The organism is Sphingorhabdus lacus (genome assembly GCF_009768975.1).
GTDB lineage: Bacteria > Pseudomonadota > Alphaproteobacteria > Sphingomonadales > Sphingomonadaceae > Sphingorhabdus_B > Sphingorhabdus_B lacus.
Genome location: NZ_CP035733.1, coordinates 2,566,257 through 2,681,599, shown reverse-complemented (window position 1 = coordinate 2,681,599; position 115,343 = coordinate 2,566,257). Strand labels below are relative to the sequence as shown.

At 54.2% G+C, this 115,343-nt stretch carries 110 protein-coding genes and 1 tRNA gene (2 of these 111 cut by a window edge); 59 read left to right on the top strand and 52 right to left on the bottom strand.

Translation table 11 applies throughout. From position 1 onward, the window contains the following. From EUU25_RS12655 to EUU25_RS12635, 5 genes are all read left to right on the top strand, one after another. Positions 1 to 58, top strand: the 3' end of a protein-coding gene (locus tag EUU25_RS12655) for a DUF4402 domain-containing protein (protein ID WP_158901506.1). It extends 437 nt beyond the left edge of the window; the window shows 58 of its 495 coding nt (coding positions 438-495); its start codon lies beyond the left edge, outside the window; the stop codon is at positions 56 to 58. 188 nt (positions 59 to 246) lie between these two features. Next, entirely contained in the window at positions 247 to 1,101 is an 855-nt protein-coding gene (locus EUU25_RS12650; protein WP_246162714.1) for a fimbrial biogenesis chaperone, read from the top strand. 29 nt (positions 1,102 to 1,130) lie between these two features. Next, entirely contained in the window at positions 1,131 to 3,833 is a 2,703-nt protein-coding gene (locus tag EUU25_RS12645) for a carboxypeptidase regulatory-like domain-containing protein (protein WP_158901504.1), read from the top strand. Positions 3,834 to 4,058: 225 nt separating this feature from the next. After that, positions 4,059 to 4,361, top strand: a complete 303-nt coding sequence (locus EUU25_RS12640; protein ID WP_143777197.1) for a BufA1 family periplasmic bufferin-type metallophore — start codon at positions 4,059 to 4,061, stop codon at positions 4,359 to 4,361. A gap of 219 nt (positions 4,362 to 4,580) precedes the next feature. Then, complete coding sequence (locus tag EUU25_RS12635) at positions 4,581 to 5,030, top strand: DoxX family protein (protein WP_158901502.1); 450 nt, start codon at positions 4,581 to 4,583, stop codon at positions 5,028 to 5,030. Positions 5,031 to 5,047: 17 nt separating this feature from the next. Here EUU25_RS12635 and EUU25_RS12630 read toward each other — a convergent pair whose 3' ends face one another. The 5 genes from EUU25_RS12630 to EUU25_RS16725 form a co-directional block, all read right to left on the bottom strand. Further along, the gene (locus tag EUU25_RS12630; protein WP_158901500.1) at positions 5,048 to 5,821 is read right to left on the bottom strand and encodes an HvfC/BufC N-terminal domain-containing protein; all 774 of its coding nucleotides are present in this window, start codon (positions 5,819 to 5,821) and stop codon (positions 5,048 to 5,050) included. After that, entirely contained in the window at positions 5,818 to 6,657 is an 840-nt protein-coding gene (gene bufB, locus EUU25_RS12625; RefSeq protein WP_158901498.1) for an MNIO family bufferin maturase, read from the bottom strand. Before bufB ends, EUU25_RS12630 begins: the two co-directional genes overlap by 4 nt. Positions 6,658 to 6,739: 82 nt before the next feature. Continuing rightward, positions 6,740 to 7,024 (bottom strand): BufA2 family periplasmic bufferin-type metallophore, encoded by a 285-nt coding sequence (bufA2, locus tag EUU25_RS12620; RefSeq protein ID WP_158901496.1) that lies wholly within the window; start codon positions 7,022 to 7,024, stop codon positions 6,740 to 6,742. 209 nt (positions 7,025 to 7,233) lie between these two features. Continuing rightward, a complete protein-coding gene (locus EUU25_RS12615; protein ID WP_158901494.1) occupies positions 7,234 to 7,596 on the bottom strand; it encodes a hypothetical protein in 363 nt (120 codons plus the stop codon). A 248-nt stretch (positions 7,597 to 7,844) separates the two neighbouring features. Beyond that, on the bottom strand, positions 7,845 to 8,300 hold the full coding sequence (locus tag EUU25_RS16725; protein ID WP_484590547.1) for a YbbD-related protein: 456 nt from the start codon (positions 8,298 to 8,300) through the stop codon (positions 7,845 to 7,847). A 119-nt stretch (positions 8,301 to 8,419) separates the two neighbouring features. Between EUU25_RS16725 and EUU25_RS12605 the strand changes: the two genes are divergently transcribed. Both EUU25_RS12605 and EUU25_RS12600 read left to right on the top strand, forming a co-directional pair. Next, the gene (locus EUU25_RS12605) at positions 8,420 to 9,286 is read left to right on the top strand and encodes a cytochrome b/b6 domain-containing protein (RefSeq protein WP_158901490.1); all 867 of its coding nucleotides are present in this window, start codon (positions 8,420 to 8,422) and stop codon (positions 9,284 to 9,286) included. Beyond that, positions 9,283 to 10,059: a molybdopterin-dependent oxidoreductase gene (locus EUU25_RS12600; RefSeq protein ID WP_158901489.1), complete on the top strand. Its 777-nt coding sequence runs from the start codon at positions 9,283 to 9,285 to the stop codon at positions 10,057 to 10,059. Before EUU25_RS12605 ends, EUU25_RS12600 begins: the two co-directional genes overlap by 4 nt. 33 nt (positions 10,060 to 10,092) lie before the next feature. Here the strand turns inward: EUU25_RS12600 and msrA are convergent, their stop codons facing one another. The 7 genes from msrA to EUU25_RS12565 form a co-directional block, all read right to left on the bottom strand. Beyond that, a complete protein-coding gene (gene msrA, locus EUU25_RS12595; RefSeq protein WP_246162712.1) occupies positions 10,093 to 10,797 on the bottom strand; it encodes a peptide-methionine (S)-S-oxide reductase MsrA in 705 nt (234 codons plus the stop codon). Further along, entirely contained in the window at positions 10,772 to 10,954 is a 183-nt protein-coding gene (locus EUU25_RS12590; protein ID WP_158901487.1) for a hypothetical protein, read from the bottom strand. The genes msrA and EUU25_RS12590 overlap by 26 nt, the downstream gene beginning before the upstream one ends. Before the next feature lie 123 nt (positions 10,955 to 11,077). Beyond that, complete coding sequence (locus EUU25_RS12585) at positions 11,078 to 12,280, bottom strand: pyridoxal phosphate-dependent aminotransferase (protein WP_158903387.1); 1,203 nt, start codon at positions 12,278 to 12,280, stop codon at positions 11,078 to 11,080. Positions 12,281 to 12,349: 69 nt separating this feature from the next. Next, entirely contained in the window at positions 12,350 to 14,071 is a 1,722-nt protein-coding gene (gene pabB / locus EUU25_RS12580) for an aminodeoxychorismate synthase component I (protein ID WP_158901485.1), read from the bottom strand. Positions 14,072 to 14,098: 27 nt separating this feature from the next. Continuing rightward, positions 14,099 to 14,172 (bottom strand) — tRNA-Gly (locus EUU25_RS12575). A 37-nt stretch (positions 14,173 to 14,209) separates the two neighbouring features. Beyond that, positions 14,210 to 15,055, bottom strand: a complete 846-nt coding sequence (gene fghA, locus EUU25_RS12570) for an S-formylglutathione hydrolase (protein ID WP_158901483.1) — start codon at positions 15,053 to 15,055, stop codon at positions 14,210 to 14,212. A 16-nt stretch (positions 15,056 to 15,071) separates the two neighbouring features. Further along, positions 15,072 to 15,452 carry a VOC family protein gene (locus EUU25_RS12565; protein ID WP_158901481.1) on the bottom strand — a complete coding sequence of 127 codons (381 nt, stop codon included), beginning with the start codon at positions 15,450 to 15,452 and terminating at the stop codon, positions 15,072 to 15,074. Between the two features lie 524 nt (positions 15,453 to 15,976). On the opposite strand from EUU25_RS12565, the gene EUU25_RS12560 reads away from it, so the two are divergent. Then, a complete protein-coding gene (locus EUU25_RS12560; RefSeq protein ID WP_158901479.1) occupies positions 15,977 to 16,651 on the top strand; it encodes a phytanoyl-CoA dioxygenase family protein in 675 nt (224 codons plus the stop codon). Positions 16,652 to 16,801: 150 nt separating this feature from the next. Here EUU25_RS12560 and EUU25_RS12555 read toward each other — a convergent pair whose 3' ends face one another. The 11 genes from EUU25_RS12555 to EUU25_RS12505 form a co-directional block, all read right to left on the bottom strand. Then, positions 16,802 to 17,428, bottom strand: coding sequence for a trimeric intracellular cation channel family protein (locus EUU25_RS12555; protein ID WP_158901477.1), 627 nt, complete (start codon positions 17,426 to 17,428; stop codon positions 16,802 to 16,804). Positions 17,429 to 17,430: 2 nt separating this feature from the next. Next, complete coding sequence (gene lpdA / locus EUU25_RS12550) at positions 17,431 to 18,825, bottom strand: dihydrolipoyl dehydrogenase (protein ID WP_158901475.1); 1,395 nt, start codon at positions 18,823 to 18,825, stop codon at positions 17,431 to 17,433. Positions 18,826 to 18,837: 12 nt separating this feature from the next. Continuing rightward, positions 18,838 to 20,076 carry a 2-oxoglutarate dehydrogenase complex dihydrolipoyllysine-residue succinyltransferase gene (gene odhB / locus EUU25_RS12545; protein WP_158901473.1) on the bottom strand — a complete coding sequence of 413 codons (1,239 nt, stop codon included), beginning with the start codon at positions 20,074 to 20,076 and terminating at the stop codon, positions 18,838 to 18,840. Between the two features lie 5 nt (positions 20,077 to 20,081). Then, positions 20,082 to 22,883 carry a 2-oxoglutarate dehydrogenase E1 component gene (locus EUU25_RS12540; protein ID WP_158901471.1) on the bottom strand — a complete coding sequence of 934 codons (2,802 nt, stop codon included), beginning with the start codon at positions 22,881 to 22,883 and terminating at the stop codon, positions 20,082 to 20,084. A gap of 38 nt (positions 22,884 to 22,921) precedes the next feature. Continuing rightward, the gene (gene sucD / locus EUU25_RS12535) at positions 22,922 to 23,806 is read right to left on the bottom strand and encodes a succinate--CoA ligase subunit alpha (protein ID WP_158901469.1); all 885 of its coding nucleotides are present in this window, start codon (positions 23,804 to 23,806) and stop codon (positions 22,922 to 22,924) included. A gap of 90 nt (positions 23,807 to 23,896) precedes the next feature. Beyond that, a complete protein-coding gene (gene mdh, locus EUU25_RS12530; protein ID WP_158901467.1) occupies positions 23,897 to 24,859 on the bottom strand; it encodes a malate dehydrogenase in 963 nt (320 codons plus the stop codon). Between the two features lie 136 nt (positions 24,860 to 24,995). Next, positions 24,996 to 26,381: a M20/M25/M40 family metallo-hydrolase gene (locus EUU25_RS12525; RefSeq protein WP_158901465.1), complete on the bottom strand. Its 1,386-nt coding sequence runs from the start codon at positions 26,379 to 26,381 to the stop codon at positions 24,996 to 24,998. 22 nt (positions 26,382 to 26,403) lie between these two features. Beyond that, on the bottom strand, positions 26,404 to 27,516 hold the full coding sequence (gene zapE, locus EUU25_RS12520) for a cell division protein ZapE (protein ID WP_158901463.1): 1,113 nt from the start codon (positions 27,514 to 27,516) through the stop codon (positions 26,404 to 26,406). 18 nt (positions 27,517 to 27,534) lie between these two features. Beyond that, on the bottom strand, positions 27,535 to 27,987 hold the full coding sequence (locus tag EUU25_RS12515; protein ID WP_343032364.1) for a PaaI family thioesterase: 453 nt from the start codon (positions 27,985 to 27,987) through the stop codon (positions 27,535 to 27,537). 14 nt (positions 27,988 to 28,001) lie between these two features. Then, positions 28,002 to 28,781: a succinate dehydrogenase iron-sulfur subunit gene (locus EUU25_RS12510; protein ID WP_158901461.1), complete on the bottom strand. Its 780-nt coding sequence runs from the start codon at positions 28,779 to 28,781 to the stop codon at positions 28,002 to 28,004. 74 nt (positions 28,782 to 28,855) lie between these two features. Continuing rightward, positions 28,856 to 30,193 carry a hemolysin family protein gene (locus EUU25_RS12505; RefSeq protein ID WP_158901459.1) on the bottom strand — a complete coding sequence of 446 codons (1,338 nt, stop codon included), beginning with the start codon at positions 30,191 to 30,193 and terminating at the stop codon, positions 28,856 to 28,858. Positions 30,194 to 30,344: 151 nt separating this feature from the next. Here EUU25_RS12505 and EUU25_RS12500 point away from each other — a divergent pair, with 151 nt between their 5' ends. Next, a complete protein-coding gene (locus tag EUU25_RS12500; protein WP_484590546.1) occupies positions 30,345 to 31,010 on the top strand; it encodes a YiaD family glycine zipper/OmpA-like lipoprotein in 666 nt (221 codons plus the stop codon). Here the strand turns inward: EUU25_RS12500 and EUU25_RS12495 are convergent. Further along, positions 31,007 to 32,227 carry an FAD-dependent monooxygenase gene (locus EUU25_RS12495; RefSeq protein WP_158903383.1) on the bottom strand — a complete coding sequence of 407 codons (1,221 nt, stop codon included), beginning with the start codon at positions 32,225 to 32,227 and terminating at the stop codon, positions 31,007 to 31,009. The two genes, EUU25_RS12500 and EUU25_RS12495, sit on opposite strands and share 4 nt — an antisense overlap. Positions 32,228 to 32,347: 120 nt before the next feature. Between EUU25_RS12495 and EUU25_RS12490 the strand changes: the two genes are divergently transcribed. The 4 genes from EUU25_RS12490 (at position 32,348) to ribA (ending at position 37,509) form a co-directional block, all read left to right on the top strand. Then, positions 32,348 to 34,666 (top strand): FtsK/SpoIIIE family DNA translocase, encoded by a 2,319-nt coding sequence (locus EUU25_RS12490; RefSeq protein ID WP_246162710.1) that lies wholly within the window; start codon positions 32,348 to 32,350, stop codon positions 34,664 to 34,666. A 64-nt stretch (positions 34,667 to 34,730) separates the two neighbouring features. Continuing rightward, positions 34,731 to 35,354, top strand: a complete 624-nt coding sequence (locus EUU25_RS12485) for a LolA family protein (protein ID WP_158901455.1) — start codon at positions 34,731 to 34,733, stop codon at positions 35,352 to 35,354. Between the two features lie 287 nt (positions 35,355 to 35,641). Beyond that, complete coding sequence (gene xth / locus EUU25_RS12480; RefSeq protein ID WP_158901453.1) at positions 35,642 to 36,448, top strand: exodeoxyribonuclease III; 807 nt, start codon at positions 35,642 to 35,644, stop codon at positions 36,446 to 36,448. Next, on the top strand, positions 36,448 to 37,509 hold the full coding sequence (ribA, locus tag EUU25_RS12475; RefSeq protein WP_158901451.1) for a GTP cyclohydrolase II: 1,062 nt from the start codon (positions 36,448 to 36,450) through the stop codon (positions 37,507 to 37,509). Before xth ends, ribA begins: the two co-directional genes overlap by 1 nt. Before the next feature lie 6 nt (positions 37,510 to 37,515). On the opposite strand, the gene EUU25_RS12470 is transcribed toward ribA, so the two are convergent. Further along, positions 37,516 to 39,546 (bottom strand): transglycosylase domain-containing protein, encoded by a 2,031-nt coding sequence (locus tag EUU25_RS12470; RefSeq protein WP_158901449.1) that lies wholly within the window; start codon positions 39,544 to 39,546, stop codon positions 37,516 to 37,518. Between the two features lie 45 nt (positions 39,547 to 39,591). Beyond that, positions 39,592 to 39,984 carry a peptide-methionine (R)-S-oxide reductase MsrB gene (gene msrB, locus EUU25_RS12465; protein WP_158901447.1) on the bottom strand — a complete coding sequence of 131 codons (393 nt, stop codon included), beginning with the start codon at positions 39,982 to 39,984 and terminating at the stop codon, positions 39,592 to 39,594. A 137-nt stretch (positions 39,985 to 40,121) separates the two neighbouring features. On the opposite strand from msrB, the gene EUU25_RS12460 reads away from it, so the two are divergent. After that, entirely contained in the window at positions 40,122 to 40,616 is a 495-nt protein-coding gene (locus tag EUU25_RS12460) for a DUF4402 domain-containing protein (protein ID WP_246163004.1), read from the top strand. A 2-nt stretch (positions 40,617 to 40,618) separates the two neighbouring features. Here EUU25_RS12460 and holA read toward each other — a convergent pair whose 3' ends face one another. The 4 genes from holA to EUU25_RS12440 are packed head-to-tail and all read right to left on the bottom strand — an operon-like array spanning position 40,619 to position 45,074. Continuing rightward, complete coding sequence (gene holA, locus EUU25_RS12455; protein ID WP_158901443.1) at positions 40,619 to 41,641, bottom strand: DNA polymerase III subunit delta; 1,023 nt, start codon at positions 41,639 to 41,641, stop codon at positions 40,619 to 40,621. After that, a complete protein-coding gene (gene lptE / locus EUU25_RS12450; RefSeq protein WP_158901441.1) occupies positions 41,638 to 42,126 on the bottom strand; it encodes an LPS assembly lipoprotein LptE in 489 nt (162 codons plus the stop codon). The genes holA and lptE overlap by 4 nt, the downstream gene beginning before the upstream one ends. Beyond that, positions 42,123 to 44,639, bottom strand: a complete 2,517-nt coding sequence (leuS, locus tag EUU25_RS12445) for a leucine--tRNA ligase (protein WP_158901439.1) — start codon at positions 44,637 to 44,639, stop codon at positions 42,123 to 42,125. Before leuS ends, lptE begins: the two co-directional genes overlap by 4 nt. A 3-nt stretch (positions 44,640 to 44,642) precedes the next feature. Then, positions 44,643 to 45,074: a DUF3576 domain-containing protein gene (locus EUU25_RS12440; protein ID WP_143777231.1), complete on the bottom strand. Its 432-nt coding sequence runs from the start codon at positions 45,072 to 45,074 to the stop codon at positions 44,643 to 44,645. A 245-nt stretch (positions 45,075 to 45,319) separates the two neighbouring features. Between EUU25_RS12440 and EUU25_RS12435 the strand changes: the two genes are divergently transcribed. After that, positions 45,320 to 46,078, top strand: coding sequence for a hypothetical protein (locus tag EUU25_RS12435; RefSeq protein ID WP_158901437.1), 759 nt, complete (start codon positions 45,320 to 45,322; stop codon positions 46,076 to 46,078). Here EUU25_RS12435 and EUU25_RS12430 read toward each other — a convergent pair. After that, entirely contained in the window at positions 46,075 to 46,590 is a 516-nt protein-coding gene (locus EUU25_RS12430; RefSeq protein ID WP_246162708.1) for a thiamine phosphate synthase, read from the bottom strand. The genes EUU25_RS12435 and EUU25_RS12430 overlap by 4 nt on opposite strands. A 59-nt stretch (positions 46,591 to 46,649) precedes the next feature. Here EUU25_RS12430 and EUU25_RS12425 point away from each other — a divergent pair, with 59 nt between their 5' ends. Then, complete coding sequence (locus tag EUU25_RS12425) at positions 46,650 to 47,327, top strand: YggS family pyridoxal phosphate-dependent enzyme (RefSeq protein ID WP_158901428.1); 678 nt, start codon at positions 46,650 to 46,652, stop codon at positions 47,325 to 47,327. Here EUU25_RS12425 and pdeM read toward each other — a convergent pair. Together pdeM and EUU25_RS12415 are read right to left on the bottom strand one after the other, a co-directional pair. Then, positions 47,307 to 48,002: a ligase-associated DNA damage response endonuclease PdeM gene (gene pdeM / locus EUU25_RS12420; protein WP_158901427.1), complete on the bottom strand. Its 696-nt coding sequence runs from the start codon at positions 48,000 to 48,002 to the stop codon at positions 47,307 to 47,309. The two genes, EUU25_RS12425 and pdeM, sit on opposite strands and share 21 nt — an antisense overlap. 44 nt (positions 48,003 to 48,046) lie before the next feature. Further along, positions 48,047 to 49,006: a retroviral-like aspartic protease family protein gene (locus EUU25_RS12415; RefSeq protein WP_158901425.1), complete on the bottom strand. Its 960-nt coding sequence runs from the start codon at positions 49,004 to 49,006 to the stop codon at positions 48,047 to 48,049. Positions 49,007 to 49,169: 163 nt separating this feature from the next. Between EUU25_RS12415 and EUU25_RS12410 the strand changes: the two genes are divergently transcribed. Continuing rightward, positions 49,170 to 51,086, top strand: coding sequence for a S9 family peptidase (locus EUU25_RS12410; RefSeq protein WP_246162707.1), 1,917 nt, complete (start codon positions 49,170 to 49,172; stop codon positions 51,084 to 51,086). A gap of 13 nt (positions 51,087 to 51,099) precedes the next feature. Continuing rightward, complete coding sequence (locus EUU25_RS12405; protein WP_158901423.1) at positions 51,100 to 51,513, top strand: GFA family protein; 414 nt, start codon at positions 51,100 to 51,102, stop codon at positions 51,511 to 51,513. Here the strand turns inward: EUU25_RS12405 and EUU25_RS12400 are convergent. The 4 genes from EUU25_RS12400 to EUU25_RS12385 are packed head-to-tail and all read right to left on the bottom strand — an operon-like array spanning position 51,510 to position 56,535. Next, on the bottom strand, positions 51,510 to 53,915 hold the full coding sequence (locus EUU25_RS12400) for a ligase-associated DNA damage response DEXH box helicase (RefSeq protein ID WP_158901421.1): 2,406 nt from the start codon (positions 53,913 to 53,915) through the stop codon (positions 51,510 to 51,512). The two genes, EUU25_RS12405 and EUU25_RS12400, sit on opposite strands and share 4 nt — an antisense overlap. A gap of 6 nt (positions 53,916 to 53,921) precedes the next feature. Beyond that, positions 53,922 to 55,307: a phosphoglucomutase/phosphomannomutase PgmG gene (gene pgmG / locus EUU25_RS12395; protein ID WP_158901419.1), complete on the bottom strand. Its 1,386-nt coding sequence runs from the start codon at positions 55,305 to 55,307 to the stop codon at positions 53,922 to 53,924. A 31-nt stretch (positions 55,308 to 55,338) separates the two neighbouring features. Beyond that, on the bottom strand, positions 55,339 to 55,743 hold the full coding sequence (locus EUU25_RS12390) for a J domain-containing protein (protein ID WP_158901417.1): 405 nt from the start codon (positions 55,741 to 55,743) through the stop codon (positions 55,339 to 55,341). Positions 55,744 to 55,752: 9 nt separating this feature from the next. Continuing rightward, positions 55,753 to 56,535, bottom strand: a complete 783-nt coding sequence (locus tag EUU25_RS12385; protein WP_158901415.1) for a division plane positioning ATPase MipZ — start codon at positions 56,533 to 56,535, stop codon at positions 55,753 to 55,755. A gap of 98 nt (positions 56,536 to 56,633) precedes the next feature. Here EUU25_RS12385 and panC point away from each other — a divergent pair, with 98 nt between their 5' ends. The 4 genes from panC to EUU25_RS12365 all read left to right on the top strand — a co-directional run bounded on the left by panC (position 56,634) and on the right by EUU25_RS12365 (position 60,223). Beyond that, entirely contained in the window at positions 56,634 to 57,473 is an 840-nt protein-coding gene (gene panC / locus EUU25_RS12380; RefSeq protein ID WP_158901413.1) for a pantoate--beta-alanine ligase, read from the top strand. Positions 57,474 to 57,582: 109 nt separating this feature from the next. Next, a complete protein-coding gene (locus EUU25_RS12375; RefSeq protein ID WP_158901411.1) occupies positions 57,583 to 57,882 on the top strand; it encodes an SEL1-like repeat protein in 300 nt (99 codons plus the stop codon). An 84-nt stretch (positions 57,883 to 57,966) separates the two neighbouring features. Further along, positions 57,967 to 59,178 carry a cation:proton antiporter gene (locus EUU25_RS12370; RefSeq protein WP_158901409.1) on the top strand — a complete coding sequence of 404 codons (1,212 nt, stop codon included), beginning with the start codon at positions 57,967 to 57,969 and terminating at the stop codon, positions 59,176 to 59,178. Positions 59,179 to 59,242: 64 nt separating this feature from the next. Beyond that, on the top strand, positions 59,243 to 60,223 hold the full coding sequence (locus EUU25_RS12365; RefSeq protein WP_158901407.1) for an SDR family NAD(P)-dependent oxidoreductase: 981 nt from the start codon (positions 59,243 to 59,245) through the stop codon (positions 60,221 to 60,223). Between the two features lie 6 nt (positions 60,224 to 60,229). On the opposite strand, the gene EUU25_RS12360 is transcribed toward EUU25_RS12365, so the two are convergent. After that, complete coding sequence (locus tag EUU25_RS12360) at positions 60,230 to 60,871, bottom strand: TetR/AcrR family transcriptional regulator (protein ID WP_246162705.1); 642 nt, start codon at positions 60,869 to 60,871, stop codon at positions 60,230 to 60,232. A 363-nt stretch (positions 60,872 to 61,234) separates the two neighbouring features. On the opposite strand from EUU25_RS12360, the gene EUU25_RS12355 reads away from it, so the two are divergent. Further along, positions 61,235 to 62,161: a metal-dependent hydrolase gene (locus EUU25_RS12355; protein ID WP_158901405.1), complete on the top strand. Its 927-nt coding sequence runs from the start codon at positions 61,235 to 61,237 to the stop codon at positions 62,159 to 62,161. Here the strand turns inward: EUU25_RS12355 and EUU25_RS12350 are convergent. The 3 genes from EUU25_RS12350 to rplU form a co-directional block, all read right to left on the bottom strand. Continuing rightward, the gene (locus tag EUU25_RS12350; protein WP_158901403.1) at positions 62,158 to 62,748 is read right to left on the bottom strand and encodes a GNAT family N-acetyltransferase; all 591 of its coding nucleotides are present in this window, start codon (positions 62,746 to 62,748) and stop codon (positions 62,158 to 62,160) included. The two genes, EUU25_RS12355 and EUU25_RS12350, sit on opposite strands and share 4 nt — an antisense overlap. A gap of 202 nt (positions 62,749 to 62,950) precedes the next feature. Then, positions 62,951 to 63,220: a 50S ribosomal protein L27 gene (gene rpmA, locus EUU25_RS12345; RefSeq protein WP_158901401.1), complete on the bottom strand. Its 270-nt coding sequence runs from the start codon at positions 63,218 to 63,220 to the stop codon at positions 62,951 to 62,953. A 33-nt stretch (positions 63,221 to 63,253) separates the two neighbouring features. Continuing rightward, entirely contained in the window at positions 63,254 to 63,667 is a 414-nt protein-coding gene (gene rplU / locus EUU25_RS12340) for a 50S ribosomal protein L21 (protein WP_158901399.1), read from the bottom strand. Between the two features lie 205 nt (positions 63,668 to 63,872). On the opposite strand from rplU, the gene EUU25_RS12335 reads away from it, so the two are divergent. The 4 genes from EUU25_RS12335 (at position 63,873) to EUU25_RS12320 (ending at position 70,473) form a co-directional block, all read left to right on the top strand. Continuing rightward, positions 63,873 to 64,379, top strand: coding sequence for a hypothetical protein (locus EUU25_RS12335; RefSeq protein WP_158901397.1), 507 nt, complete (start codon positions 63,873 to 63,875; stop codon positions 64,377 to 64,379). 67 nt (positions 64,380 to 64,446) lie between these two features. Further along, the gene (ppc, locus tag EUU25_RS12330) at positions 64,447 to 67,134 is read left to right on the top strand and encodes a phosphoenolpyruvate carboxylase (RefSeq protein ID WP_158901395.1); all 2,688 of its coding nucleotides are present in this window, start codon (positions 64,447 to 64,449) and stop codon (positions 67,132 to 67,134) included. Between the two features lie 126 nt (positions 67,135 to 67,260). Continuing rightward, positions 67,261 to 69,087: a DUF885 domain-containing protein gene (locus EUU25_RS12325; protein WP_158901393.1), complete on the top strand. Its 1,827-nt coding sequence runs from the start codon at positions 67,261 to 67,263 to the stop codon at positions 69,085 to 69,087. A 129-nt stretch (positions 69,088 to 69,216) separates the two neighbouring features. After that, on the top strand, positions 69,217 to 70,473 hold the full coding sequence (locus EUU25_RS12320; protein ID WP_158901391.1) for an O-antigen ligase family protein: 1,257 nt from the start codon (positions 69,217 to 69,219) through the stop codon (positions 70,471 to 70,473). A 31-nt stretch (positions 70,474 to 70,504) separates the two neighbouring features. Here the strand turns inward: EUU25_RS12320 and EUU25_RS12315 are convergent, their stop codons facing one another. Continuing rightward, positions 70,505 to 71,275: a hypothetical protein gene (locus tag EUU25_RS12315; protein ID WP_158901389.1), complete on the bottom strand. Its 771-nt coding sequence runs from the start codon at positions 71,273 to 71,275 to the stop codon at positions 70,505 to 70,507. Between the two features lie 57 nt (positions 71,276 to 71,332). Further along, positions 71,333 to 72,700 carry a cytochrome P450 gene (locus EUU25_RS12310; protein ID WP_158901388.1) on the bottom strand — a complete coding sequence of 456 codons (1,368 nt, stop codon included), beginning with the start codon at positions 72,698 to 72,700 and terminating at the stop codon, positions 71,333 to 71,335. 219 nt (positions 72,701 to 72,919) lie between these two features. Between EUU25_RS12310 and EUU25_RS12305 the strand changes: the two genes are divergently transcribed. Then, positions 72,920 to 73,735 (top strand): hypothetical protein, encoded by an 816-nt coding sequence (locus EUU25_RS12305; protein WP_158901386.1) that lies wholly within the window; start codon positions 72,920 to 72,922, stop codon positions 73,733 to 73,735. 77 nt (positions 73,736 to 73,812) lie between these two features. Here EUU25_RS12305 and EUU25_RS12300 read toward each other — a convergent pair whose 3' ends face one another. After that, positions 73,813 to 74,058: a hypothetical protein gene (locus EUU25_RS12300; protein ID WP_158901384.1), complete on the bottom strand. Its 246-nt coding sequence runs from the start codon at positions 74,056 to 74,058 to the stop codon at positions 73,813 to 73,815. Between the two features lie 273 nt (positions 74,059 to 74,331). Between EUU25_RS12300 and EUU25_RS12295 the strand changes: the two genes are divergently transcribed. Both EUU25_RS12295 and EUU25_RS12290 read left to right on the top strand, forming a co-directional pair. After that, the gene (locus tag EUU25_RS12295; RefSeq protein WP_158901382.1) at positions 74,332 to 75,282 is read left to right on the top strand and encodes an MraY family glycosyltransferase; all 951 of its coding nucleotides are present in this window, start codon (positions 74,332 to 74,334) and stop codon (positions 75,280 to 75,282) included. Positions 75,283 to 75,418: 136 nt separating this feature from the next. Beyond that, positions 75,419 to 76,828, top strand: a complete 1,410-nt coding sequence (locus EUU25_RS12290; protein WP_158901380.1) for an O-antigen ligase family protein — start codon at positions 75,419 to 75,421, stop codon at positions 76,826 to 76,828. Here EUU25_RS12290 and wecB read toward each other — a convergent pair. Continuing rightward, positions 76,803 to 77,966 carry a non-hydrolyzing UDP-N-acetylglucosamine 2-epimerase gene (gene wecB, locus EUU25_RS12285; RefSeq protein ID WP_343032363.1) on the bottom strand — a complete coding sequence of 388 codons (1,164 nt, stop codon included), beginning with the start codon at positions 77,964 to 77,966 and terminating at the stop codon, positions 76,803 to 76,805. The genes EUU25_RS12290 and wecB overlap by 26 nt on opposite strands. A gap of 372 nt (positions 77,967 to 78,338) precedes the next feature. On the opposite strand from wecB, the gene EUU25_RS12280 reads away from it, so the two are divergent. From EUU25_RS12280 to EUU25_RS12270, 3 genes are all read left to right on the top strand, one after another. Then, positions 78,339 to 80,570 (top strand): GumC family protein, encoded by a 2,232-nt coding sequence (locus EUU25_RS12280; RefSeq protein ID WP_158901378.1) that lies wholly within the window; start codon positions 78,339 to 78,341, stop codon positions 80,568 to 80,570. Between the two features lie 230 nt (positions 80,571 to 80,800). Further along, positions 80,801 to 81,574 carry a class I SAM-dependent methyltransferase gene (locus tag EUU25_RS12275; RefSeq protein WP_222848792.1) on the top strand — a complete coding sequence of 258 codons (774 nt, stop codon included), beginning with the start codon at positions 80,801 to 80,803 and terminating at the stop codon, positions 81,572 to 81,574. Continuing rightward, positions 81,571 to 82,875, top strand: coding sequence for a hypothetical protein (locus EUU25_RS12270; protein ID WP_158901374.1), 1,305 nt, complete (start codon positions 81,571 to 81,573; stop codon positions 82,873 to 82,875). The genes EUU25_RS12275 and EUU25_RS12270 overlap by 4 nt, the downstream gene beginning before the upstream one ends. Here EUU25_RS12270 and EUU25_RS12265 read toward each other — a convergent pair. Next, positions 82,846 to 83,988, bottom strand: a complete 1,143-nt coding sequence (locus EUU25_RS12265; RefSeq protein ID WP_158901372.1) for a hypothetical protein — start codon at positions 83,986 to 83,988, stop codon at positions 82,846 to 82,848. The genes EUU25_RS12270 and EUU25_RS12265 overlap by 30 nt on opposite strands. 201 nt (positions 83,989 to 84,189) lie before the next feature. On the opposite strand from EUU25_RS12265, the gene EUU25_RS12260 reads away from it, so the two are divergent. Genes EUU25_RS12260 through EUU25_RS12250 form a run of 3 tightly spaced genes read left to right on the top strand, consistent with a single transcriptional unit; the run spans position 84,190 to position 86,698 of the window. Further along, positions 84,190 to 85,323 (top strand): N-acetyl sugar amidotransferase, encoded by a 1,134-nt coding sequence (locus EUU25_RS12260; protein ID WP_158901370.1) that lies wholly within the window; start codon positions 84,190 to 84,192, stop codon positions 85,321 to 85,323. Beyond that, a complete protein-coding gene (hisH, locus tag EUU25_RS12255; RefSeq protein ID WP_158901368.1) occupies positions 85,320 to 85,934 on the top strand; it encodes an imidazole glycerol phosphate synthase subunit HisH in 615 nt (204 codons plus the stop codon). The genes EUU25_RS12260 and hisH overlap by 4 nt, the downstream gene beginning before the upstream one ends. Before the next feature lie 2 nt (positions 85,935 to 85,936). Next, the gene (locus tag EUU25_RS12250; protein WP_158901366.1) at positions 85,937 to 86,698 is read left to right on the top strand and encodes an AglZ/HisF2 family acetamidino modification protein; all 762 of its coding nucleotides are present in this window, start codon (positions 85,937 to 85,939) and stop codon (positions 86,696 to 86,698) included. Positions 86,699 to 86,723: 25 nt separating this feature from the next. On the opposite strand, the gene EUU25_RS12245 is transcribed toward EUU25_RS12250, so the two are convergent. Genes EUU25_RS12245 through EUU25_RS12235 form a run of 3 tightly spaced genes read right to left on the bottom strand, consistent with a single transcriptional unit; the run spans position 86,724 to position 91,735 of the window. Beyond that, on the bottom strand, positions 86,724 to 87,956 hold the full coding sequence (locus EUU25_RS12245; protein ID WP_158901364.1) for a glycosyltransferase family 4 protein: 1,233 nt from the start codon (positions 87,954 to 87,956) through the stop codon (positions 86,724 to 86,726). 1 nt (position 87,957) lies between these two features. Continuing rightward, positions 87,958 to 89,595: a heparinase II/III family protein gene (locus EUU25_RS12240; protein WP_158901362.1), complete on the bottom strand. Its 1,638-nt coding sequence runs from the start codon at positions 89,593 to 89,595 to the stop codon at positions 87,958 to 87,960. A gap of 16 nt (positions 89,596 to 89,611) precedes the next feature. Further along, positions 89,612 to 91,735: a bi-domain-containing oxidoreductase gene (locus EUU25_RS12235; RefSeq protein ID WP_158901360.1), complete on the bottom strand. Its 2,124-nt coding sequence runs from the start codon at positions 91,733 to 91,735 to the stop codon at positions 89,612 to 89,614. A gap of 352 nt (positions 91,736 to 92,087) precedes the next feature. On the opposite strand from EUU25_RS12235, the gene wecC reads away from it, so the two are divergent. From wecC to EUU25_RS12165, 14 genes are all read left to right on the top strand, one after another. Further along, positions 92,088 to 93,341, top strand: coding sequence for a UDP-N-acetyl-D-mannosamine dehydrogenase (gene wecC / locus EUU25_RS12230; protein ID WP_158901358.1), 1,254 nt, complete (start codon positions 92,088 to 92,090; stop codon positions 93,339 to 93,341). After that, on the top strand, positions 93,329 to 94,369 hold the full coding sequence (gene pseB / locus EUU25_RS12225) for a UDP-N-acetylglucosamine 4,6-dehydratase (inverting) (RefSeq protein ID WP_246162702.1): 1,041 nt from the start codon (positions 93,329 to 93,331) through the stop codon (positions 94,367 to 94,369). The genes wecC and pseB overlap by 13 nt, the downstream gene beginning before the upstream one ends. Continuing rightward, complete coding sequence (pseC, locus tag EUU25_RS12220; protein WP_222848791.1) at positions 94,366 to 95,532, top strand: UDP-4-amino-4,6-dideoxy-N-acetyl-beta-L-altrosamine transaminase; 1,167 nt, start codon at positions 94,366 to 94,368, stop codon at positions 95,530 to 95,532. The genes pseB and pseC overlap by 4 nt, the downstream gene beginning before the upstream one ends. Beyond that, positions 95,532 to 96,389, top strand: a complete 858-nt coding sequence (locus tag EUU25_RS12215; protein ID WP_158901354.1) for an aldo/keto reductase — start codon at positions 95,532 to 95,534, stop codon at positions 96,387 to 96,389. Before pseC ends, EUU25_RS12215 begins: the two co-directional genes overlap by 1 nt. Then, positions 96,383 to 97,318 carry a Gfo/Idh/MocA family oxidoreductase gene (locus EUU25_RS12210; protein ID WP_158901352.1) on the top strand — a complete coding sequence of 312 codons (936 nt, stop codon included), beginning with the start codon at positions 96,383 to 96,385 and terminating at the stop codon, positions 97,316 to 97,318. Before EUU25_RS12215 ends, EUU25_RS12210 begins: the two co-directional genes overlap by 7 nt. After that, a complete protein-coding gene (locus EUU25_RS12205) occupies positions 97,315 to 98,646 on the top strand; it encodes a glutamate-1-semialdehyde 2,1-aminomutase (protein ID WP_158901350.1) in 1,332 nt (443 codons plus the stop codon). Before EUU25_RS12210 ends, EUU25_RS12205 begins: the two co-directional genes overlap by 4 nt. Positions 98,647 to 98,652: 6 nt before the next feature. Beyond that, complete coding sequence (locus tag EUU25_RS12200) at positions 98,653 to 99,474, top strand: cytidylyltransferase domain-containing protein (protein ID WP_281346992.1); 822 nt, start codon at positions 98,653 to 98,655, stop codon at positions 99,472 to 99,474. Next, on the top strand, positions 99,471 to 100,523 hold the full coding sequence (locus EUU25_RS12195) for a Gfo/Idh/MocA family oxidoreductase (protein WP_158901346.1): 1,053 nt from the start codon (positions 99,471 to 99,473) through the stop codon (positions 100,521 to 100,523). Before EUU25_RS12200 ends, EUU25_RS12195 begins: the two co-directional genes overlap by 4 nt. 87 nt (positions 100,524 to 100,610) lie before the next feature. Next, entirely contained in the window at positions 100,611 to 101,714 is a 1,104-nt protein-coding gene (gene pseG / locus EUU25_RS12190; protein ID WP_158901345.1) for a UDP-2,4-diacetamido-2,4,6-trideoxy-beta-L-altropyranose hydrolase, read from the top strand. 4 nt (positions 101,715 to 101,718) lie between these two features. Continuing rightward, positions 101,719 to 102,222, top strand: coding sequence for a UDP-4-amino-4,6-dideoxy-N-acetyl-beta-L-altrosamine N-acetyltransferase (gene pseH, locus EUU25_RS12185; RefSeq protein ID WP_158901343.1), 504 nt, complete (start codon positions 101,719 to 101,721; stop codon positions 102,220 to 102,222). Between the two features lie 83 nt (positions 102,223 to 102,305). Beyond that, positions 102,306 to 103,079, top strand: a complete 774-nt coding sequence (locus EUU25_RS12180; RefSeq protein WP_158901341.1) for a class I SAM-dependent methyltransferase — start codon at positions 102,306 to 102,308, stop codon at positions 103,077 to 103,079. A 51-nt stretch (positions 103,080 to 103,130) separates the two neighbouring features. Next, positions 103,131 to 104,183 (top strand): pseudaminic acid synthase, encoded by a 1,053-nt coding sequence (pseI, locus tag EUU25_RS12175; protein ID WP_158901339.1) that lies wholly within the window; start codon positions 103,131 to 103,133, stop codon positions 104,181 to 104,183. An 81-nt stretch (positions 104,184 to 104,264) separates the two neighbouring features. Then, entirely contained in the window at positions 104,265 to 105,536 is a 1,272-nt protein-coding gene (locus EUU25_RS12170; protein WP_158901337.1) for a lipopolysaccharide biosynthesis protein, read from the top strand. 7 nt (positions 105,537 to 105,543) lie between these two features. After that, positions 105,544 to 106,914, top strand: coding sequence for an amidase (locus EUU25_RS12165; RefSeq protein ID WP_158901335.1), 1,371 nt, complete (start codon positions 105,544 to 105,546; stop codon positions 106,912 to 106,914). Positions 106,915 to 107,333: 419 nt separating this feature from the next. Here the strand turns inward: EUU25_RS12165 and EUU25_RS12160 are convergent, their stop codons facing one another. After that, positions 107,334 to 107,858, bottom strand: a complete 525-nt coding sequence (locus tag EUU25_RS12160; protein WP_158901334.1) for a hypothetical protein — start codon at positions 107,856 to 107,858, stop codon at positions 107,334 to 107,336. 941 nt (positions 107,859 to 108,799) lie between these two features. On the opposite strand from EUU25_RS12160, the gene EUU25_RS12155 reads away from it, so the two are divergent. The 6 genes from EUU25_RS12155 to EUU25_RS12130 all read left to right on the top strand — a co-directional run bounded on the left by EUU25_RS12155 (position 108,800) and on the right by EUU25_RS12130 (position 111,985). Further along, complete coding sequence (locus EUU25_RS12155; RefSeq protein ID WP_158901332.1) at positions 108,800 to 109,195, top strand: hypothetical protein; 396 nt, start codon at positions 108,800 to 108,802, stop codon at positions 109,193 to 109,195. Positions 109,196 to 109,371: 176 nt separating this feature from the next. Further along, positions 109,372 to 109,542: a hypothetical protein gene (locus EUU25_RS12150; protein ID WP_158901330.1), complete on the top strand. Its 171-nt coding sequence runs from the start codon at positions 109,372 to 109,374 to the stop codon at positions 109,540 to 109,542. Positions 109,543 to 109,599: 57 nt separating this feature from the next. Then, complete coding sequence (locus EUU25_RS12145) at positions 109,600 to 110,016, top strand: DUF4279 domain-containing protein (RefSeq protein WP_158901328.1); 417 nt, start codon at positions 109,600 to 109,602, stop codon at positions 110,014 to 110,016. A gap of 173 nt (positions 110,017 to 110,189) precedes the next feature. Further along, positions 110,190 to 110,558, top strand: coding sequence for a DUF6980 family protein (locus EUU25_RS12140; RefSeq protein WP_425505182.1), 369 nt, complete (start codon positions 110,190 to 110,192; stop codon positions 110,556 to 110,558). A gap of 127 nt (positions 110,559 to 110,685) precedes the next feature. Then, positions 110,686 to 111,006 carry a metalloregulator ArsR/SmtB family transcription factor gene (locus EUU25_RS12135; RefSeq protein ID WP_158901324.1) on the top strand — a complete coding sequence of 107 codons (321 nt, stop codon included), beginning with the start codon at positions 110,686 to 110,688 and terminating at the stop codon, positions 111,004 to 111,006. After that, positions 110,999 to 111,985, top strand: coding sequence for an acyl-CoA desaturase (locus EUU25_RS12130; RefSeq protein WP_158901322.1), 987 nt, complete (start codon positions 110,999 to 111,001; stop codon positions 111,983 to 111,985). Before EUU25_RS12135 ends, EUU25_RS12130 begins: the two co-directional genes overlap by 8 nt. 195 nt (positions 111,986 to 112,180) lie before the next feature. Here the strand turns inward: EUU25_RS12130 and EUU25_RS12125 are convergent, their stop codons facing one another. Continuing rightward, the gene (locus tag EUU25_RS12125) at positions 112,181 to 113,452 is read right to left on the bottom strand and encodes a hypothetical protein (protein WP_158901320.1); all 1,272 of its coding nucleotides are present in this window, start codon (positions 113,450 to 113,452) and stop codon (positions 112,181 to 112,183) included. Between the two features lie 151 nt (positions 113,453 to 113,603). Further along, positions 113,604 to 113,966: a hypothetical protein gene (locus EUU25_RS12120; protein WP_158901318.1), complete on the bottom strand. Its 363-nt coding sequence runs from the start codon at positions 113,964 to 113,966 to the stop codon at positions 113,604 to 113,606. 114 nt (positions 113,967 to 114,080) lie between these two features. Between EUU25_RS12120 and EUU25_RS12115 the strand changes: the two genes are divergently transcribed. The 3 genes from EUU25_RS12115 to EUU25_RS12105 form a co-directional block, all read left to right on the top strand. Next, a complete protein-coding gene (locus EUU25_RS12115) occupies positions 114,081 to 114,377 on the top strand; it encodes a hypothetical protein (RefSeq protein WP_158901316.1) in 297 nt (98 codons plus the stop codon). A gap of 129 nt (positions 114,378 to 114,506) precedes the next feature. Next, positions 114,507 to 114,986 carry a hypothetical protein gene (locus EUU25_RS12110; RefSeq protein ID WP_158901314.1) on the top strand — a complete coding sequence of 160 codons (480 nt, stop codon included), beginning with the start codon at positions 114,507 to 114,509 and terminating at the stop codon, positions 114,984 to 114,986. A 265-nt stretch (positions 114,987 to 115,251) separates the two neighbouring features. After that, on the top strand, positions 115,252 to 115,343 hold the start of the coding sequence (locus EUU25_RS12105; RefSeq protein WP_158901312.1) for a hypothetical protein. Its footprint extends 538 nt past the window's final position; only the first 92 of its 630 coding nucleotides appear in the window; its start codon is at positions 115,252 to 115,254; the stop codon falls past the right edge of the window.

Here is a 115,343-nt window from a genome sequence, read left to right as displayed (position 1 = left end):
AAACCAGGCTGCAGGCACCTACACCGGCACGTACAACGTATCGGCTGACTATCAGTAATAGCCCCGCGTCTTCGGACGCAGGTTAGGGAGAGCAACCCCCGGTGGCCCAGCGTCACCGGGGGTTTTCTTTGTCTGAAATCCATTCGTTAGCCGGATGGTAACCATATTCTGGCATGCCCGCATCATGGACCCGTGCGGACAGGCGACCAGGCCGAACGCCGCACAACATGTGGATGGGGAATATTTATGCGCACACGGCTCTTTTTGGCATGCCGTCATTTTGCCGCCCGTATCATATTGGGCGGTGCCCTTTTGGGTGCCGTTACAACAGGTGTTTCGGCACCTGCCCATGCGGCCGGAGATCTTCTGATCGCACCGACGCGGGTCATATTGGATGGCCGGCGCGGGACCGAGGTCATCCTCAACAATATCGGTGATGAAGAGGCGACCTATCGCATCACGCTCGAACTGCGGCGGATGAATGATCAGGGACGGCTTGACGATGTCGATGCGACGGTCGCGAACGATAAGGAAAAATCTGCGCTCGATGTCATCCGCTATGCGCCGCGCCGCGTGACCCTGCCGCCCAACCAGCCGCAGTCGATCCGCATCGGCCTGCAGGCGATCGATGCGTTGCCCGACGGTGAATATCGGGCCCATATGCTCTTTCGCGCCATTCCCAAGACGCCTGCTGCTGACGGTTCGGCGGATGCGGGCAACAGTCTGCGCATCCAGCTGATCCCTATTTACGGAATCAGCATCCCCGTCATCGTCCGCAAGGGCAATTTGCAGGGAACCGCCGCATTGACCAATGTGCGCATGGGCAAAGACAATGAAGGCCCGACCCTCGAATTCAATATGGCGCGTCAGGGGGATAAATCCATATTTGGCGAGATCCATGTGACCAAGCCCGGCCAGTCAGAACCGCTGTCGGTCGCCAAGGGCATCGCCATCTATCCTGAAGTTGCCAGCCGCTCGGTCTCTCTCCCCCTTCCCCCGGAAGTCGCGGCGAAGATGAAGGGTGATATCGTGCTTTCCTATTATGAAGCCCCCGAAGCCGGCGGCGGATTGATTGCACAGGTGCGCACCGTCCTTCCCTAAGGGGCTGAAGGCGCCACTTTTTCACGGTCATGCGTAGATATTTTCATAAGGCCGCACAGGCACTGACGGCGTTGGCCGTGGCGACGGGGATGCTCACCATTCCCGTCGCTTCGGCGCGTGCGTCGACCTGGCAGCCGAATGAAGATGATGCGCTTTTGTTCGATGTCCGCGTTGGTCAATGGCGCGTGGGCGAAGGCGTTCGCGGCTATCAGACCGATAGTGGCGTGTGCGTCGATTTCGCCGATGTTATCATTGCCTTTGATCTTCCCGTCCGTGTCGATAAAAAGTCGCGCCGCGCAACTGGCTGGTTGTTCGAAGAAAGCCGCACCTTCACCCTTGACCGGGAATCCAATACAGTACAAATCGTGAACAAAAGCGCGCCCGTCGCCGCAAATGCGATCCGCGATGTTCCCGAAGGCTGGTGTGTCGACACCAAGGTGCTCGCCAGCTGGCTGAATGTCGAGGTGAAGGCCGATCTGTCCAATGCGCTGCTGATCATCAGCGCGGACCGCAAATTGCCGTTCGAACTCGCCGAAGAACGCAAGGCGCGGGCGGGGAAGGTGCGGCCGACCAAAGCCTTCGACCTCGCCAGCCTGCCCCAGGCGCGCGATCCCTATAAAATGTTCCGCACGCCTTCGGTTGACGTCGTGGCGTCAGTCAGCGCCGCCCGCGACCAGCGCAGCGGCCGCCGTTTGGACGCGCGCTATGAAATTTACGCCAGCGGCGAAGTTGCGGGCGCTTCCTTTGATGCACGCCTGTCGTCCGACGACCGGGGTGTTCCCGAAAATCTGCGCATGCGCGCATACCGCACCGATCCGGACGGCGGCCTGCTCGGTCCGCTGAAGGCGACGCACTGGGCGCTAGGCGATGTTTCGACCAATGTAACGCCGCTCGGAATCCAGACCACCGCCGGCCGCGGGGCGTTCGTCACCAACCGCCCGTTGAACCGCCCCGACAGTTTCGACCGCACTGTATTCCGCGGCGAGCTGCCCAATGGGTGGGATGCGGAACTCTACCGCAACGAACAGCTGATCGGCTATGTCCAGAGCCGGGGCGATGGCCGCTATGAATTTCTCGATGTACCGCTGCTCTACGGGCAGAACCGCTTCGAAGTCGTGCTGTACGGTCCGCAGGGCCAGATCCGCCGCGATGTGAAGATGATCCCGGTGGGCCTCGGCTCCATCCCGCCGCGCGAAACCTATTATTGGGCAGGCGTGCAGGATGCGGGGCGCGACCTCATCAATCTGGATGGGGTTGACCCCAATGACTATCTCGGCTGGCGCGGCGGGTTCGGGGTCGAGCGCGGTCTTGACCCCAAGACGTCAGTCGCGGCCTCCTTTGTCAGCGCGGTTTTGCGCGGGCAACGGAACTATTATCTCGAAGGATCGGTCCGCCGCGCCATTGGCCCCACCTTGGTCGAACTGGCGAGCGCGGCCAATCTGGTGGGCGGCTATGCCCTGCGTGGACAGGTGCTGGCGCAGGTGGGCGAAACGCTGATCAGCGGCGAAAGCGCCTGGCTGCTCGGCGGCTATGAAAGCGAACGCTATGACCGCGATGTCCGCCGGTTCAACAGCCTTTCGATCGACCACAGCCTCCGCTTTGGCCGCCATTATTTCCCGATCCGTGCCGAAGTGCGCTATATCGACCGTATCGATGGCGGCCACCGGTTAGAGGTCGAATCACGATTATCGTTTAATATCAATAAGATAAATGCAAGCGCCGAACTGGATTGGGTGAAGGACCAAAGTCCGTTCGGAATAAGCCCCGATGCGCGGCTGGACGCATCATTGCGCCTGTCGGGCCGCATCGGTGGTCTGCGTTTGCGCGGCGAAGCGACGGTCGGACTAACCGGCGATAGCGGTTTTCGCGAATCCAAGATCACGGCGGAATGGCGCGCCGGCGAAAAATCGGACTGGAAAGTCGAGGCCGGCTATTCGAATGGCGATTCCCGCGGACGGCTGGCCCTTGGCCACACCCGCCGCTTCAAACATTTTGCGCTGACCGGCCAGGTCGAGGCTGCCAGCGACGGATCGGTCGCTGCCGGTCTGAACCTCGCCTTCAGCATCGGACCCAATCCGCACGATGGCGGCATGCGCTTTGCATCGGAAAAGCTCGCGTCAACGGGTCAGGCCTTTGCGGTCGTGTTCCAGGACGAAAATGCCGACGGCATCCGCCAACCGGGCGAGGCGGTGCAAAAAGAAGTAGAGTTGACCGCCGGATTATCGGCGCGCGGCCCGCCGACCGACGCCGAGGGCCGGACAATCCTCGATGGCTTGCAACCTTATGAGCCGGTTCTGATCGGAATCGATGCGTCCAGCCTGCCCGATCCCTTTGTCCAGCCCGCCACCAGCGGCATCGTCGTGACCCCGCGTCCCGGCGTGCCCGTTGTTATCGAACTACCACTGGTTTCGGCAGGCGAGATTTCCGGCCAGTTGCAACGCGAAGGCGGAAAAATCCTGAGCGGGGTCGACATCGAACTGGTGGACAAAAACGGGCGGGTCGTGAAGACAACGCGCAGCGAATATGACGGGTTCTTCCTGTTCGAATTCGTGCCCTATGGCCGCTACAGCCTGCGCATCGCCGCACTGGCGGCCAATGTCGTCGGCGTTGAAATGACCCTGCCGTCGGTCGCGAACCTCGGGAAGGATAGCGGAAGCGTCGACCTGGGCATCGTAACTGCGCGTGCCGCACAACGGGTGGCCGGGTTGGCGCCGCCTGCGCAGGGGCCTTAATCCCTTCAGTCATATTGGACGGTACGACGGCATTAAGGCACGAAGAAACAACCCGAAATCTCTCATCTGGAGAGGAGAGAGGGGATCTTATGCCTTCATCCAACCGGCTGTCTTTCTGAAAAACTTCGGCTTCCTGTAACCGTCTCGCCCCAATTTGCGAATGGGTCACAGGTTCGCTTCATCAGCGATCCTGCGACATTCGACCTATTGGAATATGGAGAGTTTATGAGCAATCATTCGTTAAAGCTGGCGGGTGCGGCCGTCGCATTGTCGGCCGCCATCACCTTGGCCACTGCACCCGTGCAAGCCGCCGATGGAAAAGAAAAATGTTATGGCGTTTCGCTGAAAGGCAAGAACGACTGTGCCGCAGGCCCTGGAACGAGCTGCGCCGGAACTTCAACAGTCGACTATCAGGGAAATGCCTGGAAGCTGGTCGCGAAGGGATCGTGCATAAAGATGGGTGGCACATTGACGGCCCACAGCGGTAATGCAAAGCCGGTTCCGCAGAAAGCCGGCAACAAAGGATAAGGCCTGTCCTGACTTTGCGGATGGACGCAATGTCCGATGAAATGCAGCTCCCTGTTCCGGAAACCCACTCCTCCCTTGGCCGGACATCCCCCACCTGCGAACCATCGGACATTTCCTAGCCCAACCACCTTCGGGTCGCGCCATGTGCGTCGGGGTCCATCCGCAATACCATTATTATCTTTTGCCCGACGCTGCGCCCTTTGGCGAAACGGAGAGAAAATGAAAATTACCGCTCCCTATAACCGATTGGTTTCATCGCTTCCCGACAGCTGGGTCGAGCAACTTACATTATTATTCGTCCGCGTTTCCCTGGCGGGGATTTTTTGGCGCTCGGGCCGTACCAAGGTTGAAGAGGGCAGCTGGCTCTCGATCAGCGACACCGCCAAATTCCTTTTTCAGGAAGAATATAGCAACGTCCCTCTTCCGCCTCTATTTGCGACCTATATGGCGACCTATGCAGAGCATCTGTTTCCATTTCTGCTTGTCATTGGTCTGTTTACCCGATTGTCTGCACTCGCTCTGCTCGGCATGACAATGGTCATCCAGATTTTCGTCTATCCGGAAGCTTGGTGGTCGGTACACATGATCTGGGTCGCACTCGCAATGGTGCTGATTGTACGCGGTCCCGGCCGGCTTTCGAGTGACGCGCTTCTCGCCAAGCGGTTCTAATTACGTCGTAAAGCGCCCTAGGTGCGTAGCCCTATAATAAAGCCATTATTCAGCCAGCGGCCCAGCATCGCGCCTGCGTCCGCAACGGCTGACTCATGAGGGCGAAGTGTGAGAAGCACGTCGAGAACGTCACCAAAATGCGCCCCGTTCACCATCGCGTCGAGCGCCGGGTTTTCGAATGCGGGGGCGGTAATGAAGGCCGGCTGCTCCCCGTCACGATACACATGACAGGCCAAGGGTTCATCCAGCGCATATGGCGGATGAGATACGTCGTCGGTATCGCATGCGTGCCAGATCGCGGCAACATCATGGTGCACGAGACAGGTGCGGATACCAGGGACAAACTCAAGGCCGAGGGTGCTCCAATCCTTGTCATCAAATCCGGCCGTTGCATCTGCGAAAGCAAGCACCGTCAGCGGTTCGGCATTGGCCGCACCAAAGGCGCGATGCATGAACCATTCGATCCATGCCAGTTCGCTTACTTCCTGATTCTTCGCGAAAAGCTCGGCAAGCGTGCGATCAAATCCTGAACCCACATCGTCGAGCGTCCAGCCACTGGGGGGATTAACGATGACATGGTGCGCTGCAGCCTGGTGAAACACGTCGTCGCCGATCCAGCGCGCCGTCCGTTTGAATGTATCCATCAGCGCTTCGATCAATGTTGTGCGGTAGTTGTTTCGATAAATGGCCAAGCCGGCGCCGAGCTTCGACGACGAAGTCTCAAGCGGATCGGCGTCTTCGGCGAGCAGACTCGCCATGAATTGATACTGCCGTTCGGCGAGCGAGATCATGACACCGCCTGCAGGGCTTCATAGCCGGCCAACGACCGGGCAATATCCAGTTCGCTTAAAAGTTCGGTGAGGGACGGGATATTGCCGTCGCGCTCGATCATGGTTGCAACCGGTCCGAGGAAGCGGAGCGCCTCCTTGTACAATGACCACACACCGTCAGCAACTTCGCGGTCGTGCGTGTCAATGATGATCGGGCCAGGTGTATGCCCCGCCAGGTGGATCTGGCGTACTTGTTCGTGCGGAATACCGGCTAGATAATCCTTTGCCCGATAGCCATGATTATGCGCACTGACATAAATATTGTTGATGTCGAGCAGAAGGAAGCAACCGGTCCGTCGCGCCATGGCGGCAATAAATTCCCATTCCGTCATCTCGTCTTCAGGAAAAGTGAGATAGCTGGACGGATTTTCGAACAGCATGGCGCGACCCAATATGTTCTGGGCATGGTCGATGTTCCGGCACACCATATCCAGCGCCTCATGGGTCAGCGGCAGTGGCAGCAAGTCATGGCTGTTGTGGGCGCTGGTCCGCGTCCAGCACAAATGGTCGGAAATCCATAGGGGGTCTATTCGTTCGGCCAGACACTTCAGCCGTGCAAGATAGGCTTCATCGATGCCGTGGGCCGAACCGACCGACATAGATACGCCGTGCAAAATAACATCATATTTGGTGCGGACCTGTTCCAGGATACGCAAGGGGCGCCCGCCTTCGAGCATGAAGTTTTCGGAAATAACTTCAACAAAATCTACGGGCACATCATGTTCGATAAAGTCGCCATAATGGTCTGTGCGAAGACCAATGCCAAAGCCGGCATAGGGGCTGATTTCGGGTGTCATGATATGCATTTCATTACAGTGCAGATCCGGTGCTTTTTCATGGGGGGATCGGCAAGCACCGGACCATCGCAGGCCTCGGGGTTTAGCCCAGATCGCCGATCACGCCGCCTTTTGACAGGCACTGTCCGGCCTTTAATGCCTTGAAGCCGTGCCCTTTGCAGGCATTCTGGCCTTTGCATTCATTTTCAGAAGTTGCGCAATCGGAGTTGCCCTTGCAGCTATGCACGCCATAGCAATGAACGGTATCATTCGCACCCAAAGCGCGGCCCTTGCTGCCGGTCGGCGCTTCTGCAGCAAAGCTGGCGGCAGAAACAAGAGCCATCGCGCCGGCAAGAGCAGCCAATGTTTTTGTACGGGTAGCTGTCATATCAATCCAATCCTCGAAAATTTTGTTTCACCCATCGTGGGTAGCTTGCTGTTCGCGCGAACAGGTCGGATGGTTACATCGCGGGAAATCGAACGGATATAACTGAGGAGTTTCCGCATATTCAGATTTACGGTTTAGCTGAAACACCTTTTTTGATCTTTTCCTTCTCGCCTTCGTGTCTTTGGGGTGCGATAGTCCCGCGAAATCACTTAGTCCGATGTGATAATAATGTCGTCACGGGCATACATGTTACCGATGATGGTGTCGTAATCGATGTTACTGATCTCAACCAATGTCAGATATTTAGCTGAATGCTTTATCGCCATCCCCATAAAGTCGAGGGCGATACCAGCGATCTCTTGGTGAACACCCCAATCAACGAGTTCGAAGTTGTCACGTGCAGTGCGCCCGAGGGGAACGATTGATCGACACGAAAAACTCTCCAAACCATATGCCTTATCGGTGCAGCATATTGTCGCCGGCCACAGGGAGGCAATCCTCTCGAGCAACCTCTTCAACTCGGATCTCGAGATTTTTATGGGTTCAAAGGCGTCGTTCAAAAATTCGTCCATCAATCTCACCCTCTTCACCGCGTTGGATCATCATTAACGCCTAGATCCGCCCACAGAAAGATCATCTAAGTTTGGCGAGAAAGGAGCGCAGTTAGCAAATTGAAATTCAGCGGAGTGAGCATCCAGTTAGATTGTGGAGCTAATGTCCGCATTCCACAACAAAGCTGTCAAACCGGGCTGTCAGGACACGACAACGTTGCGAACCGTTACAGTAGAGCGACTTGTCTCAAAAGCACAAATGCGCATCATCAGATTGAACAAATCTCTTCAACCCTTCTCGCCGCCTCCCACTGCACATTGAAATATGCCGATCGCCCCGTCGCGCTGTGCACGAAAAGGAACCCAAGGTTGCCCTCATCGCACACGATATAGCGGTCAAATGGCTCCCAATCGTTCATATCCAACCACAAGTCATCAACCAGCAAAGGGTGTATGGTCATATCCGTCTTCGCCAGCGTTCGCATTCCACGGACCATCGCGGGGACCTGTGATGGAGGCACTGCAAACAACAGAGTTTGGACGTTGGTATCTATGTTATGCGTTTCTTTTATGTCGACAGCACTTGTTGGCACAAAGCTTCCGATCCAACCACGTTGCACGGCACCCGCATCTTTGGCTTCCTGCCAAGTCGCATAGGTCTCTGTGTATACGTCGCTGCACCCTGCGAGCGTTAAGACAACGGTGCAGGATAAGGATCTCCACATGCACTTTGTCTATCTGGGATGGTGCGAAATCTCAAGGAGCCGTTTTCACCCTGTAACTTTAACGCTATTCTCTGCGAACACGCTCTGGCAGGATATTCAGGCGATCAGGGAGCAGATATATGGAGCAGGCGGATCTTAAGCCGGGGGATGTGGTCAAGCGGCATCGCTTGTCGACGCGGCTGTGGCATTGGACCAATGCGCTGACCCTGCTCGTCATGCTGATGAGCGGATTGATGATCTTCAATGCGCATGGACGGCTCTATTGGGGCCAATATGGCGCGAATGACGATAAGGCCTGGCTGGTTATCGACGATGCGGGCGATACCGGATTTGTCGAACTTGCCGGGGTGCGGGTGGAAACCACCGGTGTGCTTGGTATCTGGACCAATGAGGAGGGCGAGGTGAAGCGCCGCGCCTTTCCCTATTGGGTCACCATTCCGTCTGGCTATGATCTGCAGGCGGCGCGGCGCTGGCATTTTACCTTTGCATGGATATTGGCGGTCGCCTTGACGCTCTATATGTTGCGTTCGTTGTGGAACGGGCATGTGCGCAACGATCTGCATATCCGCAAATGGGAATGGTCGCTCTCTCACATCTGGCACGACATCAAAGACCATGCGCGGTTGCGCTTTCCCACCGGGGCGGCGGCCAAGGACTATAATATCCTGCAAAAATTCGCCTATATCTCGGTCATCTTCATCATGCTGCCGCTCATCATATTTACCGGCCTCACCATGTCGCCGGCGATGAATGCCGCGTGGCCGTGGTTGCTTGATCTGTTCGGCGGGCGGCAGTCGGCGCGGTCGATCCATTTCCTGTGTGCCTTCGGGCTGGTCGGATTCTTCTTCGTGCATATGGCGATGGTCGTTCTGGCAGGACCCGTGAACGAGGTGCGTTCCATGATTACCGGCAAATACCGTTTGCCCGGAAAGGCCGAGCCTGCACCCGCGCCCGAACCTGTATTTGTGGAAGGAGAAGCGGCATGAGCGATTCCAACATCATACTGCCCCGCCGCCGGTTCCTGACCGGAGCCGCCCTGGGCGGCAGCGGCCTGTTGCTTTCAGGGTGTGACGCCCTGACCGAGGATCCGGGCTTCCGCTCCATCCTGCGTACGGGCGAAGCGCTCAACAAAGGGGCGCACCGCTTGATCATGGACCGCGGTGCGCTTGCACCCGAATTTAGCGAAAGCGATATGTCGCCGACCTTCAAAGCCAATGGCTCGATCAGTGGCGGGACACCGGAATATGCGGCGCATGTGGCCGACAAATTTGCCCGCTGGTCCTTGCGGATCGACGGCATGGTCAAAAACCCGCAGAATTTTGACCTCAAAACCCTGATGGGGATGCCGTCGCGTGAACAGATTACGCGCCATGACTGTGTCGAAGGGTGGAGCGCGATCGGCAAATGGCGGGGCACACCGCTGCGCCTGTTGTTGCAAGCGGCGGGCCTATCGACCCGCGCGCGGTTCATTGTCTTTCACTGTGCGGACCAATGGGGACCGGGCATGCCCTATTATGAATCGGTCGATCTGATCGATGCCTTTCATCCGCAGACCATATTGGCGTGGAGCATGAACGACGGCATATTGCCTGTGAAACATGGCGCGCCCTTGCGCCTGCGGGTTGAACGGCAATTGGGCTATAAGCAGGCCAAATATGTCATGCGCGTCGAAGCAACCGACGATCTTTCCAAATTTTACGGCGGCAAGGGCGGCTATTGGGAAGATGCCCATGACTATGACTGGTATGCCGGGATCTAGGATGATCCCGCGCCGAGAAACCGGCGCCCGCCTTTAGGACCGGATGCGGTTTGGAAACAGGCGCTTGAGATTGGCGACCTTGGGTTTGTCCCAGGCGACGATATAGGGATGGGCCGGGTTCTTCGCCATGAAGTCCTGGTGATAGCCTTCGGCAGGGTAAAAGCTGAAGCTTTCGATCTTCGTCACGATCGGTTTCTTCCAATATCCGGCCTTGTTCAACTGCGCGATATAGGCCGACGCTGCGGTACGTTGGGCGGCGTTTGCGGGGAAGATGGCGGTGCGGTATTGGCGGCCCGTATCGGGGCCCTGCCGGTTCAGCTGGGTCGGATCATGCGTCACCGAAAAGAAGATGTGCAGCAAATCATTATAGCTGACGACGGCGGGATTATAGCGGATGCGGACCGATTCCGCATGGGCCGTGGTCCCGGCGCTGACGCTGTCATAATCGGCGCTGGCTTTGGTCCCGCCGGAATAGCCGGACTCGACGCTGGTTACGCCCTTGACGCGTTCGAACACGCCTTCGATGCCCCAGAAACAACCGCCGGCAAAGACAGCCGTCTGGGTTCCCTTGGGCTCGGTGATGGGGGCCTTGGGGGCGGCAATAGCGATGCCTTCGGCGGCGTGGGCCATGGCGATAGGTGATGCGCCTTCGGGGCCGCAGGCGGCGGTGAAGGCGAGCGCCGTTGCCAGAAGCAACAGGCGGGGCGTACGTTTATTGCGGGGCAGGGGACTCGACATGGACAGGCGCTCCAACCGTAATTGAACGTCCCGCGTCTCCGTCTGCGCTGCTGGCATTGGCCGGATTAATCACGGTCAGTCCCGCAAGGCCGAGGGCAAAGCCACCGGCGAGGCTGAGGAAAAGATCCGAGCGCAGAAAGTTGAAGATACGGTCCATTGGTTTCTCTTGTTATCGCCTGTTCGGCGGCAGGAGCAGTTACGTTACCCCGCCACAAAAAGTTTCAAGCAGAGGTCACGTTAAATCGTCCTTAACGCGCCGTTTTCTTCTGTTCATTTGCGCTCAGACGAGTGCGGCGCACGCCGACTGGATTCGCGTGCAAGCTTCTTTCAGGATTTCCGCCGATGTGGCGTAGGAAATGCGGAAGCCGGGCGACAGGCCAAAGGCAGCGCCATGCACGGCGGCGACGCGGTAATCGTCGAGGAAATAGTCGATCAGATCGGCATCGGTTTCGATTTTCTTTCCCTTCGGCGTCGTTTTGCCCATGACGCCGCTGGCGTCAGGATAAACGTAGAAGGCGCCTTCGGGTGTGGGGCAGCTGAGCCCGGGCGCATCGTTCAGCATCGCCACCACCAGATCGCGCCGTTCCTTAAACGCAGCATTGCGTTCGCGCAGAAAATCCTGCGGGCCGTTCAGCGCGGCGAGAACAGCATATTGGCTGATCGAGCAGGGGTTGCTGGTCGATTGCGACTGAAGATCACCCATCGCCTTGATCAGCCATTCGGGACCCCCGGCATAGCCGATGCGCCAGCCGGTCATGGCATAGGCCTTGGACGCGCCGTTCATGGTCAGCGTGCGGTCATAGAGATCGGGGCAGACCTGAAGCATGGTCGCGAAGGGCGACTGCGCATACCAGATATGTTCATACATATCGTCGGTCAGCAGCATGACATGCGGATGTTTCAGAAGCACTTGACCCAGCGCCTCCAGCTCGACCGAGTTATAGGCCGCGCCAGTGGGGTTGGAGGGCGAGTTGAGGATCAGCCAACGGGTCTTGGGCGTGATTGCGGCATCGAGCTGTTCCGGTGTGATCTTATAATGCTGCGCGGCGGTCGCCATGATCACGACAGGTGTGCCGCCCGCGAACTGAACGATGTCGGGATAGCTGACCCAATAAGGCGCGGGGATGATGACCTCATCACCCTTGTCGAGCGTTGCGACCAGCGCGTTGAACAGCGTGTGCTTGCCGCCCGAGTTCACCGTGATCTGCTTGGGGCTATAATCAATGCCATTGTCACGCTTGAACTTGGCGATGATCGCCTGTTTCAGCGGGGCGATGCCGTCGACGGCGGTATATTTGGTCATCCCGTCGCGGATAGCCTGAATCGCGGCCTCTTTCACAAAGTCGGGCGTGTCGAAATCGGGCTCGCCTGCGGACAGGCCGATCACGTCGATGCCCTGCGCCTTCAGGTCAATCACCCGGCCCGACATGGCGAGGGTGGCGGAAGGGGCGATCCGGCCGAGGGCGGCGGACAGACGGTCGATCATGGGACTGGCTTTCACGGGCTGAATTGAACGCAAATTGCGTGGCTGCCCCTAATGCCTCACCGAAAATTACGCAACCCTTGTGGCCGGGATTAATCCCCGCAAAGAGTTGCCGACATAAAAAGGCGCGTCCAGATCGGCGGCGAACAGGTCTGCCTCGACCGCTTGCCCATTATCGACCAGCTCGCGGCGCAACACGGAGGGCAAAAGGCCGGTCTCCAGCCGCGGCGTATGCAGCGTTCCGTCCCGCTCGACAAACAGCGCGGTGATGCTGCCTTCGGTCAGGCGGCCGTCGGTTGTGGTGAACAGGACCTCGTCGCAGTCGGGCCGCGACCGGCGCGCCTCGTCGTAAAAGGCGCGGTCGCTGATTTTGTGGCGCAGGCGGAAATCGGCGCTGTCCACGGGAAGCGGCACCACCGCAACACGCCAGCCTGATGTGTCGTCCAGCGGCCGGACCTCGATCGACAAGGCCCCGCCTTTGGAGGCGAGCAGCCGGATTTTCGACAGCCTGTCCAGATGGAAGGTCGCGGCATGCAGCCGGTTGCGTGCCTCGTGCCGGTCGAATTCGAACCCGAAGACCCGCGCGCTTTCCTTCATCCGTTCCAGATGCAGTTCGAGCCGCAAAATACCCTGCGCCGGTTCAAAGCGCATTGTTTCTATCAGGTCAAAACCGGTCCCACCCACCTTCGCAAAATCCCCCTTTGCCAGACATTCCGCCCATTCGGCGTCCACGTCGGAATCCGCAACGATGCCGGATCCCAGCCCCAATGAAACCGTCTTCGTCGTTTCGCACAAGGTAAAAGTGCGGATCGCGACGTTAAACGCGGCGTCGCCCCCGGCGTCGATCCGTCCGATGGAACCGCAATAGAGGCCGCGCGGTGCGGCTTCGGTCTCGTCGATGATCTGCATTGCGCGGATTTTGGGGGCGCCGGTGATGGAGCCGCATGGGTACAGCGCCGCGATCACATCCACCGCATCGCGCCCGGGCGCGAGCTCGCCCGTGACAGTCGAGGTCATTTGGTGAACGGTGGGGTAACTTTCGATGTGGAACAGGTCCGGCACACGCACCGACCCCGCCTCGCACACCCGCGACAGATCGTTACGCAACAGGTCGACGATCATCAGATTTTCCGCCCGCTGCTTGGGATCGGTCCGAAGATGTTCGGCCTCCGCCGCATCGGCCACAGGATCGGCGCGGCGTTCGGCGGTGCCTTTCATCGGCTTGGTCGTCACCCGTCGGTCCTTGGCCGCAAAAAACAGCTCGGGCGAGAAGGACAGATAATAGCGCTCCCCTGTCCAGACCACGCCACCATAGCCCGCCGCCGCCCGCGGGCGCAGCGCCGCATAGAGCGCGAGCGGGTCCCCAGCATAGTCGGCAAGCAGCGGAAAGGTCAGGTTCGCCTGATAGATATCGCCCGCCTTGATATAGTCCTGCACCGCCGCAAAGGCTTTGGCATAGTCGCCCCGCGCAATTTGCGGGCGCAGCGGCGACAGCCATGCCCCCGCCGGATCGGGCAGGCATGACGCCATGGCGTCTGAGTCAAGTTGCTGATATTCGCTGAATAATCCAAACCAAGCCAGTGTCCCCGACGGCGGCGGACCCAATTGCGGCAAAAGCGCCGCGCCTGCATCATAGCTTAAAAAACCAGCGGCATGCAGCCCGTCGGCCCGTGCCGCGCGAAGCTGTTCGAGCAGCGGGCCGACATCGTCTCCGATTTGCGCGGTCAACACCGCGACCGGATCGGCATAAAGCCGCGCCGGCGACGCTCCCGAGGTGCGGGCGTCGTCCAAAAGGACAAAGGGCGATTTCCGGAAAGCTGGAGCGGGTGAGGGGAATCGAACCCCCGTATTCAGCTTGGGAAGCTGCTGCTCTACCATTGAGCTACACCCGCTTGTCCGCGTGCCATTATCGTGCAGGGGCCAAAATGGCTAGGCTTTTAGGCGCGCGGCATGCCATTCAAGATGGTCGGCCATGAAGGTGGAGATGAAATAATAGCTGTGGTCATATCCGGGCTGCATCCGGATGGTCGCCTTTTGCCCCGCCGCTTCGCAAGCCTCGACAAGCAAATGCGTCTTGAGCTGGTCGGTGAGAAAATTGTCCGCCTCGCCCTGGTCGACCAGCAGGTCGGGAAGACGGGCACCGGCGGCGATCAGCGCGCAAGCGTCATATTCGGCCCAAGTCTCACGGTCGGGCCCCAGATAACCACCCAGCGCTTTTTCCCCCCAGGGGCAATTCAGCGGCGAAACGATGGGCGCAAAGGCCGAAGTCGCCTTATATTTTCCGGGATCGCGCAAGGACAAGGTCAGCGCGCCATGCCCACCCATTGAATGCCCCATGATACCCTGCCGTTCCATGTCGACGGGAAAATGTTCGGCAACCAGACGCGGCAATTCGCTCTCGATATAGCCGCGCATCCGGTAATGTTCGGCAAAGGGTTCGACCAGCGCATTGACATAAAAGCCCGCGCCAAGGCCGAAATCATAGGCCCCGTCGGGATCATCGGGCACGCCCTCACCCCGCGGACTGGTATCGGGCGCAACAAAGATCAGGCCCAGTTCCGAACAGGCCCGGCGAAATTCGCCCTTTTCAGTGACATTGGCATGGGTGCAGGTCAGACCCGACAGATACCAGACCACCGGCAATTTGGCACCCGCCGCGTGGGGCGGGACATAGACCGAAAAGGTCATGTCCGTTCCCGTCGCGGTCGAATGATGTTTGTAGACACCCTGCACACCACCAAAAGCGGTGTTCGTCGAAACCGTTTCAAATGTCATGCAAGATGTCCTACGGTCAGTCGGTGACGCGGTGCAGCGCGCACAGCTTGTTGCCATCAGGATCGCGCAAATAGGCGAGATACAGCTTCATGCCATTACCTTCGCGCACACCGGGGGGGTCCTCAATTGCCTTGCCGCCATTGGCAACACCGGCTTCATGCCAGGCATTGGCCTGTTCCGGGGTCATCGCAAAACCGATGGTCATACCGTTACCGCATGTGGCCGGCTCGCCGTCGATCGGCGGGGTGACGAGGAACATCGAACCATTGTGCATGTAAATCAGGCGACCCTTGGGGTCCTGGATACCCGGCTTGCCACCAAATGCAGCAAAGGTTGCGTCGTAAAAAGTTTTGGAACGGGCAATATCGTTGCTGCCCACCATCATGTGACTGTACATTCTTCCTTCTCCTTTAACCCTGTCATCTGGCGAGGGCTCCGCCCGCTTTGACCACCAACCCTTATGGGGTGCAAGTGCAATTTTTTGCTTAGAAGATGGATGGGCGGGCTTTCCTGAATTCCGCTTTCATAGGATATCCTGCTTATTTGGTTCGCAAGAAGACGCGAAGGGGGACGGGAGGGAAGGAGCAGGAGGCTGCCCTCAAAAGCACCGTCACCCTGAACTTGTTTCAGGGTCCTAGTCCTTCGACGTTGAAAACTAAGACCCTGAAACAAGTTCAGGGTGACGGTACTTGGAGTGACGGTCAGAGGCAAAATGCGCTGTTCTTCTTTCTTCTCTCTTTGCGTCTTTGCGTGAGATACCCCTCTCCCCGTGGAAGAGGGGGGATATGTCTACAATTTGGATATCTAAATCGAAACCGGAATGTCCGGACACGACAACGTTGCGGACGCTTTGATACCGCAATCATGCCCGTCAAAGCGGCACTTGTTGCGTATCAAAGACCCTGTGGGTAACGAGGGCTGATGGATGCAGTGGCACAAGAATTTGCAGCTACCGGAGCCGTCAGGTTTTTTGGAGTGCTTGTTGATGCACTCGATAGGTTGGAAAATGCCGTCGCTGGCTTGCCGTCTGAAAGCGTTGGCGTCCGGTTGCAGGCCAATGAACCTTTGCGGGAAATGCTGGAGCCGAATGGCTGCGTTGGCGCCATACCCGCCCACTTCTTGGGGGCCGGGGCCAAGCCGGTCCGGGCCATCCTGTTCAATAAGACGGCCGAAACAAACTGGTCGCTTGCTTGGCATCAGGATCGCACCATTTGCGTGAAAACCAAAAGGGAAGTCGAAGGCTTTGGTCCGTGGACAGTGAAACAGGGTTTCGTGCACGTGGCCCCTCCAGTAGATTTGTTGGCGAAGATGATTACCATCCGTGTGCATCTGGATGATGTTCCGGCAACAAACGCCCCACTCCTGATCGCGCCAGGGTCCCATCGCGAAGGCATGGTGCCCGTCGGCAAAATAGAGGAAACGGTCGCACGTCTTGGGACTGCGATATGTCTAGCCGACGCCGGCGATGTCTGGGTGTATTCCACCCTCATTCTGCATGCCTCTGCCGCCTCCCAACAAGCCAAAGCGCGGCGGGTGTTACAAGTAGATTATGCAGCGTTCGATCTGCCCGACGGCCTTGAATGGCAGGGTATTTGAAGTCCGCTACCCAAAGGGATTCCTCTTCGCGTCTTCGTGGCTTCGTGCGAACCATCTCCTCTCCCCTTCAGGCAGGAGGTGCGAAGCGGAGTGATGCGCGCACTCGTTTTTGGAGTTGGGGACAGTCCCCCTATTACTGTGCCGAGAATATCATCCGCGATAAGCCGGAATGGCCCAGCCTTTCCAGATGGCCATGGCGCGCAGGGCGAAACCGGCAAGCGCGCTCAGGCTTGCGGCGGGAAGAACGGGCAGGCCGAACCACAGCAGCAGGACGAACAAGCCGGAGGCAAGCGCGGCGGCTGTGACATAGATTTCGGGCTTGAGCAGGATAGACGGCTCACCCGCTAACACATCGCGGATGATCCCGCCGACACAGGCGGTGATAACGCCCATCATCATCGCAGGCAACAGGGGGACGCCCAGCGTCAGCGACTTCCACGCGCCGAATACCGCGTAAATGGCGATCCCGATTGCATCGAACCAGTCGAGCGCGCGCGCGTTCCAGAAGGATTTGGGGGTCACCCACACCAAAGCTGCCGTCACCAGACAAGTGGCGGCAAAACGCCAGTCCTGCACCCAGAACACCGGAGCGCCGATCAGCAGATCGCGCACCGTGCCTCCGCCGACGCCGGTGATGAGGGCAAAGAAGGAAAAGGTAACAAGCGTCTGGCCGCGCTGCGCAGCGGCCAAAGCGCCGGATGCGGCAAAGACCGCGATGCCGAACAAGTCGAGCCAGGCGATCAGGGCCGGGGCCAGTTGGACCGCCTCCTGGATCATGCCTACATGTGGATCGGTTTGCCGGTGACCGCCATCGCCGCCTCTTTCAACGCCTCGGCATGGGTGGGGTGGGCGTGGCAGGTGTAGGCGATGTCTTCGGATGTTGCGCCAAACTCCATCGACAGCGCGGCTTCGGCGATCATGCTGCCCGCGATTGAGGCGATGATGTGGACGCCGAGCACACGGTCGGTTTTGGCATCGGCGATGACCTTTACAAAGCCGTCTGTGTCGCGGTTGGTCTTGGCGCGGCTGTTGGCCATCATCGGGAATTTGCCGACCTTGACCTCGCCCTGTGCCTTTGCCTCTTCCTCGGTTAGGCCGACGCTGGCGATCTCCGGATAGGTGTAGACGACGCCGGGAATGACGTCATGGTTCACAATGCCGGTAAGGCCCGCGACGAATTCGGCGGCGGCAATGCCCTCGTCTTCCGCTTTGTGCGCGAGCATCGGGCCGGGGACGACGTCGCCAATGGCGTAGATGCCGGGGACGCTGGTCTGGAAATCATGGCCGATTTCGATCTGGCCACGTCCGTTGACAGTCAAGCCCGCCTTGTCGAGGGCGAGGCCTTCGGTATTGGGCTTGCGGCCAATGGCGACGAGGACGCAATCGGCCTCAATGCTTTCCGCCGCGCCACCTGCGGCCGGTTCGACGGTCAGTGTTGCGGTACCGCCCTTGACGGTGGCGCCGGTGACCTTGGTGCCGGTGCGGATATTAAAGCCCTGCTTCTTGAAGATTTTGGCGGCTTCCTTGCGGACTTCGCCATCCATGCCGGGCAGGATCTGGTCGAGATACTCAACCACGGTGACTTGTGCGCCGAGGCGAAGCCACACGCTGCCAAGCTCCAGCCCGATCACGCCGCCGCCAATGACGACGAGATGCTTGGGCACCTTGGGCAAGGCCAACGCACCGGTGGAATCGACGATGACCTTTTGATCGATGGTGACGCCCGGTAGCGGGGTGACGGACGAACCTGTTGCGATCATGATTTTCGCGGCAGTATAGCTTTTGCCCGCCACATCGATGCTGTTGGGCGACGTGAAGGCCGCATGGCCCTTCAGCCAATCGACCTTGTTCTTTTTGAACAGAAACTCGATACCGCCGGTCAACTCGCCCACGGCCTTGGTCTTTTCAGCCTGCATCTGGTCGAGGTTCAGGCCGACACCTTTGAAGTCGATGCCAAATTTGGCGAGCGCGCCCGACTGTGCCTCATGGTAAAGCTCCGATGCATGAAGCATCGCCTTGGACGGGATGCAGCCGACGTTGAGGCAGGTTCCGCCCAGCGTTTCGCGGCTTTCCACACATGCGGTTTTCAGGCCCAGTTGGGCGGCACGGATCGCGGCGACATAGCCGCCGGGACCTGCGCCAATGACGATCAGGTCATAATCTTGTTCTGCCATGGTGTCGGCTCCTTAAAGGTCGATCAACAAACGGGCGGGGTCTTCAATCGCCTCTTTGACGATCTTGAGGAAAGTCACCGCCTCGCGCCCGTCGATCAGGCGGTGGTCGTAGCTGAGTGCGAGATACATCATCGGGCGCACGACAACGGCGCCATTGCGGACCACGGGCCGGTCTTCGATACGATGCAGCCCCAGAACAGCGCTCTGCGGCGGGTTGATGATGGGTGTCGACATCAGACTGCCAAACACGCCACCATTGGAGATGGTGAAGGTACCACCGGACATATCGTCCATCGTCAACGAACCGGTCTTTGCCTTGGCACCGAAATCGGCAATGGCCTTTTCGATTTCGGCAAAGCTCATCGCGTCGGCGTTGCGCACGACGGGGACGACTAGACCATTGGGGGCGCTGACCGCGACCGAAACATCGAGATAATTGTGGTAGACGATTTCGTCGCCTTGGATTTGCGCATTCACTGCGGGCACATCGCGTGCGGCAAGGGCAACGGCCTTTGTGAAAAAGCCCATGAAGCCGAGACGGACGCCATGCTTCTTTTCGAACAATTCCTTATATTTGTCGCGCGTCGCGATAACTTCGCTCATGTCGCAGTCGTTGAACGTGGTCAAAAGCGCTGCGGTTTCCTGCGCGCTCTTCAACCGCTTGGCGATCGTCTGGCGCAAACGGGTCATCTTGACCCGCTCTTCCTGACGCGCGCCTGCGGGGGCGGCCTTTGCCGGAGCAGTCTCTGCCGATGGGGAGGCTTCAGCGGGTGCAGCCTTTGCGGCGGCAACCACGTCTTCCTTCGTCAAACGTCCGTCCTTGCCGGTGCCCTTGATCTTGCTGGGGTCGATGCCGAGTTCGAGAACGAGGCGGCGGACAGCCGGTGAAAGCGGCAGATCGCTCGCATCTCCAGCAGGCGCAGCTTCTGCTGCCGGTGCAGGCGCAGCTGTTGTCGCGACCGGTTGTGGCGCAGCGGCTGCGGCGGTGGGAGCCGGCGCTGCTGCACCGGCGCTGCCTTCTTCGATGGATGCGATTACCGCACCCACATTAACCGTTGCACCTTCTTCGACGCTATATGCGCCCATGATTCCGGCGACGGGCGCGGGTACTTCGACGGCCACCTTATCGGTTTCAAGGCTGGCAATCGGCTCGTCAGCGGCAACGGCTTCGCCCGGTTTTTTCAGCCATTGGCCAAGTGTGGCTTCGGTGATGGATTCGCCCAGTACGGGAACTTTGACTTCGGTGCTCATGGGGATCAGCCTTTTCTCTGACGGCGGATTTCGGCGCGGACATTATGACCAAGGGCGTCGGCAACCAACGCGGCCTGCTCGGCCTGATGGCGCTTGGCAAGGCCGGTTGCGGTCGCTGCGGCGGCCTTGCGTCCGGCATAGCGCGCGCGGGTCGGCTTGACCTTTGCGCTCAACAGACATTCTTCAATGAAGGGATCGACAAAGGACCAGCTACCCGCATTTTTGGGCTCTTCCTGGGCCCAGACAACTTCTTCCAATGCGGTCATGCGCTTCAGACGAACGATCAAGGGTTCGCCCGGGAACGGATAGAGTTGCTCGATACGCACAATCGCGGTGTCGGTATCGCCCGCCGCATTGCGCGCCTCCATCAGGTCATAGGCGACCTTTCCGGAACAGAGCACGAGGCGCTTCACATCCTTGTCTGCGGGTGCGTCGGGATCGGACAATATGCGCATGAAATGGCTGTCGCCCTGGAAATCTTCTGCCTTGGACACCGCCATTTTGTGCCGCAGCAGGGATTTGGGTGTCATGACAACCAAAGGCTTGCGGAACGACCGGGCCATTTGACGGCGCAGCAAGTGGAAGTAGTTTGCAGGCGTCGTGCAATTGGCGACCTGGATATTGTCTTCCGCACAAAGTTGCAGGAACCGCTCAAGCCGGGCAGAACTATGTTCCGGACCCTGACCTTCATAGCCATGGGGCAACAGCATCACCAAACCGTTGGCGCGCAACCATTTGGCCTCGCCTGCCGCAATGAACTGGTCGATCATGGTCTGAGCGCCATTGGCGAAGTCGCCAAATTGCGCTTCCCACAATACCAGCGTCTTGGGTTCGGCACCGGCATAGCCATATTCATAGCCGAGCACCCCAAATTCGGACAGCGGACTGTCCAGAACCTCGAACCGGCCATGGGGCAAAGTCGACAGGGGCACATATTTCTCTTCGGTGCCCTGGTCGACCCAGACGGCATGCCGCTGGCTGAAGGTGCCGCGTCCGGAATCCTGCCCCGAAAGACGCACGCCAAAACCTTCGGACAAGAGCGAGCCGAAGGCCAGCGCTTCGCCCGTCGCCCAGTCGAAATTTTCACCGGCAGTGAACATCGTTTTCTTGGCATCAAGAACGCGGCCAAGGGTCGGATGGATATTCAGCGTCTCCGGAACGGCGGTCAATGTGCGGCCCAAGCTGTCGAACAGCTTTTTGGAAATGCCCGTTTCCACATTGCGGCGCGCCGTTTCGGGGTCCGCAGGCTTGGACAGCCCCGACCAGCGTCCGCCAAACCAGTCCGCCGCATTGGGCTTATAATCGGCGGCGCCTGCAAATTCCTGCTCCAGCAAGGCGACAAAGCGCATCGCATGTTCTTTGGCCCAATTGGCATCAATCACGCCTTCGGCTTGCAGCCTTGTGGCATAGATATCGCTGACGCCCGGGTGGCCCTTGATCACCTTGTACATCAAAGGCTGCGTGAAGCTGGGCTCATCGCCTTCATTATGGCCGAAGCGACGGTAGCACCACATGTCGATCACGATATCGCGGTGGAATGTCTGGCGGAATTCGATCGCGATCTTGCACGCAAAGGTAACCGCTTCGGGGTCGTCGCCGTTCACGTGGAAAATCGGGGCCTGAACGCCCTTGGCAACATCTGATGGATAAGGCGACGAGCGCGCATATTGCGGGCTGGTGGTAAATCCGACCTGGTTGTTCACGATGAAGTGCAGGCAGCCGCCGGTGTTATAACCACGAATACCCGAAAAGCCGAGGCATTCCCAAACGATGCCCTGTCCTGCAAAGGCCGCGTCGCCGTGCAAAAGAACCGGCAGAACCTGCTCATGCTTGCCAAGGTCGCCGCGGGCGGTCTGGTTTGCACGAACCTTTCCGAGAACGACCGGATTAACGGCCTCCAGATGGGACGGGTTGGGAACAAGGCTCATATGCACCTTGATGCCGTCAAATTCACGGTCGGTGCTGGTGCCCAGATGATATTTCACATCGCCCGAACCGCCGACATCATCGGGGTTTGCGCTTCCGCCCGAAAATTCGTGGAAGATGATGCGATAGGGCTTGGCCATAACATTGGCCAAAACGTTCAGACGGCCGCGATGCGGCATGCCGTATACGATTTCGCGGACGCCCAGTTGCCCGCCATATTTGATGACAGCTTCAAGCGCCGGAATCATGGACTCACCACCGTCCAGACCGAAACGCTTCGTGCCTACATATTTGCGGCCCAGGAATTTCTCATACTGCTCGGCCTCGATGACCTTGCCCAGAATTGCTTTCTTGCCTTCGGGCGTGAAGTGGATGGCGGCGTCTCTGCCCTCCATCCGTTCCTGCAGGAACCGGCGTTCCTCGACATCTGAAATATGCATATATTCCAGACCGACAGGCCCACAATAATTTGCCCGCAAAATGTCCACCAGCTCGCGCACGGTGGTCCATTCGAGTCCCAAAGTCCCGCCGACAAAAACTTTCCGGTCAAGATCGGCGCCCGAAAAGCCGTGATATTCGGGGGTCAAATCCGCCGGTATATCCTGCTTCGAAAGGCCCAGTGGATCCAGATTTGCCGCAAGATGTCCGCGCACGCGATAGGTGCGCACCAGCATCATGGCACGGATGGAATCATTCGCCGCCGCAACCGCGTCGGCCTCCGCCATCGGCTTGCCCGCGGCCTTTGCCGCAGCCTTCACCTCGACCGCCATTTGTGTGGGGTCGAGCGATGCCGTCAAATCGTCGGTGGCCGATAAAGGCCAGTTGGCGCGTTCCCAGCTGGGACCGCGCTCAATTTCAAAATCCTGGTTCTCAAGACCCATATCTATGCCTTCCTTGGGGAGGGAAACGGCAGGGATGCTTATCCCTTCAGTACTTCGACCAATGTTTTGCCGAGCAGTGAAGGGGATGCTGACATGCGGATGCCTGCAGCTTCCATCGCCGCGATCTTGCTTTCCGCATCGCCCTTGCCGCCGGAAACGATCGCGCCGGCATGGCCCATGCGGCGTCCGGGAGGTGCCGAGCGTCCGGCGATGAAGCCAGCCATCGGCTTCTTGCGGCCCTTTTTGGCTTCGTCGATAAGGAATTGTGCAGCTTCTTCTTCTGCGCTGCCGCCGATTTCACCGATCATGATGATCGACTTGGTGGCATCGTCGGCAAGGAAGAGTTCCAGACAGTCGATGAAATTGGTTCCGTTGACAGGATCGCCACCGATGCCGACGGCAGTGGTCTGGCCAAGGCCTTCGGCAGTGGTCTGGAACACGGCTTCATAGGTAAGTGTGCCCGAACGCGACACGACGCCGACCGATCCGGCCGAGAAAATGCTGCCGGGCATAATGCCGATCTTGCATTCATTCGGGGTCAGAACGCCGGGGCAGTTCGGTCCGATCAGGCGGCTTTTCGAACCCGAAAGCGCGCGCTTCACCTTGACCATGTCGAGCACCGGAATACCTTCGGTGATGCAGACGATCAGCGGAATTTCCGCGTCAATCGCTTCAAGGATCGAATCCGCTGCAAAGGGGGGCGGAACATAGACAACAGACGCATCTGCGCCGGTTGCCTGCTTGGCTTCAAGCACGGTGTCGAACATGGGCAGGCCGATATGGGTCGATCCGCCCTTGCCGGGGGTGACCCCGCCAACCATTTGCGTGCCATAAGCCAGCGCCTGTTCGGTATGAAAGGTGCCGGTTGCACCGGTCATGCCCTGCGTGATGACCTTGGTGTGTTTGTTGACGAGAATGCTCATATTTTGCTTACTTCCTGAAAGGCCGTGAATTCGGTGGCGCGTGGATCAGCCCGAAATGCACGAACTGTTACTGTCAAAAGGCATAGCGATTTACGCCAAACTCGGTTCGATACCTTTGCAAGCCACGAGCAGTTCCTTCACCGCATCGACGCTGACCGCGAGATTTGCTTTGGCTTCGTCGTCGAGAGCGATCTCGACCACTTTCTCGACGCCGCCTGCACCGATCACCACAGGAACACCGACATAGAGATTGTCGACGCCATATTGGCCGGTCAGGTGGACCGCAGCGGGCAATACGCGCTTCTGGTCATAAAGATAGGCTTCGGCCATCGCGATGCCGCTGGTCGCGGGCGCGTAATAGGCTGAACCGGTTTTGAGCAGGGCGACAATCTCGCCGCCGCCGCTGCGGGTGCGCTGGACAATCGCGTCGATGCGTTCCTGCGTCGACATGCCCATCGCGATCAGATCGGGGACCGGAATACCCGAAACGGTCGAATAAGAGATGACCGGAACCATCGTGTCGCCATGGCCGCCCAAAACAAAGGACGTGACGTCCTTGACCGAAACGTTGAACTCTTCGGCGAGGAAGTGGCTAAAGCGGCTGGAATCGAGAACGCCCGCCATGCCGACAACCTTGTTGTGTGGCAGGCCCGAAAATTCGCGCAAGGCCCAGACCATCGCGTCGAGCGGGTTGGTAATGCAGATTACAAACGCGTCAGGCGCGTTTGCCTTGATGCCTTCGCCGACCGCCTTCATAACCTTCAGGTTGATGCCGAGAAGGTCATCGCGGCTCATTCCCGGCTTGCGGGCGACACCGGCGGTGACGATGATGACGTCTGCGCCAGCAATATCGGCATAGTCATTTGTGCCGGTTATCTTGGCATCAAAACCTTCGACCGGACCGCATTGCGACAAGTCGAGCGCTTTTCCTTGTGGAACGCCTTCAACAACGTCGAATAAAACGACATCGCCGAGACCTTTCAATGCTGCGAGGTGGGCAAGTGTGCCGCCGATATTACCGGCACCAATAAGCGCAATCTTCTTGCGAGCCATGAAACGATTTCCTTCCCTTAAGGCCTGTAGCGGAATTGTGGCGGCGTTACGCCGAATCGGTTAACTTAACAACCCACTAAAGCGGATAAGTTAAGCCTTTTTGTGATAATAGTTCGCAATAGCTTTAACGCCAGTTTCAGCCCGCGACGCGGCGTAACATTTCCATCCAGATCGGGATCTGTCCGTGAAATCCTTCTGCCCAAACGCGCTCGTCGAGGCCATGGGCGCCTTCACGTTCGCCGACGATGCCCCACAGGCCGCCAAAGCCATATACCGCGATTCCATTAGCCCTCAAAAATGCCCCATCGGTTGCCCCTGCAGACTGGAACGGCATGACCGGTGCATCCTTAAATCGCGTTGCGACCGCTGCTTTATAGGCTTCCGTAATATCGGCGCGCAGGGGTGTGGGTGCGGTTTCGGGCGTTTGCGATCCTTCTACAGCCGTAACGGTAACATCGGGACCAGCCAGAGCCTGCAACTGCTGGCGCACCTCTTCGATTTTGACACCGGGAAAAATCCGGCAATTGACGTTGGCCTCGGCCTTTTGTGGCAAGGCATTGGGCGCATGACCGCCCGACAGCATGGTGGCGACGCAGCGGGTGCGGGTGCTGCCGCTGTCCATGGCTTCCAACAGATCGGCGGTCTCGCGATCCGTCGGATTGGCCAGGAACCGCCGCAGCAATTCGCCATATTGGCCGCTGTCGCCCTTCGAAAGCGCTTCATAGGTCGCCCGTGTCGCATCGTTGATCATCGGGGCGAAGCGGTGGCGTTCCACTGCGGTAAGGGCATTTGCCAACGCGTAAATCGCGTTGTCCGGACGCGGTGCACTGCTGTGCCCGCCGCGGTTTACAGCGGTCAGCTTATAGTCGGCATAGGTTTTTTCGGCAATTTGCATGCCGAAACCTTCCACGCGACCGTCGGGAAAGACAGAACCGCCTCCCGCGTCGCTATTGAGCGCATATTCGGCGTCGATCAGCGACCGCCATTCGGTCGCGGCGCGGCGGCTGCCATTGCCGGATGTTTCCTCGTCGCCCGTGAACAGGACGATGATGTCGCGCGTCGACTGGAATTTCTCCGCGCGCAAATATTGCAGCGCCAGAAGGATGCCTGTCAGGCCAGCCTTGTTATCGTTTGACCCACGTCCGAGATAATAGCCACCTTCTTCACGGAATTTGAAGGGTGGATATTTCCAATCGCTTTCTTTCGCCGCGACGACATCCATATGGGCCATCAGCAATATCGGCCTCTTCCCGCTTGGTTTCGCGGCGGGCCATCGCGCGATCAGGGTCTGGGTCCCGTCATGATCCTTGACGACGACATCGGTTATGCCGGCTTTCCGGAATTCAGCGGCCAGCAAGGCGGTCAGCTTTTTAAACTCGGCGGTCTGCCCCTCGACGGTCGGAATTTCGACGATCTTCGCAAAAAGGTCCCGTTCCGCCTGCCGTTGGGCATTTTGCGCCTGACCCTGCACTGCGGTCATTGCCAGCAGGCCTGCCGCGACTATCGATAAACGTCTGAACATCCTCATCTCCTTTGCGCGCAGCCTAACGCGGACCATGGCCCTCCGCCAGATATTCCTCCGATTGCATCTCCAAAAGCCGCGATACGGTGCGTTCAAATTCGAAACGGCCATCGCCTTCGGGGTAAAGCTGGTCAGGAATGGCGTCCGCGCTGGCCAGAAATTTGACGCGATATTCGTACAGCGCGTCGATCAGCGTCACAAAACGCGCTGCTTCGTTGCGGTTTTGGGGGCCCAGCACGGGAATGCCGACCATGATCACAGTATGAAAACGCCGGGCAATAGCCAGATAGTCCGCCGACCCGCGTGCCTCGGCACATAAGCGCTTGAAGGAAAAAACCGCGACACCCTTTAGGGCCTTGGGCACGTGCAAGGTGCGGCTGGTACCCACGTCCAGTTCCGTCGATGGCACATGGGCGCGGTCTTCGGGGGGATAATCGGTCAGTCGAAAAAAGGTTTCCGACAGCGACGCCGTTGCCTCCGGCCCATTGGGCACCAGCCAGGTCCGGGCGCTGCCCAACCGGTCACGGCGATAGTCAATCGGCCCGTCGAGCCCGACAATATCCAGCCGTTCCTTGATGAGGTCGATAAAGGGCAGGAACAGGTGCCGGTTCAAGCCATCCTTATAGAGATCATCGGGATGCCGGTTTGACGTTGTCACGACCGTAACTCCCGCGGCAATCAGTCCCGAAAACAGGCGCGACATGATCGCGGCGTCGGCCATATTGTTCACGACCATCTCGTCAAAGCACAGCAGGCGTGCTTCTTCCGCCAGTGATTCCACAAGCGGCGGGATAGGATCGCCCAATTCCTTCTCGCGCTCGACCTTTAGGCGCGCGTGGATATCGAGCATGAACTCGTGAAAATGGACGCGCTTTTTCCGCCGGATCTGCACCGCCTCGAAAAACAGATCCATCAGCATCGATTTGCCGCGGCCGACTCCGCCCCAAAGATATAGCCCACGCGCAGGGTCCGGCTTTTTCCGCAAGAATCGCCAGATCGTGCTTCCCCGCGGAGGCACCGCCTCAAGATCGGCCTGCACGCGGGCCAAGGCGCGGACAGCCTTTAGCTGGTCCGCATCGGGCTTCAATTCCTTGGCCGAAACCAGCGCGTTATAACGGTTTTCTACCTTATCCATAACAGGCTGTAGAAGGGGTCACTTTCGGGTGGGTTTTCTTATGGTGCCGGAAAAGGCGGCGACACGTTCGTCGCCCTGGGTCACGATGCCGCGCATGAACAGCAAGCGGCCGGTTTCCTTCAACAGCTCTACCTCGGCGTCCAAAGGTTCGCCGATGATACCGGCGCCGATGAACTGTACCGAAAGGTCAAGCGTGACGGCGGCCCCGGCCTCGATCAGGCCGAACATCCGCGATGCGCCGAACATGGCGACATCGATAAAGCCCAACGTCACCCCGCCATGCACGGCGTTGCGCAAATTGCTGTGACGGTGCTCGGGAAACATGCGCAAGCGGGCCTTGCCGTCGCCTTCGCTGCGCACCAGCATCTTACCCAACACGGTTCCATTATACCGCGTCGCATCGGTCATCTGCCAATTTAGCCAACCCGGATTGTCTGGATCCGGACTGCTATCAAATGCGGGTGTTTCCAAGTGATGTCCCGCGTTTAGATGTGCCGTTCGGCAACCATTTTCTTGGTTTCCGCGATGGCCTTGGCAGGGTTCAAGCCCTTGGGGCAGGCATTGGCGCAGTTCATGATCGTATGGCAGCGGTACAGACGGAATGGATCTTCCAGTTCGTCCAGGCGCTCACCCGTCATTTCGTCGCGGCTGTCGGCGAGCCAGCGATAGGCTTGTAGTAGAATGGCCGGGCCCAGGAACTTGTCGCTGTTCCACCAATAGGATGGGCAGCTTGTCGAGCAGCAGGCGCACAAGATGCACTCATACAGACCATCCAGCTTGGCACGGTCTTCCGGTGACTGCAGGCGTTCCTTGCCCGAAGGTTCAGGTGTTACGGTTTGCAACCAAGGCTTGATCGACGCATATTGCGCATAGAAATGGGTGAAATCGGGGACGAGGTCCTTGATCACTTCCATATGCGGCAGCGGCGTGATGGTCACTTCGCTTTTGCAATCCTCAATCGCCGTGGTGCACGCCAAACCGTTTTTGCCGTCGATGTTCATCGAGCAGGATCCGCAAATGCCTTCGCGGCAGGACCGGCGGAAGGTGAGCGAACTGTCCTGCTCCCCCTTCATCTTGATCAGGGCGTCGAGGACCATCGGACCGCAATTGTCAGTATCGACTTCAAATGTGTCGTAGCGTGGATTTTCACCGCTGTCGGGGTCGTAGCGATAGACCTTGAATTTCTTTACTTTACCCGCGGTGCTGGATGCATGCACCCGGCCTTTCTGGACCTTACTGTTTTTGGGTAAAAAGAAATCAGCCATTTGAATATCCCGTGGAATCTAGATGTCTTGTTATTCCGTTGTAGCGGCAATGCCCTAACCAACCGTATCGCTAATCACAAGCCCTCAACTGCGTCGATTTGGCTTGCCTTTTTTGCAAGCGACACACGTAATTTATCGATCTTGCGGCCGTCCATGTCGACAATCTCGAAACGCCAGCCCTGGTCGACGAAGGATTCGCCCTCTTCGGGCAAATGGCGCAAGATATGAAGGACATGCCCCGCTGTAGTGGCATAATCCCGGTCATCGGGAAGGTCGATGCTGAGCACTTCGGCCATGGCATCGGCGGACATTGCACCCGAGACGAGCATCGACCCGTCTTCCAATGTGACAATATTCGGAGCGCTGCCCTGCGCCTGATCCGACGCAAATTCGCCGGCGATGGCGGCAAGCAAGTCGTTGGGCGTGACGATTCCCTCAAAATGGCCATATTCATCATAGACCAGAAGCATGGGCACATCGGACGACCGCAGGATTTCAAGGGCATCCATGGCGTCGAGTTGATCCGGAACAATCTCCGCCTTGCGCATCAGGTCGCGCAGGTCGAGCCGCCGCCCGCCAATTTGCGCCGCAACGATATCGCGTGACTGGACGACCCCGATGATATCGTCGGCATTCTCGCCGGTTACCGGAATACGGGTATGCGGCGAGTTCACCAGCACGTCGCGGACTTCTTCTTCGGACGCATCGGCTGAAATGCGGTCTACGTCGGTGCGCGGCGTCATCACTTCGCGCACAGGCCTGTCGGCCAAGCGCACGACACCGGCGATCACCTTATGCTCATGCTCTTCAATGATTCCTGCATGCGTGGCTTCGGCAAAGACCATACGGAGTTCTTCGGTGGTCAAGGCTTCCCTGCTGTCGCGGCGAAGGCCGACCATCCGGAAGATGAGGGCACTTGAACGGTCCAGCAGCCAGACGATGGGTGCGGTAATGCGCGACAGCATTTCCATCGGTCCTGCAACGACAACCGCGATGCGTTCCGGCGCGACAAGCGCAAATTGCTTCGGAACCAGTTCACCGACGACCAAGGATGCGTAGGTGGTGATAGATATGACGATACCGAATCCAAAGGTATCGGCCCAATCCGCGGGGAAACCCACATAAGCAAGTCTCTGTGCCATCGGCTCGCCTAGGGTAGAGCCCGAATAGGCGCCCGCAATAATGCCGATCAGGGTAATCCCAATCTGCACCGTCGACAAAAATTTACCCGGATCGCGCGCCAGCCGAAGCGCGGTATTCGCGCCGCGGGTGCCGCTGTCGGCCATGGCTTTCAACTTGGCGGCGCGGGCGGACACGATGGCGAGTTCGGACATTGCGAAGACGCCGTTGATGGCGATCAGCACAAGGATGGTCGCGGCATCAAACCAGGGAAAGGGGCTAAGTGGTTGCATAGAAGGCTATGTCCCATAGTGCGAAACATCGGGTCATGGCAACAAAATGCAACGTGAAGCGTTAGCCATTCCGATGCGACCTGCGTCCGGAATAATCTCCGGTTGATCTTCCGTGGGGTTTAATAAATGCATCATCAGGAAGGCTATGAACATGAATACGAAACAAATCCTATCCTTAACCGTGTTGGCGTCGATGCTGCCCCTGGCGGGCTGTGTGACCGATCCCGAGACGGGCAAGCGCACAATTTCGAAGGCCGCAATCGGCGGCGTCGGCGGCGCGCTCGGTGGATATTTGCTGGGTGATCTCGTGGGTGGCCGCCGCGACCGAACCGAAAAGATCGTCGGTGCAGGTATAGGCGCGGTCGCAGGAGCTGGTGTCGGCTATTATATGGACGAACAGGAAAAGAAGCTGCGCCAGCAGACCGCCGGTACCGGCGTCAATGTCATCCGTGACGGCGACAATCTGGTGCTGGATATGCCCTCAGAAGTCACATTTCCGGTGAACAGTTCCAACATTGAACCCAATTTTCGCGCGACGCTGGATCAGGTCGCGGCGACCTTGGTCCAATATGAGAAAACCTATGTCGACGTGCTGGGCCACACCGATTCCACCGGATCGGATGCCTATAATCAGGCGCTGTCCGAACGTCGTGCATCTTCGGTTGCGGCCTATCTGGGATCACGTGGCGTGCAGTCTGCGCGTCTCGCCACCAAAGGCTATGGCGAAAGCCAGCCCAAGGCGAGCAATCTGGACGAGACGGGTCGTGCCGCGAACCGGCGGGTAGAAATCCGTCTGGTACCGGTAACCGCCGGTTAAACAGCAACGCCTTTAAGCAATTTGGGTAAAGCACCGCTCTCGCCCCGTGCCTCGGCCATGAAAAAGGCCTTGGCGGGGCGGGTGCGCTGCACCAGACCCATGCCGAAACGCCGTATCGCGGACGCGGCTTTTCCGGGGATGCCGAACAGCCGGTTCAGCCCATCGGTGGACATGGCAACCAGCAATGTGTCGACGCTTCTCCATCGGCTGTAACGCTCCATCAACTGGGCATCGCCCAGATCAAGGCCAAGGCGCATTCCATCCACCAACACTTCGGCCAGTGCCGCAACGTCGCGGAGCCCAAGATTGAGCCCCTGTCCGGCAATGGGGTGGATTCCATGGGCGCTGTCGCCAATCAGGACCAGCCGTTCCGCCGTTATGGAACCGGCATGATGAAAACCAAGCTTGTAGCTGGAAAGCGGCGCGGCCAGTTCGACCTTGCCCAACAGACCGCCCATGCCCTTTTCGAGTTCGGCGGCATATCCCCGTTTCGACAGCTTCATATAGCCGGGCGCATCAGCCTCATCCACCGACCAGACGATGGCGGAGCGATGCCGCCCATCGGCACTGTCGAGCATGGGTAAAACCGCAAAGGGTCCGCTCGGATAGAAAATCTCGTATGCAATGTTCTGATGGGGCTTTTCGTGGAAAACCGCGCCAACCATCGCGCTGTGATTATACTGCCAATGGATGATCTTGATCCCGGCCTCTTCCCGCGTTGTGCTTTGCCGCCCTTCGGCGACAACCATCAAATCGGCGGAAAGTGTGGTGCCATTGTCAAGCGTGACGGTCACGCCCGTTGCGTCGCGTTCCTTGGATAGGATGCTGGCGGGCATGTGCAAATGGATGGCATCGCTCGCCTTCGCGGCTTCGTATAAGGTGCGCCGGATCAACCGGTTCTCGAACATCTGCCCCAAATAGCCGTCTTCCGCCCCCGGAACGAAATCGAGCGAACCGGGCTTCAGGCCGTCGCTGACCCAAATCTGTTCGATCGGGCAGCCCTTGCCTTCCAACGCTTCGCCGAGGCCGATGGCCTCAAACATTTTCATGCTCGAACTGGAAATGGCCGAAGTCCGCCCGTCAAAATCATGGGCGAGCATCGCTTCGGGATCGGCGCGATCCACGACATGACTGCTGATTCCATGCTTGGCCAAGGCGAGCGCTTGGGTAAGCCCCACAAGACCGCCGCCGATGATAATGATATCCGCTTTTTCCATCATATAAGGCTTATGGCCCAATTGGTCACCGGACTCAAAGGAGGATTTTGCCCGTAATGCTTGACGGGGACTCCGGCGAAGGCGAAAAGGGGGCGTATTAACCTTATAGAGCAGTGTTTCATGGCGTCGCGCATTTCGAAAATCACGGGCAAGAACAATATGGCCAACTGGCGCCAGATGATGCGCGCGTCGCTCATCCGGAGCGGTGCGTTGTTCGGTGCGGCCGCGCTTGGCCTGTTTGCCTTCTTTTACGGCTTTTCGGTTTTAAGCTATTCCCCGGCAGATGCTGCGTTCAACAGCGCAGCTGCGGATGTCCAGCATAACTTGATGGGACAGGCGGGGGCCTATATTGGCGATGCCGCGCTGTTCTTGTTCGGCATGCCGGCGATATTTCTCTTCCCGCTCATGCTCATCTTCGCACGACGTCTGTGGCGCGATGTTCCGCAGCCCCAGTGGAAGCGGCAATTGCTGACATGTCTTGCAGGCATGCTCATCATCGGTTTCGGTATGGCCTATTGGCAGCACGGCAGCGACATTGGTCTGCCTGCAGGATGGGGCGGGACTATCGCCCTTCTGCTGGACAGCGCCGTCACGCCGCTGATTGGACAGGTTGAAGGCGCTTTGGGAACGCTGATCCGTGTGATCCTTATAGTCGGGACGTTGTTGGGCGGCATAACGGTCGTCATCCGGTCATTGCAATTGGAGCGCCCCTTGCTGCGCATACCTGCCTTGCCGATGCCGAAATTCGGAATGAATCTGGACGCCGCTGACGATATCGAAGAGCCTGCACCCGTGATCAATCTGGAACCCAAGCCACCCCGCAAGGCGGTGGAGCCAGAAAGCCGAAAACCGCCGGTCATCGACGACCGCAATTCGGCACCCAAGAAAGCCGCATTTTCAACAGGGGCGCGACAGGGAGACTTTTTCGGCAGCTATGCCCTGCCGTCGCTCGACCTTCTGGATCCACCACCTGCTGTTTCAGCACCGAAGCTTGATAAAACCGCGCTGGAAGCCAACGCACGCCTGCTCGAATCCGTGCTCGACGATTTCCATGTGAAGGGCCAGATTGTAGCGGTCCGGCCCGGTCCAGTGGTGACCATGTACGAGTTGGAACCCGCCGCCGGGATCAAGTCCAGCCGCGTCGTTCAACTGGCCGAAGATATTGCACGCAACATGTCGGCGCTGTCGGCCCGTGTGTCCACAATACCCGGCCGGACAGTCATGGGGATCGAACTGCCCAATGCGCACCGGGAGGCCGTGGTATTTCAGGAAATGGTCGGTTCGAGCGCCTTTGCAGACCAGAAGGGCGCGCTGCCAATCATATTGGGCAAGAATATATCGGGCGACCCGGTGATCGCCGACTTGGCGCCCATGCCCCATCTGCTGGTGGCAGGGACCACCGGTTCGGGTAAGTCGGTCGGTCTGAACTGCATGATACTCTCGCTGCTTTACAGGCTGACGCCGGACCAGTGCCGGATGATCATGATCGATCCCAAGATGCTGGAACTCAGCAGCTATGACGATATCCCCCATTTGCTGTCCCCTGTGGTGACGGAGCCCGCAAAGGCGATCCGTGCCCTGAAATGGGCAGTGGAGCAGATGGAAGAACGTTACCGCATGATGTCTTCGCTGGGTGTGCGCAACCTCGCCAATTTCAACGAAAAAGTGCGCGCGGCCAAGGCGAAGGGCGCGCCCCTCGGACGCAAGGTGCAGATCGGCTACGACCCGATGACCGGCCAACCGCAATATGAAGAAGAGCAACTGGCCTATGAGCCGATGCCCCAGATTGTCATCATCGTCGACGAACTTGCCGATTTGATGATGACCGCAGGCAAGGAAGTGGAATTCCTGATCCAGCGGCTGGCGCAAAAGGCGCGTGCGGCGGGCATCCATCTTATCATGGCGACGCAGCGGCCATCGGTTGACGTTATTACAGGCGTAATCAAGGCTAACCTGCCGACACGGATTTCCTTCCACGTGACGTCGAAAATCGACAGCCGCACCATTTTGGGCGAGCAGGGTGCCGAACAGCTTTTGGGCAAGGGTGACATGCTCTATATGGCAGGCGGACGCGGTTTGACCCGTATCCATGGTCCCTTTGTGTCGGATGATGAAGTGCGACGTGTGGCTGACCATTGGCGCGGACAAGGCCAACCCGAATATATTCAGGCGGTCACCGAAGAACCCGAAGACGGCGGATTCGATTTTGGCGGCATCGGCGGTGAAGACAGCGAGGAAGACTCGCAATATCGCAAGGCCTGCCAGATCGTCTTTGAAAGCCAGAAGGCATCGACAAGCTGGATCCAGCGGCAGTTGCGTATCGGCTATAACAGCGCAGCGCGGTTAATTGACCGGATGGAAGAGGATGGCTTTATCAGCGGCCCGAACCATATCGGCCGCCGCGAAGTTCTGCGTGACCGGAACGGCGAACCTCTTTAGGCGTTCAGACATGGTTCAACGCCTGTTTGGCAGACGGTCCGGCCCTCCCCATTGGATAGTGAAAATGACTTTTGGAAAATACGCCCTGATATTTGCGCCGGTCGCACTGGTGATGCCGATGCCGGGTTCCGCGCAAAGTGGCTCGGCCAAGATGGACCGCGTGGTCGCCCATATGCAGTCCGTCGGCACTATGACGTCGACCTTTACGCAAACGGACCGGCGCGGTTCGACCCTGTCGGGCAAATTGCTGCTCAAGCGACCGGGCCATATCCGGTTTGAATATCAAAAAGGCGTCCCGTTGCTGATTGTCGGTGACGGCAAAGCGCTGACGATGGTCGACTATGAAGTCCGTCAGGTGCAGCGTTGGCCGATCCGCAACAGCCCGCTTGCTGCGCTGCTGGATCCGGGTCAGGACCTGCGCCGCTATGGAAAGCTGGTCGCAACATCGACCGACGATGTGATCAGCGTTGAAGTGCGCGATCCCAAGCGGCCGGAATTTGGCGTCATCACGATGGTGTTCGTGCGTCAGGCTGGCGCGCCGGGCGGACTGACGCTGAACGGATGGGTTGCGCTCGATTCGAAGAATAACCGCACCAGTATCCGACTCGATAATGTCAAATATAACGGAAACGTGCCCAACTCGGCCTTTACCTGGAAAGACCCACGCCCGGTTCGCCGCAAAAGTTGATCTAGGGCGACGAACCGAAGCTGTGCGCCGACCAGTCGCCGCGCCAAGGTTCCTTGTTCATCTGAATGACAGGAAACCCATAGTATAAATTCCTCATCAGCGGTTGGTAGTTCGTGTGGTTTTCCCCCTGTTGCCCACGACGATGAAGCCGGCCCTGATATCCGCGTGACGAACGCAAGCTTAGCCCTCATCCCAAATGCCCCCGGGATGAGGGCTTTGCTTTTTCCGCCTCATTTTGCCATCAGCCGCTTGCCCACGGCCTCGGGTGCATCTAGGGCCTTTAGCTTATGTCACAGACACTCCGCATCGCCTCGTGGAATATCAATTCGGTCCGCGCCCGGATCGACATTGTCGAACGCTTTCTGAAAGAGGAGGCGCCCGATATCTTGTGCCTTCAGGAAACGAAGGTCATCGACAGCCTGTTCCCCGAAGGCCTGTTCCGGCAATTGGGTTACCGCCATATGATGATCAACGGCCAGCCGATGCACCATGGCGTGGCGATTGTCAGCAAAGTACCGCTCATCAACCGCAGGGTCGAAGACTGGCAGGCGAATGGAGAGGCGCGCCACATCAGCGCCGAGCTGAATATCGAATCCACGAAGGGCGTACGTCTCGACAATGTCTATATACCGGCAGGCGGCGATATTCCGGACCGTGAGGCAAATCCGAAATTCGGGCAAAAGCTCGATTTTCTGACCCGCATGAAAGACTGGTCCGACAGCGTCAGCAGCCCCACCATTTTGACCGGGGACTTCAACGTCGCGCCGCTGGAACATGATGTGTGGAGCCATAAGCAGCTGGTCAATGTGGTCAGCCATACGAAAATTGAATGCGAACATCTCGCCGCGATCCAGGATGCCGGTAACTGGGTCGATATCGCTCGCCATTTTGTTGATCCTTCGCAGAAGCTCTACACCTGGTGGAGTTACCGCGCGCAGGATTGGGAGACGTCCGACCGCGGACGTCGGCTGGACCATATGTGGGTGACCCCCGACCTTAAAGACAAAGCCAAATCGCATGTTGTGCACAAGCACATACGCGGATGGGGCAAGCCTTCGGACCATGCACCCATTGTTACGGAATTTGCCTTTTGATGGCCCCGTCGTCGGCGGTTGGAAATCCTCGGAACGCAGCGCGAGCCATTGACGCGCTTCGCCGGGGGTGGATTGTCCGGATTGAATCGGCAGAAACCGCTATCCAGATTGCGGCCATCGAAACGACGAACGCCATTACCGACATCACCGGATTGCTGTTGTCGGCCAGCCGGGCCGCAACGTTGAAACTGGTCAACCAGCGGGCTGCCGCAGATACCAATCTTCCCGTGTGCATAGCGGTTCCGGCGGACATGGATATGTCGATGGCGCTGGCCATCGCCGACCCAACGCTTGATTTGCGCTATCCGATGAAGGGCCCTTTCGCGGCCCTACCCTTGCAGGATGCGGTAAGTGCTTCTGCCGCAATGGAATTGGCGCGTCTTGCGGGTCTGTTGCCAGCGTTTCTTGTTGTAGGCGAAGGGGCGGTGGCCGAAGAAATCGTCACGCCTGAAGATGTGATTGCGTTCGACGATAGCAACAGGCTTGAGATCGCAACCCGCGCGCGCCTGCCCGTCGCGGCGAATGCCGAGGCGGAGATTGTGGCGTTTCGCTCTGTCGCAGACTCGACCGATCATATCGCCCTCATAATTGGAAAGCGCGACCAGACGGCTCCGGTGGTGCGGTTGCATAGCGAATGTCTGACCGGCGACGTATTGGGAAGCCTGAAATGCGATTGCGGCCCGCAATTGCATGAGGCACTACACCAGATATCCGACGCACAATGGGGCATATTGCTCTACCTGCGGCAGGAAGGCCGCGGCATTGGCCTCATCAACAAATTGCGTGCCTATGCCTTGCAGGACCAGGGATTTGACACTGTCGATGCGAATGTCCGGCTGGGCTTTGCCATTGATGCCCGCGACTTTTCTGTGGCGGCACAAATGCTCAAGCTTTTGGGCGTGCCGTCGGTAAGATTGCTGACGAATAATCCCGAAAAGGTTGCAGGATTGCAGGCCGAGGGGATCGGAGTTCCGGAACGCCTGCCGCTGAAAATCGCGTCGAACCCGCACAATGCCCATTATCTGGCGACCAAGCGGGATCGCACGGGGCACAAGCTCTAAACGAGATTAAAAGCCTTGCGGATCGTTGGGTTCAGGTTCGGGCTCGGCCGGACGGCGACCAAGTGCTTTATCGATAAACTCGTCATCCAGCTGTTCGGGCCGTGTGACGTCGGGTAATCCGGGGTCATCGACGGAGGGAACGCCTTCTATCGGATTTCCATTTTCGTCCAGAAGCAGAGGCTCGCCATCTTCACCCAAAAGCTCCTCGTCTTCCAGACGCTCAGGGAAGGTGACTTCGGTGGCGAATTGTTCGACCGGTCGGCCAGCGACAGCGATGCGCATGAAGGCCGCCCAGGCCTGCGCCGGTGCACGTCCGCCTTCCAAACCGCCGACGGCACGCGCATTATCGCGGCCCATCCAGACACCTGTGGTCAAGCCGCTTGAAAAGCCGAGGAACCAGCCGTCTTTATTGCTGGTCGTCGTGCCGGTCTTACCGGCCACGGGCCGCCCAATGTTCGCTGCCCGTCCAGTTCCGGTTGCAACGGCGGTCTGCATCAGATCGGTCATCCCGCCTGCAACCCATTCTTCAACCAACTGGATCGATTTCTGCGGCTTGGCCGAATAGATCACATCCCCATCGATCGTGGTGACCTTGGAAATGCCGTAGGGCGTCAGGCTGCGGCCTTTGGCGGCCACTTCGGCAAAGGCACGAGTCATATCGATTACGCGCGCCTCGGAAGTTCCAAGCACCATGGATGGCTGCGTGTTGATCGGCGTCGTAATACCGAAGCGCCGCGCCATATTGGCAATGCTGCTCGTGCCCACTTCTTCGCCAATTTTTGCGGCCACTGTGTTTTTGGAATAGGCGAATGCGGTGCGCAGCGTGATCTCGCCGGCATAATTGCCGCCACTGTTTTTGGGCTGCCAACCCTCGATTTCGACGGGTTCGTCGACGACCTTGTCTTCGGGACGGAAGCCTGATTCCAACGCCGTCAGATAGACGAACAACTTCCACGCCGATCCCGGTTGCCGAACGGCGGTCACAGCGCGGTTATAGTTGCTGGTCACATAATCGGTCCCGCCCACCATGGCCTTTACCGCGCCGTCGCGATCAATGGCCACCAATGCACCCTGAGCGCCTTTCGGCACATTATTGACGATTGCCTTGGTTGCCGCGCGCTGCATTTTCAGGTCGAGCGTGGTCCATACATCGATTGGTTTCTCTGTCTCGTCGATCAGGCCATCAAGCTGCGGCAATACCCAGTCGGTGAAATAACGGACACTATCCTGTGGCGGTTCGGATGCAATCTTGACTTGGGCCGGCTTCACCGCCGCGGCTTGTTCGGCCGTGATCATGCCGGCATCTTGCATCACTTCAACCACCACGCCCGCACGGTCGAGCGCTGCCTTTGCATCCGCGGTCGGCGAATAGCGCGAGGGCGCTTTCACAAGCCCTGCGATAATGGCGGCTTCGGCAAGAGAAAGATCTTCTGCGCCATGGTCGAAGAATTTGCGGCTCGCGGCATCAACACCATAGGCGCCACCACCGAAATAGACCTTGTTCAGATAAAGCTCGAGTATTTGCTCCTTGGAAAACTTCGTTTCCATGGCCAGTGCGAGAATTATCTCACGGATCTTCCGGCCGAATTCCTTATTATTATTCAGATAGATGTTGCGGGCAAGCTGCTGCGTGATGGTGGACCCGCCCTGCGTCCAGCGCCCTTCAATTGCGCGCACGTAAAAGGAGCGGGTAATGCCGATAGGGTCGACGCCCGGATGCATATAATAGCGGCGGTCCTCAACAGCGACCATCGCTTCTTTCATCTCGGTCGGGAGCTGTGAAAAGGTAAGCCAACGACCAAAGCTTGGCCCCAAGGACTGGATTACTGTTCCGTCCGCAGCGCGCACGCGGATCATCTGGCCATTGGGCGAAGCCTTCAGATCTTCGAAACTGTCGATTTCTCCGCGGGCGACGGCAACGAATATGCCGAGCACCATCAGCCCCAGAAGTAACGCGCCAACACCGATTTTTAAAAGACGAATAACCCAGACCATGAATGAGCCTCGTCCGCTATTTGGAGTGTATGCAGATGCCATTGGGGGCGTTGTTATCGCCAATGGGATTCGGGGACAAGGACCAAGTTATTCGGGGTCGAATTCAAGCGCAGCGCTGTTGATGCAGTAACGCAAGCCCGTTGGCCCGGGACCATCGGGGAATACATGACCCAGATGTCCTTCGCACGCGGCGCAGCGCACTTCGGTGCGGACCATACCGTGGGATATATCGCGATGTTCCTCGACAACTTCCGGATCGGCAGGTGCGGTAAAGCTGGGCCAACCTGAACCGCTGTCGAATTTGGTGTCCGATACGAACAGGGCCGTGCCGCAACCTGCGCAGCGAAATTCACCGGAACGTTTCTCATCGGTCAGTTTTCCCGCAAAGGCCCGCTCTGTCCCAGCCTCGCGCAGGACATGATATTGCACAGGGTCCAATTCCGCCCGCCATTCCGCATCGCTCTTGTGAATTTTTTCCATTGTTCCGCCTTTCAGACCATGGAGATGGTGGGGTGAGTGCTGTTCTTCAAGACCGTGGTTTAACCTAACATTTACCATAAAGCCGCTAATGTAAAAAGGCTGTGATAGGACCAGATCATAAGCGCCGCGCTTTGACCGTGTTGATGCTTTTGCCGTTGCTGGTGGCTGCGGGTGAGGAACCCTGTCTGCTGTGCACGAAAACGTTAGAAAGCACCCAAGTTTCAACGGTTAAAGCGGCACCTCTCTCCATAGACATCACCACACAACTCGACTTCAGCCGTGCGGCGCTTTCGGGTAGCAGTGGCGGCCAGATTGATGTGGACCCCCATAATGGAAGTCGTCGCGTCGATGGATCGATCATTGATCTGGGCGGTCCCGCTTTTGCGGGCACCGCAATTGTGCGCGGTGAACCCGGCCGGGCCATTCGCATTGATATGCCGCAAACCGCAAATATGACGTCATCGACTGGTGCCGTTATCAAGATCGTCGGACTGCGCGCCAGCATTGTCGGCAATCCGCGACTGGATCGCGAAGGTCGCCTGAGCTTTTCCTTTGGCGGCAAATTGGTGGTGCAGGGGAACGCATCGGGCACTTTTCGTGCACGGATACCCATTACCGCTCAATATGAATGACTTTACCGGCTGCGCGCTGCAGCCCGCGCAATCCGGATCAATTCCTCTTCCAATATGATGACGCCAAGACCCTCCCGCACGCTCATGAGCTTGGATTCCAGATCGAGCAGATGACCATTTAAGCCGACCAGACGAACGGACGTCCAACGACCCAACTGGTTAACGAAATCGTCTGCATCCTTCCAGAAAATCGACCGCGTCGCCTTCACAACAGCGCCGGGATTGGATCCTTTGTCGACCTTGGCCCGCAAGGCAGCAAGCAAGGTCACGCGGCGTTGAAGTGCCCGGGTAATACGGATCGCATCCACACCCAGATTATGGGCTGAAACCAGTTCACGCCCTGTGCCGCGCAAGTCGCCATTCATGATCTGGTTGATCAGGCCGTTGACATTTTCCTCACCCGTTTCGGCCGATAAAGCCTCAAAAGTGGTGACATCGACGGTCGCGGGCCGCTGCGGCGATGCGTCATAATAAAGCGCCAGCTTCTCTATTTCCGCCTGCGCCAATTTACGATCCTGATGGGTATAGCGGGCAATGCGTGCGGCAAGGCTCCGGTCCAGTTTCAAGCCGACGGTGGCGGCATAGCCCATCACTGCCGAAGCGGCGTCGGTCTCTTCGGGCAGATAGCAGATATGGGATAAGGCGCGCGGATGACTTTCCACCAACTTGCGCAATTTGCTGGTCTTAGTCAGGTTTCCGGCGGTCGCGATCACCGGGTTTACACAACTGTCCAGTTCAAGCAGGTTTTCGACCGCGGCCAATGCTTCTTCGCGGCGGAAGTTGACCCGGACATAGCGTTTGTCGCCAAATAGCGACAATGCGGAGGCTTCATCGGCCAAAAGCGCGGGGTCATTGCGGATGCGGTCACTGTCGATATCGATGCGCTCGGCACCGCCTAACTGCGCCGCCATCTGGCTTGCAATATCGGCAATTGCCGATTCGTCCTGACCAAAAATGAAGAACAGCCGAATATCGGATCGCGTTGTAATGGCGCTTATGAAACCGCGTTCCTTGGCGTTGCTCATTCGCCGCCTGCGTAGAGCGAGAGGCGCGTGACAATCTGGTCCGCGACACGCTGGGTCAAATTTTCGAGCGCGGTGTTTTCGCTGGCAATGGTCGCATATTCCGAACTGACCACGTCGATACCGGCATCCGCCCCGGCCGTCGCATCCAACACGGTTTCGCCGGTCGTAAGCGAGATAAGCTGGTAGCGCGCACGCAAGGTGCGCCGTTCACGGGTGACGGTATCGTCGGCGCGCACACCGAAGCCTTCAATCTGGTCATCCAAAGCCACAACCAGACGGAATTTGGCCGACGTGGATTGGGCCGATCCCAACCGATCGTTCAGGGCATTACGCATCAGCCACCCATTTTTGCCGGCGATGGGTTCCACCATGACCGTGCCCAAGGTGGAGGCGACAGCGCCTGTCGACCCGCCACTATATAGCGGCTTCAACCCGCATGCGGACAGCGTCAGGCTTACCAAAATCAAAGCGAGCAAATGTCTCATATTACGATGTTGACCAGCCTGTCCGGTACGACAATGACCTTGCGGATCTCCGCATCTCCAATGGCATGCTGGACCTTTTGGCTGGCAAGCGCAAGCGCCTGCATATCGTCCTGGCCAAGACCTTTGGCCACCGTCAACGTATCGCGCAATTTGCCCTGGACCTGAATCGCGATGGTGACTTCATCTTCCACCAGCAATGCGGGATCGACATCGGGCCAGGATGCGTCGGCGATCAAGCCCGCACCCAATTTTGTCCAGGCCTCTTCCGCCAAATGCGGCACCATCGGGGCGGACAAAAGCAGGATGGTCTTGATAGCGGCGTCGCGCGATGCGGACGGGGCAGCTTTCTCGATGGCATTTGCCAGATCGTAAATTTTCGCCACGGCCTTGTTGAAGGACAACGCTTCGATATCCGCGCCGACGCTTGAAATGGCCTGATGCGTTTTGCGCAGCAGCGCCTTGTCTTCGCCTTCGGCACCACTGACCTGGCCAGTCAGACGCCAAAGGCGCTGAACAAAGCGCCAGCAACCTTCAATACCGGCCTCGGACCATTCCAGATCACGTTCGGGCGGGCTGTCCGACAGCATGAACCAGCGCACGGCGTCGGCTCCATATTGGTCGACAATGTCATCGGGATCGACGACATTTTTCTTCGACTTGGACATTTTCTCGATGCGGCCGGCCGTTGCAGGCGCGCCTGTTTCGGCGATTGTCCAATTGTCGCCTGAACGGGTAACCTGCTCTGGGCTTAACCATTTGCCGTCGGCATCCTGAAATGTCTGATGCGTCACCATCCCTTGCGTGAATAGCGAAGCAAAAGGCTCCTTGACGTCAATCATGCCGATATGACTGAGGGCACGCGTCCAGAATCGGGCATAGAGAAGATGCAAGATCGCATGTTCCACTCCGCCAATATATTGCTGCACCGGCAGCCATTTTTCGGCGACGGCACGATCAAATGGCTTGTCATCGGGCTGGCTGGCAAAGCGGATGAAGTACCAGCTGGAATCGACAAAGGTATCCAGCGTGTCGGTTTCACGGCGCGCAGGCTTGTGGCACTGCGGGCAGTCGACTTTGCTCCATGTCGGATGGCGGTCGAGCGGATTGCCGGGGATGTCGAATGTGACATCTTCGGGAAGCTTTACCGGCAATTGCGCTTCGGGCACGGCAACCGCACCGCAGGTGTCGCAATGGATGATCGGAATGGGCGTGCCCCAGTAACGCTGGCGGCTGACGCCCCAGTCACGCAACCGGTATTGCGTTTGCCCTTTGCCCCAGCCTTCGGATTCCGCCTTGGCAATGACATCGGCAATTGCGTGTTCGACGGAAAGGCCGTTCAGCCAATGGGAATTCACGATAGTGCCGGGGCCTGTATAGGCGACGTCCCCGGCGAAGTGGCTGTCTGTGATATCCCCGTCCGATACAACGCGCGTGACCGGCAGGTCATATTTGCGCGCGAAATCCAGATCGCGCTGGTCATGTGCCGGACAGCCGAAAATCGCCCCGGTTCCATAATCCATCAGCACGAAATTGGCGACATAGACCGGCAGATGCCAGCTTGGGTCCAGCGGATGCTCAACGGTCAGGCCGGTATTGAATCCCTTTTTCTCCGCCGTTTCAATATCGGCGGCAGTTGTCCCGCCCTTGCGGCATTCTTCGATAAAGGCCTGCAATTCAGGGGCGTTGGTGGCGAGCTTTTGCGCTACTGGATGGTCCGCAGCAATCGCCACAAAGCTCGCCCCGAACATGGTGTCGGGACGGGTCGTGTACACATCAATGCCGTCGCCGCTCGATCCGGGAAATGCAAAGCGGCAGCGCAAGCCCTTCGACTTACCAATCCAGTTTTCCTGCATCAACCGGACCTTGTCGGGCCACTGGTCCAGCGACGAAAGGCCTTCGAGCAGTTCGTCCGCAAAATCGGTGATTTTCAAAAACCACTGACTGAGTTTGCGCCGTTCGACAGGCGCGCCCGAACGCCAGCCTTTGCCGTCAATCACCTGCTCATTGGCCAGAACGGTCATGTCGACCGGATCCCAGTTTACGGCGGATTCCTTGCGGTAAACCAAGCCAGCGGCATAGAGCTTGAGGAACAGAGCCTGTTCATGGCCGTAATATTCCGGCTCACAAGTCGCCAGTTCGCGCGTCCAGTCAATGGCAAAGCCGAGCCGCTTCAGCTGCGCCTTCATATTGGCGATATTGTCACGGGTCCATCCGCCCGGATGCACGCCCTTTTCCATGGCGGCATTTTCAGCCGGCATACCGAACGCATCCCAGCCCATGGGATGCAGAACTTCATGTCCGGTCATCCGCTTATAACGGGCTAGGACGTCCCCCATCGTGTAGTTGCGGACGTGTCCGATGTGGATACGCCCTGACGGGTAGGGAAACATTTCCAGCACATAGCTGCGCGGTTTGGGCGAGGTGTCATCGGCGACGAAACTCGCCTGGTCTTCCCAAATCTTCTGCCACCGCGCGTCGGCGACGTGCGGGTTGAAACGGTCAGGCTGGCTCATCGATTATCCGCTTATGGACGTGCGGCGAAGGTCACGGGCCTTGGTCAAAATGATGGCTTCCATCTTTTGCACGGTTGCTGCCCGCAGGGGCGCGGCAACCCATTGACCGTTTTGCGAAACTTCACGGCTGCCCGCGACGCGCAATGCATCGGCGCGCAGGTCTTGGTCCAGGATTGAAACGGTCAGCTTGATCCGCTCGCCCGGGCTTTGCGGGTTAACATACCAGTCGGTCACAATCACTCCACCAGCCGAATCGGTCTGGACGAGCGGCATGAAGGACAGTGCATCGAGCGAAGCGCGCCACAAATAGCTGTTTACGCCGATTGTGGTTACCTGACTTGCCGCCAGATCAGCCTTCGGGCGCGCCGTGCCTCCGCACGCCGACAACAACATAGTGCCAGAGGCTAGGATAAGTGCCAGGCGAGAGATGCGCATATAATGTCCTTGAACGATGAATTTCTGGGGAACCTCTATAACGCCTTGCTGGCTTGAGCAAGCTTTCTGGGTGCTGAACCAACGAGTTTCGAAACGCGCCATGATGAATGCCGGACAGACTTTGTGGATATCGTGCAACATATTGTCAAAAATCGCGTTCTAATTCAGATTAATCGGTATCGACGCTTTTGATTTGCGCGATTTAGTCCTATACCAAGTGAAGAACAGGGAGTCGTTTTGGTTCTGTGATGAGCATAGGTAAGCCTTTCCGGCGGAAGAACGCCGTTTTTGCAGCAGCATTGCTTGCAACGGGCTCGCTTGTCGTGTCGCCGCTGGTCATGCCTGCCTGGGCCGCCGATTCCGTTGAACAAACAAAATCGACAGCGAAAGATTGGCTCAATACCTTCACACCATCAGGCGTGGATAGCCGCCTTGCCGCGCGCTTTGCCGCGACGAAAGGCCAAGACAGCAACCGGTTTCCGTTTACGCTGGCCGGCGCGGACGCATCGCGCAGCCGTACGATCATTGTTGCCGCCCGCGCAAACAGCCGTTTGACCGCCGGCGCGGTTTCGGTGCGCAGTGCGCTTTCGACCTCAGAAACGGGCGCAGGAAAAGCCATCCGGCTTTCGACCGTTGATTACCGTCTGTCCGCATCCAAAGGCTGGCAGGGTTTCGCATTGCCATCGACCCCGAAATTGTCGGCTAAAGTTCCTTTGAGCGAACTCGGCCGTGGCAATTTCCGTCTGGATGACAGCGGAAAGAAGCCAAGCAAGTTCAGCACGAATATCAAGCTTGATCAAAATCGCGAAGTCGCACCACCCGCACGGGGTAGTGCAGCGTCCGGCGACTATAAGCTTGACGTCGGCGGCAGCTTCTCGATCAGCCGCAAAATTGATGTGACAGCTGGTCTTCGCTACGAAAGCGAAAATGACCGTGTGCTGCCAAGGGTAGATAACCGCAAGGACAGCGAAGCGGTTTATGTCGGAACCAAAATCCGCTTCTAATCTTCGTAAATGATGCGGAACGCATCTATCGCTGCCCATCCGTCAATTCGCTTAGGGTGAAGCATCCTTGCTTTTCCCCTGCTCATTCCTCCTAAAGCGATAACGGCCACCCCCTTTGCTTGCCGTGCGAGAAGGTTGAACGCCATGAGCCCGAGGGCGGGGGCGTCCGGATGGCTTGCGGTCGGGAATAGCGGCGAGATCAGCACGGCATCGGCACCTGTCCGCCGGGCTTCTGCAAGCTCCTGCCGATTGTGGACCGGTGCCGTGTGGAACAACCTGCGCGGTCCAGCCGAGCGCTGGTGAAAACCGTCCGCCCGCCATTTTGAAGCCGATCGAGCGTCCCCCGCCAGAAGCAACATGTGCCCCCTTTGCCGACAGACATGCGCGACTTTGCGGAACAGGACGTGGCGCTCCGATGGGTCCATATCATAATGGCGGAAGATAACGCCGGACCGGACCGGTAATCGGCGGATCGCATCCAGCAACCCATCGCCGAAACGCGTATCGGTCATAAGCCAAAGTGTTGGAAGGGGCTGGCGGCGACGCATCCTCTTGCCTATAGCGCCGCACTATGCAGGAAGCGATACGCGAAACGGCGCAGAGCCGGCTGAATGAAATCACGGCACAGATGTCGGCTGCTGCAAAGCTTGCCACTCGCGTCCCAGCGGACATCACGTTGATCGCCGTGTCCAAAACCCGAAGCATTGGCGAAATAGAACCGCTCATCCGGGCCGGACATCAGAGCTACGGCGAGAACCGTATTCAGGAAGCCCAGACAAAATGGCCTGAGTTGAAAAAGCTGGATGCGGGGATTGTTCTCCACCTGATCGGACAATTGCAGTCCAACAAGGCCGCCGAAGCAGTCAGCATGTTTGATGTCATTCATTCGCTCGATCGCCTTTCGCTTGCCACGGCCTTGGGGAAGGCCATGCGTGACCAAGGCCGGTTTTTGCCCTGTTTCATCCAGGTGAATATCGGTGCGGAACCCCAAAAGGGGGGCTGCGCTATCGAGGCGCTTCCCGAACTTCTGGCTGCAACAAAGGCCGAGAACATTCCGGTCGCCGGGCTAATGTGTTTGCCGCCCGCAGATATCGAGCCAGCGCCCTATTTCGCGCTGCTTGCTGAATTGTCGGCGCGCTACGGTCTGGACGGTTTGAGCATGGGCATGTCCGGTGATTATCAAACCGCGATCATGCTTGGCGCCACACATATCCGTGTTGGCAGCGCTTTATTTGGCGAGCGCGGGTAATGCCGGTACGTTAAAAAGCGCAATCCCGTCGCGCGTCGGCACGAGCGCCTCGATCTTCTCCGCATCCGAGCAGGCGAACGCCGCGATCAGCGCTGGGTCCCGTACATCCAGTCCGCCCGTCAACGCGCCAAAGGCAGGCATAACCAATTTACGCGCGCTCCGGACGAAACAGCGGCGCGACACGTGACGGCCGCGGACGGCCTGCCGGAATTTAGGATGGAAATGCCCCGAAATTTCAGGCCCTTCTTCCTCCCCAAGCGCTTCATGCCGGAATATCACATTGCCGCATGGCAACGATTCAACCGCCTCGCCGCCCCAATGGCCCTGCACATCGGGGTCGTGGTTTCCGGTCACCCAAATCCAGCGGACGGACGTCACAAGTTGCTGCAGCAGCGCCGCTGCGCTTCCCTGAAGCCGCCGCTCGCCATCGGTGTCATGGAAATTGTCGCCAAGGGAAATAACAGTCGCGGGCCTGAATTGCCGCACCAATGCAGCCACCTGTTCAAGCGTCGCGAGGCTGTCATAAGGCGGCAGCATCTGTCCACCCGCGGCATAGGCGCTCGCCTTTTCGAGATGGAGATCTGAAACGACCAGCATTTTGTGTTCAGGCCAGTAAAGCGCGGCATCGCCCGCTACCTCGAAACTGTGCCCGCCGAATAAAAATGTCCGTGTCATCGCCACCGCCTATGCGGATTAAGCCATGATGTGGCAAGCGGTCGTCAGTAAGCAGCTGCCAGACGTGCAGGGGTCGCGCGCGATACGCCTTTGGGTAAATCAAAACCGACCCTGCGGTTGCCGAAATCGATCAGAACGCGGTCGAACAATTTGAGCGCATCCATACCCAGCAGGATCGCGGGACGGTCATTGAGCGACAAGGCCGTAAAGGCGTAATTGTCGGCAAAGGTGATCGGCAGGTCATTGATGGTCAGACCGCCGACTTCGATTTCCTTCAGCTGGGTGAACTCGCCGTTCAGAATCGATCCGGTGACGCTCTTCATCTTCACAGGAGTAAAATCGACTGTGCGGTGCCGCCGCTTTAGCTTGTCGCGAAGCGCCATATTGGCCATGCTGCTTTGCGCGCCGGTATCCAAAATGATGTCGACCCGTATGCCGTCAATCTTGGCACTGGATAGGATCATTCGTCCGGCTTTGCGCTTAGCGCTGACGACGATCATGCCGTTCTCCAGCTTGGTTTTCCCGCGCGTGCGGCGTGACGGCAATACATCCATCTTCTGGCTGGCGAAATCGAGCAGGACGCGGTTGTCTTCCAAACTGTCGATACCCAGTAGGCCATAGGCACCCAGATTGGACCGTTCGAGCCCGGGTGCCTCCACACCTTCGAGGTTTACTGCCGCCGTCGTCAGCTTGTCGATGTAAAAGGAATTGACCTGCGTTTTGCCCGAAATGGTCGCCAGCGTCAGTGTGGGCCCGGATTCCAGCGCCAGATCGCGCGCCAGATCATTGGCGATAACCGTCCGTTCGGCGCCGGTATCGACGATGAAGGGTACGGCCGCGCTTCCGTTCACCTGGACCTGAACCGTCATCCGGTCACTACGGTCAATGCCGAATTGTTCAACAATAGCGGCCGGCTCGGCTGCGTTTGCGGTAACATCGTCTTGTGCGGAAGCGGGGCTTAAAAAAGCAAAAGTGGAAAAAACCGCGAGGGTAATATGTTTCATTTCTCCATCTCCTACGCACATGATAGGCTTCTTTACATGCCGCCACAAGTCGCCGTCGGTCGAAGCGCATCTGGGCTTTGTCGAAGGCGGCATGGGCAGCCAATTGCGATGGAGGGCAGCCTCGGTTAGCCCCACTGTCATTCGAAGAGAGAAGGGGATTGCCGTGAAGAAACTACTCCTGTTGGCCGCCTTGGCCTTGCCGATGTCGCCTGCCCTGGCCGATGCGCCGAAGCCGGACGCGCTTGTCGCCGATGGTTTGCCGCCTGTCCCGGATGAACTGCCCGCCCAAACGCGGCCCTACATGGAATTCCGCACGGCAGGCTTTGTTGGCTGGCACCCCTCCGATCGGTCAATGCTGGTCGCGACCCGTTTTGCGAACACGGCACAGCTGCACCGCGTTGCTGGACCGATGATGGCCCGTAAGCAGATCAGCTTTGAAGCCGAACCCGTTGGCAATGGCAGCTGGGCGCCGAAAAAGGGCGATGTCCTGCTGGTGCAGAAAGATGTGGGTGGAAATGAATTTTTCCAGATCTTTGCCCTCAAAGACGGCAAGCTCAATCTTTTGACGGACGGCAAAAGCCGCAATGGCCTGAACGCCTGGAGCAAGGATGGCGAGTTGATTGCCTATACCTCCACGCGGCGCAACGGGACCGATAGCGATATTTATGTGATGAACCCGCGCGATCCTTCCACGAACCGCATGGTGGCCGAGGTCAAGGGCGGCGGCTGGGCTGTGTCGGATTTTGCACCCGACAAGAAGACCGCCTTGGTCGCGCAATATGTGTCGGTGACTAATGTCGACATCTCGCTGCTCGACCTTGCGACTGGCAAAATGACGCCCGTTGGCGATCATGCCAAAGACATTGCCTATGGCGGCGGGGAATTTGCCCCAGACGGCACGCTTTGGGTGACGTCGGATGAAGGTTCGGATTTCCAGCGGCTGGGCACGCTCGATACGAAGACGGGCGCCTTTACCGCACGCGGGCCGAAAGAAAGCTGGGATGTCGATGCGTTCGATATTTCCCCCGACGGCAGCTTCATCGTCTACGCCACGAACGAGGCTGGAATGAGCAAGGTCAAGATCCTCGACACCAAGACCGATAAGGTGCGCGTCGTCGAAGGATTGCCAGCCGGGATTGTCGGTGGCTTCGATATCTCCGAGTGGGGCGAGATCGGAATCACCTTCACCTCGGCCCGTAGTGCCGCAGATGCCTATAGCATCGATCCGAAATCGTTGAAGGTGACCCGTTGGACCGAAAGCGAAACGGGCGGTCTGGATGTATCCAAAAATGTCGAACCGGAACTGGTGAAGGTCAAAAGCTTCGATGGCCTTGAAGTGTCCGGATTTCTGTATCGCCCCGATGCCGCGAAATTCCCCGGCAAGCGCCCCTTGATCATGAATGTCCATGGCGGACCCGAAGGCCAGTCGCGCCCCGGTTTCCAGGGACGCAGTAACTATCTGCTGAATGAGATGGGCGTCGCGATATTCTACCCCAATGTGCGGGGGTCGACAGGCTATGGCAAAACCTTCGTTAGCCTCGACAATGGTCCGTTCAAGCGCGAAGATTCGGTCAAGGACATGGGCGCGTTTCTCGACGTGCTGGGCAAGGACAAGGGTCTGGATGCCGGCCGCTTCGGGCTGACAGGTGGATCCTATGGCGGCTATATGTGCTATGCGGCGGCCGTGCAGTATAAGGACAAGCTGCGGGCGACGAACTGCATTGTGGCCATTTCGAACTTTGTGACCTTCCTCGAAAACACCCAAAGCTACCGCCGCGACCTGCGCCGCGTGGAATATGGGGATGAGCGTGATCCGGCGCAGCGGGCAAAGCTTCTCGAAATATCGCCACTGACGCGGGTAGCCGAAATTTCAAAGCCGATGTTCGTCGTTACCGGCGGTAACGACCCTCGCGTGCCAGCATCCGAAGCCGACCAGATCGTCAAGGCCATCCGCGACAAGGGCGGTGTCGCCTGGCATTTGCTCGGCAAGAATGAAGGGCATGGCTTTGCGAAAAAGGAAAATGTCGACTACCAATTCTGGACGACATTGCTGTTCTGGAAACAGAATTTGCTGAACTGACGGCAGACGAAGGATGCAGGATCGCTCGCTTGAAGGTTCGTGCCATTGCGGCAAAACAGGCTGGACCCTGAGCGGCGATCCGGGGTCCATCACCGCCTGCAACTGCACCCTTTGCCGTCGCTACGGCGCGCTTTGGGCATATGATTATGAGAATGAACGCATTCGGGTTGAAGGCGAAACCAGCACTTACAAAAGGCCGGGGAAAGCCGATCCCGCCTTGGAAATACATTTTTGCCCGCACTGCGGATGCGTTGTGTGTTGGCGCGGATTGCGGCTGGAAGAGGATGGACGCCGTCGCATTGCAGTAAATGTCCGCTTGTGCGAGCCCGATGCAGTAGCCGATCTTATGATCGACCATTTCGACGGGCTCGACAGCTTTGATGATCTGCCAAGCGACGGGCGCTGCGTGCGTGACCTCTGGTTTTAAGGCGTCATCGCCACGCCAGCCAAACTTTCGGCCTCCAGCAGCAACTCGTCATCGACCGACCCCTGCGCCACGCTTTCCCGCCCGATCATAACCAAAAGAGGCACTGCCAACGGACTGACCCGTTCTAGGTCGACATGCAGCATCGTGTCGGCGGCGCGGTCGAGCAGATTACCAAGACGCCCGACATCGGTCAGCCGCGCCCGCGCGTCCGCCCAGGCGGCCTCCAGCAACAGATGGTCGGGTTCATATTTGCGGAGTACGTCATAAATCAGGTCCGTAGAAAAGGTGACCTGCTTGCCCGTTTTGCGCTTGCCCGGATGCTGCCGTTCCACGAGCCCGCTGATAACCGCCACTTCGCGAAAAGCACGTTTGAGCAGATAGCTACCTTCGACCCATTCGATGAACTCGTCGGCCAATATGTCCGCGGAAAATAGCGGCGTCGGGTCGATAATCGGCTTCAGGCTCCAGACACCCAGCGCATAGTCGCTTGCCACAAAGCCCATAGGCATCAGACCCCGGCTCTCCATCCGGCGGGTCAGCAACATGCCAAGTGACTGGTGCGCGTTCCAACCTTCGAACGGATAGGCAACCATATAATGCCGCTTGTCGTGCGGAAATGTCTCCACCAGCAATTGTCCGGCTTCCGGCATCTGGCTGCGATAGTCCTGCATCTCCAGCCATTCGCGTACATCGTCGGGGAAGCGTGCCCAACCCGCCCTGTCGGTCAGCATTTGCCGGACACGGTCGGCAAGATGGGTGGTCAGGGGCATCCGCGCGCCCATATAGCTGGGGATTGTGTTGGCAGGCTTGGTCGAGGCGCGGACGATCAGGTCGAGATCCTTGATCGATTCAACCTCAAGGGCCATGCCTGCAAAGGTGAAACGGTTTCCGGGGGTCAGCGTGGCGGCAAAGCCTTCCTCCACCTTGCCAAGTTTGCGCCCGTTGCGGAAACGCACATCCAGCATTGGGGAATCGACGATGATTCCGGCGTTGAAGCGGTGTTGCGCGGCGAATTTGGGGTGCGCCAAATGCCATTTCCCGTCGGGTCGCAAAACAAGTTTGCGGAACTTGTCATAGGCCTTGAGCGCATAGCCGCCCGTTGCGACGAATTCGATGACGCGGTGGAATGTGCCTGCATCCAGCGCGGAATAGGGCAGGGCTGATTGCACTTCGGTGAGCAGTTCTGCTTCGTCGAATGGTCCGGCACAGGCGATGCCCATGACATGTTGGGCCAGCACATCATAGCTGCCGGGCTGAAAGGTTTCGCCATCGCGTACGCCTTCATGGACGGCATCATAAGCGGCCTGCGCCTCCAGATATTCGAAGCGGTTGCCGGGCACCAATATCGCTTTGCTCGGCTCGTCCATGCGGTGGTTGGACCGGCCGATACGTTGCAGCAAGCGGGAGCTACCCTTCGGCGCGCCCATCTGGATGACGCAGTCCACATCGCCCCAGTCGACGCCCAGATCGAGAGATGCCGTGCACACCAGCGCGCGCAATCTGCCCTCGGCCATCGCGCCCTCGACCTTGCGTCGCGCCTCAATCGACAGCGATCCGTGGTGGATCCCGATCGCATATTTGGGATCGTTCGCGTCCCATAATTTCTGGAATATATATTCGGCCAGAAAACGGGTGTTGCAGAAAATCAGTGTGATGTTGTTGCGGCCAATTTCCTCGATCAATTGGGGAATCGCATGCTGGCCACTGTGCCCTGCCCACGGCACCCGCCCCTCGGGCAACAGGATTTGGAGGTCAGGCTCCGCCGCGGCTTCACCGGTCACAAGCTGCACCAGATCAATGTCACCATCGGGGGCGAGCCAGGCGCGATAGTCGTCGGGATCCGCAACGGTCGCCGACAAGGCAACGCGCTCCATCTGCGGCGCCAGCGTCTGCAGGCGCGCGAGCGACAGGCTGAGCAAGTCGCCCCGCTTGCCATTGGCAAAGGCGTGCACCTCATCAATGATCACGCGTTGCAGCGTTGAAAACAGAAAGACGCTGTCTTCATGGCTGAGCAACAGCGACAGCGATTCCGGTGTTGTCAGCAGAATATGCGGAGGCTTTACCCGCTGCCGTTGCTTGCGGTCCGACGGCGTGTCACCGGTTCGTGTTTCCACCCGGATGGGCAGTCCCATTTCTTCGATCGGCATCAACAAATTGCGCCGGACATCGACGGCAAGTGCTTTAAGCGGGGAGATGTAAAGCGTGTGGAGGCCTTCAGCAGGGTCGGTCACCAACGCATTCAGGGTCGGCAGAAATCCCGCCAATGTCTTGCCAGCGCCCGTTGCAGCCACCAGCAAAGCATGCCGGTTTTGCGCAGCAGCCTCTAGCATATCCAACTGATGCCGCCGAGGCGACCAGCCTCGGGCGGTAAACCAGTCACGAATGATCGGGGAGAGCGTCACAAGGGCTTAATGCCCGACAGTTTCTCCGCGTTCCAGACCTGATGCCGCTAATTGGGCGTCTATTTGCGCCATCAACCGGTCAAGACCCGCTTCGCTGGACGCTTCGGCGCGGGCGACGAGCACATCTTGCGTATTCGATGCCCGCAGCAGCCACCAACCGTCCGGCGTATTAACGCGGGCGCCGTCGGTGTTGTTGACGTCAGCACCCTCTGCCGAAAGCCGAGCCAGAACCTCGTCAATAACGGCAAATTTGCGACTTTCGTCGACCTGGAACCGCATTTCGGGGGTGTTGATCATATCGGGCATCGCGCCGCGCAATTCGGTGACGCTTTTGCCGAGCTTCGCCGAAGCCGCCATCAAGCGGACCGCGGCGTAAATGGCATCGTCAAAGCCATAATATTCATGTTTGAAGAAGATATGCCCGCTCATCTCGCCTGCCAGCGGTGAACCTGTTTCCTTCATTTTGGATTTAATGAGGCTGTGGCCGGTTTTCCACATCAACGGGTTTCCGCCAAGTGCCGCGATCCGGTCATACAGCGCCTGCGACGCCTTGACGTCAGCTATGATCGTTGCGCCGGGCACGTCGCCAAGGACGTCTTCGGCATAGATTTGCATCAGTTGGTCGCCCCATATAATGCGGCCCTCGCCGTCAATCGCGCCGATCCGGTCGCCATCGCCGTCAAAAGCCACTCCGAAATCGAGTTTCTTTTCAGCGACAAGCCGCTGCAAATCGACCAGATTCTTGGGGTCGGTGGGATCGGGGTGGTGATTGGGAAACTGGCCATCCACATCCACAAACAGAAGATGATGTTCACCTGGCAACATCTTCACCAGCTTCTCAATCGCCGGTCCTGCCGCACCATTGCCAGCGTCCCAACCGATACGGAATGGCTTATCCGGTGCAGCTTGCGCGACACGGGCGACATATTGGTCAAGGATATCGAGATGTTCCGAAGAGGCTGTTCCGGAAACCCAGTCGCCCGCCGCGGCCATAGCGCCCAGTTTCTGGATATCCGCGCCAAAAAACGGGCGGCCCTGCAGGACCATCTTGAAGCCATTATAATTGGCGGGATTGTGGCTGCCGGTTATTTCAATGCCACCGTCGACATCATCCAATATGGCCTCGGCATAATATAGCATCGGTGTGGGACCCATGCCGATGCGAACAACATCGACGCCGCAGTCATTTAAGCCACGCACCAATGCTTCTTCCAGCATGGGCGAGCTGACCCGGCCGTCATAGCCGACCGCTGCTTTTTTGCCGCCAGCGCGGACGAGGCAGGTGCCGAACCCGCGGCCGATGGCATAAGCATCTTCGGCACCTAGGGTTTCGCCGATGATCCCGCGAATGTCATATTCACGAAGCGACGTCGGATGAAAAACATGGGTCACAGAAAACTCCCTTGAAAAATTTGCCGGACAATTAGCGTGATTTACTTTCCAAATCACTTAGCAAAAGGTCACGCGCTTCATTTAGTTCCCGCGCGCGCTCCGCACTGCCGCCCGTGTCGGGATGATTCTGCGTTATCAATGCGCGGTGGCGGCTGCGAATCTGCTCGGCTGTGTCAAAGCGCGATACGCCCAGCAGGAAACGGGCCTTGTCGATGCCATATTGCTCGCTCTGTTTGGCGCCTGTGCCAAACAAGCGCCAACTTAACCCCCGATACCATGTCACGGCAACGGCGATAGCTGCCACACCGATTATTATATTGCCGCGCGCCGCAAGAAAGACACCCGCAAGTCCGAGCAGCAGCGGCAGTAACTGCTGCCGGTGCACTTTTCCCTTCCAGACCGCCCAACCAAGACCTGCAAGGACAAGGGCGATCACTATTCCCATTTAAACGAGCGTCGCTATCTGTGGTTCGGGAAGAGCCAGCCCGGTTACAAGTTCGCGCAATTCCTGCCTTGCCACGATATGTGCGGTGGCCAACTGACCCAAATGCCCCTTGTCGATCAGCGTCAGGCCCGATGGGAACAGTTCCCGATAAATCACACGCTCGTTCAATCCCGGCACCGACCTAAAGCCGACCCGCTTGGATAATTCGGCGATGGCATCGGTCATACGTTGCTGGTTGCGCGCTTCCATATTGTGCAGCCGGTTGCGGACGACGACCCAGTCGATGGTGACACCATCGGCTTTCGCACGTTCCTTACGGGCTTCCCAAATGAGTTCGGCATAGAAGCTTAAACGCCGCACCTTGAAATTTTCTGCATCGACCTGGCCGATCAGATCAAAGTCGACAAAGCTGTCGTTAATCGGTGTTACCAGCGTATTTGCGCGCGTTGCCACGAAACGGGCATATTTATCGTCGCGGCCCGGGGTGTCGTAGATCAGGAAGTCATGATCTTTTCCGAGCCGTTCCACCTGACGTTCCAGTGTTGCTTGTGAATCATGCTCGAACACCTCGAATACCGGCATTGGCAAGGAAATGCCCCGGCGCTTGATCGTATCGCGGCGATTTTCAAGATAACGGTAAAGCGTGCGTTGGCGTGAATCCAGATCGATGCAGGCAACACGTGCGCCACGTGAAGCCAGCGCTATTGCCACATGCACGGCTGTTGTTGATTTTCCAGTACCGCCTTTTTCATTGGCGAAAACGATATGATGTGCCCCGGCCATGTGCCTTAAAATGTCCCTGTTCGATATTTGCCTTGAAATGCCATGGAGGCATCTCGCATAGGCGATGTTCAAGAGCCAATAACCAAGGCGAACCGCACGTGCAAACCAACAATCAGCTTGACTTATTACGAGACAATATTGCAGCACTACGTAAAAACGGCAAGCGCATCGCCTTGGTGCCCACCATGGGAGCACTGCATGCGGGGCATATGGCTTTGGTTGAAGAGGCAAAGCGACACGCCGATGCTGTGGTTGTCTCGATTTTCGTAAACCCTACCCAATTCGGTCCCAATGAGGATCTCGACGCCTATCCCCGCACGCTGGAACGTGATTCCGACCTTTTGCGCGCGGCCGAGGTTGCCCTTCTGTGGGCGCCGCAGGCTGCGACCATTTATCCTGAAGGATTTGCGACAAAAGTCCATGTGGACGGACCCAGCGCCGGCTATTGCGGTGGCGCGCGCCCCGGGCATTTTGACGGGGTCGCTTTGATCGTTGCGAAATTATTCAATCAGGTCACGCCGGATGTAGCGCTTTTCGGGGAAAAGGATTTCCAGCAATTGGCGGTCATCCGCAGAATGGCTCTGGATCTTGATTTCGGCCTTGAAATCAGGGGTGTTCCCATCGTGCGCGACGAAGACGGTTTAGCTCTGTCGTCGCGCAACGCCTATTTGAGTGTGGAGGAAAGGCGCAATGCGCTTGCTTTGCCCCGCGCGCTTCATGATGCGGCCGATCGCATCCGTGGCGGCGCTGATGTGGCGTCTACCTTGGCTGCGGCTAGCGCAGATATACTGAGTTCGGGCTTCGCGCATGTCGATTATTTCGCCCTTGCTGATTCGCACTCATTGGAGCCGCTTACGCACTATGACGGTCGTAGCGCGCGCCTTCTGGCAGCGGCCAAAATCGGCAAAACTCGGCTTATTGACAATATCGCAATATGACCGACGCGGATTACAATCCGTTTCGGATATAATTTTTGTCCATTTCGTTAACCATTTGTTAGCCATGTTTGGCGAGATTGTCCTCAACAAGGGATTTTGGGGACATAACATGGGCAACAGTCTTAAAAGTGCGAACTTTCTTATGGAAAGCCGTTTGGCCGACGCGGCCAAAGGATGTGCAGATGCATTATATGATCTGGGCATGGCTTATTCGACAGGCGGCAATGGCGTCGAAGTCGATCTGGTCGAAGCGCATAAATGGTTCAACCTGGCTGCACTAAACGGCAGTGAAGCGGCGATGATGTGCCGGGCAGATATTTCGGACGATATGACGGCCCGCGAAATTGCCGAAGCACAGCGTCAGGCACGGGCATGGCTCCAAAGCATGGACCAGCGTCGCGCCGCCTGAGATTACGAATGTAGCGTTGTAGTTTCAGCTTTTCAAACCAGCGCCAATTGCTAGATACCGGCTCCGGAAACTGGGGCCGCTCCTATGGTACAGATTACGCTGACTGAAGTGTATCTCATTGCGATGATCTTGATCTTCGCGGTACCCTTTTTGATTTGGCGCCTGCTGCGCACCGAATATTATGCGCCACTGGTGGTCGTGCAGATCATTTGTGGCATATTGCTGGGCCCCGGCATTATGGGCGCATTTTTTCCTGACTATTATGCCTTTGTCTTCCGGCCCGAAGTTATCGGCGCGCTGAACGGCGTTGCCTGGTGGGCGGTGATGATATTTGTGTGGGTCGCAGGCATTGAGCTCGATCTTTCAGAAGCATGGCAGAAACGGCGCGAAACCGGTGTAACCGCTGGCCTTGCCTTGATCGTTCCCCTTATTTTCGGAAGCGTCGCTGCGTCAATATTGTTGCAAACCGGATCAGGCTGGGCAGGCGAGAAGGGCCAATATTGGCAGGTCATTGTCGGCATCGGAATGGCCTGCGCGGTCACTGCCCTGCCCATTCTGATTCTGTTCATGGAAAAGCTCGAAATATTGCGCCAGCCACTTGGCCAACGCATTTTGCGTTATGCCAGTCTGGATGATGTCGTCATCTGGGGGGTGCTCGCGGTGATTTTGCTCGATTGGGAACGCATGGGGCGTCAGGGCGCGTTTCTGATCGGATTTGCAGTCGCAGCCTATCTGATCCGCCGGTTAATGCCCAAAATTGCGGAAAGCGACCGCTGGTATGTCGGGCTGATCTGGCTCGCGGTTTGTGGACTGGCCGCGGATTGGGCGGGCCTGCATTATATGGTCGGGGCATTCCTGTCGGGCGTCGTTCTGGATGCTAAATATTTTGACCAGAAGCGCATGGACTATTTCCGCGCGACTGTCCTTCTGGCGATCATGCCGGTCTTTTTCTTGAGCACGGGATTGCGTACCAATTGGGATGTCGGCGGCGTCATTGTCTTTGGCGCGGCAGCTTTGTTGCTGGTCGCATCGGTGGCCGGCAAGCTTGCGGGGATCCATCTGGCGGGTCGCTTGCTCAAATGGGAGAAAGGCGAAGCATCAATGATAGGTTGGTTGCTTCAGACCAAAGCGTTGATCATGATCATCTTTGCAAACATATTGCTGGATAAGGACATTATCACAAACCAGACATTCACGGCGCTGCTGTTGATGGCGGTGGGCAGCACGATGCTGACCATTCCGATGGTCACCCCAAAGCTCAAGGCCCTCAAAATGATGGTTTCGCGGTCCAGTTAAGGCCGCTAACAGGATTTTTATATTCCGGCGTTATCGCTGCGACCGACAATAAGGAAAATCTTCAATGACCGTACCAATCATCGTAACCGGCGCAGCAGGTTTCATAGGGCATGCCGTTGCCCACCGGCTTCTGGCACGCGGTGAAACCGTCATCGGTATAGATATCGTAAATGATTATTACGACCCTGCTTTAAAGGAAGCGCGTCTTGCGACCTTTGAAGGGCATGACAAATTTACCTTTGTCCGGTGCGACATCGCGGATGCAGCAACAATTGCCAAATTGGTCAAAGACAATGGCGTACGGCGGGTGGTTCATCTCGCGGCGCAGGCGGGCGTGCGCTACAGCATCGAAAATCCCTTTGCCTATGAACGATCAAATCTGGCCGGACATCTGTCGGTCATGGAAGCCTGTCGCCATGCTCCCGATTTCGAGCATCTCGTCTATGCATCCTCTAGTTCGGTCTATGGCGACAAGCCCATGGGCGGAGCGGGCTTCACCGAAGACGAGCCGGCCCTGAGTCCCGTTTCGCTCTATGCCGCAACGAAGCGCGCGTGCGAATTGATGAGCCAGTCTTATGCGACCCTTTACGGTTTTCCGCAGACGGGTTTGCGCTTTTTCACAGTTTATGGTCCATGGGGCCGGCCAGACATGGCCTATTTCAGCTTCACCCAGAAGATTCTGAAAGGCGAAAGCATCGAAGTCTTCGGTAATGGCAAGATGGCGCGTGATTTCACTTATATTGATGACATTGTGGATGGCATCATCGGGGCACTGGATAATCCGCCCGCCACCGGCGAACACCGCGTTCTGAACATTGGCGACAGCCACCCTGTCGGGCTGATGGAAATGATCGAGACGTTGGAAAAAGCGATCGGTCATGAAGCGGTAAAGGTCATGCGGCCTATGCAGCCGGGTGATGTCACGGCAACCTACGCCGATGTGTCCAAGCTACATGCGTTGACGGGGTATAAGCCGAAGGTCATGTTGGCCGAAGGGCTGCAACGCTTTGCTGACTGGTATCTGAGCCACTATAAGGCGGGCTAAAATAACCTAGTCGTTGTCGGATTGGCTGCGCGCCTGCCATTCGTCGAATGAGGCCGCCAGTTTTCGTCCCGCAATCTGCCGTCCCGCCTCGCGTGGCAAACCGAGTGACGCTGATAAGGGCCCGCCCAGCAACGCATCACCCAGCGCCATAAGCACCATTTCCAGTGTCAGTTCGTGCAGCGAATCGGCGGCCATGCCGTCTTCGGCGATCTGGTCCACCAGATTATGGATGGCTTCGACAATGGGGTCGAGCGCATCTTCATTACCCGAAAGCAGCATCCAGGAGGCAAGCGCACCTGCGCCTTCCCGGTCAAAATGGTCGAAGATCAGATCCGCAAGTTCATCCGGCGTGACGGCTCCACCACGCATCTGGAATACGGCTTCTCCAATTTTCGTACAGATGCTGTTGCCCATATAGGCGGCAAGATCGCGCTGCAAACCGGACGCAGAGCCGAAATGATGCAGCAAATTGGCATGGGTGCGTCCGATACGCCCGGCCACAGCTTTCAGTGTGACGGCCTGTGGCCCTGCTTCCAGCAGAAGTTCACGTGCCGCTTCCAGAGCGGCGGAACGGCTGGCTTCCGGACTCAGCCGACGGGGCATTGCAGCGTCCTTGATATTCACGACCTTGGTGCTTTCTATAGCCATGTAACTTTAATGCCCTTTGTTCTTATCTTTGGATGGAAATCCTACCCATCTATTCACGCCTTGCCAAACATCATGTGGAAATATCATCTATTTGTCCAATCCTGCTATGCAGGTGGCCCGTCCGATTGGGCAATGATTTCACAGAGAAAATATCCATGCACCAGTTGGTTTTGAGAGGCGTGTTGATGTTGCGTTGGACGGAGTTGCAAAGCGCATGCGTTGATCCATTAACGGGGTGAAGAAGATCAGTTTACTCAAATGAACTCCCACTGCATTGATAATTATAGACTATTTTGCATTCCTTATCCTGCGTTAACCAATGGCATTAAACGGAATTTCATGCGCTCTGCCTAGAGAGACGTTATGCATGAGACCAGAACATCCGGCTTAAACCAACTTTCTCCCGATCAGCGGCCGGACATTGTGGCGCGCAGCTATCGTGCGCCTTCGGACGCACTCAGCGAACGGCATTGGGTGCGCCAAGACCCTTTTGCGACTGCATTTTTCAACGCTCTGTCTGCTGTCTTCCCGCATGGGGAAACCTTCATGATTCGCAGCCTGCTGCCATGGGTGGACCGGGTTGAGGATCCTCTGCGTGGTGAGGTTGAGGCTTTCATTGAGCAAGAGGCGGGGCATAGCCGCGAACATGTGGCGATGAACAAGGCGCTGATCGGCGCCGGATATGATATTGCGCCGCTGGACCGGAAGATCCGTGGCTTCGTATCTTTCTTTGAAGATGCGAATGACCATGTGAAATTGACGGCCACGATGTGCATTGAACATTTCACAGCGATCATTGCTGCCGAACTGCTTAAGAACCGCGAACATCTCGCTGGCGTCGACAACAAGATGCTCGAATTGTGGCTTTGGCACGCGATTGAGGAAGTCGAGCATAAAGGCGTTGCCTTTGATGTCTGGAACCATGCCACACGCGATTGGGGCTCAGCGCGCCGTTATCTTTGGCGCAGCTTCTTCATGCTTGCGGTGACGACCAGCTTTTTCATCAACCGGACGCTGGGTCAGATCGAACTGTTGCGGCAGGACGGCTATGGCTTTTTCACGGCGCTCAAGAATGTCGTGGCGACCGGCTTTGGAAAAGGCGGTATTGGCCGGAATGTTCTTCGCCCCTGGGCGGCATTCTTCCGTCCCGGATACCATCCATGGGATATTGATGACCGTTTGCTGCTGGCGCAGGGAGAGGCTGATCTCGCCTCCATCGCTGCGTCGCGCGCGGGTTATGGTGCCCGCGTCGAAGCGCCAGCTTTGGCACCGCTGGTTGCGGCGGCCTAAGCCGCGCGCAATTCGCTCAGATAACGGCTCATGTCATGCTCGAATGAGCTTCGCATGGGGCGATCTTCACCTTCCGTCGGTGCCAGCTCCTTTTCGTAAAGCGTGCTGGCCACAGACTGCCCCCGGCCCAAGCTGTGCCGTTGTTCCACTTGGCCTGTGCTTCTGAAGCCCAGTTTACGCAACACCCTGCCGGATGCGGGATTGTCCGTGAAATGACCGGCTATCAACCGCTTATGACCGAGGGCGCCGGCGATGCGCACCACCGCCCGCCCGGCTTCGGTTGCAAAACCCAGTCCCCAGTAAGGACGCGCGATCCAATAGCCGATTTCCGTTTCGCCATTATGTTCGCCTAAGCCACAGCTGCCAACGAGGCGGGGTGCGCCATCAGTCCGCAGCATCAGCATGAAATTCGGAAGCAGCACGGGTTGCGTCGCGGTCGCGAAGGAACGGGCATCGTCGACGCTATAAGGCCATGGCGCGCGCGCCAGATTGCGAACAATAGCTTCGTCATCGATTGCCCGGTGCAATTCCTGCGCATCTTCAGGCCAGCTTGGCCTCAGCAGCAATCTTTCGGTTCTTGCGAACATTTTCTCTCTCCGCTTCTTGGAGCCGCCCTTTGCAGAACAAAGCGACAGTCCTGTTACATCGTCCCCTCAGGGCAAACTTGAACAGGGAGAATGAGGCAAAAAGAAAGGGAGACCGGTTGACCCGTCTCCCTGTTCAAGGTGGAAACCACCTTTGGCGATTTCCGGGTCATCCGTCTGGACAACCCGTCATCGATTGTCCGTCTTATTCGGCAGCCATGGCCGGCATATCCACCGACACATATTTGCGGCCAAGTTTGCCAGCATGGAATCGCACGCGACCGGCGGTCAGTGCAAAAAGGGTGTGGTCTTTACCAAGGCCAACATTGGCGCCTGGATAAACCTTGGTCCCGCGCTGACGCACGATGATGTTGCCGCCGATGACATTTTCGCCACCGAACTTCTTAACGCCCAGGCGACGGCCTGCTGAATCGCGACCGTTACGTGACGAACCACCTGCTTTTTTATGTGCCATGGTCTAAACTCCTTGCGCTGTCCGAGCCGAGGCTCAGGCTTCCTTTTTGGCTGCGGCCTTTTTCGGCGCAGCGGCTTTCTTGGGTGCAGCTTCAGCCGCAGGTGCCGCGTCGGCCTTTTCAGCCTTCGGTGCAGCAGCCTTCTTCTCTTCCTTGCCGACAGCGAGGATACGAAGAAGCGTCAGCGACTGGCGATGACCCTGCTTGCGGCGGTAATTGTGGCGGCGACGCTTTTTGAAAACGATCACCTTCTCGCCGCGCTCTTGCGCGATGATTTCCGCTGATACCGTCAGGCCGTTTACGTCCTGCGCTTTGTCACCGTCACCGGCCAACAGGATATCTCCCAGCGAGATCTTGTCACCCGCTTCACCCGACAGTTTTTCAACTGCGATTTTATCTCCGGCGGCGACGCGATACTGCTTGCCGCCTGTGCGCACGATAGCGAACATGGCTCTAACTCATCCGTTTCTACAGCTTAGCGCTTTTTAAGGAGCGCGGTTGCTCACGCGTGGTACCAGACGGCGAATCCCGACAGGCCACGCAAGAAGGGGCGCAGCTAGTCTAGGAAAACGCCTCTGTCAACGCCTTTTGCCGCCTTTTCTGCGCTATTGCGCGCCCCTTGCGCTGTTGGAGGGGGTGGCTTAGACAAGGAGCATGTCCATAAACAAGCTTGCACCCGCTGTCCTGGTTGCTCTCCTGCTTACCGCTTGCAGCACAACTGAGGGCCAGTTTCCTTCGCTCGAACGGCGTCCTTATGAGAGCAAAGCCCCGATTTCGGTACCCGAAGCAGCGCCAGCCGCACCACTTGAGCTGTCGGCGCAATTGCAGACCAAGGTCGATTCCCTGACCCGTCGGCATGCCGCGGCGGAGGCCGATTACCAACGCAAGTTGCCGGCGGTAGAGACCTTGGCATCCCGCGCATCCGGCAGCGCACCAGGTACCGAAAGCTGGGTGAATGCGCATCTCGAACTCTCGCGCCTTGACCAGTCACGTGCCGATTCGATCGCAGTTGTGCGCGAGTTTGATTCGCTAATTGCCGAACAGGGTAAAGCGGACTCTAATCTCGTCCCGCTGCTGAGCAAGGCGCAACAACCCGTTTCCGATACGATCGCGGCACAGAATGCTGAAATTGACAGGTTGTCCCGGCTGATCGGGGAATAGCTATTCCCTAGGCCGGTGACGCGCATTTTCTTGCGCGCGCGTCTGTTGCAGTGCACAAATACGCATCATGACCGGCCAGAACAATTACTCCATCTCGCAGAATCCCGATGTCCGCCTTTTGGGAAAGATGTTGGGCGACGTTATCCGCGCCTATGGGGGCGAAAAACTGTTCCGTCAGACCGAATATATCCGCTCCACCAGCGTCGACCGTTTTCGCGGGATCGAGGGGGCCGGGGAAAGCGACCGGGGTCTGGGCGCGCTCAATCTGGACGACACGCTAAACTTTGTCCGGGGCTTCATGCTGTTTTCCTTGCTCGCCAATCTGGCGGAAGATCGCCAGGGTCTTGCGCATGAGGAAGGGGCGACCGTAGAGGAAGCCTTTGCGCGGTTGAAGAATGAGGGGATCAGCCCCGACGCCTTGCTCGCCATGCTGTCCAATAGTCTGATTGTCCCGGTTCTGACGGCACACCCGACCGAAGTGCGGCGCAAGAGCATCATCGACCACAAGAACCGGATCGCCGCATTAATGGCGATGCGCGATGAAGGACAAAGCAGCACGGCGGATGGCGACGACATTGATTCGGCCATTTACCGGCAGATTGCCCTGCTGTGGCAGACGCGCCCCTTGCGCCGTGAAAAGCTGTTTGTGACCGACGAAATCGAAAATGCCCGTGCCTATATGCAAGAGGTGTTTTTAACGGCGCTGCCCAAGCTCTATATGCGCTGGGAAAAGGCGTTGGGCGCACGACCTCCGGGATTTGTCCGTCTCGGCACCTGGATAGGTGGCGACCGCGATGGGAACCCCTTCGTCAATGCGGAAACCCTGCGTTATGCTGTGACGCGCGATGGCGGAACCGCGATCCGCCATTATCTGGAAAGCATTCACAAGCTGGGTGCCGAGATATCCATTTCCAGCGGCATGAGCGAAACGCCCGAATCGGTTCTCGCGCTCGCCGACAAAAGCGGTGACCTCGCGCCGAGCCGGGCCGATGAACCTTATCGCCGGGCCCTGTCGGGCATCTATGCCCGACTGGCCGCCACCCATGTCGCACTGATTGGCGATTCGCCGCCTCGTCCGTCGGCTTTGACGGGTGAACCCTATGCCGGACCAGACGAGTTGCGTGCCGACCTGGTCACGGTGGCCGCGGGACTGGCAAAAGATGGAGACGGCGCCTTGTCGAGCGGGGGGGCGTTGGGGCGTCTTATCCGGGCGGTCGAGATTTTCGGTTTCCATTTGGCAACACTCGACCTGCGTCAGAACAGCGACGTGCATGAGCGGGTTATAGCGGAGCTCTTGCGCAAAGCAGGCGTCGTCGACGACTATGCGGCGCTTGATGAGCAAGCCAGGGTGGACCTGCTGCTTGAGGAATTGTCCCATAACCGTCCTCTCGCCGGCGCCTGGACCGCATATAGCGAAGAGACCGCCAAGGAACTTGCGATCATCCGCGCAGCGGCAAAGGCACAAACGGATTTCGGACGGCAGGCCATTACTACCTATAACATCAGCAAGACCGAAAGCGTGTCGGACATGCTGGAGGTTTATGTTCTGCTGAAACAGGCGGGACTTTATCAGATCGGCGAAGATGGCACGCCGAGCGCCACCATCATGTCGGTGCCGCTGTTTGAAACCATTGCCGACCTTCAGGCGGCACCCGCTACGATGAAAGCATTTTTTGCACTTTCCCCTATGCGCGCGCTTGCAAAGGCGCGCGGACATCAGGAAGTGATGATCGGCTATTCCGATTCCAACAAGGACGGCGGTTACCTGACCTCGACCTGGGAATTATATGAAGCGTCGAGCGCATTAGCCCCGGTTTTTGCCGAAGCAGGCGTCGCCATGCAGCTTTTCCACGGCCGCGGCGGTGCGGTTGGCCGGGGAGGCGGATCAGCCTTCGGCGCCATCCTCGCGCAGCCGCAGGGCACGGTGCAAGGCCGTATCCGCATCACCGAGCAGGGCGAAGTCATCGCCGCGAAATATGGTACGGTCGACAATGCCGTGACATCACTGGAAACCATGGCCTCGGCGACGATGCTTGCGACGCTTTCCAGTGACCCCATCGACAAGGCGGATGTTGTCCGATTCAAGGCGGCCATGGCGGAGTTGTCGGCCCGTGCCTTCACCCATTATCGGGGATTGGTTTACGAAACTGAGGGCTTTCGTCCTTTCTTTCGCCAGATGACCCCGATTGGGGAAATTGCGACGCTGAAAATTGGTTCGCGCCCCTCCAGCCGCACAGCGTCGGATGCGATAGAAGATTTACGGGCGATCCCCTGGGTGTTCAGTTGGGCGCAGGCACGCGTGATGTTGCCGGGCTGGTATGGCACGGGGCAGGCCCTGGCCGATTTCGGCGATAAGGGATTGTTGAAGGCGATGGCGGGGGAATGGTCCTATTTCCAGACGATCCTGGCCAATATGGAAATGGTGCTCGCGAAATCGGATATGGGCATTGCGGCGCATTATGCCGGGTTGGTGGAGGATCAGGCGCTCTCGCAACGGTTGTTCGGCCGCATCACGGATGGTTGGCACGATGCACGCGACAGCTTGCTGGATGCCACCGGACAGGCGCATCTATTGGAAGCGCATCCTGCCCTGAACAATTCGATACGCTTGCGCTTGCCCTATATTGAGCCGCTCAACCTTCTGCAGATTGAACTCATGAAGCGTTACCGCGCGGGCGAAGCGGATGAGCGGATCGGGGAAGGCATCCAGCTGACAATCAACGCTATTGCAACGGCGCTGCGCAACAGCGGCTAGGCACGGAACCGGCCCCGACCAATCGACAAAAGCAGGTGCCCGTTCGACAAGGCGTGAAATAGAGCCTTCACCTCCGGCAAAGGACTGTTACACCATCCGGCATATCATTTGACCGGAGAGAATCCCATGCGCCTTGCACCCTATGCCTTATCAACGCTCGCCCTCGCGCTGAGCGGTGTCAGCACCCCCGCACTTGCACAAGATGTGGCCCCTGCAGCCGCGGATCAGCAAGACCAGAACGCCGCCATCATGGCGTTCTTTGAGGAATATGACGCACAGCAATTGGCAACATCGCCACTCGCCAAGTCGTACCGCGGTATCAAGGACAGCGATTATGGCCGCTGGGACGATGGTTCGGACGAAGCCGAAGCACGCGCCCATGCTGCAGAACAGGCGGCACTCAAGGAAATGCGCGCACGTTTTGATCCTGCGAAGCTTAGCCCGGAAAACCGGTTATCCTACCGCTTGTTCGAAAAGCGCGCCGCGCGCACCAACGCCGCGTTCAAATATAATGACTATGGCTATGTCTTCGACCAGATGAACGGCGCGCAAAGCCAGATCCCGGCCTTTCTGATCAACATACACCGGATCGATAGCAAATCGGATGCACGGGCCTATATCAATCGCCTCTATGGCATAGGCCCCGGCTTGAATCAGGCCATCGCCTCTTCAAAGGCACGCGCCGCCAAGGGCATCATGCCACCCAAATGGGTCTACCCCTATGTCATCAGCGACGCACGGAATGTCATCACCGGCGCGCCGTTCGGTGAAGGTCCCGATGCGCCGCTCTACGCTGATTTCAAAGCCAAGGTCGCCAAACTTGGCATTAGCGCAGTCGAGAAGGACCTTCTGGTCGAGCAGGCGGCACAGGCGCTCAACGATGCGGTCAAGCCAGCCTATGAAGCCCTGATTGCCGAAATGGCAGCGCAAGAAAAGGTCGCGGGAACGGACGACGGTGTCTGGCGCTTTCCCGATGGTGCCGGCTACTATGCCGAGCGGCTGTCCAACTATACTACCACCAATATGACTCCCGACCAGATCCACGAACTGGGCCTGGCGCAGGTTGCCCGGATTCATCGTGAAATGGGCGCGGTGCAAAAGAAGATGGGTGTGAAGGGGGATCTGCAGGCATTCTTCAAATATATGCGGGAGACGCCGAAATTCTACGCGCCGGAAACCGACGAAGGCCGCGCGCTTTATCTGGCGGAAACACAAAAGGCGCAGGATGCGATCACACCGCTTCTTCCCAAATGGTTCGGAACATTGCCCAAGGCTCCACTGGTGGTCAAAAGGGTCGAGGAATTCCGCGAAAAGTCGGCCGGCAAAGCCTTTTATCAACGCCCCGCCCCCGACGGATCACGCCCTGGCACCTATTATGCCAATTTGTACAAAATGGCTGATATGCCGCTGACTGAGGTTGAGGCCCTATTCTACCATGAAGGTATCCCAGGCCATCATTTGCAACTGGCGATCCAGACCGAGTTGAAAGACGTTCCCGCTTTCCGCAAATTTGGCGGCGTGACGGCCTATTCGGAAGGGTGGGGCCTTTATTCCGAGAAGCTCGCCAAGGATATGGGACTCTACACAGATCCAGCACGTGATTTCGGCCGCCTGCAGCTTGAACTGCACCGCGCGATCCGGCTGGTTGTCGACAGCGGACTGCATCACAAACGCTGGACTCGCGAACAGGCAATCAAATATGTCGAAGACAATAGCGCGGATGCTCCCGGCGGCATCGTTAAAGCCATTGAACGCTACATCATCTACCCTGGCCAGGCGACCGCCTATATGGTTGGCCGCCTGAAGATCAGCGAATTGCGCGACAAGGCGCAAAAGCCACTTGGGTCAAAATTCGATGTGCGCGGTTTCCACGATACGGTACTGAAATCCGGACCGGTTCCGCTGGATGTGCTGGAGGAACAGGTTGATGCTTGGATAGCGTCGCGGAGATAGCGGTCTTAGAGAAAATTGTCCGTTTGTTAACCATAGTTTATGCTTTTCCCCCTTAGAGTTGCATAAAGGCTTCAAATGGCTCCAATATTGGGGTGATTGAAAGCTCGATGTTCCTCGGGGGAATGCTAAGTGGATGCAGCAACTACCATAAGAAAGCTTGATGCTTGGCAAGTTGCGATCGTCCTGATGGCGGCGCTGCCGTCTATCTTCGTTCTGGCGACGTGGGACAGCGATGGCTTGCAAACGCCGCGGGCATTCGCTGTGCGATATCTGTCACTACCGGTGGCGCTGTGTGAATTGTTCATTATCTATCTAGCCGTTCGCTCAAAATTTGATCTTCCCCTTATGTTGCGCAGCGTAGGGGGCATTCCAAAGCTGTTGTTGGCAATTTGGGCTTTGTTTGCTTTTCTGCCGCTTTTCTTATCGAACGGCACGATGTCTCTCTCTGCATTTGCGACATTTCAATATGTTTTGCACGGGATCTTTCTAGCTGCTGCTATCCATCTAGCCCGGAATACTCACTTTAATGACAATAGAAGGTCTTGGTCTCTTTCGGTAATAGCAATAGGCGGCTGCTTTTATGTTGTTCTTTTAGCAATTTTCTCCTTGTTGGTACCGGATAAAGAGGCTTTTCCATGGGATCTCCGTTTACCTACCGGGACGAATATCCGCCAGATTGGCTATTTTGTGGCGATAGCTTCAGTGGCTCCTTTATCTTTTGTATTGTTCGGGCAAACGAAACTCGCTGGATTCAGCGTTACCGTCACAATTCTCGTAACGTTTATTGCATGGTCTGGAAGCCGAGGCGCATTAGTCGGCCTAGTTTCAGCTTCTGCTTTGGGAACGGTTTTTCTCGGCGGATCGTTATCAAAATTCCGGGTGGGAATTGCAGGTTTGAGCTTTGTAGCGGGATTGGCAATTTCACTTGCGATACCGGCTCCCGGTCCTGAATTCGGTTTGGTGAGAATGGTTTCAAGTCTTGAGCAGGAGGACATTGGTTCCGGGCGCAGTTTCGTTTGGAAAAGCACGATCTCCGAAATTTCAAAGGCACCATGGGTTGGCCATGGCTCGGGAAGTTTCAATAAAAACATGCGGGGAATATATGGATTTGACTTCAATCATCCCCATCAGTTTATGCTGCAGTATTTTTACGATTGGGGCGCAATTGGAGGTGGGGCTGGGGGGCTTTTACTTTTTCTTCTGTTCCTTACGTGCCTGCGACATGGCCGCCAACACAAAGACGCAGCTGCCTACGCATCGATAACTAGCCTGTGTACCATTGCCGCAGTCGGTATGATTGACGGGGCGCTATTTTATCCTTTGTCGATCTTTCTTGCGATCACGGCAGTCGCTTGCGGATTCGTCAGTCGACCCGCTGACAAGTGACCCATTCTGAATAAAAAGCTTTGACAATCAACTACTCGACTGCATCGGTCACCTTGGTACCAAAGTCGAAGTGAATCCGGACCCACACACCTAGCTGAGGCTTGTTGTCGATCCGTGGCGGCTTGACGAGGAATTGCCATGCTGCGAGGCGTAATGCTTTGGCTAGCCCGGTTCCTCGGGGATTTTCAGCGATAATCTGACAGTTTTCGACCCGGTTGCGTTCGGCCATGCGGCAGGCAATGTCCGCGGATGCGCCGGGAGGGATGCGTTTAACGGCAGCCAGATAAGGGGCCAGCTCGGCATCATAGGGTTCGCGTAGCCAGGCCACGGGATAGAGTTGCGCTCCACCGGGGCCAAGGCCTGGTCCCATCATCCCTTTCGATCCTTGCCCGGCGCCTGCACTGTTTCCTGAGCCCGCGCTGCCACCGCCAGGTAACTTCGACAGATCCATAGCTTCAAAATCCGCTTTGCTGACCTTGATGAAGTCAGGATTGGGCGGTGGTGTTTTCACCGGATTTACCGGAGGTAGAAGCGGTTTGGGGATAGGGGGGACAAAGGTGCGCTGTTGCACATTTGCGACCGGTGTTCGAGTGTCGCTCTTTTCCGCCGCTTTGGAAGCTGACTCTGCGTTGAGGGAAAATGTGCTGATACTTTTGCTACCAGCAGCAGGTCCTGCCGATCGCATGCTGAGGCTGAGGATCGCGAATATGAACAATGCTTCGAGAAGCAGCGCAATCGCGATACCAAAACCGCGCCGCCGAAGCTCCGAGCGGTCTAGATGAGGATGTTTTGAAAAAGCCATGCGACGCGCGCGACCATTACGGGATCGGGCGCGTCGTGCAATGCCGGATTTCCCGGATTACAAAGGCCGGAAATTCACCTTCAATCCATCCTTCGGCTTCGGGATCGGCCATGGCTGCCATTCGGGCGCATAACCATCGGCGATTTCGACACGCACATTGGTGAGCAAATGATGCATGAACAATTTCATCTGCATATAGGCAAAGTGCAGGCCAAGGCACATGTGAGCGCCTCCGCCAAAGGGTACCCACGCATATTTGTGCCGCGCCTTAACCTTGTCGGGCGTGAAGCGCATGGGGTCGAACACTTCCGGCTGTTGCCAATATTCTTCCATCATATGGACAAAGGATGGGCTGATGCTGACCGCGGTGCCCTTAGGAATATGGTAGCCCATAAATTCGAAATCACGTAGCGCGCGTCGCGGGATCGACGGGACGGGCGAAATCATCCGCAACGCTTCTTTAAATGCATATTCGGTCAGTTCGAACTTATCGAGATCGGCAAAAGAGATATCGCTTCCAGCAGGCGCGATGGACAGGCATTCCTGTCGCAGCTTTTCCTGCCATTCAGGATACTTTGCCAAATACCACATCATCGATGTAACCGATGAGGTAATAGTGTCGTGCGCAGCCATCATCAAGAAGTTCATGTGGTCGATCAATTCGCCGTCGGACATATATTCGCCATCCTCGCGCCGTGAGCGACAGAACTGGCTGAACATATCCTGCCGGTTTTCGTTGCGGCGACGTTCGGCAATTTGGGGTCCGAAATAGTCGATCAGATATTTGCGCCCCGCAACGCCTTTGCCCATGGACGTGAAAGGAATGGGCGCCCGAATGGGTGCTACCGACGCCTGTACCATGTCGACAAAGGCGGTGTTGATCTTGTCTGCTTCGGGACCGAGCGGAATACCCAGAAAGCTGCTGGCCGCGACATCCAGTGTCAGTTGTTTGATCGCCGGATAGAATTGCATCTCCCCGCGCCAGTTTTTCAACTGCTCTGCGAAAATGCGGTTCATATCCTGCGTGTAAGCGCGCATAGGTTCAGGCTTGAACGCGATGCCGAGCGCGCGACGATCCATCCGGTGATGGTCAAAATCCATGAGCATAAGTCCGCGCGGGAACAGCAGGTTCAGGACTGGTCCCCACCCTTGTTCGGACGAAAAGAGCTTGTCGCGGTCAAACAGCATTAGTTCATTGGCTTCTGCCCCGACCATCGAAATCGTCGGATTACCGAATGCATTAGTGCGGAACACCTTGCCATAGGTTTTCACCATATGCGCGCCATAGCCCGGCGGGTCGCGGAGCACGCGAAAGGTTGTACCGACAATCGGCAATCCGTTTTCACCGGGAATATGGGACAAGTCGCCAATTTTCGTGCGGGGCACCCAATGCGGGTTGGCTGCTTCGCTATGGGCCAGGGCCATATAGACAATCCTTTGTTAATCGTGCGATTAAATCTTACTGCCACCGATGTCAGTAGGGTGCAAGCGGCAATTCCCGAACTGGTACATCATGAACGCCAGCCGACCAAGATATTCACCTGCAATTCAACCGCCGGTCCATAAATAGGATCACAGGGCAAAGCTGCAACAACGATTCGATCCAAGCATGTTTGGGCAGCTTTCAAAACAGGGGTGCATATCATGAAGAACAATATTCAGCTCATCGGCAGGGGAGCTTTACTTAAATTCTCGCTTTTGACTGTGGCCAGCCTTGGCCTGTCCGGTTGTGTCTATGATGTCGGTCTCGGCTATGCCAGCGACGGCTATTATGACGACGCCTATGAATGTGATCCCTATGGCGGCTATGATAGCTACTATCAATGCGACTATGGCCATGGCTTTTACAACATCGGCTATGGTGGCGGCTGGTATGACAGCTACTGGTATCCGGGATATGGATTTTACCTGTTCGACAATGTTGGGCGCCGTTACCCGATGCGTGACCATCACCGTCGTTATTGGGGTGAAAAGCGCCACAATTGGTACCGCGAAAACCGGGGTCGTCATCACGACGGTGGACGATATCAGGGACGTGGCCGGGGGTACACCGGCAATGCCACACCCGGCGCAGTAGGCTGGCCTGAACGGCATGGCGGGCGGGTGCGCGACGATGATGATAATCGGCGCGGCCGCGGCGAGCGTCGAAACGGCCGTAACCAGCAATGGTCGGGTGGTGATGGCACGGGCGTAAACGCGATCCCCACACCCAATCCCGAAGTCGTTCAACGCCCGGGCCGCGGCCGGGATCGGGGAGATGGTTTCCGTAACGGTGCCTCCGGCGGGGAACGTGCGGGACGAGCCTATCGCGGCAATCCTAACCAGGTAGCGCCACAACCTGCGCCACAAGCCGCGCCGCCCGCGCCACGGGCAGCGCCATCACCGCAACGTGATCAGCCGCAACGCCCACCCGCCCCGCGACCTAACCGGACGCAAGGCGAAAACGTGCGGGATCAATAAAAAAGCGGCCGTGCCGGGGGCAATGGCACGGCCGCAAAACGCGCGGGACCAGAGAGTTGTCATGCGCGAAATAGTTTTCAGAAACTGTCCTGAGTGAAAGGCGCGCGCTTGCCCAGCCGGCGCGCTTCAATAGCCTCGTCCGCCACGCGCGTCATATAATCCAGCTGTTCAAACTGGGCCTGTCGCCGTGCCGACGGCGTCATATTGGCGATGCCAGTTACTAGATCGGCCGGTTCATGGCCGGTGATCCCGATAACTAACGCCAGAAAAATCGATGCGAATCCAAGAGATGTAAAAACGACGAGCGCTGCATCTGGCGACATATTTCCTCCGATATCTTTGTACCATTTCGCGTGATGGGCAATGAAACGCGACCATGCGCGGTTAGGGAAGAATGGTGGGGACGGGTTAATTTAAGCTGAGATAAGATAGCAAAAGAGAAGTTTACCATGACCAATTCAGGGCGGAGGAGGATGTTTGCCCGCCCCTAAAGCAGCTAAACACAAGTTCGATAAAAAAGTAGACCTTTCAACTCAAACGGAATAAGCGACCCTCGCATGGGCATGGACGCTTCGGAATAGACAGTCACCGTATTTATGAAATATGCCGATTACTTTGCGCTAATGGGCGTATGCGCATTGGTCACTTTTTACCTATGTTTCAAGTCGAAAACCCTGAGTGCGCAACTGAACCTCGTCGATATTCCAGTCGGCCGGAAACAGCACAAATCCCCCACGCCATTGATGGGCGGTATCGTTATATTGTTCGCATTATTACCGATTGTCACAATTTACACACTAATTAATGTACCGGAGCGGTGGTATAGTTCCTTCTTCATTTGGATCGTATGTGTTGCCGTAATGGCGGTCGTTGGCCTAGCTGATGACCGTCACTCTTTGTCTCCGCGATTGCGACTTCTCATATCGTTTTTGGTTTTTGCTGTGGCCGCCGCAGTAGATCCAACGTTCAATGTCCGTGTACTCGACTTCGTGACACCTAAATTTTCATTAGGATTGGGTACATGGTGGCTTGCTATCATATTTACTGTGATTTGCTGCGTTGGTCTCATCAATGCGGTTAATATGGCCGACGGAAAGAACGGATTGGTTCTGGGCTTGGCGCTAGGATGGCTTGGTATTCTCTCTATGAGAGCTGAGGATCCATTACTACCGCTTATTGGGTTAGTGGCATGTTGTTTAACAATATTGCTGGTTTTCAATATGAAAGGACGCCTCTTTTTGGGGGACGGCGGCGCCTACGCAATAGCTTGCGCTTTAGCTCTGCTATCAATCATGATTTATAATTCGCCTGGCGTTCAAACGCTACGCGCTGTCTCAGCGGATGAGTTGGTGGCACTATTCGCCGTCCCCGTTTTTGACTCTTTCCGACTTAGCTACAAGCGACTTCGCGAAGGCAGGTCGCCGATGCATGCCGATCGGGATCATTTGCACCATCATTTACAGGATAAACTCGGGTGGCCTAAGGGCTTGATATTTTACTGGCTTGTGGCACTCGGTCCGGCTTGTCTGCTTTTTTCTTGGGCTTGAGCATTTGCAATCACGAACTACACCTAATCATTTAAAAGGGTGCAGCAGTTAACTTAAGTGGAATTATAGCTTGAACGTTGTACGATCCTTTTTCAGGCATAATTTGATCATATTCAACTTTTGACAGGATTATCAGATGGTTTCGAAGTTGAAAACATCGCGTTGGCAAAATGTGAGACCGCAGTTTTGGATTTTAAGTGCGTTTCTGCTACTCGTTTTCTTCACAGGCGGTAGCGCCAGGCCGGATGTGCAATCTCTCGTCGTTTTGCGTCCGATTGCCGTGCTGTTGTGTGCCGTAGCAGTGTTCACTCTGACGGCAGAGCACGTCAAATCTAACAAGGCGATTTTCAGTTTTTTGGCTGCGTTGTCGGCCATCATTATTTTACACAGCATACCGTTTCCAAACGGCTTGGTGATTCTATATTCTAAAGCACATATTCCAGCGAACGTTCTGGAACTGGCGAGCTATGGCGAATGGATCCCATTTTCTGCTGCGCCTGAAATGACAAGCAATACAATTTTTTCATTTTTTGTACCTGTCACCGTTCTTGCGCTTGCGGTTCAATTGGATCGGGAAGAGCGTTTTCTGCTGTTATATCTCCTGATCGGTCTGGCGTTGTTAAGCAGCATATTTGCGATTTTTCAGGCAGTCGCTGGCTATGGCAGCCCTTTTCACCTTTATCGCTTGACCAACGAAGGGGCCGCAGTTGGCCTTTTCGCAAATCGAAACCATCAGGCATTGTTGCTAAGTGCGTTGTTTCCGATGCTAATGGTTTTTGCCTATGGAGCAAATGGAGGGACAAAGCCTAGGCGCTGGCGTTTGAACTTCGCGATAGCCGCAGGATCAATCACGATCCCGCTGCTGCTGATTACAGGATCGCGAACGGGATTGTTACTGGGGTTTGTCTGCCTCGCAAGCTTCCCATTGTTTTATAAGTTGAGAATCCCGGGCGAAGTCGCAGTTAAAGGTAAGTCAATCAGAGGAGCTGTCTTACGTCTTACAGCCGCTTTGGGCGCAGTGGGGCTACTCGTCGTCGTCACGGTATTTGCATCCCGTGCAGAGGCTATAAAGCGAATATTTACAGGCAACAACGGGGAGGATACCCGATGGGCTATTTGGGAACACGCACTCCACATCGCGTGGAATGGTTTCCCTATTGGTTCAGGCTCGGGCAGTTTCGCGCGCATGTATCAATTGTATGAAGAAGATTCTGGCTTGACGTCGAGCTATGTCAATCAAGCACATAACGACTGGCTTGATGTTTTCCTGACGCTCGGGGTCAGTGGTATTGTGTTGGCTACATGTATGATTTTTTGGGTGCTTCGGCTATCATATGCGGCTATGCGCCACTCGCCAAGGTCATCTAGAGACGCAATTTTCGCCAGGCTAGGTATGATCATTCTTTTTTCGGCGGCAATCGCTAGTTTTTTCGATTATCCGATGCGCACACCTATTTTTAACGCGGTAGGTATAATCGCATATCTATGGCTAGACGGCATACGCAATACAAATGCAACACCTAGTGGCCCTCCGCCCAGCGTTTGATGGCCTCCAATATTCTCTGTGAAGCTTTGCCATCGCCATATGGGTTATGAGCGAAACTCATTTGCAGGTAGGCATCGCCATCATCCAGTAACCTATTAACCGCATTCACAATTTTTGCTGTATCGGTTCCGACCAGCATTACGGTCCCCGCGTCAACTGCTTCAGGTCGCTCTGTCGTTTCTCGCATAACGAGTACTGGTTTGCCAAGCGAAGGAGCTTCTTCTTGAATGCCGCCAGAGTCGGTAAGGATGATATCCGCGCAGTTCATCAGATAAACAAATGGCAAATAGTCCTGAGGTGATATTAAATGCACGTTGGAGAACCCGCCTAATCGTTCTTCAATCGGACCTTTGACCATTGGGTTGAGATGTAAAGGGTACACGATCTGCAAATCGTCTCGCATTGCCAGTTGGCTTAGAGCGTCGCAAATTCGCTGGAATCCCTGACCGAAACTTTCACGCCTATGCCCCGTGACCAATATTGTTTTACGATCAGGGCGCAGATTAAACTCACGAGAGCATTTGTCCGAAATTTTAGGATTACCGATTATTTTGGAGGTAATCATCAGGAGTGCATCAATCACAGTGTTGCCTGTCACATAGATACATTTCTCATCTACATTCTCGGCTAGCAAATTGTCTCTTGATTGACATGTTGGTGCAAAATGCAGATTAGCAACCGCTCCCGTCAGCTTTCGGTTAATCTCTTCCGGCCAAGGCGAGTAAATATCGCCGGTACGTAATCCAGCCTCGACATGACCCACAGGTATCTGCTGATAATAGGCTGCAAGGGAAGCAACGAAGGTGGTTGTCGTATCGCCATGTACCAAAACAAGCTGTGGCGCGAAAGATTTCAGAATGGGCTCTAATCCGGTCAGAACGCCCGTCGTGATGTCGTTAAGCGTCTGACCGGGTCGCATAATGTCCAAGTCGAATTCAGGTCGCACTTCGAAAAGATCGAGGACCTGATCGAGCATCTGCCGATGCTGACCTGTGACGCATATTCGTGCATCAAACGTGCCATCTTCTGCCAGCTTTCTCACCAATGGTGCCATTTTAATTGCTTCAGGTCTTGTCCCGAAGACTGAGAGTATGCGAAATCTGCCCTTGTCGATTTCAACCGCGGAAGATGTGTCCAAAAAGAATCCTTTTCGCTTGAGTTTTATAACACGCGTTCAGTTTTTTGTTATTTTTTAGTTATTTAGATTTTCCTAGAATAATTTTCTAGCATATATTTTGACGGAGAAACGTCACTTACGCTTTCTGGAATATGGTGAGCAATCTAAATCTCAAACCAGACTATTAAAAATTTGATCTGCAGTTCATATAAGTTTTAACCGAAAACTGCAGTTTCTCGGATGAGATGTGGTGCGCAATGGTGAAAATCGCTGGAAGTCTACCGCTGCTTTGTCTAGCAGGGCTGCAACCAAAAAGTGTGGAGTGGGTGAGGGTCGATTGTCGACTTTCCGAAATAGACATTCGCTCTTTGCTAACATTATTGAGATTTACAAATGCTTCAATCAAGACAAGCCCATGCGGCAGGTTCAACCATCGGTTCTGAATTTGACGTTGAAAGCGGCAACCAAGATTTATTGCCCCCCCTGCTAATTCAGTACTGGCACATTGTGCTGAGATGGAAGTGGCTAATCATTTCTATCGTTGCAGCATCTCTCGTCCTTGGTGTTATCGCCACATTACTGATGCAGCCACAATACACTTCTACCGCTCGAGTGGAGATTAGCCGGACGGAAAAACGCATCACCAACGTGGAGGCTGTGGAATCGGCCGATAGCACTTCAGATTTAGAATTCTACCAAACGCAGTATGAACTGCTCAACGCACGGTCGTTGGCGGAGCGTGTCGTTCGACAATTGCGACTGGATAGCCGCGAAGATTTTTTCGATCATCATAATGTTTCCGAGCCTGATGGAATCTTCTTCGGCAGTTCTGGGCAGCGCCCTATGACCAAACAGGCGCGTGACAAACGCTTCAATCTGGCTGTCAAAACTGTTCGTAATCATATTTCTATTGGTCCAATCCTCAAATCGAGCTTGGTGGACGTCAGTTACACCAGTGGTTCCACTGCACTATCTGAACAGGTGGCAAATGCTTGGGTTGAGCAATTTATTGCTGCCAGTATGGACCGGAGGTTCGCAGCAACGAGTGACGCGAGAACCTTTTTGGAAGGTCGCTTGGCGGATCTTCGGGCTAGATTGGAGCAGTCGGAGCGTGATTTGGTTGCCTATGCTTCGCAAAAGGGAATTGTAAAGCTAAGCAGCAGCAGCGCAAACGGAGGCTCACAGTCTGACAGAACTTTGATAACGACTGACTTGGAGGCGTTGAACTCAGCGCTTGCTGAAGCTACCGCTGATCGCATTGCGGCTGAAGCACGCATTAGGGCGCGTTCTGATAAAGTATCTGGTAATGATCCATTGCTCTCGTCTGCAGTGCTTGAGCTAAGGCAGCGCCGAGCCGAAGTGGAATCTGATCACGCACGCTTATTGGTTCAGTTTGAACCAGACTATCCTACCGTGAAAGCCTTGGCACAACAATTACGCACTCTTGATGCAAGCATAGTTCGCGAAGAAGCCCGGGTGAGATCGCTTGAATCGGGCCGTAGCGCTCAGATACGCGGAAGTGAATACGAATCTGCACTCGATCGCGAAAATCGTTTGCGAGCAAAGGTTGACGAATTGAGGTCTCGCGCAAATCGGCAACAAAGCGATAGCATCCAGTATAATATCTACCAACGCGAAGCCGATACAAACCGTCAATTGTATGACGCTCTGCTACAGCGATACAAAGAGATCGGGGTCGCTGGTGTAGGTACTAACAATATTTCCATCGTTGATCGAGCAATGATGACGGAGAAGCCATCTGCACCTAGCTTGTTGACCAATATGCTTCTGGCGCTTTTTTTCGGCATTGTGCTGGCAGGCGCCGCAACGGTTGCGTTTGAACAGATTGACGAAGGGCTTCGAGAGCCATCTCAAGTAAATCGAACGCTTCAAATTCCATTACTTGGCAGTGTCCCCCAGGTAGAAAACCAAAGTGTTCTCGAGTTGTTAGCCGATGTAAAGTCCGACGTTTCGGAAGCCTATCTGTCGATTCGGTCAAATCTGGCTTTTTCCACCGATCATGGCATGCCGCGGTCAATGATGCTCACCAGCACCCGACCTGCAGAAGGTAAAAGCACCAGCAGCTTTGCACTAGCCACAATGCTGGGTCGTACGGGTAAGTCGGTTCTTCTCATTGATGGCGATATGCGGTCCCCGTCCCTCCATGGCTTTTTAAACATGGCCAATGAGCAGGGGCTTAGTAATTATCTGTCGGGCGATAATGATTGGTCCAGCCTAATAATTAGATCCGAATCGAAAGGTTTGGCGCTAATGCCGGCAGGTCCCACACCTCCGAGCGCCGCTGAGTTACTGAGTAGTGATCGTATGTCTTTGTTAGTCGGTACTCTATTGACCAACTTCGATCATATCGTAATCGATGCCCCGCCGATTTTAGGGTTAGCAGACGCACCTTTAATGTCTCGGTTTGTCGAAGGGACAATATTCGTGATTGAAGCCGAAGGCGTCGCCGTTCGAGGCATCCGCTCATCGCTCGCGCGTATCCAGGCAACACATAGTCATATTTTCGGGGCCATACTTACCAAACTAAAGATGAGACAAGCTGGCTATGGCTACGGTTATGGTTATGGTTATGGTTATGGAAAGGTTGATCCGGAGGAAGATTGACCGGGGATGCCCCTCTGTCGATGACAAGCAAGCTAAGATTAGCAATATTAACATGCATCGTGTAAGAGAATTTTGTGACTAAAAGAACTTGTAAAATCTGTTCCTCAACAGAAATCTTGAAGTACTGTGTGCAACAGAATTTAGTTTATGATTGTTGCGATAGTTGCTTTTACTGTGAAAAAAGGCCTGAATATACTTCGGTCGATGCTGATTACGTAGCAAGTCAGGCTATGTATTACGAAAACCCCGATCTTGATCCCTTTCTAGAACCGAGCAGTGTTTTGGACGAAAAGATGAAGTATCGGATTAACTTGGCAGCCGCATATTTGAAAGAGAACGATCGTGTGATCGAAATTGGCCCGGGGCGTGGTTCATTTCTAGCATGGTTGCGAAGTGAAGGTTATTCCTGCACCGCTTGTGAGCAGTCGGTAGTTTTGACTAAGGAACTTCGTGACAAAGGTTTTGACGTGATCGAAGGAGAGTTCGAGCGACTTAACTTTAAATCACAGTATAATCTCGTATTCTCTTTTCATATTATTGAACACGTTACATCACCATTAGCGCATCTCGAGCAGGCGTTTAAAGTCACTCGTCCAGGAGGGCACCTCGTACTTGCTACTCCCAACTCCGCTTCTTGGCAGCAGCGATTGCTTCCCTTGTTATCTGCAAATTTTGACACTGCTCACCTTCATGTGTTTTCAAAAAGATCATTGAAATTACTGGGTGAAAAATCGGGTTGGATACATGTGCATGATTTCACGTTCGAGAATGTTTCAGGTTGGCTACGTTTGTTTTCCAAACTATTTAGAAGGATTAAAGGTGAGAATGAAAGTATGACTGCTGGAAAATATGCCAATCTAGGTGCCACGTCAGGCAGCATGAACAAACTGATCCTCTTATTCTCGTTTATTTCGGGCCCATTCCGCCGAATTCAGGCGGCTGTTGGTGGCGGTAGTGAAGTCTTTATCGTTTTGCGTAAGCCGGGCAATGGGATGGGTGAGTGAAAACAGTTCTCGTATTCGACGTATGGCTACCGGGGTTCACTTATATTAAAGAGCTTCACGACGAACCTGGCATAAATGTGATTTTTGTTCACACGTCGTCGCTTCAGACAGGGCAGCCAGCAAAAGAGTACCAGGAATTCAAACGTAAGTTCGAATTGCCCACGTGGGTACATGATTTCTCAGAGTTCGATTATTGCTTTGATACGCTCTTTAAGGCGGTGGAACCAGATTCTATTCTAGTCTTATCGCTACATCATATTGAAGCAAGAACAGCGCTTTTTTTTGCTAAGCACAATTCAATTCCCACATATTTTATACCACACGGCATTTTCCTTCTAAGTGACAAGCCTTTTGAGAGTAATCAGAATTCGAGCTTATCAAATAAACTAGCCAAGCCTTTCAGAATGTTGCCAAGAGTACGTTACTACCTTCGGTTCTTCTGCAAATTTCACGCCCAAATGGTAAGGCAGGGTCTTCGGAAACTGCAGCCGCTGATCACTTTAAAGGCAGCATTCGATTTGATTGCTCGATACTATTATTGGCAGTGGCATCCCAACGAAACTGTAAGGCGTTACTACGGCCCGATAATTGACAATCTGATTTTATACGATCCCAGCATTTCGGATTATTATCGGAAGAGCTACGGAGAAATGTTGTCAGGCGCGAATATCGTTCGATCGGGCACATTAGACACAACGCGCTTGATACGCCAGCATCGGAGAAAGCAGTCCACTAGAACTACTGAAGGCGTGGAAGATTGCGCGTATTTTATATCGAGCCCTTATCCCGATTATTTCACCCCCACAAATACGGATATCTATGCGGAAATCGTCCGGAATCTAAATGGTATATTCATAGATGCAGGGCTCAGCGGCCTCGTTTATCGCCCCCACCCGGGTGAGCCTGCCGATTTCACAGCTCGTATATGCGAAATGGCAAATGTAATTCCCGACTACTCTCCTGATTTGACAGGGTTAATCAATGCCAAACTTGCATGCGGCACATCATCGTCCATGCTTTATTGTGCCATTATCATGGGCAAGCCGATTGTTATATGGGATACAGCTAGGCTTACTGTATGCCCGCCCTATTACGAACCGCTGCTCAGTTATCCCACAATCTTGGTCGACACGGACTCTGCTTCCAATGATGAGGTACTCAAAGAGGTGCGAGCCGCGATAAATTCGAGCACGGCAGCTCCGGAGTTTGACATTTCCAAATTGGGCGATCCCATCGCTGACCTTGCTGAGCTAGTCCGTCGGCAACCCAAATCACAGACGTCGTCGAGCGAGAGTTGCTGACGTCCTACTCGTGCTAGCCAAGGAGGTGCCTTGTGATCTGTTTCGTATAATTAAAAGGCTAGCGATATAAATTGTGTCAAATGGCGTCGGAAACAAAATGGGCTCCGTGTAGCCGCGGATTAGTAGTATCCCAATTAGCGCAGCTGAGTAGGCTCTAACTATCCTTGATACAGGTTGAAAAAAAGCACAGATAGTTGCCAGGGCAATCGCAGAAACATAAAATATACCAAATATATTGTGCGCCCGTATAAATGAGTTGTGCGGGTTGCCGTTATAAAATCTTTCGATCACGGTATTTTTATAGTCAACTCCAATAATTACATTTATACCTGAAAGTCTTTCTGAGTAATCTTTATTTATGATATAACGTTCTACATCAAATAGACCCGAACCAATTTTCGTATTTTGGTTTAAATAATCTATTATTGCACCAATATTTATAACTGCATATATCAATAAAATGAATATAGCTGCGGAGTATATTGCTTTTATTGCCTTGTTCGTTTGTGAGAAAATAATATAGCTTGAATTTAGAATTACTAATATTCCAGACGCTACAATTGATCCTCGTCCAAACCCTACAACGGAGATAAACAGCGTAATGGCCGTCGTGACCAATGTTGTCCTTCTGTACAAACAGATACAAGCTACCGAATAGCAAACCTGAATACATATAATGGAGGAAGTAATGCCATTACTACTTGAGCTTTCCAGCATGGTATCTAGCGGAAAATCATCGAATCCTCGAAAGAACAAAAATACTAATACTGATGCCTGTGAGGCAACTAAAAGCCAGCCAAGGCATTTCAAATATTCATGTGGGCGCGAAACGATTGCAACCGCACTGAGCAATCCGGCTATGACTGTAATGTAGTGGAAGGCCGAATTTGGATTTCGATACAGAGCAAGCGGCAGCATTAGAGTGCATGACGCAACGACCAGCAGTGCGAAGAAGCGATCATAGCCTGTTGTTTCAGAAAATGAACGATGATTCTCATAGGCTAAGTAAAATGACATCAACACATAACCTGCAATCATTGCAGGGTGTCTTACTGCAATCGCCAGCACCATGAGAACAAGCAGCAGGAACAGTCGAAAATCGTATCCCGACATTTCGAGCCAAGATTTGTGTCGTAAATTCATTCTCGCTGGATAGACGTCTTGTTACAATAGTCAAACGCTCCTGACTTCGGCTTTTGTGCATCTAAGATTGTTGAAAGTGGAGAATAGTTTCTGGTAATGCGCTGCGATCCATATTAGAGCCGACCGCTAGACGAACTTAGCCAAATCCCGTCCCATTCGAGTGTACCATTTATGAGGAATTACCAGATCTGTGTAAACTGTGTGATGGACACCAGTGACACTGATATTGAATTTGATGAGCATGGCGTTTGCGATCATTGCCGCGGGTTTGAGCTTTATGTGAAGCCTAAATGGCACCCCGATGATGAAGGACATCGCAAGCTGGTAAGTTTAGTGGCGGATATCCGCGATTCCGGAAAGGGCAAAGAATTCGACTGCATTCTTGGAATGAGTGGCGGTTTGGATAGTTCTTATATGCTCCATCTGGCAGTGACTCAATTTAATCTAAGGCCACTAGTGTTCCATGTGGACGGAGGATGGAATACAGATATTGCAGTTAATAACATTCAAGTACTGGTCGAAAAGCTTGGACTCGATTTATATACAGAGGTAATAAACTGGCACGAAATGCGTGACTTTCAACTTGCGTTTTTTAAGTCGGGCGTACCTCATTTGGATGTTCCGCAGGACCATGCTTTTGTTGCGACACTCTACAACTTTGCCAATAAGCATGGTATAAAGTACATTTTGAACGGTGGAAATATATCTACGGAATGTGTTCGCAATCCGTTGAAATGGCTATACCACGGCACGGATATGTTGCAAATACGGGATATCCTGAAGCATTACGGCACAGTGCCTATGAAAACATACCCCTTCAGTAATATAATGAATCACAAGATTTATTTGCGCTATATTCGCGGCTTAAAAGTAGTGAAGCCATTGGACTGGATGCCCTATACTAAAGAAAAAGCCAAAACTGAGCTTAGCGAACTGTACGGGTGGCGACCCTATCCACAGAAGCATTTTGAATCACGATTCACCAAATTTTTTGAATCATACTGGCTGCCAGAGCGTTTTGGATTTGATACTAGACGTGTTCAATTTTCCAGTTTGATATTGACCGGTCAGATGAAGCGTGACGACGCTTTAAAGGAGTTGTTAGAACCCGCATACGATCCAGAAACAATCCAGCAGGAATTTGATTTCATCGCCCGCAAATTGGATATTGGTAGTGATGAGCTTCGGAATTACTTTTTGATGCCCAAAAAGTTCTACAATGATTATGCAAATCAGCGCTGGCTGTTCGATTTGGGTGCTCGTGTCCTGCAAATGGCCGGTGTGGAAAAGGCGGTTAAGCGATGATTGCCATATTAGGTTATGGCCTAGGGAACGTCAGGGCCTTTTTGAACATTTATGAGCAATTAAATACTAAATGTGTAATCGCAACAGAAGGATCACAACTGCGAAATGCGGACAGGATAATATTACCTGGAGTAGGTGCATTTGACCATGCCATGCAAAAATTGGCTTCGTCGGGGCTGAAAGAGGTATTGATTGAGGAAGTGATCGGAAAAAAGAAGCCAGTTCTTGGTGTTTGTGTCGGAATGCAAATTCTCGCAAACAGTAGCGAGGAAGGCAAGGAGAGCGGCCTTGGCTGGATCAATGGTACAGTCAGGAAACTACAATTTTCTCTAAACACACCTCAAATTTTGCCGCATATGGGTTGGAATCAAATTGATAATTTTAGCGCGCATCCCTTGCTAGATGGCCTTGATGAAGCGCTTGGTTTTTATTTTCTACACTCCTACTATTTTGACTGTCATGCACAGAGCAACAGCATCGCAGCCGCACATTATACCCAGCCATTTACCTGCGCGGTGGCCCAAGAGCACATTATGGGTGTGCAATTTCACCCCGAGAAGAGCCACAGTAACGGCATCAAGCTGTTGCAAAATTTTGCGGAAAAATTTTAGGAATGCTTAGGTCGCGGTTGATTCCGGTTCTGCTTTTGCGAGACGGTGGTTTGGTGAAAACTACCAAATTCGCAAATGACCGGTATGTCGGTGATCCGATTAATGCCGTCAGGATTTTCAATGAGAAAGAAGTTGACGAGTTAATGGTCATCGACCTCGATGCTACGGTCAATAGTAGCGCGCCAGATTACGAAATGATAGACAATTTGGCGCGCGAATGTCGGATGCCGCTTAGCTACGGTGGTGGGGTATCTAATGCTGATCAGGCTCAGCGAATTATGGAGCTAGGTGTGGAGAAGGTAGCGCTTAGTTCCCATGCTGTTGCCAGGCCTGAAACGGTAGCTGAGATCGCAGCTCAGGTTGGATCTCAAAGCGTTTCGGTAGTGCTTGATGTAAAAAAGCGTAGTTTTGGAGGATACAGAGTTTGGACACATAATGGCACCCGGGATAGCAAAAAAGACCCGGTGTCATTGGCTTCCGCGATGGAAAATGCGGGCGCAGGCGAGATCATAGTTAACTCGATTGACCGTGATGGAACCATCACAGGTTACGATCTGGATTTATGTAAACGCTTGCGAGACTCTATCAGTGTCCCTCTGACGATTTTGGGAGGAGCAGGTACACTAAACCATTTTCACGAAGCGGCAGATTTGCTTGGTACGATAGGCTTAGCGGCCGGCAGTTTTTTTGTATTCAAGGGTCAGTACCGCGCTGTGCTAATTAGCTACCCAAATAACGAAGAACGGAAGTTCCTTCAAAGTTGATTGGTTTCTATCACGTTACTATCTGTCATTTCTGATAAATCTTCGTTTGCAATATTGTTAGCATTCGGTCAGCTAAAACTTTTCTATCGAACAGTTTTGCGCTTCTTCTTCCAGCCTCACTGATATTGGAAACGTTATCGGGGCGGGCCACCAAATTGAGAGTAGCTTGTGCCAAAGATTGGGCATTCTCCGGTTCAAAGCAAATACCTGCTCCTGAAATGCGAATAATATCGGCCGCCTCCCCACGGAGACCTAGCAGGATCGGTATTCCCATTGCCATCGCTTCAAACATTTTTGACGGAATAACTGTTTCGAAAAGATGCACATTTCGTAAATGTATGACGGCAGCATCTAGGATAGACCAATATTTCGCGACTTCATCCTTAGCGACCGAGTCAAGGAAGATAACATTCTGCAACTGCATCAATCTTGCTTGTTCAACTAGATGCCTTTTACGCGCGCCATCACCGAGCAACAGGAACACAATTTGTTTCCCGGCTGGAGACTTCGATGCAATGCTAGCAGCTTCGAGTACCGTCTCGAGCGCATGTGCCATTCCGTGTGTGCCTATATAGCCGACAACAAATTTGTCTTGCAGGTTCAGTGCCTGCAAAATGGATTGATCCTTGGCAACCGGCTCATAAAGGGAAAGGTCAGCACCGTTAGTCACGACCGAGATCTTTGCAGTATCAATACCGCGCTGGGTCAGGGTTTTGCGGAATGATTCAGTGACTACTACGATGTGATCAGCTTTTCGATACAGAAACAATTCGAGCTTTTCGAAGAGATCCAATATTTTCGAACTTTTCATTGCTCCGACAGCTCTAATAGATTCGGGCCAGATATCACGTAACTCGAAGACCCAAGGCTTGCGCCTTATCAAGGCCGTTATCCATGCGGCGACTACCGTGAAGAACTGCGGAGATGTACCAATGACGACATCAAAACGGCGGACAAAAAACGCCGCAATGATAGCCGAAAACATGAAACTTAAATAATCTGCAATGCGCAGAGCAAAACCTTCATTTGCTGAAATGAAGCTCCATACTCTGATGGTATGAATTCCCGCTATTTCTTCACTTTGCCAAATGCGGTTGCGGTAGCCCGAAAACAATTTTCCCTTTGGAAAGTTAGGCGCGCAAGTAATTACGGTAACTTTATGACCTGCGGTTACCCATTCGCGGCAATGTTCAAATGTTCTGCTGGCAGGCGCGTTCATCTCAGGTGGGAAATTGTCGGTTAGAAACAAAATGTGCATTTTACTGCCATTCCAATCTGATTTGCGACTTCCCCTCGATCAATTTGACCGCAATACAAACGGTGTCGCAGCGTTCCCCAAATTTAGGGCTATAATAGCTAGCTTCTAGACTGGGGTCGCCAGTGAGAACCACCAACTGTACATCTTTGCCATCTTCCCAGACAATCTTGTATCTATTGTTGCCTGATTGAGAGACAGTAGCATCAGGATGTATTATAAATCGAGCGATAGAATGAAGCCCGCTCTCGCTAACATTGTCTGTTACGATAAAACAGTCTTCACCCAGTTGCCACCTGCGTGTGTGCACGGGGCGTTCTGGGAGGTGAGCATACCCGTTGTGTGAACAACTGACTTCTAGCATATCATTTTCTTCTTCTAGTTGCAGCCCGAAGGGATATGCTCGACGACCGACACGGAAACTGGCCCAAACATCGGACGAATTCTGGCCTCCTATCTGCACTGTCGAATGAGAAATAGTGCTCCGTTCGAAATGCCGGATTTGACTTGATCCATAGCACGACGTGCCGCCATTTATCACCAGTCGGCGTCCAAATATTGCAAGTTCGAACGACAGCGTGTCTGCGTGCGCATGTCCTGGCAAATAGTCGGGACCGATCGGGGCAACATCGAGAAGGGCCGAAGCATTTTGGCTATGCAATCGGATATAACCACTATCTGGCCAATGACGTAAACGCGAAAAGGAAGAAGAAGGCAGAATGTCGAGTTTGGCTGCGTATAGCTGCAATTCATTGACGGCTGGGGCTATTTCCAGAGCACTGTCGTTAAAGTGAGAAATTTGACCATCTGGATGAGTCATGCCAAGAAGGAAGTCGAGCATTTTTTGAGCAGTATCTTGGAATAGTTGCGACATTTGTGCTCCAGTTAGATTTGGCCATGCGCGACTAGCATTGAGTAAATCGAGAACGTCCTCCAGAAAAATCGCGTGATACATCGGGCTTCTTTCGAAATTACCGCCGTCTTCCAATATCTGTTCCGCAATTTGGTCCTCGACAATACGGAGCCCATTTCGCAGCCATCTTTCAGCTTCCTTACCCTCAAAAAACAGACCCGCTAAAACAAGTGCCTTAGCGTTCGCAAACAGGTGGTTGCCGAGCAAATGCCATTCGAGACGTTTTTGCAGCCAACGTGTCTGGCTAAATAAGCTCATTAGCATGACGGGCGTCGGAGAGGCTCCTCCGGCGACCCATTTGACCCAATTGCAAATTCGAAGCGAAAGCGGATAGGCTTCCCAGCCGTTTCCTTCGACTGGGGGATTTTCTATGATCCAGCGGTCAATTATCGTGTGGTGCCAGACCGTTCGATCAGAATGATCGTGGGCATTTAGATCGTCAAAATAATGTAGGTTATAGAGCCACAACTTATCCGGAGAAATATCATTCCATTCAGTTTTGCACGAAATAGCATGGCTTTTTCCCAAAAACTGAAAACTATCGGGCGAAACCATTGATGGCTTTCGACGAGCAGGTTCGGTCCATCGGCCAAGCCTAATACGCAATGCAGGGACTTCGGATACTGATTGTAGTTTAGGGCGATGAATGACGGCCTTTAAACGCGCAAGAATCTGGATCGCTTTCAGATGCTTAAGTGTATGCCAATAGCGCGACGGGGTTCCATGCATTGGAAAATATGTTGCCTTATCGGTATAGTTGAGCGGCTATTTGAAGAGTAATGCGACTTATCTCCAGCACTTCATTGAGTGGTATCGGGCAACACTTACCCTCTTCTACCGCATTTACAAAGGCTCTAACGCAAGCGTCGGCCCCTTTCGATTGCCGTAGTAGACGCATAGATTTAAACGTGGACCAACCCATTCCTGTCATTTTGAGAAAGTTATCAAGTGCGATTATCTTGCCGCCTGAAAATACTTCAAGACGTTCTTTCGGGAAGGCTTTGTTTCCGTTAGCCAGATAGTGAATAGTTCCGACAGAACCATTGGCAAATCGCATGGTGACGGTGCATTTGTCATCACGCACCTGAAGCGCAGGATGTGGCCCCAATGTGTTTGCCTGCACCTCTTCAATAGTGGCTCCTGCCAGAAACCGCAAGAGATCGACAAAATGGCATGCTTCGCCGATAATACGACCTCCCCCTATATTTCTGTCCTGCGTCCAGTGGGTTGGGTCGATCTCGCCGGCGTTGACCGTCATGATAAAACTTTTTGGAGCATCGACAGAATCGAGAAGTTCCTTCATCTTAATGATATGCGGAGCGAACCTCCGGTTGAAACCGATCATTAACAACTGGTTCGGGCTTTCTGCACATTGCTTCTCGATTAAATCAAGTTCGGGAACCGTCAAACAGAGCGGTTTTTCGCAGAACACATGTTTACCTGCTTGCAGAGCTGCTACGACCTGAGCCGCGTGTAAATTGTGCCTTGTCGCTATGACAGCAATATTGGCATTTCCTGATCGCAGAGCGGCCAAATCATCGCTTCCGACATTGGCAAATCCATATTTGCGGCCAATAAACGCCGCATTGCTACCGTTTGCGCTAACGACGGTGTCTAGAAAAGCCCCTGCCTTGGCAAAGGCAGGGGCCAATGTTCGGCCTGCATAATTACCTGCGCCGAGCATTATGATTGATGCACGTCCACTGGGAAGGACAGCTGAAAGACCAGTTGGCTGGGCTTTGACCAAAGGTTCATCTTCTTCCGGCCTTGAAGTGTAACCAAGAATTATACCCATTGACGGGGTCCCGGAAGTCAGCAAATCATATGCGCTGGCTGCATCTTCTAACGCAAAGCGATGGCTGATCAAAGGTTCCACATTGAGTTTGCCGGTCGCCATCATATCGAGAACAGCCTCGAAATTTCGCTGTTCGGTCCACCGTACGTAACCTACAGGGTAATCATTCCCATGCTCTTCATATGCCGGGTCATATCGGCCAGGCCCATAAGAACAGCTAACTTGAAAGCTAAGCTCCTTTTCAAAGAAATCTGCCCGCGATAGATTGAGCCCTGTTACGCCTATCAAAATTATGCGGCCTCGCTTCCTACACATTTGTGCTGCATCGTGTATGGGGTCGTTCGACCGGGTAGATGCCGCGATCAGCACGGCATCTACTCCACGACCGCGCGAAAAAGAATAGGCTGTGGTGACGACGTCATCTTGAGCAGATGCCGTTTCTGCACCAAACTGCCGCGCCAATGCGAGCTTAGCCTCGTCAAAGTCGATACCCAGAACCCGGCAACCCTGCGCCACCAGTAATTGGACAGTGATCAATCCGATGAGGCCAAGGCCAATCACCACCACACATTCGCCAAGTCCTGGTTGCGCTAGCCTGATCCCTTGGAGTCCGATTGCCCCGAGAACCGTGAATGCAGCACATTCATCAGTTACGTTGTCCGGAACTTTTGCGCACAGGTTTTTGGGGACTGATACTACTTCCGCATGCTTGCCATTACTTACGATCCGGTCGCCGGCGCGATAGCCCATCTCTGTACCGGAGTCGCCAATGACCACGCCAATGTTACAATATCCTAACGCGAGAGGTTGCTCTAGCTTGCTACTGACCGAATCCATTGTAGCACTGAGACCGTCAGTACGAATCTTGTCGAGGACCATCTTGACTTTGTCAGGCTGCTGGCGTGCTTTTTGGATCCAGTTGCCCTTACCGAAGTCAAGCATCATTCGCTCGGTTCCGGCGGAAACCAGGGTTTTGCGGGTTGCGATGAGCAGCTGCCCTTTTTGTTGCATTGGTATCGGTACATTCTCGATCGAAATCGCACCGGTTTTCAAACTCTGAAAAATCTGTTTCATAGGCTGACCTTGCTCAAGTGCACTTGTAAGCGCACTTAAATGTGAAATTTGTAAATGTGTGTGAACAGGCTGAATGGGAATTTATATTCGCGCCACAACGAATTCTTTTCGTCCTTCCGTCAGATGATAAACACGCCCCGTTCCGTTCGGACCGCCTCTATTGGATGCTACAAATTGCGTCCACCCTTAAAAGGCAGATACGATAATGCTTCTTGCAGCAAAATAGTTGAAGTCACATAGGGTACCTGATGCATCTGCTGACAACCTATATGCGATTTGGACTAGTCATCATCCACGCGATTCATTAGCGGGGCAAAAATTGCCCGTTGTGCAGCACTATCAGGATATAAGAATGAACTTTCAATCGGTGTGTGTCATTGGTCTGGGTTACATTGGACTGCCCACAGCAGCAATTATTGCGGGCAATAATATCGCTGTTACAGGCGTAGATACTAATCAACAGACCGTCGACATTATAAACCGCGGGAATATTCACATTGTCGAAGTTGATTTGGACCAGCTTGTTAGCAAGGTTGTGTCAAATGGCTCTTTGAAGGCCGTTATTGCTCCAACACCTGCAGATGTATTTATCATTGCAGTGCCAACACCTTTCGGTCCAGGCCAAGCGCCGGATATGTCGTACGTTGATGCCGCTTGCAAGTCGATTGCACCAGTACTCTCGAAAGGCAATCTGGTCATTCTGGAATCCACGTCGCCTGTCGGCTCTACCGAGAACATATCTCGGCAGTTGGCAAGATTGAGACCCGATCTTGTCATTGCCGGTCCAGACGGCGGGGTTGCCGATGTGATGATTGCTTATTGCCCAGAGAGGGTATTACCAGGCAAAATTCTGCAAGAACTGGTTGAAAATGACCGTGTTATAGGTGGGATCACTCCCGCTTCTTCCGAGGCAGCCCGGGCATTTTACAGTATTTTTGTAAACGGCCAGTGCATACTGACCGATGCGCGCACGGCTGAAATGTGCAAGTTGACCGAAAACAGTTTTAGAGATGTCAACATTGCATTTGCCAACGAATTATCGATATTGTGCGATAAGTTCCGCATCGATGTCTGGGAGCTCATCAGACTGGCAAATCGCCATCCTAGAGTGAGTATACTTCAGCCTGGCGTCGGTGTCGGGGGCCATTGTATTGCGGTGGATCCTTGGTTCATTGTGCATTCGGCGCCGGAAGAGGCACGCATGATCCGCCTGGCGCGAGAGATAAACGACGGGAAGGTCAAATGGTCTTATTCCAAATTAAAAGAGCAACTTGAAACTCTTTCAATGCAGTTGAATAGAAAACCGATAGTGGCATGCTTGGGCCTCGCTTTCAAGCCGGATATTGATGATCTTCGGGAAAGCCCAGCGCTACGTTTTTGCCGCACTATCGTAAGTAAGGGGGGGTGCGAAGTCCTTGCCGTTGAGCCGCATATCGAGCGTCTGCCCGAAGATCTGTTGAATGTTAGGCTCGTTGACCTCGACGAGGCGGTTGATCAAGCCGACATAATACTAACGCTGGTTCGTCATAGAATTTTTATCGACAAACTCCCGTCCGCACCATTAGAGAGAGCCGTCATAGATTTCTGCGGCCTATGGGCGCAATAACTTCAGTAATAATTCCGGACCAAATCACCATGCTAGAAAAAAGTTCAATACTCGTGACCGGAGGCACAGGTTCCTTCGGCCAAACATTTGTTCCCATGACATTGGCCCGCTATAATCCAAGACGAATAGTAATTTATTCCCGCGACGAGATGAAGCAATGGGAAATGGCAAAACTATTCGAAAATGATGATCGCGTTCGGTTTTTTATCGGTGATGTGCGCGATCGTGATAGACTGTATCGAGCCTTGGACGGAATCGATTATGTTGTCCACGCAGCGGCAACAAAAATTGTTCCGACAGCTGAGTATAATCCATTCGAGTGTGTCAAGACCAACATTAACGGCGCCATGAATCTGATCGACGCTGCCATAGACAAGAAGGTAAAGCGCGTCGTTGCGTTATCGACTGACAAAGCGAGCAGTCCTATAAATCTTTATGGCGCGACGAAGCTCGCCTCCGACAAGCTTTTCGTTTCTGGGAATTCATATGCAGGCTCGCAGGATACGCGCTTTGGAGTCGTTCGATACGGTAACGTTATGGGTTCACGGGGGTCGGTAATACCGTTTTTTCTCAACCTACCTGAAGGCAGCGAATTACCGATTACCGATGAGCGGATGACCCGCTTCATGATCACTTTGGAGCAAGGGGTGGAGCTGGTTTGGCACGCATTCAACGATATGCAAGGTGGCGAGATTTACGTTAAAAAGATACCGTCGATGACAATATGCGACCTTGCAGACGCTGTGAGACCAGGCACAAAAATAAAGATCATTGGTATTCGACCCGGTGAAAAACTGCACGAACAAATGATCAGTGCAGAAGACTCTCTATATACCTATGAGTATGCGGAACATTTTAAGATACTTCCGGCCATCCATAGTTGGAACTCCGATCCTATCCGGATCAAAGACGGCACAAAGGTGCCTGAGGGGTTCGTCTATTCGAGCGATAACAACAGCGAATGGATGACCAAAAATGAATTGCATAACTGGATCGACGAGAACCGAGAAAAAGTCGGAAAAATATGACAATGACTATCCCATATGGCCGACAGGACATTACGCAGGCTGATATCGATGCTGTTGTTCGGGTCCTGAAGTCAGACTTTCTAACACAAGGCCCGGTCGTAGAAGAGTTTGAGCGTGCCGTGGCGGACTACGCGCATGCATCCTTTGCAGTAGCTATGAACAGTGCCACTTCCGCCCTGCATGTCGCGTGTCTCGCGCTTGGTTTGGGTGAGGGTGATTGGCTCTGGACAACGCCGATCACTTTCGTCGCATCGGCCAATTGCGGGCTGTATTGCGGCGCTCGGGTCGACTTCGTCGACATCGACCCCGCCACAACCAATATCTGTGTCGCCGCCCTTGAAGCCAAATTGAAAACAGCGTCCCTCAACGGGTTGCTTCCCAAGGTTATAGTCGTCGTCCATTTGTCAGGGATGCCCAGTGCGATGAAGGAGATTCACCAATTAGCCCAGCAATATGGTGTCAGGTTGATCGAAGATGCTTCGCATGCGATTGGGGGCCGCTATCTTGATCACCCTATCGGGAATTGTGCATTTAGTGACATAACAGTTTTCAGTTTTCATCCGGTGAAAATTATTACGTCGGGTGAAGGGGGCATGGCTCTTACAAACAACGCGAGTTTAGCAAAATCCATGATGCAGTTACGATCGCATGGGATTAGCAGAGAACCCGACGACATGACACATGTACCAGATGGACCATGGTACTACCAGCAGTTGCAGTTGGGCTATAATTACCGATTGACAGATATTCAAGCTGCGCTTGGTTTGTCGCAGTTGGACAGGATTGATCTCTATGTTGCGGCTCGGCATCGGATTGCAGCCGAATACAACAAGCAGCTGGCAGATTTGCCTTTAATTCTCCCCACGCACAACCCTGATGGATATTCGGGGCTGCATCTCTATGTAGTACGGCTCGATCCTGCTCAAACAAGACGCAGCCGCTTGGATGTCTTCAATGAACTTCGGGAAAACGGCATTGGAGTAAACCTCCACTATATTCCTGTTCACTTGCAGCCATATTACCGGTCGATGGGGTTCGCTAATGGTGATTTTCCGAATGCCGAGAATTATTACGAACAAGCAATTACCATTCCGATGTTCCCTGGACTAACGGCCGAAAATATTGAGTATGTCGTTACCTCGATGCGACAGGCGCTTAATTGATGAAATTAGCCATTGGGACGGCGCAGTTCGGCCTAGATTACGGCATTGCTAACTGCGCGGGACAGCTTACTCAAGAGCAGGCAAGTAAAGTGATAAGCTTAGCCCGTGCAGAAGGCCTAGACCTTATCGATACAGCTGTTGCTTATGGAAGCAGCGAACAGGCACTTGGGAATTTGGGTGTAGGCGATTTTCAGGTCGTAACGAAATTGCCGAAACGGGATCCTGCACAAAGCAACTTGCGTTATTGGGCAGTCGACCAAGTGGCCCTTTCTCTTCAGCGACTCCGGTTAGACAGTATTTATGCTGTGTTGTTGCACAGCTCTGAAGATCTTATTGGGCCTGATGGTCAGTCACTGATTGATGGTCTATCCATGATAAAGGACAGGGGTTGGTGCAAAAAAATTGGAGTATCGATCTACCGCCCAAACCAACTGGATGACATCTGGCCGTATTTTCAGCCAGATATTGTGCAGAGTCCCTTCAGCATTCTGGATCGGCGGCTGGAAACAAGTGGCTGGGCCAGCCGACTGAAATCTGAAAATGTGGAACTCCACATCAGGTCGATATTTCTGCAAGGACTGTTGTTGATGCCCCCAGATGGAATACCGACGCGCTTTTCGAACTGGAATCCGGAGCTTGAAGCAATCACTGATTGGGCGCAACGGGAAGGGGTCACGCAGGCAGAAGCTTCAATCGGTTGCGCACTTGCATTGCACGCGGCTGACAGAGTGATTGTTGGCGTAGATGGCGTCAATCAACTTGAGGAGTTGATTAAAGCAAGCAAAAGAGGCGCTCTCTCTGTTCCGATGGAGTTAGCCTGCCAAGATGAGCGGTTAGTTGATCCTACCCAATGGTGACCAGTGCGCGAACAACATGGAAGACATTACGTTTAGGCATTTTGGGAGCCAGCGAGGGCAATGGCCACCCTTATTCTTGGTCGGCTATCATAAATGGATATGACGCCGATATCATGGAGGACTGTCCATTTCCGTCGATTCCTGACTATTTAGGAAAGCAGAAATATCCGGATGATTTTTTACAGGGTGCACGAGTAACGCACATTTGGTGCGAAAATCGGGCAGAGGCCGAACATATTTCTGCGGCTTCACGGATTGGCCACGTCGTCGATAATGCGGAAGATCTGATCGGTGAAGTCGACGCCATTTTGCTCGCAAGGGACGACGCGGAAAATCATTTTCGCTTCGCTGCCCCTTTTCTCAGGGCAGGACTTCCGATTTACATCGATAAACCGCTTGCAGTAACTATTGAGGATGCAGAACGTCTGTTTGCGCTAGATCCGACTGGGGGACGCATTTTCTCCTGTTCAGCATTGCGTTATGCTGATGAACTCAGGGTACGATCGGAGGAGCTCGCAAGAATAGGCAATATCCTGATGATCGACGCTTGGGCCCCAAAATACTGGGAGACATATGCGGTGCATGTCATAGAACCGTTGATAGCCCAATTTCCGACACTTGATGGAATTGCGGCGCACGAAGTTCATAAAGAGGACGGCAGAACTCAACTGACGGTCACTTGGCGCAGCGGCGTCGTGACGCGTTTCACTACCCATGGTGCGCGGCCATCCCCGATTGGCTTTAAGCTGAAAGGTGGACTGGCCGAATGTGAGAAAACATTTTCGGATTCTTTTGGGGCTTTTAAAAAAGCGCTCGAGCATTTTATAGGGGTTGCGCGAGATACAGAAGCGAATATTCCACGTCAGCAAACGCGCAAGATTGTCGAATTAATCGCGATGGCAGGATTGCACAAGGAGTTCAAAAAATGACGCGGATCGACAATTTTTCGAAATCGCAAAAAATGATTGCTCGTCTTCATGAAATTGTTCCAGGTGGCGGTCATACCTACAGCAAGGGTTTGGATCAATTTCCCTATCGTTCGCCACAACTAATAACTGGCGCAAAGGGTGCTTATTGTGTGGACGTTGACGGGAACCGCTTTCTCGACTGGGCAATGGGAAACCGCGTTTTCATTCTGGGCCACGGCTATCCAGCAGTCAACGAAGCGGTTAAGAATGCAATCGATGTTGGAGTGAACTACACTCGGCCGGGCCTTCTTGAACTAGAAGTTGCCGAATATCTTCTGGATATGCATTCTTGGGCCGGAATGGTAAAATTCGGTAAGAATGGTTCCGACGTCACGACTGCTGCCATAAAATTGGCGCGAGCAGCAACAGGGCGTGAGATTGTGGCCATATGCGGCGACCATCCATTTTTTTCGACACATGATTGGTTCATTGGCTCGACAGCGATGGACGCGGGAACGCTTCAAGGTGAAAAAAGGACAACGGTCAAATTTCGATATAATGATATGGCTTCCGTTGAAGCATTATTCGCTGAATATCCTGGCCAAATTGCAGCGATAATTCTCGAGCCTGTGAAAAACGATGCGCCCGTTGACGGTTTTCTCGAAGGTCTACGCGCAATTGCAACGCGTGAAAACGCGGTACTTATCTTTGATGAAATGATTGCAGGCATGCGTTTTCATCATCTCGGGGCTCACCATTTGTACAATGTCCAACCGGATCTCGCGACCTTCGGTAAAGCGGTCTCTAATGGGTTCAGTTTTTCGTTCTTGATCGGTGCCAAGGAGATAATGGAGCTCGGCGGTTTGATGCATGACAGGTCGCGCGTTTTCCTTCTATCCCAAACTCACGCATCCGAAACAGTCGGACTCGCAGCATGTCGTGCGACGATGGAGGAGTGCATTCGTAACGATGTCTCAACCCACGTCTGGTCGACTGGCAAAAAACTAAAAGATAAATTCAACGCGTTGGTAAAAAGTGTTGGAGTCGAAGACTATGTGCGAATTATCGGCTTTGACTGCAATCCTCAGATTCTGTCTACCCATGCAGACGGAGGCTATTGGCCTGAACTACATACTGCTTTTCATGAAGAGGTTATTGCTCAGGGTGTTCTGATTCCTTGGATTTCGATCACTTGGTCGCATGGCGATGCGGAGCTTGAGCAGACTATGAAAGCATTGGAGGCAGGCTTTAACCGAGTGAAACGATTGCTTGACGAGGGTGGCGATGTCTCCACGGGTTACGAAGGTAATGCCGTGCAGCCTGTGTTTCGTAAGTACAATAATGTGTAAACGGCTATGAACCGGCGCCACGCAATCGCTTTAGTTCCGTGTCGGCTGGATTCGACTCGATTGCCAGAAAAAGCGCTACTGGACGTTGCTGGCAAGTCTGCCATTCAGCGCCTTATAGAGCAGGTTGAACAAAGTTCGTTTCTTGATCGCACCGACATTGTAGTTTGCACAACTTTACGTTCCTCAGATGATCCACTTGCCGATGAAGTCACAAAACTCGGCGCCAATATATTCCGAGGCCATACAGATGACTTGATAGATCGCCTTTATATGGCGAGCAAAGCGTTTCCAAGCGATCTGGTAGCTGAAATCGACGGCGACGATATCTGTGCGGATCCCAATTACCTGGACATGGCACTTGCAACTGTCGAACGGGGTGAAGCTGAAGTGGCTGTCAGCGGCACAGATTTGCCATTAGGTGCTGGAACCAAAGCATTTCGAGGCGATTCCCTTGAGCGCGTCTACCAGTGTTATATCCCTGGAAAGAACGATACCGGATTCGGCTATTATCTCACACAGTCTGGACTGTTTAGCGTTACGCCAATACCTTGCGCGAATGCGTTGCATAACATGCCAAATCTGAGGCTCACTCTTGATTATCCCGAAGATCTAGAGGTTTTTAGGCGAATTTATGCCGAAGCCGACTGTCTTGGTCGAATTGCCTCACTTGATTTTATTTGCGATTTCGTGCGTCGTGTTCCGGACATTTTGGAAATCAATGCCAATCTCGATGAAGGCTATTGGGAGAGGACAGAGGCGATCTTGGCCGCAAACCCTTTGCGAGTTAAGCGCGGTGAAGAAACATATATTGTAGGACCTAGCTCATGAAAATTGCAGTTATAGGTTTGGGTTCTATGGGCCGACGGCGGGTCCGCGATCTTTTGCATCTAGGTCACGACGTGATCGGCGTAGACGTCAGAGCAGACCGGCGGAGCGACGCGCAGCGTCATTTTGGAATCAGCACCTTTGAAACACACTTAGATATTCCGTCCACAATTGAAGCGGTGGTAATTTCGACACCTCCCGACTGCCATGCTTATTTTTACGAGTTTTGCTATGCTAACGGACTTAATTTCTTCTCCGAGGCAAACATTTTCACGCCACATGTAAGTTGGTTTGTGGGCAAAGAAAAGTCGGGTCGAGTCAAGGGTTATCCCTCTGGCACATGGTTATTTCACCCGCTTGTGCAGCAGCTACGTGATAAAATAGTCGCAATTGGCACCGAACAGGTCAACACAATTTCGCATCGATATGGAGCATTCTTGCCTGACTGGCATAGCTGGGAACCCTATCACGAATTTTACGCTGGTCGGAGCAATAGCTCAGCTGCGCGCGAAATGGTTCCGTTTGAAATCGAGATTTTGGTCCATGCGCTGGGGCCTGTCGCTAATCTTTCCGCGCTGAAATGCCAGAGCCGCGACTGGCGCAACCCTTTGGACGATAGCTTTTTTATTGCTCTGGAGTTTGAATCCGGAGTCGCAGGGACGCTGTCGGTGGAGCTTCACCAAGTATCACCGGTTCGAGAAACCCGTGTGGCCATGCGTGATGATACGCTCGTTCTGCAGATTGGAGAAGGACGGCTCGATCATTTCAACCGGTCAAGCGGTTGTCAGACGACGTCTCGCCCGACTTCGTACCGAGGCCGATGGGGGTTTTACTTTGAAGACATTTATCGCAAAGAGATAGAAAATTGGATTGGTGCGTTAAACGGCGACAAATATGTAAAAAGTTGGTCGGACGACCGACATCTATCTGACATCCTCTATGCTGCCGAGTTAAGCAGCTTGAGTGGCAGAAGAGTATCAATTTCAGAGATTGCAGATGTTTATGATGGTCTGTCGTGGATTGACAGTGGTGGTCTTCCGGTTGCCGAATGATAGATTTTCTGGTAAACTAAGGAAAGCCGCATTGCGATTTGACAGACATCACCGAGTAGTCATCCGCAAACATAATCGGATCAAGCCATGAGGACAGTCGCGATCCGGGCGGACGCTTCTTATGACATTGGCACTGGTCATGTGATGCGGTGCTTGGCATTGGCCGAGGGATTGCGGAATTCAGGTAGCAAACCAATATTTCTTTCACGCAATTTGCCCGGCAACATTTCCAACAAGGTGCGGGAATCAGGGTTTCAATTAATTGAATTGCCTCCGCCGCCGGATAGTTCAGCACGCTTGTCGAGGCGAAAAAATTCTACTGTCGCCGATTTGCTCGGCGTCTCGTGGGAACAAGATGTCTGCGATTGCCAGGCGGCATTGGCGGGGGTTGATGTTGATGCATACTGCGTTGACCATTATGCTCTCGACCGACGGTGGGAAGAAAAAATGGGACGCGACCGGTCGTTCATGATCGTGTTAGATGATCTTGCTGACCGCCCCCATCAGTGCCACTTGTTACTGGATGCAAATTTGGGGCGTAAGAAGGAGGATTACGTATCGTTAGTCGACAATGGGACTTCGTTGCTAATCGGCCCAGGCTACGCGCTGCTACGTCCGGAATTCGCAATGTGGAGAAAGCGAAGTAAAGAGCGCCGGATTGACGGAGAGCTAAACTCTGTCGTTGTTTCAATGGGCGGGGCTGATAAAGCCAACGTTACCGGGCGGATTATTTCAGCTTTTGCCGACATGAATTTTGGACCAGAATTCAAATTGACTGTCATCTTGGGTCAAAGCTCTACCTGTGTTAAACAAGTTCGAAAAATGCTCGAGAACCTTGATTTTCAAAGCAGTTTGAAAGTGAATGTTAGCGATATGGCCGCTACGATGTCCGAAAATGATTTGGCGATAGGAGGTGCTGGGAGTACAGCCTGGGAACGATGTTGCTTGGCTCTACCTTCCTTGTTGGTTGTAATGGCCGATAACCAAAGGGCGGGTGCGGAAGCACTTGCAGACGTGGGCGCTGGGATATTGCTTGGATACGACGCAGATTTCGAAGCGGAGTTTGCGGCCGCAATTACAAAAATGCAGATTCGCGACAACTTAAGACTGATGAGCACCGCTGCTGCATCAATTACCGACGGTAAAGGCGTCGAACGAGTTTGCGGAATTATTGCTTCGATGAATGCGTGAGACCATGAACAAGGAAGCGACCATCCGCAGCATCAAACGCAGTGATGAAGAAGCTGTGTTGGCTTGGCGAAACCACTCCGATGTGCGGAGTTTCATGTACACGTCGAACGTGATCTCACCAGAGGAGCACGCAAGATGGCTGGCCACTGCCTTGCTAGATACTGGCTACCATGTTCGAATCGTTGAATTGGACTATGAACCGATAGGGGTGGTCACGTTCAAAAGAATTTACGATGGAAATGTGGCTGACTGGGGCTTTTACACAGTGCCTGGATCAGCTAAAGGTTCAGGACTGAAATTGGGAATTGCTGCTTTACGTCATGCCTTTTCAGAACTTAGTTTGCGGAAAGTTTGCGGCCAATCACTTGGCTTCAATCACAAGTCACAGAAATTTCATTTGAGGCTGGGATTCGCGCAGGAGGGAATTCTAAGAGAGCAGTTTGCAGATGGTTTGAACGTTGCAGATGTCATTTTATTTGGGCTCCTAAAGTCGGGATTTGATCGGTAGGCTTCGTAATTTTGTGGCTCGGCCGAGTAAGTTGTTAACGTCTTTGCGACCGCGTCGAGTGGGCAATTTGGAGAAATATCTATATGAATGAAACGGTTGAAAAACCCAACACTCCATCTGTCGAGCAACGCGTAGATGAGTGGATCAAACTGGACGAAGTTGCACTGAAGTATCATCAACTGCAATGGGAAACGCCGAAGCAAAGCACAAAGTTTTTGGAACAGTTTGCTTCAGGCAAACTAAAGAGCGCGCGCAAAGTTTTAGATTTAGGGTGTGGTGCGGGTGCCGCCACGGCATATTTTGCATCGCAACACCCAAATGTACTTTTTTCTGGAAAAGACTATGTCGATGAACTTGTCGAGCTAGGAAACGAATTAGCATTAAAGCGAGGTATAGGCAATCTGGACTTCCAGCAGGCCGACTGGTTCGATCTAGAAGAAGAGAGTTTTGATGGGGTGCTCAGTCTACAGACTTTGAGCTGGCTTCCTGAATATCAGCGGCCGTTAAAAGAAATCTTTACTAAAATAAAACCGAATTGGATATGCCTGAATAGTCTCTTCTACGATGGAGAAATTTCATGTCGTATTGAAGTGAAAGAATATGCGCGTGCGGCTCAGTCATTTTACAATGTGTATTCTATTCCCGACGTCAGTCGTTTCTGCGCTAATCACGGATACAGGTTGACTGAAGCCCAGCCATTTGTATTGGATATTGATATTCCTAAACCCAAAAATCCCGACATCATGGGTACTTACACAGTTAATGCTATAGGCAGCAATGGTAGCCTAGAAAGAATGCAGATCAGTGGCCCGTTAATGCTCAGCTGGTATATGATTATAATTGAGAGGGTCGAGTAATCCAAGTAAATTGGGATATCGTACCGATAGTTTTTCTGGAGTTAAGTCTTCATGACTGAAGAACCGACAGTAACCATTGCGGGACGGCCCATTGGTCGCCTGCACCCACCCTTTGTGATCGCCGAACTGTCTGCAAATCATAATGGAAACTTCGACATTGCAAAAAAGATTGTGTCGTCTGCAAAAGCTTCAGGGGCCGATGCAATTAAGATTCAAACCTACCGTCCGGACACCATTACACTTAATTCTAACTCCGAGGATTTCCGAGTTCGTGGCGGTCTTTGGGACGGACGGACGTTGTATGAATTGTACGAAGAGGCCCACATGCCTTGGGACTGGCACAAGCCACTGTTTCAGCACGCACGCGCCAACGGAATAACTATTTTTAGCTCGCCCTTTGATTGTTCCGCTGTAGACCTCTTGGAAGATTTGAATGCGCCAGCTTACAAGATTGCCTCGTTTGAGGCGATCGATCATGAATTGATCAAATATGCCGCCAGTACTAAAAAGCCGCTAATAATTTCGACCGGAATGGCGAATGCCGAAGAAATAGCCGAAGCTATTGATGCTGCGCGACAAGGTGGCTGCACTGATCTGGCTATTCTGCATTGTGTAAGTGGTTATCCAGCACCAGCGCATGACTACAATCTTGCGACGATTACTGACATGATTTCAAGATTCGGACTTGTCACCGGATTGTCCGATCATACACTTGACAACACTACGGCCATTGCAAGTGTCGCGCTTGGAGCCTCAATTATTGAGAAACATTTCACTATCGATCGAAATGGCGGCGGACCCGATGATAGTTTCTCTCTGGAACCGGTGGAACTGGAGGAGTTATGCAAGAGTAGCAAAATTGCGTGGTCGGCGCTGGGACGAGTAAACTATGATCGTAAGCCTAGTGAATTAGGGAACGTGCAGTTTCGGCGATCACTTTATTTTGTGAACGACATCGAGAAGGGTACTTTGATTACTGGTGACGATGTTCGGTCGGTACGACCTGGATTTGGGCTTGCCCCAAAGTTTAAATGCGACGTTGTCGGCAAAGTTGCAAGACGCCGCATCTTGCGAAACACGCCGGTTACTGGCGATGCCTTTTGACGTTATTCATTGGAATGGTGACCCATTATTATTGGTAAAGTCCAAAGTGCGAAACTCGCGTCTTATGCAATGGGCTATGCTATGGGGGCAGCGGTACAAAAGGGTTTGGGTTTCTTACTCTTTCTAACGCTAGCAAATTTGTTACCTGCGTCGGAATATGCGATGTTTGGTCTGATGTATGCTTTGCAGGCAGGCATTGCGACTTTTGCGATGGCCGGTATTGTCGAGACAGCCGTCGGCGCAATGAAGTCGAATAAGGAGTCGAATCAAAGGCTGGCAGTTTTTCGTCAAGTGAAGTTTTTATTTATAGTGATTGCGTCCGCGACAATTGTTGCAGGAGGCGTCATTTTTACAGTGATAGGTCAAATTTCTCCAAGTGCGGTTTTGCTCGCGCTTCTCTTCGGCGGAATTAGTGCATTGGTCACCATTCAAGCACAGTTGTCTCGTCTGGAGGAAGACCACACGACCACGCTAGTAACGAGCAACATACCGCCGATTTGTGGAATAGTTGCGGCTGCCATTGCGGCCTTTCTAGCTTTCCAAGCGCAGTCCATTTTTCTCATAATGTCTACCGGGATGCTTTCCGGTTATCTGCTCATTTTGAGGTTCTGGCGTGGCGGCATTCGTGGGTGGGAAAAGCCGGCCGATCTGGGAGGTGGTTTATGGAAATTGCACCCATTCTTGGTTATTGCAATATTCGACTGGCTTTCGGGATATGGGAGCCTGTTTTTGGTTGAGGCCAGTTTTTCACATGTGGAAGTTGCACGCTTTGTTTTCGCGTATACGCTTTCATCGTTGATGCATTTGATAGCCACATCTCTAAATCAGATTTGGAGTCCTCGAATTTATGTTGAACTTCAAAAAGGAAATTTGTCGAAATTACATGCATCGAGCCGCATTTTTTATATAGTTCAAGGCGCGTCTATCGGTTTTATGGGATGCTTGATAATCGCTGGAGTTTCATTCTTAACGTATCTGGGGCCGTTCAATCTCCAGAACTATCACAACATGATATATGAAACACTTTTTTTACTGTTAGCGTATGCATTTGTCATACCTTGGTATTATGCACAGAATTTCTTTTACTATCATGGTGAAGGTAGTCATCTCCTGAAGATTACTCTCGTTTCCGGCGTTGCAGGGTTGGCGCTGTGGTTTGTGGCCGTGACACAGTTAGGTTCAATCGGTAGCTATGTCGGCTTTTTTGCATTGATGGCCACCAAATCTGCTGTGGGCGCAGTCAGTGCATGGCGGAAGTGGAAAGTGCCTATTGCTTGGGAAGGCACTGCAATCGCTGCGATAGTGATGATTGGCTGCGCGTATACTATCGCGTCATTGTCAGGTCAGCATTGACGAAGGCATGAAGGAATCCGATATGCTGAACTGGAAGAACCCTGCTTCCAAAGTCGGTATAGCCGAATTGGCTGCATATTTGCGCAACGGTGTCGTAACGGGGAGGTCTTTAGTGGAGGCCAGTCTGTCTGCGATAGACGAGGCCGATAATTGCCGAAAGGCTTTCATTACCATAAATAATGAAGTGGCTCTCGCGCAGGCCGCTAGATGGGATGAACAAAGGCGCGTGGGGCGACCTGTCCCAATGTTCGCGGGAATACCCATTTCTGTAAAAGATCTATTCGATGTTGATGGGCAAATCACGAACGCAGGTTCAAAAATTCTGCCACCGGTCCCTGCGTCAAGGCATGCGACTGCCATTCAACGGCTAACGGACGCTGGATTTGTTATCCTAGGCCGAACCCACATGACCGAATTCGCCTATTCAGGTTTGGGCCTTAATTGTCACTTCGCGGACCCTGACTGCGTCTGGAATCCTTCTGACGGTCGTGTTCCGGGTGGTTCTTCATCTGGCGCCGCGATTGCAACTGCTCTGGGCGCTGGAATCGCGGGAATTGGTACGGATACCGGAGGGTCATGCCGCATTCCTGCAAGCTTTAATCGATTGGTTGGTTTTAAACCCACTGCGCGCAGAATTCCTATGGACGGAATGATACCGCTATCGCCAAAGCTCGATTCAGTAGGGGCCATCGGTCGTACCGTGAGATGCGTGACAATTTTAACGGCGCTGATGGCAAATGAACCGCTGCCCAATGTGCAGTTGCGGATGCCAAAAAAACTGCTGATTCCCGAAAACTATTTCTTTGATGGCATAGATCGTGATGTTGAGCTGATATTTCAACGTTTCGCATATTGGCTGGAGTCCAAAGGCGTTCAGATTGAGAAAAAGGTTGTCCGCTCGCTTGATTCAGTTGCGGCGTTAAACCGCAATGGCGGAATCGTCGCAGCGGAAAGCTACAGCTGGCACAAAACTCTTCTAGAGAAAAATAAATCTGACTATGACCCAAGAGTTTTGGTTCGTATTCAGCGTGGTAGCGATCAGACTGAGCAGGAAACAGCCGAACTTTATTCAGCACGTGAAGCCTTCATAAGAGACCTGGGCTACGAGCTTAAGGGTTTTGATGCATTATTGGTACCCACTACCCCCTTTGTGCCTCCGCGAAAGGCTGATTGTATCGGTGATGCAGAGTATACACAAATAAACGCGGCGGTACTGCGCAATCCAATGGTCGCCAATCTGGCAGACGGGTGCAGTATAACTTTACCGATCTCATCGCCTGACGAACCGCCCATTGGCGCTATGCTGATTGGCCAAAGTCTGACAGACTCTAAAATTTTGGCTTGGGCGGGGGCGCTACATCCGAGTTTCACCCCTTAGTCGCCATCCCGCTTCTCGTTACAATGATTGCACGGCTTTTCGCTCTTAAAACGAAAATAAGGCCAAGATACCCACTTTTTGACTACTATAAACTTTGAAAGTCAGTCGCGGGGCATGACTAAGATTAATCCAGGGGCGATGAATTTAAATGCCCGCTGGATAGAAATCGGTTGCGTGAGAGGAGATGCTGGAAATCCGCCGGAAACCGCAGACCGCCTTGGTGACCCCTACGGGACTCGTGTCTATCACCATTAGATCCGAAAAACTGCAGAAAACTGCCATTTTTTCTATTGTCCTAGGCCCCTTGTGAACAATTTTGTGAACAGGTCAAGGGACAGTTTGCCCAAGCCTAGAATATGTAGAATTTCTGATCAAAATTAGGCATGACATTCTTATAATCTGAGCAAGAGACAGGCCTTTCAGGTTAGCCAGTCAGCAGCGGTAACGTGGAGGTTGGTTATTTGGAGCATAGCCATATTATCGGTTTGCTTCCCACCTATTGTGCTCAAACAGGCGCCTTGTAAGCAACTCACGGAGAGATACTTCAATCGACCCGATTTCTGATCTGCCATTGATGGTGTCCCATTCACTGCAGAATAAACCTTAGCCAGCTGCCTCACCTTAGAGCGCTGCTCAACGCACGAAAGAACCGCTATATTAGTTTTATCCCAAGTTATTGCGCCCTTGTTTCCACGGCGTGTCACCTCATCGTAACCTTGCGCGCACTGGTACCATTCATGTACGGCGACAATCAGGTCGGCTCGCTCCTTGGTATCTGTTTCACCATGCCGTTCAGATGCGGCAATAGCGTCGTCAGTGTCTTTACCTGCTAACCACTCGTCGCTTAAAAACTCATATGGCCGAATTTGTGCATTTGCCGGCGAACTGACTGCAAGCGCGATGCTCGTAAGTGTCCACATCAAAACATTTTGTCTGGCTGTCACCCTAAACTCTCCTCAAGTGAAGTACCTAGCAACGGTTATCGCCCCCCGCCACAGCGTCAACCCCGTTGAGCGTTCACGATCCGCTTCCAAGTGTATTCATCCGGCCCGGGCATAAGCACCCCTTGTACCTTTTCCTTCGTTTGCTGAAGAGTGGGTTCGCGCACCTTTAGCTTGCCGCGACCATAACAGGCACTGCAGTAGAGACGCGAATGGAAGGCTTTAATCTTGTCGTCCAGGCCTAGCCGTTGGCAGCGCCACCAGTGCCCCGGCGCATCAATTACAGAACTGTGTCTGCATTGCCAGCAGACAGCCTTCAGATTGATTTTGTAGAGCGCACAATCAAATAGCGACCGAACAGGTCGATAGTGTTCTTTCCCTGGAAGCCATCCATATGGGGCGCTGCGACTGATTCCTCTCATCGACCTTATTCAGAACAAAAATAGAACATGAGCAAGGTAGTTTGTTTAAGAGTTGGTTGATTGCATCAATGCTCGAACACTTTTACGTGCCGTTGGCTCACAGGCTGAACGAAGTTAGCTTCTGGACGATATCAGATAAAACCGGACTGTCAGGACACGACAAAATTACGAACATTGGATCGGCGTTACAACGTCACTGTTGTCGAACCCGAAAGAAGGGACGTTTTTTAAACAATCAGCCGAAAGTCTATTTAGCTGTATTTCGGTTCAGGAGAACGCCGACCAGCGTAGACAAAATCAGTGAGAACCCGGCCAGAATAAAATAAACTACCTTGCCAGTCGTATACTCCATATAAGCTGAATATATGAACGATGCGGCCAGTAGGATCGCGAGCACTCGAAGCAATTTTCTTTTGTGCATGTTTGGGCTCCTGCGGTAAGCCACACTAACTGAAGTGGCTGCTTCCCACAACATACCGATCCAGACCACACAGGCCCGCTTCGAATTTATGAGGCCAAGATATGAACGATGCAACCAAATTACCGATGCCGGTCAAAGTTGCTGCCGCGTTTCCTGCTCTTGTCTGCGTGTTCTGGATCGGTTTCAAGTTGGCATTCCCAGACGTTGTATCAGCGCGAAGTTCTTCATTAGAAGGACACCATGCAGAAGTTTTGGTTAGCGGCGTGCCCTTGACCGCTGGAACTCGGATATTGGTATGGAATAAGAAATATCCGCGTTGGCAGGCGCTTGCATGCAAGATTATGGAGACGCGTCACGATCAGCCAATTAATCTACAGTGGGAAGGGAGCACGTTGGTTGTGCACCACGCTTACAAGCCTGCCGAGCTAATCGAATTTAAAAGCTCTTGCGGTTCAATCCCAGTCACTTTTCGTCAGAGCCTTAACCGCTACTCTTAAAGTCTGCTTCCCACAACATTTCAGACATTAGCCCCCCCCGATCCCTACCACAAAAGCGGTCGTTGGTAAGCAGAGATTGGGCGATGAACGAACGGCAGGTTACGTGAAGCCTAATTAGCGAAACGAACGGCAGGAAAGTTGTGGAAAGCTGACGTTGTCTGTGTCAGAGAAAAAACATGACATTGGATGAAGAAAGCGCACGTGCTACCTCACTTTTGCGTGGGAAAGTGGTCAAGCAAATCGTCCGCCATCGTGAACAAGAAGTACTTATCGAATTCGAGGACGGTAGCCTCATGTATGCCGATAGCGAGATTAAAGTGGAGATTTCGATCTTGCCGATAGATTGATTAAGCGATGTCCGAAATGTTGTGGAATGCGAAACTTCGCTCTGGCAAGCTCCGTGGATGGAAAACATACATCAAACTGCAATCACTCTTCGGTTTCGCGGGGACGACCTTGATCCGGAAGAGCTAACCAGTCTGCTCGGCGCAATTCCGACTAACGCCGCTACCAAGGGCGCACCCTTGCAGTCCACGGGCGGTCGGGAGCGGGTTGCCAAAACAGGTCATTGGCATTTGAGAGTCGATCCAGCCGAGCCCGGCGAGGAGTTCGATGAACAGCTAATCCGATTGTTCAAGCAATTAACACCAGACCTCGACGCATGGCGCTATCTTTCAGAGCGTTATGTTGGAAACCTCTTTGTCGGTTTTTTCCTCGGCACCTCCAATATGGGTGTTGAGATCAGTTCAGAGACGCTCAGCGCGATTTCAGCGAGAGGCCTAGAACTAGGGCTGAACATATACAGCCACTCCGATGAATGAATGTCCGCAATGTTGTCGTGTCCTGACGGTCCGCTTTCAACGCATAATGTCCGAAAGCTGCCCTTCGTTCAGCCCATGAACTAACGGCAGCTAACGAAGGCACGAACTTGTTGCCTGAATGACCGGAATGTTGTGGGAAGCGGACGCTTTCCATCAATGTAACCCTAAGCTAAATGGCCCACATGGGAAAAATTAGAAGCAGCTGCGGCCATATGGACAGTCATCCACAGAATGACTGGGATACGATAAAATATGACGCACGATTTGATGTGTACTGGCTGCCTGCCGGTGCTGCTAGGCAGCAGCTTTACTACTGCCCTTGGTGTGGAGAACGTCTGCCGCCGTCTCAAATGGATCGCTGGTACGACGAACTTGAAGCTGCGGGAATTGATCCCCACGTCGACCCGATACCTGAGGCTTATCAATCAGGTCATTGGCGCGGTGAGCCGCTTAGACAAGCGCCGCCACATTTTCGAGGTGCGATTGAAGGTCGCTTTATAGATCTCACGGATTTTACAGACGCTGCAAATGACGATGCTTGATTGCCGGGGCGATTACCCGTCCAGAACGTCCGCTTTGCACGATTTCATTTTACAATCGGTGTGACCGGAATGTTGTGGGAAGCAGACGTAGATTGACTTTCGTATTTTCCTAATTAGGAAAATATCGATGGATAAAGCGTTCAAAGCATTGGCGTCCACACCAAGGCGGCGCATATTAAACCATCTCGCCGGGGGTCCAATGACTGTCGGTGAAGTGGCATCAAAGTTCGACATGACATTGCCCTCGATCTCGAAGCACATCTCAGTTCTATTTGATGCTGGACTACTGCAACGGCAGAAGCGTGGGCAGGAAGTCATCTATTCGATCGCTGCCAATAACCTCGCCAATAACCTCTATTCTTTTCTCACGCCATTTTGTCCCGAAGCGCGGGCAATAGCGGCTGAGAGAAAGCTTGTTCCAAACACTGAGGACTTGAGTGATGTCTGACGTTCAGGGCGAAGCCGCAAGCGGAGCATTTAAAGTCAATTCCTTGTCGGGGCTTGCAGACGCCGATGCGGGCAAGGGACGGCTTGTCTGGGATTGGCCCCGTTCGATTTGGAATATGGGATTTTTGGTCGCGGCATTAATCCTCGGTCCTCTCTATTTCACATGGGGTGCGTTTGTTGCTTTTCTTGCCCTGTCAGGTTTCACACTTTGCGTGGGTCATTCAGTGGGCTTTCACCGTCGCTTAATTCACCATACATTTGACTGTCCAAAGTGGCTCGAACGGGTGATGGTATATATTGGTGTTTTGGTCGGCATGGGAGGCCCTCTTTGGACTGTCGGCCTTCACGACATTCGAGATTGGGCACAGAGGCAAGAAAACTGTCACTGGTTCCTGCGCCACGCTAAACCAGCGTTGATTGACGGCTACTACTATCTCAACTTTCGCCTCATTTTTGAGAAGCCACCGAAGTTCGATGCAGGGTCAGGTATCAGCGACGACGCATTTTATCTTTTTCTACAGCGGACATGGATGCTCCACCAAATTCCGATCGCACTGCTGCTGTATTGGATTGGCGGCTGGCCATGGGTTGTCTGGGGAGTAGTCGTACGCGTAGCGACATGTTTCACGATGCATTGGTATATCGCGCATGTGGCGCACCGGCCAGGTGGGCAGGACTGGTTTGTTGAAGACGCCGCTGTTCAAGGTTACAACATAAGTTGGCTTGCCATACCTACCATGGGTGAGAGTTGGCACTGTAATCATCACGCCTTTCCAGCTTCAGCGCGTCACGGCTTATATCCCGGACAGATCGACTGGGGCTACGATTTCATTCGGCTACTTGCATGGTGCGGTCTGGCCAAAAACATAATGTTGCCTTCGAACTTGCCTGCTCGGCCCTCAATCACACCACTGACGGAACGAGCACTGAGCATCGCTGCACCAGATCAAGAAGCGGTATCGCAACGTTATCGCGTTTAGTGAAGTCTCAACGTCCGCAATGTTGTCGTGTCCAGACAGGCCGCTTGGGCGAATTTGTTCTGGAAAGCGGACGTGCAACTTTCTTAGAGAAAGCAAAGAGAGCAGACATTCGCGAGGTTATTTTGGTGCCGCTGGGATGAGTATCCTCAGAATTGCAGGATTTTATTGCAACGCAGTATTCGTGAATTTTGACGCCTATATCACTTCGTTAGTCACCGGTTTGGACTCAAACTTGAACCATTTATCCTTGGCCTCCAGCGCCTTAATTCTGTTCAGATAAGGCATCACTGCGTCTGGCTGAGCTTGTTCAAGCAAGCGGAACATTTGCTGCGCGTTATTCCGGCCATTTTTACTTTCCGATACTCCTCGCTCCACTGCAGCTACAATCGCCGCGATGCGGGGCAGGATGATATCCTGTCGACCGCGTAAACTGTTGAACGGCAGGCTCCCAATCTCAGACTGAACGTCGACGAGCACACGATCCAGCTTAGCTGTCTCGTCAGCAACAATCGCACGTTGGCTGGCAATGATTTTTGCCATGATGGCTTTGCTGGGCGAGGATTTTCGCTTTTCGGGTGCTATCTTTTTGAGACCTAGTGCGTTGGCTAGCGCCGCCGTACCGCTGGTATAGCGTCCGGCTTCATTGTTGAGAGGAAGAAAAGTTGAAGGCTTGAAGGCAAAGGTGGGCTTAAACTTGGGCGGTGAGGACATTGGATCGTATGCAATGAACGGAAGCGGTATCCAACCCAGTGCCGACGCGTGTCCTCCGCGAATTTGATAGACCTGATCGTCGGGCGTAGTGATTTTTGTATCTCGATAGGTCACTCTCAGCGAACTATAAGTGTCGCGGCGTTCCTTCACCGACAACTTCACTACAGGAAGGCTGGGCGAGTCCGGCATCGATACCATGCAGAAATTCTTGACGTAAATCCTACCGCTAATTTTATCACTTGGTTCGGAAATTCCGGACGTCCAGATCCCCGCAGCACGAAAAGAGCGGCCGCGAATCTGTTCGCAAACTTCGCGCTCGATCATTCGTGTTGATCGATACTCCCCTGAAACTTCTCCCCTCTTTTCAAATGCAACGGGCAGCCCATAGTTTTGAATGAGCGAATGTTCAGAAAACCCTTCGAAAACTAACTGTTGCTGCGCTGGATTAAACGGCACACGCACCCGCGCATTGGCCTCCGCGATCTGAGTGCGCAAAGAGACTAAGTTCTGCTGATCAGCCCAGGCCAAACTCGCATATCCCCCGAAATAGAAAAGCGGCACAGCCAACCACGCAATCGAAAGTTTTCTAGCCAAAACTTCGACAGCCACCGCGATCATACCCCCATTGATCGTTATGACCGGCCATGCCGGCAACAGCACGAAGATCAGGTATAAGTTCAGCAGCGGAATATTAGCAAGGAGCCAAATAAATAATGTTGATACCAGCATGCCGATAAGGGAAATGGGAAAGAGCATGACGACAGATATGCCGACACGCTTTTTAACATCCGATTAAATCCTGAGGCTGATATCGGGACGCCGCGTTGATTGAGTTATCCCTTACGGTGCTCTTAGATAAGCACGTGACGGTTCTTATATTAAGTTTATCCGAAGTTTGTCCACGCTCTCAGAATTTGAACTTGATCCGTGCCATTAAGCGGTTGCTTTGAACCCCAGGCCCGATTTGAGCCGCCTCATTCTCCGCTGCAATTTTCGTATTTCCGCTGATGGAGAACTCGGCCTTAGTTGGCTCCTCTTCGTACAAATTGTCTTTGTCCGTCCGCCTCAAGCGATAGCGTTCCTGATCGGTCTTCTCGCCACAAACTAAGATTTCATCAGCCGTTTGTTCTGAGCACTCTGGCTCGGGTTGCTTGACCAGAATATCAAATTTCACTGGGGATGGCTTGTCGTTGACTGCACCGTAGGTGTCCGTTTGCGCGGATACGGGAGGCGCCGCATACAATAATAGCAGAACGATGAACTCGGCCATTTGCGGAAGTGTAACCTAACGGGCCAGGATTGCGACAATAAATTTCACGCCGATAGCACTCATCGCTTGTTCTATCTATGTTCTAGTAACACAAATTAGAATCGGAGATGAGACATGAGGCGCAAGGGCGAAAAGCAAATACCAAAAACGTTAGAGCGCTGGGATATCGACGGGCATATTGCTCAGTCGATCGCCACAGGAACGCACTGGCTTGATGCTTGGCTAATGCAGAACGGCACTCCCTATGTCCGCCTTTCCGCGCTCACTGGCATACCCGTCCCGCGGTTCGCCGCAATCACTCGGGGCGATGCAGTTTCCCGCGCTGAGATCGATGCTCTGGCGCGCGCCTGGTCCATGAGTGCCGGTGACTTGCTTGCATCTATTGGCGGCCGAACAGAAATTGTCGATTAGCCGGTGAACCAACGGCAGCTAGCAAGGGCTTGAACCTGTAGCTGTATGACCGGAATGTTGTGGTTAGCGGACATTGGCGCGTCGCATCTTACCCTTGCTGTTTAACACCACTTAATACAACATCCATGCATGAGGCGCACTCTGATAGCTATTGTTGTTTTGGTAGTGATATTCGACGCAGCGTGGATTGTTAATCGCCCATCCCCTGAGGAACCTGAGTATAGCGTCTGCCTTTCATGTGGTGAGTCATTTTTTAAGGACGGTGGACTTCACTTAGAGGATGAGAGTAAATTACCAGTTTGGGACGGCAAGCGTTGGACGTTGAACGGTCAAACTCTACCCAGCATATCAAGTGAAGTTGGCAAACGGCCGCTAGAAAATGACAATCGCTGCGTTTTTGAATATCGCCTCCAAGAAGATGTTACCTTCGGGGACTTTTTGTCTGCCCAAAAACAAGCGGAAGATGCGGGCAGCTCCATTATGATCTTGACATCAAAGTTCGACGAAAATTGGGCTCGTCGCGCAAAGAATTTCGATTGGGTTTTGTTCAATTCAACAAAGAAAAACATCGTTTGCCGCGCTGCAGGCAGTAAACCGAGCACCAAATGACGCTTGGCGCTGATCTGCTCATTAGGTTATCGAGGCGACTTTATTTTCCGGTGGCAGGTTTTCGCCTATGTCCGCAATGTTGTCGTTTGGCGCCCGTCTGCTTTTAGTAGAGATGCCTAATTAGCTGCCTTGGATTCCTCTAAGAGAGAAAATGGCCGGCCCATCGCCATTCCATGTTGCCAAATCCGCGTATATCGATCAGGTTTTCTGTGAAAGGCCCGAATATGTCTGAACATTTGGAATGCAATCGGACGGATGTACAGGAATGACGGCGCTCGCATTCTTGCTATTGTTATCTGGCGAAGGTGCGGATGATGCACGGGTCGCAGTTGACCGATATGCTGCCTGCATGGTTCA

Coding starts and splice junctions, on each gene's coding strand:
- msrA (WP_246162712.1), bottom strand. CDS start 10,797: ATGTCGAGTCCCCTGCCCCGCAATAAACGTACGCCCCGCCTGTTGCTT.
- EUU25_RS12310 (WP_158901388.1), bottom strand. CDS start 72,700: ATGGCCCTGGCCCATAGCGAAGCAGCCAACCCGCATTGGGTGCCCCGC.
- fghA (WP_158901483.1), bottom strand. CDS start 15,055: ATGACATTTGAAACGGTTTCGACGAACACCGCTTTTGGTGGTGTGCAG.
- sucD (WP_158901469.1), bottom strand. CDS start 23,806: ATGAGCATTCTCGTCAACAAACACACCAAGGTCATCACGCAGGGCATG.
- EUU25_RS12165 (WP_158901335.1), top strand. CDS start 105,544: ATGAAGGAATCCGATATGCTGAACTGGAAGAACCCTGCTTCCAAAGTC.
- lpdA (WP_158901475.1), bottom strand. CDS start 18,825: ATGGCAGAACAAGATTATGACCTGATCGTCATTGGCGCAGGTCCCGGC.
- EUU25_RS12115 (WP_158901316.1), top strand. CDS start 114,081: ATGAGGCGCAAGGGCGAAAAGCAAATACCAAAAACGTTAGAGCGCTGG.
- wecC (WP_158901358.1), top strand. CDS start 92,088: ATGAACTTTCAATCGGTGTGTGTCATTGGTCTGGGTTACATTGGACTG.
- EUU25_RS12495 (WP_158903383.1), bottom strand. CDS start 32,227: ATGGAAAAAGCGGATATCATTATCATCGGCGGCGGTCTTGTGGGGCTT.
- EUU25_RS12125 (WP_158901320.1), bottom strand. CDS start 113,452: ATGCTCTTTCCCATTTCCCTTATCGGCATGCTGGTATCAACATTATTT.
- EUU25_RS12245 (WP_158901364.1), bottom strand. CDS start 87,956: ATGCACATTTTGTTTCTAACCGACAATTTCCCACCTGAGATGAACGCG.
- EUU25_RS12485 (WP_158901455.1), top strand. CDS start 34,731: ATGACTTTTGGAAAATACGCCCTGATATTTGCGCCGGTCGCACTGGTG.
- EUU25_RS12135 (WP_158901324.1), top strand. CDS start 110,686: ATGGATAAAGCGTTCAAAGCATTGGCGTCCACACCAAGGCGGCGCATA.
- EUU25_RS12280 (WP_158901378.1), top strand. CDS start 78,339: ATGCTTCAATCAAGACAAGCCCATGCGGCAGGTTCAACCATCGGTTCT.
- EUU25_RS12195 (WP_158901346.1), top strand. CDS start 99,471: ATGAAAATTGCAGTTATAGGTTTGGGTTCTATGGGCCGACGGCGGGTC.
- EUU25_RS12425 (WP_158901428.1), top strand. CDS start 46,650: ATGCAGGAAGCGATACGCGAAACGGCGCAGAGCCGGCTGAATGAAATC.
- EUU25_RS12510 (WP_158901461.1), bottom strand. CDS start 28,781: ATGGCTGATTTCTTTTTACCCAAAAACAGTAAGGTCCAGAAAGGCCGG.
- EUU25_RS12335 (WP_158901397.1), top strand. CDS start 63,873: ATGTCCATAAACAAGCTTGCACCCGCTGTCCTGGTTGCTCTCCTGCTT.
- EUU25_RS12235 (WP_158901360.1), bottom strand. CDS start 91,735: ATGAAACAGATTTTTCAGAGTTTGAAAACCGGTGCGATTTCGATCGAG.
- EUU25_RS12370 (WP_158901409.1), top strand. CDS start 57,967: ATGGTACAGATTACGCTGACTGAAGTGTATCTCATTGCGATGATCTTG.
- lptE (WP_158901441.1), bottom strand. CDS start 42,126: ATGAGACATTTGCTCGCTTTGATTTTGGTAAGCCTGACGCTGTCCGCA.
- EUU25_RS12505 (WP_158901459.1), bottom strand. CDS start 30,193: ATGCAACCACTTAGCCCCTTTCCCTGGTTTGATGCCGCGACCATCCTT.
- EUU25_RS12250 (WP_158901366.1), top strand. CDS start 85,937: ATGCTTAGGTCGCGGTTGATTCCGGTTCTGCTTTTGCGAGACGGTGGT.
- EUU25_RS12645 (WP_158901504.1), top strand. CDS start 1,131: ATGCGTAGATATTTTCATAAGGCCGCACAGGCACTGACGGCGTTGGCC.
- EUU25_RS12260 (WP_158901370.1), top strand. CDS start 84,190: ATGAGGAATTACCAGATCTGTGTAAACTGTGTGATGGACACCAGTGAC.
- EUU25_RS12290 (WP_158901380.1), top strand. CDS start 75,419: ATGGTTTCGAAGTTGAAAACATCGCGTTGGCAAAATGTGAGACCGCAG.
- mdh (WP_158901467.1), bottom strand. CDS start 24,859: ATGGCTCGCAAGAAGATTGCGCTTATTGGTGCCGGTAATATCGGCGGC.
- EUU25_RS12210 (WP_158901352.1), top strand. CDS start 96,383: ATGGTGACCAGTGCGCGAACAACATGGAAGACATTACGTTTAGGCATT.
- EUU25_RS12200 (WP_281346992.1), top strand. CDS start 98,653: ATGAACCGGCGCCACGCAATCGCTTTAGTTCCGTGTCGGCTGGATTCG.
- pdeM (WP_158901427.1), bottom strand. CDS start 48,002: ATGACACGGACATTTTTATTCGGCGGGCACAGTTTCGAGGTAGCGGGC.
- EUU25_RS12640 (WP_143777197.1), top strand. CDS start 4,059: ATGAGCAATCATTCGTTAAAGCTGGCGGGTGCGGCCGTCGCATTGTCG.
- EUU25_RS16725 (WP_484590547.1), bottom strand. CDS start 8,300: ATGTGGAGATCCTTATCCTGCACCGTTGTCTTAACGCTCGCAGGGTGC.
- EUU25_RS12430 (WP_246162708.1), bottom strand. CDS start 46,590: ATGACCGATACGCGTTTCGGCGATGGGTTGCTGGATGCGATCCGCCGA.
- EUU25_RS12500 (WP_484590546.1), top strand. CDS start 30,345: ATGAATACGAAACAAATCCTATCCTTAACCGTGTTGGCGTCGATGCTG.
- EUU25_RS12375 (WP_158901411.1), top strand. CDS start 57,583: ATGGGCAACAGTCTTAAAAGTGCGAACTTTCTTATGGAAAGCCGTTTG.
- EUU25_RS12120 (WP_158901318.1), bottom strand. CDS start 113,966: ATGGCCGAGTTCATCGTTCTGCTATTATTGTATGCGGCGCCTCCCGTA.
- rpmA (WP_158901401.1), bottom strand. CDS start 63,220: ATGGCACATAAAAAAGCAGGTGGTTCGTCACGTAACGGTCGCGATTCA.
- ribA (WP_158901451.1), top strand. CDS start 36,448: ATGGCCCCGTCGTCGGCGGTTGGAAATCCTCGGAACGCAGCGCGAGCC.
- EUU25_RS12405 (WP_158901423.1), top strand. CDS start 51,100: ATGCAGGATCGCTCGCTTGAAGGTTCGTGCCATTGCGGCAAAACAGGC.
- hisH (WP_158901368.1), top strand. CDS start 85,320: ATGATTGCCATATTAGGTTATGGCCTAGGGAACGTCAGGGCCTTTTTG.
- EUU25_RS12365 (WP_158901407.1), top strand. CDS start 59,243: ATGACCGTACCAATCATCGTAACCGGCGCAGCAGGTTTCATAGGGCAT.
- ppc (WP_158901395.1), top strand. CDS start 64,447: ATGACCGGCCAGAACAATTACTCCATCTCGCAGAATCCCGATGTCCGC.
- EUU25_RS12110 (WP_158901314.1), top strand. CDS start 114,507: ATGAGGCGCACTCTGATAGCTATTGTTGTTTTGGTAGTGATATTCGAC.
- EUU25_RS12385 (WP_158901415.1), bottom strand. CDS start 56,535: ATGGCCGGGGCACATCATATCGTTTTCGCCAATGAAAAAGGCGGTACT.
- EUU25_RS12490 (WP_246162710.1), top strand. CDS start 32,348: ATGGCGTCGCGCATTTCGAAAATCACGGGCAAGAACAATATGGCCAAC.
- EUU25_RS12350 (WP_158901403.1), bottom strand. CDS start 62,748: ATGTTCGCAAGAACCGAAAGATTGCTGCTGAGGCCAAGCTGGCCTGAA.
- EUU25_RS12560 (WP_158901479.1), top strand. CDS start 15,977: ATGGATGCAGTGGCACAAGAATTTGCAGCTACCGGAGCCGTCAGGTTT.
- EUU25_RS12155 (WP_158901332.1), top strand. CDS start 108,800: ATGAACGATGCAACCAAATTACCGATGCCGGTCAAAGTTGCTGCCGCG.
- EUU25_RS12470 (WP_158901449.1), bottom strand. CDS start 39,546: ATGGCATCTGCATACACTCCAAATAGCGGACGAGGCTCATTCATGGTC.
- EUU25_RS12360 (WP_246162705.1), bottom strand. CDS start 60,871: ATGGCTATAGAAAGCACCAAGGTCGTGAATATCAAGGACGCTGCAATG.
- EUU25_RS12630 (WP_158901500.1), bottom strand. CDS start 5,821: ATGATCTCGCTCGCCGAACGGCAGTATCAATTCATGGCGAGTCTGCTC.
- EUU25_RS12555 (WP_158901477.1), bottom strand. CDS start 17,428: ATGATCCAGGAGGCGGTCCAACTGGCCCCGGCCCTGATCGCCTGGCTC.
- EUU25_RS12170 (WP_158901337.1), top strand. CDS start 104,265: ATGGGGGCAGCGGTACAAAAGGGTTTGGGTTTCTTACTCTTTCTAACG.
- pseC (WP_222848791.1), top strand. CDS start 94,366: ATGACAATGACTATCCCATATGGCCGACAGGACATTACGCAGGCTGAT.
- EUU25_RS12650 (WP_246162714.1), top strand. CDS start 247: ATGCGCACACGGCTCTTTTTGGCATGCCGTCATTTTGCCGCCCGTATC.
- odhB (WP_158901473.1), bottom strand. CDS start 20,076: ATGAGCACCGAAGTCAAAGTTCCCGTACTGGGCGAATCCATCACCGAA.
- rplU (WP_158901399.1), bottom strand. CDS start 63,667: ATGTTCGCTATCGTGCGCACAGGCGGCAAGCAGTATCGCGTCGCCGCC.
- pseB (WP_246162702.1), top strand. CDS start 93,329: ATGGGCGCAATAACTTCAGTAATAATTCCGGACCAAATCACCATGCTA.
- bufB (WP_158901498.1), bottom strand. CDS start 6,657: ATGACACCCGAAATCAGCCCCTATGCCGGCTTTGGCATTGGTCTTCGC.
- EUU25_RS12355 (WP_158901405.1), top strand. CDS start 61,235: ATGCATGAGACCAGAACATCCGGCTTAAACCAACTTTCTCCCGATCAG.
- EUU25_RS12600 (WP_158901489.1), top strand. CDS start 9,283: ATGAGCGATTCCAACATCATACTGCCCCGCCGCCGGTTCCTGACCGGA.
- EUU25_RS12305 (WP_158901386.1), top strand. CDS start 72,920: ATGAAGAACAATATTCAGCTCATCGGCAGGGGAGCTTTACTTAAATTC.
- bufA2 (WP_158901496.1), bottom strand. CDS start 7,024: ATGACAGCTACCCGTACAAAAACATTGGCTGCTCTTGCCGGCGCGATG.
- EUU25_RS12525 (WP_158901465.1), bottom strand. CDS start 26,381: ATGTTCAGACGTTTATCGATAGTCGCGGCAGGCCTGCTGGCAATGACC.
- leuS (WP_158901439.1), bottom strand. CDS start 44,639: ATGAGCCAGCCTGACCGTTTCAACCCGCACGTCGCCGACGCGCGGTGG.
- pseG (WP_158901345.1), top strand. CDS start 100,611: ATGAGGACAGTCGCGATCCGGGCGGACGCTTCTTATGACATTGGCACT.
- pseI (WP_158901339.1), top strand. CDS start 103,131: ATGACTGAAGAACCGACAGTAACCATTGCGGGACGGCCCATTGGTCGC.
- EUU25_RS12240 (WP_158901362.1), bottom strand. CDS start 89,595: ATGCATGGAACCCCGTCGCGCTATTGGCATACACTTAAGCATCTGAAA.
- xth (WP_158901453.1), top strand. CDS start 35,642: ATGTCACAGACACTCCGCATCGCCTCGTGGAATATCAATTCGGTCCGC.
- EUU25_RS12145 (WP_158901328.1), top strand. CDS start 109,600: ATGGAAAACATACATCAAACTGCAATCACTCTTCGGTTTCGCGGGGAC.
- EUU25_RS12265 (WP_158901372.1), bottom strand. CDS start 83,988: ATGTCGGGATACGATTTTCGACTGTTCCTGCTGCTTGTTCTCATGGTG.
- EUU25_RS12415 (WP_158901425.1), bottom strand. CDS start 49,006: ATGAAACATATTACCCTCGCGGTTTTTTCCACTTTTGCTTTTTTAAGC.
- msrB (WP_158901447.1), bottom strand. CDS start 39,984: ATGGAAAAAATTCACAAGAGCGATGCGGAATGGCGGGCGGAATTGGAC.
- pseH (WP_158901343.1), top strand. CDS start 101,719: ATGAACAAGGAAGCGACCATCCGCAGCATCAAACGCAGTGATGAAGAA.
- EUU25_RS12300 (WP_158901384.1), bottom strand. CDS start 74,058: ATGTCGCCAGATGCAGCGCTCGTCGTTTTTACATCTCTTGGATTCGCA.
- EUU25_RS12215 (WP_158901354.1), top strand. CDS start 95,532: ATGAAATTAGCCATTGGGACGGCGCAGTTCGGCCTAGATTACGGCATT.
- EUU25_RS12590 (WP_158901487.1), bottom strand. CDS start 10,954: ATGGACCGTATCTTCAACTTTCTGCGCTCGGATCTTTTCCTCAGCCTC.
- EUU25_RS12605 (WP_158901490.1), top strand. CDS start 8,420: ATGGAGCAGGCGGATCTTAAGCCGGGGGATGTGGTCAAGCGGCATCGC.
- EUU25_RS12540 (WP_158901471.1), bottom strand. CDS start 22,883: ATGGGTCTTGAGAACCAGGATTTTGAAATTGAGCGCGGTCCCAGCTGG.
- EUU25_RS12635 (WP_158901502.1), top strand. CDS start 4,581: ATGAAAATTACCGCTCCCTATAACCGATTGGTTTCATCGCTTCCCGAC.
- EUU25_RS12615 (WP_158901494.1), bottom strand. CDS start 7,596: ATGGACGAATTTTTGAACGACGCCTTTGAACCCATAAAAATCTCGAGA.
- EUU25_RS12205 (WP_158901350.1), top strand. CDS start 97,315: ATGACGCGGATCGACAATTTTTCGAAATCGCAAAAAATGATTGCTCGT.
- EUU25_RS12565 (WP_158901481.1), bottom strand. CDS start 15,452: ATGTACAGTCACATGATGGTGGGCAGCAACGATATTGCCCGTTCCAAA.
- EUU25_RS12275 (WP_222848792.1), top strand. CDS start 80,801: ATGTATTACGAAAACCCCGATCTTGATCCCTTTCTAGAACCGAGCAGT.
- holA (WP_158901443.1), bottom strand. CDS start 41,641: ATGAGCAACGCCAAGGAACGCGGTTTCATAAGCGCCATTACAACGCGA.
- EUU25_RS12325 (WP_158901393.1), top strand. CDS start 67,261: ATGCGCCTTGCACCCTATGCCTTATCAACGCTCGCCCTCGCGCTGAGC.
- EUU25_RS12315 (WP_158901389.1), bottom strand. CDS start 71,275: ATGGCTTTTTCAAAACATCCTCATCTAGACCGCTCGGAGCTTCGGCGG.
- EUU25_RS12130 (WP_158901322.1), top strand. CDS start 110,999: ATGTCTGACGTTCAGGGCGAAGCCGCAAGCGGAGCATTTAAAGTCAAT.
- EUU25_RS12295 (WP_158901382.1), top strand. CDS start 74,332: ATGAAATATGCCGATTACTTTGCGCTAATGGGCGTATGCGCATTGGTC.
- EUU25_RS12180 (WP_158901341.1), top strand. CDS start 102,306: ATGAATGAAACGGTTGAAAAACCCAACACTCCATCTGTCGAGCAACGC.
- EUU25_RS12440 (WP_143777231.1), bottom strand. CDS start 45,074: ATGCGCATCTCTCGCCTGGCACTTATCCTAGCCTCTGGCACTATGTTG.
- zapE (WP_158901463.1), bottom strand. CDS start 27,516: ATGGATAAGGTAGAAAACCGTTATAACGCGCTGGTTTCGGCCAAGGAA.
- EUU25_RS12150 (WP_158901330.1), top strand. CDS start 109,372: ATGACATTGGATGAAGAAAGCGCACGTGCTACCTCACTTTTGCGTGGG.
- EUU25_RS12140 (WP_425505182.1), top strand. CDS start 110,190: ATGGCCCACATGGGAAAAATTAGAAGCAGCTGCGGCCATATGGACAGT.